This window comes from Pseudomonas solani (genome assembly GCF_026072635.1).
Taxonomy (GTDB): Bacteria; Pseudomonadota; Gammaproteobacteria; order Pseudomonadales; family Pseudomonadaceae; genus Metapseudomonas; species Metapseudomonas solani.
In genome coordinates this window covers 3,762,331-3,874,303 of the sequence record NZ_AP023081.1, presented here as the reverse complement: position 1 = coordinate 3,874,303, position 111,973 = coordinate 3,762,331, and the positions used below count along the sequence as shown (strand labels likewise).

Below are 111,973 nucleotides of genomic sequence, written 5' to 3'. Positions count from 1 at the left end.
GTCATGCACGAAGCGCAGCGAATAGGCCACGGAGAACACGCCCGCCAGGGTCGCGCCCAGCGGCAGCAGCCAGTGCAGGCCGCCGGCCATGTCCTGGCTGAGGGCCTCGCCGAAGAACATCTCCTTGCTGAGGAAGCCATTGAGCAGCGGCACCCCAGCCATCGCCAGGGACGCCACCATCGCCAGCACTGCGGTGTGCGGCAGGTAGCGCCACATGCCGTTGATCAGGCGCATGTCGCGGCTGCCGGTCTCGTGGTCGATGATCCCGGCGGCCATGAACAGTGAGGCCTTGAAGGTGGCGTGGTTGATGATGTGGAACACCGCCGCGACGTTGGACATCGGCGAGTCGAGGCCGAACAGCAGGGTGATCAGGCCCAGGTGGCTGATGGTCGAGTACGCCAGCAGGCCCTTGAGGTCATGCTGGAAGAGCGCCATCGTCGCGCCCAGCAGCAGGGTCGCCAGGCCGCTGATGCTCACCAGGTAGAACCACCAGTCGGTGCCGGCCAGCGCCGGGTAGAGCCGCGCAAGGAGGAAGACGCCGGCCTTGACCATGGTCGCCGAGTGCAGGTACGCGGACACCGGGGTCGGCGCCGCCATCGCGTGGGGAAGCCAGAAGTGGAAGGGGAACTGCGCGGACTTGGTCAGCGCGCCCAGCAGCACCAGGCACAGCAGCACCGGATAGAGCGCGTGGGCACGGATGCGGTCGCCCGCAGCCAGCACGTCGCTCAGCTCGAAGCTGCCGGCCACGTGGCCCAGCAGCAGGATGCCCGCCAGCAACGCGAGGCCTCCGGCGCCGGTCACCGTCAGCGCCATGCGCGCCCCCTTGCGGGCATCCGAGCGATGGCCCCAGAAGCCGATCAGCAGGAAGGACGACAGGCTGGTGGCTTCCCAGAACACCAGCATCAGCAGCAGGTTCTCCGAGAGCACCACACCGAGCATCGCGCCCATGAACAGCTGCAGGAAGGCGAAGAAGCGCCCGATGGGTTCGCGCTCGGACAGGTAGTAGCGGGCGTAGAGGATGACCAGCAGGCCGATGCCGAGGATCAGCAACGCGAAGAGAAAACCCAGGCCATCCAGGCGCAGACTGAAGTTCAGGCCCAGCCCCGGCAACCAGGGCAGCATCAGCTTCAGGGTTTCCCCACCCAGCACGGCGGGGGCCTGCATCAGCAGCAGGATCAGCCCGGCCAGCGGCGCGAAGGCAGCCGCCAGCGACGCCTGGTTACGTCCCAGGCGTTCGGCGAGCAAAGGCAACAGAGCGCCCAGAAAAGGCAGCGCGACAATCAGCGCCAGAAACATCGATGACCCTCCCAAACTAGGCCCCGTCCAGCGCTGAAGTCCGGCAAGGCGAAAACTCGACGATTATCCATAACTATCGATTGCCGGACATGCATTGAATTATTTCAAAAAACTAGCGAAACCCGTCTCCCTGAAACGACGACGGCTACCCCATGAGGGGCAGCCGCGTTGGGAAGGCAGCGATGCAGACGGGAGACGAAACGGGGGCCGACTCGCTCCTGCAGGCGAACCGGGATCAGTGGGAAACGCGGCTGGTACCGTTGACGGTCATGATGCGAACGCGCTCGCCTACACGGAAAATCTCGTTTTCCTGCACTTCCTGCACATAGGCGCGCATGGAGCCGTCGTCTTCGCGAACGGTGATCTCGACGCCCTGGGTACGGGTCAGGCCTTCTTCGGTCGCAGCGCCCAGCAGGCCACCGGCAACCGCACCGATCACAGCCGCTACCACACTGCCACGCCCGCCACCGATGGCGCTGCCGCCGACACCGCCGACGACCGCACCGGCGCCTGCGCCGATCGGGGTCTTGGTACCTTCGATCTTCACCGGACGCAGCGATTCGATGGTGCCCATGCGCACGGTCTGCACCTGGCGTGCTTCGTCGCGCGAATAGGTGTCTCCGGTCAGGCTCGACTGACAGCCGCCCAGAAGCATCGCTACCGCAGAGAACGAAGCGACTAGCAGAACGGATTTACGCATAGCATTTCCTCCAGATTGGATGCTCGTCCATTAGACTCCGCAGCGGCGGAAACTGTCACCCGGCGCCTGAACAAACTGCCGACCCGTTCAGTTTCCATACAGACTCACCACTCGGACAACGCCAAGGCGCCCGGGTGCCGCCAGAGCAAGGGTAGTTCATGGATTACTTCATCATCGTCACCACCACCGCAGCGGGGCTGTATTTCCACTGGTGGATTTACGTGCGCATCAAGCGCTGGATGGACCGTGACCTGGCGCTGTCCCTCGCCGGCGCGGACGCCGCTCGCCGCAACTACATGCTCGAACAGCTGCAGGCCGCCCGCCGCGAGAAGGTCAAGCGCAAGGACCTGCCCGCCTGGCTGGAGCGCGCCGCCCAGCGCTACCCCGGGGCCTGAGCCCGCCCCGCCAAGGCCCAGAGCCGGGCGATATCGGCGGCACGCGCCTCCAGTTCATCACCGGCCACGGCCATCGCCCGCTCTAGCGTCATCGGCCCGGGCACCAGGCTGAAGGCCGCCTCGATACCCGCCTCGCGCAGGCGCTGGTAACCCTCCCCCAGGCTGCCCGCCAGGGCGATGACCGGCACGCCGGCGGCCCGTGCGACACGCGCCACGCCCACCGGCGTCTTGCCATGCAGGCTCTGGGAGTCGAGACGCCCTTCTCCGGTGATCACCAGGTCGGCGCCCTGCACCGCCTCGGCCAACCCGGCCAGTTCAGCGACCAGCTCGATCCCCGGACGAAAACACGCCCCGAGGAAGGCCCGGGCAGCGAAGCCCAACCCACCGGCCGCACCGACGCCGGGTTGCTGGCTGTGGTCCTGCCCCAGTTCCTGGGCGACCACCTGTGCATAACGTTGCAGCGCCGCATCCAGCTGCTCGACCTGTGCCGGGCTCGCACCCTTCTGCGGGCCGAAGACGTAGGAGGCGCCCCGGGAACCACAGAGCGGGTTATCCACATCCGCCGCGACTTCGAACTGCACATGGGCGAGGCGTGAATCGAGGCCGCCGCGATCGATCCGCGCCAGATCGGCCAGGGCAGCGCCACCGGGTGGCAGCTCGCGCCCGTCGGCATCCAGCAGGCGCAGCCCCAGGGCCTGCATGAGGCCGGCCCCGCCATCGTTGGTGGCACTGCCGCCCAGGCCGAGGATGATGCGCGTGGCGCCGGCGTCCAGGGCTTGGCGGATCAGCTCACCGGTGCCGAAGCTGCTGGTACGGGTAGCGTCCCGCTCGCTGGCGGGCACCAGATGCAGCCCGCTGGCGGCAGCCATTTCGATGATGGCGCTGCCCTCCCCCAGCCAGCCCCAGTGCGCCTCGACCTCATCCCCCAGGGGCCCGCGCACGGTCGCCATACGCCGCTCGCCACCGCTGGCCGCGAGCACCGTGTCCACCGTGCCTTCGCCGCCATCGGCCATGGGCCGAAGCAGCACTTGGGCCGCCCGGAATACCGACGACCAGCCGCGCCCGATGGCGGCAGCCACTTCGGGCGCGCTCAGGCTTTCCTTGAAGGAATCGGGAGCAATCACAATCTTCATCGGGTTACCTCGGGATGTGCCCGGAGCACCTGGCTCCGGGCGGTACTGCGGTCAGAGCAGGATCAGGCTGAGCAGCCAGGTGACGAGCATGCCGACGATACCCTGTACCAGGGTCGCCAGGGTCTGCGCGCGGTAGGCCAGGGACACCGGCATACGGCTGAACTGGGTGACCACCCAGAAGAAGCTGTCGTTGGCATGGGACACGGTCATGGCGCCGGCGCCGATGGCCATCACGGTGAGCACACGGCCCATCTCGCTGTCCAGGCCAAGCTGCCCGAGCAGCGGCGCCACCAAGGCGGAAGTGGTGACCAGCGCCACGGTGGTCGAGCCTTGTGCAGTCTTCAATGCGGCGGCGACCACGAAAGGCATGAACAGGCCGATGCCCAGCGCCGAGAGGGTGCTGCCCAGGTAGTCGCCCAGGGGAGTGACCTTGAGCATGGCACCGAACGCGCCGCCGGCACCGGTGATCAGCAGGATGGGCGCAGCGGAGACGATGCCCTCCACCACACGATCATGGAATTCCTTGCGCTTGTCGTCGCTCTTGAGCAGCGTGCAGGCCAGGGCGACGCCCACCAGCAGGGCCACCACCGGCTGGCCGAGGAAGCTCAGCAGGCCGAAGAAGGTGCCGCTGCCGAAGGGCTTGGCGGGGAAGGCGGCGATGGAGCCCAGGCAGATCAACAGGATGGGCACGAAGATCGGCGCGAAGGCCTGGAAGGCACTGGGCAGCTTGCCGTAGCCGGCGCGCAGGGCGGCGAAGTCCTGGTCCGCCGATTGCGAAAGCGGGTCGTCCTCCAACTCCACCTCACGGCCGATGAAGCGGTTGGCCCACCACATGCCGGCCAGGGCGGTGGCCAGTGCCACTACCAGCCCGACGGCGATCACCAGCCCGAGGCTGGCATCCAGGCCCAGATTGCCGGCGGCGGCGATGGGGCCGGGGGTGGGCGGCACGAAGGTGTGGGTGGCATAGAGGCCGGTGGCCAAGGCCACGCTCATGGCCACGGTGGAGACGCGCATGCGCGCCGCCAGGGCGTTCTTCAGCGAGTTGAGGATGACGAAACCGGAGTCGCAGAACACCGGGATGGACACCAGGTAGCCGATGATCGACATGGTCAGGGTGGGGAAGCGTTCGCCCAGTAGGCGGATGACCGTCTCGGCCATGGTGATGGCCGCGCCGCTGCGCTCGAGGATCACGCCGATGACGGTCCCCAGGACGATGACGATGCCGATGTAGCCAAGGATGCTGCCGAAGCCGGTGGTGATGGTCTTGACGATCTCGCCGGTGGGCACCTGGTAGGCGAAGCCGGCGATGAAGGCCGCGGCGAGCAGCGCGAGGAAGGGGTGCAGTTTAAAGCGAGTGGTGGACAGCACGATGAAGGCGATCAACGCCGCCAGGATCAGGACCAGGCCCATGTGCGGACTCCTTAGTTGTTGTTATGGATGCCGGATAGCCGCCCGATTTTGCGCGATCCCGAGCGCAATAGCCTTATGCATACGACCTAACGGACAGCGTCTTCGATGCCACCCATCCGTGCATTCGCACAATCGACCTTGGGCCAGCCCAGCAGGTCCAGCCCCAGGCCGAGCAACAGCAACTGGTCGTGACGCGGGCGCTCCAGCCCCACCAGTTCGGCGATGCGCTCCAGCCGGTAGCGCAGGGTGTTGCGGTGAATGCCGAGGGCCTGGGCACAGGCATTGCCGTGCCCATCGTGCTCGCGCCAACACTGCAGGGTGCGACACAGCACGCCGTCGTCATCCGCATCGACCAGCGCCTGCAGCGGGCCGAGCCAGCGCCGTAGCAGCCAGTTGCTGCGCTGGCTGAACAGCAGCGTCGACAAGCGGTGCTCCTCCAGGTGGAAGATGCGCTGCTGCGCTCGGCAGGCACGGGCGAAGGCATGCAGCGACCGGGTCGCCAGGGCGGCTTCGCGCAGGTCACCGATGCCGGCCTGGGGGTCGCTGATGCACAGGCGGGCGATGCCCCAGCCACGTTCGTCGGCCTGGGCCAGCCAGGTATCGTCATCGCGCTCGGCACTGAAGAGGCGGCAGCAGATCAGCTCGCGGGCCGACAGCGCCGCACACAGCATCCCCTGTCGGGCCAGGCCATCCAGCACCCGTGCCCGACGCTCCTGCGGGTCCCCCTCCTCCACCAGTTCCAGCACGCAGACCTGCTGCCTCCAGGGCAGTTGCAGGCCAATGCGCTCGGCTTCGGCGGCCAGGTGCACCAGGTCGGTCTGCGGATCGGCGAGCTGGTTCAGCCAGGCGTCCAGCTGGTGGCGCTGCCAGTGCCGCTCGGCCTGCAGTTGACGCTGCTCCACCAGCATCTCGGCAGCCATGCGCACCAGTTCGGCATAGGGGCGCACCGCATCCGGCTCGCCGGTGATGCCGAGCACGCCGATCAGCCGTTCGGCATGGAACAGCGGCAGGTTCACCCCGGGGCGCACGCCGCGCAGGCAGGCGGCAGCCTGCTCGTCGATCTCCACCACGCGGCGGTTGGCCAGCACCAGTTGGGCACCCTCGTGGCGGGTATGCACGCGCAGCGGGTCGCCGCTGCCGATGATCATGCCCTGGGCATCCATGACGTTGATGTTGTACGGAAGGATGGCCATGGCACGGTCGACGATGTGCTGCGCCAGGGTGGAGTCGAGTTCGAGCATGGGCGGCCTCCAGGGGAAGCCGCCAGTCTACAGGGCGCGCATGCCGCTCAGGAAAGCCTCAGGGGGCGAGGCGTTCGAACATCCACTGGCCATCGACCAAGCGGTAGTTGAGGCGGTCGTGCAGGCGGCTCGGACGGCCCTGCCAGAACTCGACGCGCTCCGGCAGCAGGCGGTAGCCGCCCCAGTGCGGCGGGCAGGTGGGCGCCAGGTTGAGGAAGCGTCGCTCGGTCTCGGCGAGCAGCTGTTCCAGCTCGGCGCGGTCGGCGATCACCCGGCTCTGGGGTGAAGCCCAGGCACCGATGCGGCTGCCCAGCGGGCGCACCTGGAAATAGGCGTCCGACTCCTCGGCGGTGACCTGCTCCACCCGGCCTTCGATGCGCACCTGGCGCTCCAGGCTGGGCCAGAAGAAGGTCATGGCGGCGAACGGACGGGCCGCGAGCTGCTCGCCCTTGGCGCTGTCGTAGTTGCTGAAGAAGGTGAAGCCCCGCGCATCGAGCCCCTTGAGCAGGAGCACCCGGCAATGCGGGCGGCCGTCGGCGTCGACGGTCGCCAGGGTCATGGCGTTGGGTTCGACCGGCAGTTGCTCGGTCTTCACCGCGTCACCGAACCATTGCTGGAACAGGGCGAAAGGCTCCTGGGGAGCCTGGGCTTCGCTGAGGCCGTCGCGGGTGTAGTCGCGACGCATGTCGGCGAGGGTCTGGGTCATCTCGGCGTCCTGCAAAAGGAAAGGCCTAGCTTACCCAAGCAAGGCTCATTTGCCTTGATCTGCCGCAACCACTTGCTGGGCCACCTTCGGCGGCTGGTTGTAGCGGGCCAGCAGGGCGACCAGGGTGTCCTGCGGGGTGAGGAGGATTTCCACGCGGCGGTTCAGGGCACGGCCGTCCTTGCTGTCGTTGGCGGCACGGGGCATGTCGGAGCCGACACCCTTGAGCGACAGGCGGTCGCGCTGCAGGCCACTGAGGCGGAAGATCGCCGCCACCGCCTGGGCGCGCTCCTGGCTGAGCTTGCGGTTGAGGGCGTCTTCGCCGGAGGTGTCGGCATGGCCGAGAACCAGCACACCGGTCTTCGGATCGCCTTCCACCAGCTTGGCGACACGACTGAAGGGGCCGAGGGTGATGGGCAGCAGCATGCTGGGGCGATCAGGGTTGAAGGAACCTTCCACCGGCGCGGTGACCACCAGCAGGTTGTCGCGGCGCTCCACTTCCAGCTTGCTGTCCTTCACCGCCTCGCGCAGGCGCGGCTCGTACTGGTCCAGCCAGGCCTGGGTGAGCTTCTGGTCGACCTTGGGCACCTCGGCCTTGGCCACCTTGTCGTCGCTGCCACCGAACGGCCACCACCAATGGCTGGTGCCGCTGTTCTGCGCGTGGGCGTCCGCAGCCGGCTTGTCGTGGCTGAAGGTGCTGCAACCGGAAACGGTCATGCAGAGGATCAAGGTGGACGACTTGAGCAGCTTCATCGCGGGGCCCCCGTAACAGGTAAAAGGAGAAGGCGATACGCCATCGCATGATGGCGCATCAATCTCAGGTACAGGCTGAAATTCTGGACGCAACCCCTTCATCCGCAAAGGGATATTCCGTGCAACTGACGAGCGGTTCCGCTACAGGCAGCTCGCCAGGGTGCGGGCCAGATGCTGGGCGCGCGGGTCCATCAGCACATAGGGGCCGAGGGTGTTGGTGACGAAACCGAAAGCGACCTCACGCTCGGGATCGGCGAAACCGATGGAGCCACCGGCGCCGGGGTGACCGAAGGCCAGGCGGCCCATGCCGTAGGTGGCGTTGGCCACGTCCGGCTGGTCGAGCATGCAGCCCAGGCCGAAACGGGTGCGGGTCAGCAGGGTGCGGTCGTCGCCGATGGCGTGCTCACGGGTGAGCTCGGCGAGCAGCGCGGAGTCGAGCAACTGGCCGTCCAGCAGGCCGGCGTAGAAACCCGCCAGGCTGCGGGCATTGCCGTGGCCGTTGGCCGCCGGCTGCTGCATGCGCCGCCATTCCGGCTTGTTGGTGCTGGTCATGATCGACGGCGGGTTGGTGAAGGCGCGGGTACTGAGGGAGGTGGGCTCGGTCATCATGCACTTGAGCAGGCGCTGGGCCGAGGCGTCGCCCATGTTGCCCTTGGCGCGGGCGATGTGGGCCACCCGGTGGAACTCGGCGTCATCCAGGCCGACGTGGAAATCCAGCCCCAGGGGGCGGGCGATACGCGCGGCGATGGATTCACCCGGGCCACGGCCATCAGCCAGGCGGATCGCCTCACCGGCCAGCCAGCCGTAGGTGATGGGGGCGTAGCCGTGTTCCTCGCCGGGCGTCCACCAGGGTTCCTCGGCGGCCAGGGCGGCGGTCATCGCCTGCCAGTCGTAGAGCGCTTCGGCCGGCAGCGGCTGACGGATCGCCGGCAGGCCGGCGCGGTGACTGAGTAACTGGCGCAGGGTGATGCGCTCCTTGCCGGCGGCGGCGAACTCGGGCCAGTAGCGGGCCACGGGGACGTCCAGCTCGAGCTTGCCCTCGCCCACCAGCTGCAACGCAGTGACGGCGGTGAAGGTCTTGGTGCAGGAGAACAGGTTGAGGATGGTGTCGGTCTGCCAGGCCTCCTGGCCGTCCTTGTCGGCCACCCCGGCCCAGAGGTCGACCACGGTCTCGCCGCCCACCTGGACGCAGAGCGCGGCGCCGCGCTCCTGGGAGTCGTCGAACAGGGCGGCGAACGCGTCGCGCACCGCTTCGAAACGCAAGTCGAAGTAACCCTGGGTCTGCACCGGCACTCTCCTCGGAAAAAAATGACGGCGGCATTGTTACCAATGCCGCCGTCCTTTGGGAACCTCGCCGAAGTTCGGCGCAGGGTCCATCGGTCAGTCGAATGACTCAGGATGCATCAGGCGCATCCTGCTTCTGCGCCGGGTCGGTCTCGACCTTGGGCGCCGGGTCCGGCTTGGGCGTAGCTTCGTCTGTGGGCTTGCCGACGGGCTTCTCCGATTGCTCGGGCTGCTCGGCAGGCACTGGCGCAGCAGGCTCGGCTTGCGGTTTGGCCTCAGGCTTCGGCTCGGGTTTCGGCTCAGGCTTGGCTTCGGGCTTGGCGGCAGGTGCCGCAGCGGGCTTGGCCGCAGCCTTCTCCGCCGGCTTGTCAGCCGGTTTGGCTTCTGCGGGCTTGGCTTCGGCGGGTTTGGCCAGTTGGGCGGCGACATCCAGGTTGGCCTTGCGCACCGCCTTGATGAAGCCGTCGTAGGGACGGTCGGTGATGCCCACCAGGCCGAGGTGGCCGTTCTCGCCGTCGAGCAGGCGGCCGCTGGCCGGCTGGTCGAGGTACTGGAACCAGTGGGCGCCGACGATCAACTTCTCCTCCAGGGCCTTCTTGAGGAAGTTGGCGTAGGCCGGGCCACGCTCCTCTTCCTTGTAGACCTCGGCGACGCCGCCCCAGAACGGGCCGCGATCGCGGGAGCCGAAGTGGAACTCGGTGACCATCAGCGGCTTGTCCAGCTGGCGCAGGTACTCGAAGTCGTAACCGTGCTGCGGCTCGCGGGTATAGAAGTTGAAGCTCAGCACATCGCAGTACTGGGCGCAGGACTCCACCGCCTCCGGCACGCTCGCGGCGAAACGGCCGCCCAGCAGCAGGTGGTTCGGCGCGTGCCACTTCATCGACTCGGCGATGGTCTTGAAGTAGGTGTCGGCGAAGAAGCGCTGGAAGCGCTTGAGGTCTTCCTCGATGGCCGGGTGCTCGGGGTTCGGCAGCGGCGCCTCGAAGCCCGGGTCCTCCATCAGCTCCCAGGCCGGCAGCTCGATACCCCAGGCCTGGGACAGGCCCTGCTGGTTGCGGTACTTGTCACGCAGCTGCTTGAGGAAGGCACGCTTGGCCGGTACGTCGGTGGTCAGGCGCAGGGTGCCGTAGGCCAGGGCGTAGCGGGATTTCGGGTCGGCGCCGGGGCCGGCCCAGGCCAGCTCGTTGTCGGCGAAGTAGCCGATCAGCCAGGGGTCGTCACGGTGGTCACGGGCGGCGATGGCGATGGCACGCTCGGCGGCCATGGCGAAGCGCGGGTCGAAGGGGTCGGGCATGCCCCCCCACCAGTCGAGCCCGGTGCTGATGGTGGCGTAGTCGCCATGGATCGACAGCGGGATGGTGTAGGGCATGCGCTGGCTGGTGTTGAACTCGCCCGCGCTCCAGTTGCCGACGGTGTTGAACCCCCAGGCCTTCAGGCGCGCGATGCTGTGGTCGACCCAGCGGGCCTTGTCCTGCTTGCCGTAGGTGCGCTCCAGGTTGGCGCCGTAGAAGTCGTACCAGCGGCCATGGTCGAAATTACGACCCTTGGTGGAACCGGTGTCGCGGCGGCTGTCGCCATTGCCGTACCAGGCGGCCAGGGGCTCGCCGTCCTTGGGCAGCGCAGTGAACATCGACTCGCGGCCTTCGACGTAGGTCTGGCTGTGCTCGGGGGTGACGGCGTTGACGCCGAGGGAATAGAAGGGATGGCCGTCCGGGGTCACCAGGTACCAGCGCTCGTCGCGCTTCTCGGTGCGGAAGAAGCCCTTGGCCTCGAAGCTCGGGCCGGCCAACCAGCCGCCGTAGGGGTCCTGCTCGGGCAGCTTCTTCTGCCAGTCGTCGAGCTGCTTCTGCTCCTGCTGGGCAGCGTTCTTGAGCTGCTCGTCGTTCTTGATCTTCTCCGGCCAGTCGCCGCGGGTGTACTGGCCGTAGGTGTCGATCAGGCCCTTGTAGTAGTCGTCCTGCAGGCTTTGCTCGGCGGTGCCGAAACGGCCCAGGAGGACGCTCTGCACGGCGTTGGGGTGGTCGAGGGACAGGGTCACGGCGCTGACCTTGGTCAGGTCCAGTTCGCCTTCCACCTCGGTGGCCAGCAGGTAGCGCTTGCCGTCGCGGCTCCAGGGTTGCGGCGGCGCGGCACGCATGCCATGGGCGCGGGGCGAGGTGGCGGTGAGCGGCACCAGCAGCGTCTGCGCCGGGCCGGCCGGCAGGGCCAGGCGGGTGCGCACGGTCTTGCCGTCGGCGCTTTCGATGGTCACGTCCAGGGTCAGGGCCCAGTCCATGGCGCTCTGCAGGCGCAGGCTCATGGCGCCGGCCTTGCTCCAGTCCCAGGTGCCGTTCTGCGGCGCGAGGCGCAGGCTGGGCTTGTCGGCCTGATTGAAGTTGAGGCGGCGGAGGATTTCGCCCTCGGGCGTGTTCTCGGCGGTCACGCTGGGCAGCCCGGCGTCCTGGGTGGTGACGGTGACGGAGTCCAGCGGGCGTACGAAGTTGAACAGTGTCTCGGCCTGCGCCGCCGTGCTCAAGCCACCGATGGCGAGCAGGATGGGCAGCAGCAGCGCTGGTTTGGTTCTGGATGACATGAAACCGATTCCCCACATGAAGTCAGTGCATAGACAGCGGAATGGGCGAATGTTGCCCGCGATCTGCAAAACCGTGCCCGCGCAAGCCGGCAATGATCGCAGAGGCGGGCCCGGCGTCAAGCGCCGCGGTGGTCTGTTTCAGCCGATCTCGCGGCGGAAGGGCGGCAGCGCGTTGAGAATCGCCTTGCCATAGCGCTGGGTGACGACCCGCCGGTCGAGCAGGGTGATGGTGCCGCGATCGGACTCCGTGCGCAGCAGGCGACCACAGGCCTGCACCAGGCGCAACGAGGCGTCGGGCACGGCGATCTCCATGAAGGGGTTGCCGCCGCGCGCCTCGATCCATTCCGACAGCGCGGCTTCCACCGGGTCGTCGGGCACGGCGAAGGGGATCTTGGCGATCACCACGTGCTCGCAGTAGGCGCCGGGCAGGTCGACGCCCTCGGCGAAGCTGGCCAGGCCGAACAGCACGCTGGTCTCGCCGTCGTCCACCCGCTGCTTGTGCTTGTTCAGGGTCTCCTGCTTGGACAGGTTGCCCTGGATCAGCACGCGCTTGCGCCAGTCGCGGTCGAGGCCGTCGAAGACGTCCTGCATCTGCTTGCGCGAGGCGTAGAGCACCAGGGTGCCGCGCGAGCCTTCGACCAGCTGCGGCAGGTCGCGGATGATCGCCGCGGTGTGGGCGGCGGCATCGCGCGGGTCGGCCTTGAGGTCCGGCACCTTGAGCACGCCGGCATCGGCGTGGTGGAAGGGGCTGGGCACCACGGCGGTGACGGCCTTCTTCGGCAGGCCGGCGCGCATGCGGTAGCGGTCGAAGGTGCCGAGCGCGGTGAGGGTCGCGGAGGTCACCAGGGCGCCGTAGGCGACGTTCCACAGGTTCCGCCGCAGGGTCTCGGCGGCGAGGATCGGGCTGGCGTTGACTTCGATGTCGTAGGCCGAACCGAACTCGGCCAGGGTCAGCCAGCGCGCCATGGGCGGGCTTTCTTCCGGGTCTTCGGCGGTGAAGGCGGTCCACAGCTCCCAGTTGCCCTGGGCACGGGTTTGCAGGCTGCCGAACAGCGGGTACCACTCCTCGGCCTGGTGGCTGGCGATGCCGACGCCGGCCTCCCCGTCCATGGCTTCCTTGAGCAGTTCGGTGAGCCGGGTGAAGACGTCGTTGAGCTTGGCGAAGCCCTTCTTCAGCTCGATGCCCATTTCGATCAGGTGCTCGGGCACCACGCCGGCCTCGAAGCGGTGGCGCGGGCGCTCGCGGCCCTCCATGTCTTCGCCGGCACGGAAGTCGGCGACCTCCTCGCAGGCGGTGAACATGAACTGCTGCTGGGTGCGGATTTCCCGCGCCAGCTCCGGCACGTTCTCGATCAGGCGGCCCAGGTCGCCCGGCAGCGGGTGCTGGGCGAGGAGCTTGGTGAGGTTCTTGGCCACCGTCTCCAGCCAGTCGGCGGTGGAGCGCAGGCGGGTGAAATGGGCGAAGTGGCCGATGGCCTTGTCCGGCAGGTGGTGGCCTTCGTCGAACACATAGAGGGTTTCGCGCGGGTCCGGCAGCACGGCGCCGCCGCCCAGGGCCAGGTCGGCGAGGACCATGTCGTGGTTGGTGACGATCACGTCCACCTTGGTCATGCCCTCGCGCGCCTTATAGAAGGCGCACTGCTGGAAGTTGGGGCAATGACGCTTGGTGCACTGGCTGTGGTCGGTGGTGACGCGGGCCCAGTCCTGGTCCTCGATGGCCTCGGGCCAGGAGTCGCGGTCGCCGTCCCAGCGGTTGCCGGCGAGTTTCTCGATCATCTGGTTGAGCAGCTTCTGGCCACTCTCGTCGACGTCGATGCGGAAGCCTTCATCGGCGAACAGCTGGGCGGTGGCGTTCTGCGCCTGGCCGTCCTGCAGCAGCATGTCGAGCTTGGACAGGCACAGGTAGCGGCCACGCCCCTTGGCCAGGGCGAAGCTGAAGTTGAGGCCGCTGTTGCGGATCAGGTCGGGCAGGTCCTTGTGGACGATCTGCTCCTGCAGCGCCACCGTAGCGGTGGCGATCACCAGGCGCTTGCCGGCGGCCTTGGCCGAGGGGATGGCCGCCAGGCTGTAGGCGACCGTCTTGCCGGTGCCGGTGCCCGCCTCCACCGCGACAACGGCGGGCTCGCCATCGCGATGGCCTTCGTCGTCGGTCTTGATGGCGCCCAGCACCTTGGCCACTTCGGCGATCATCAGGCGCTGGCCATAGCGGGCCTTGAGCCCCTTGGCTTCGAGAAAACGGGAGTAGGCGCCCTGGATCTGGGACTTGAGTTCGGTGCTGAGCATGGATTCTTGCGGGCGCGAAAGGCTGGATAAATTTTCAGTACTTTAACAGGGCGGCTATCATAGCGCGCCTTGTTTCCGACTGGAGAAAACCCGATGACGCCCTTCGCCGCCCTCTACGCCGTCCACGTCCTCGCCGCCCTGGTGTGGGTCGGCGGCATGTTCTTCGCGTGGATGGTGCTGCGCCCCGCCGCCGTCCAGGCGCTCGACGCGCCGGCACGGCTGAAGCTGTGGGTGGAGGTGTTCCGCCGCTTCTTCCTCTGGGTCTGGGTGGCGGTGGTGCTGCTGCCGGTGAGCGGCGTGGGGATGATGCACATGCGCTTCGCCGGCTTCGACGGCGCGCCGCGCTACGTGCACATCATGATGGGCCTGTACATCGCCATGCTGGCGCTGTTCCTGCGGGTCAACGCACTGCAGCTGCCCGAGCTGCGCCGCGCCGTGGCCGCCGAGGATTGGCCGGCAGGCGGTGCGGTACTGGCCCGCATCCGCCGCCTGGTGGGCAGCAACCTGCTGCTGGGTTTGTTCCTGATAGCGATCGCTGCGGCGCGCCCGAATTTCTAAAAACTATCTGCGTTGCCATTGCTGCGTTAAAAACAGGCTCAACGTGCTCATTTACACTGCGTAAACTGCGCTTTTCGCCTGTTTTTGCCTTGCACTGACGGCCTCGCCTACGTTTTTAGAGGTGTCCGAGGACGCGGCACAGCGATTCTTCAAGCTTTTACTGGATACGCACCACATCGAGCTGGCCGGCAGCCCCCGCGCTGCCCGGCTGGCCAGGTTGCCCCGGGCGGCCCTTGGCGCCGACAGCGGTGCGGTAGAACAGGCAACCCTTGGCGGAACCGCCACTGCCCGCCGCGCCGGCTTCACCCGCCGGACCACCGGCGCCGCCTTCCAGACGCACCTTCACCTGCTCGACAGGGAAGTCCGTCGGCACTTCCAGGCGGATATGGCCACCCGCGCCGCCAGCCTGGCCGTCACCGCCGTTCTGGCCGTCATAGCCACGGCTGGCACTGCCCCAGAGGCAGCCGCCGGCATCGCCATCGGCACCGGCGAGCCCGCTGTAGCCTGGCGTTCCGATGCCACCGCGGACATCCAGGGTGATCTCGTCCACCCGCACCTGCTCCAGGCGCAGGCTCAGGTCGCGCCCGGCGCTGGCGCCTTTCTTCATGCTGCCGGCCGCGCCGGATGCGGTGATGTGACCACCGGTGCCAATCTCGCCCTGGCGCACCACCAGGCTGAAGGGCTGGTCGGACGGGGCGATGCCGATGCGCGCGTCGCGACCCATCACCAGCTCGCCAATGCGCAGCTCGGTGACGCTGGCCGGGATCACCAGGGTGCCGTAATCGTTGACCACCACGCGGTCGAGGCTGAGGGAGCCGACCCGGGCCGGCAGTTTGAGCAGGCTGTTGGCATCGACGCTGACGCCGCTTTCGGCCAGGACGACAGGGCTGGCCAGCAGGGCCAGCAGGCAGTACTTACGCATGTTCGCGGCCTCCCTGGGAACGGGGCAGGCCGAGCAGGTGGAAGACGCCGAACAGCAGCAGTTGCAGGCGGTCGTTCCAGGGGCGCGGGCGAGCGCGCAGCTGGCTGTTGCACACCACCAGTTCCAGCAGGTGCAGGCCAAGCACCAGGGCGGCGACGGCGTTGAGCAGTGACGCGAATGGTCGGGCAAACGGTTCGATCAGATTGGCCAGCACCGCCAGCCAGAACACCAGGGCAACCAGCTTGCCCACCCCCAGGAAAAGTTTCATGCCACCCCCCTCTGTTTTTTTAGTCCGCCGACCTTACTCCTCGTCATCGTCGCTGCCAAATGGCGGGCAGAAAGAAGGGGCCACGAGGGCCCCTTCGGTGTTGCACCGGGTGTTCAGCGAGCGACGTGGATCTCCACGCGGCGGTTCTGCGCGCGCCCGGAATCCGTGCCGTTGTCCGCCACCGGCTGGCTTTCGCCCTGCCCTTCGGTGGTGACCTTGTCCGCCGGGACGCCCTGGCTGATGAGGTAATCCGCCGCACTCCTGGCACGCCGTTCCGAAAGCCCCTGGTTATAGGTATCGGAACCGACGCTGTCGGTGTGCCCCACGACCTTGACGCTGACCATGGCGGCCCCCGTCAGGCGTGTAGCGACATCATTCAGCTGTGTCTTCGCGTCACTGGTGAGCTCGGCGGAGTCGAAGGCGAACAGCACCTTGCCCTGGTCGCTGAGCACGATGACTTCGCTCTGCGGTGCGGGAGCCGGAGGAATGGGCTCCTCGGCCTTGACCACGGCCGGGTAGGTCTTCTGCGGACAGCCATTGTGGTTGACCTGGGTCCCGGCTGGAGTATTGGGGCACGTATCACGGCGGTCGAAGACCCCGTCACCGTCCTCGTCGCCATCCTGGGCGTAACAGATCAGACCGCCGACGATGGCACCTGCAACGGCGCCTCCACCAGCCCAAGCGGAACTCTCGATAGCGCCCAGCCCACCGCCGGCCAGACCGCCAATCGCACTGCAAAGAGGCCAGTTCCCCTGGTTGAGCGGCGCGTCGCCCGTACTGGACGTCGAGGCGCAACCCGAGAGAACACTGCCGACCAGAAGAAGTAGAGCAGCCCGTGAGAAGGTTCTCATGGTGAGGGATCTCCTGTGTCACCGGTCCCATACCGGTAACACAGGAGTAAAGACCCGCCCGTCACGGCGCACAAGCCGCGCGCCGCAACGGCTGCGGGATTCAGCGGTCGATGAGGATTTCCACCCTGCGGTTCAGCGCGCGGCCGTCGGCCGTGCCGTTGTCAGCGACCGGCTGGCTTTCGCCCGCACCACTGACGCCGGCGATGCTGCCCTTGGGTATGCCGGTCGAGACCAGGTAGTCCGTCACGGAATGGGCGCGCTTCTCGGAGAGTTTCTGGTTGTAGCTGTCGCTGCCGACGCTGTCGGTGTGACCGGTGATGGTCAGCTTGGCGGTCGGGGCCTCGTTGCGCAGGCGGCTGGCGATGGTGTCCAGCTTGGCCTTGTCGGCCGGGTCCAGCGCGGCGGAGTCGAAGGCGAACAGCAGGTCACGGACGACGATGGTCTCGTCCTCGACCACCACCACTTCCTCGACCTCTTCCACTACGGCAGGCTCGGGCGGGCAGCCGTTCGCATCCACCTGCACGCCCGGCGGAGTGCCCGGGCACTTGTCGCGACTGTCAGGCACGCCATCGCCATCCTCGTCGCCATCGCCATGGACCCAGCAGTAGCCGGCGGCCATGCCGCCGCCGAGCAGCGCCCCCCAACCCGCCCAGGAACTGCTTTCAATCGCACCCAACGCTGCACCGCCTACACCGCCTACTGCTGCACACTTGGGCCAGTCGGTCTTCTGCAGGCCGGCGCAACCGGTCAGCAGGGTCGACACAAGTAGCAAGGGTATTGCTGTCCTTGTGATGCTCATATGCATGTCTCCTCGTGATATCGGCCTTTGGAAACCGATAACCTGGGAGTAAAGACGGGTGATTAAAAAACCGCCAGCACTAGGCCAGCAGCGGGCGGCAGGCTAGTCTTCGCAAACTTGTCCGAGGATTTTCGATGACTGCCAGCTTCTCCTCCCGCACCCCACAACAGGCCCTCGCCGCCCTGCTCGACCGCTATGCACCGGCCCGCCTGCTGCTGGTGGGCAACTCACCGCTCCCGGCCCTGGAGGCCTTCGCCCGCGCCCACCCCGACAGCCAGGTGGTGCAGGTGCCCGCCGGCCCGCTGCCGGCCGAACAGGCGGCGCAACGCTTCGACCTGGCGCTGGTCGCCGACTGCCTGGAACACCTGCCCAAGCGCACCGCCCTGGAGCTGCTGGGCGGCATCCGCAACCTCAACGCCAGCCGCATCGCCGTGCTGGTGGACCTCGGCGCCTGCGACTGGACCGACACCGACTTCTTCGCCCTGGCGTTGCAGGCCACCGAACGCTTCCAGCGTGATGACCAGGTGCTCAGCCTGTTCACCTACGACCTGCGCGAATACAAGCAGGTGCCCGATTGGCTGAACGCGAAGTTCTGGGCCAACCCCGAGAACTTCGGCAAGTACTGGTGGTGATGCCATGAGCGCAAGCACATGCCCCTGCGGCAGCGGCAACCTCCTCGACCTGTGCTGCGGCCGTCACCACGGCGGCCACCCCGCCCCCAGCGCCGAGGCGCTGATGCGTTCGCGCTACAGCGCCTATGTGCTGGGCCTGGTGGACTACCTGGTGGAGACTACCCTCCCCGCCCAGCGCGAGGGCCTGGACCGCGAGGCGATGAAGGCCTGGAGCCTGCAGAGCACCTGGCTGGGCCTGGAGGTGGAAGCCTTCGAGCTGCTCGGCGGCAAGCCCGAGCACGCACTGGTCACCTTCGTCGCCCGCTGGCACGACCAGGCCGGCGAGCACAGCCACCGCGAGCGCTCGTCCTTCGTGCAGAACGACGGGCGCTGGTACTTCATCGACCCGACCGTGGAAACCAAGGCGGGGCGCAACGACCCCTGCATCTGCGGCAGCGGGCAGAAATTCAAGAAATGCTGTGCGGGGTACCTCTGACCGAGCGCCCCACCCCGGAAGGATTCGCCAACCGACAACAAGGAGATGTCCATGCGCATGCGCACCCTGCTCGTCCCGCTTCTCGCGGGCCTCGCCGGCCTCGCCCAGGCTGCTGAAGTCCAGGTCAGCCTGGGCAGCCAGGAACGGGTCACCCGCCTGTTCGCCTACCCCAACAACTGCAACGTCATCTGTTACCGCGACTGGACCCTGGAGCAAACCGTCGAGCATTACCTCGGGCAGAGCCTGAAGCGCGATGGCATCGCCGGCGGCCAGGTCAAGGTAGGCCGCGACGACAAGGGCCTCTATGCCCGCTTCAGCGGCGTGCCCGCCGACTACGGCGTGCCCCTGGTGCAACTGCTGGACAACGGCGACCTCGCCTACAAGGGCGCCAGCCAGCTCAACAGCGACGGCAAGTGGCAGTACAGCTGGTACCTCTTCCTGCCCCTGGGCATGGCCCTGGAGAACCGCCGCAGCATCGAGCTGCTGCACTTCCCGCCGGACTATTCCCTGACCAAGGCCCAGGACTACCTGGAGTCGGCCACCACCGATCGCTGGGCCGACCTGCTGGTGCAGAACGGTGTCGCCACCGACGACACACCCGGCTACCAGACCATCATCGACATCGCCCCCATCGCCGCCCCCGCCAGCGCCGGCAGCGACCTGGAAGGCGTCTACAGCTACTTCACCCCCTACCAGACGCGCATGGTCGAGCAGCTCACCAAAGGCAAGCCGGCGCTGCCGATGGTGGCCTTCGGCGGCCCGGTGCGCAGCTGGATCAAGCAGCAGTACGGCACCACCATCGGCGTGCTCGGCCTCGGCACCATCAGCCCCACGCCCGAACAGAAGGTGCCGGTGCTGGGCAGCAACCACCCCAGCTATATCTGGTACGCCGCCGACCCGGAAAACTACGACGGCGACCAGGCCAAGGCCGACGCCACCGGGCTCAAGGTGATGGGGCAGGACCTCTCCGCCGCCTGCTGGCAAGCCGGCATGGGCAAGGACCATTCCGCCAACCCGAGCAGCACCCTGGATAGCTGCAAGCAGAAGTGGCAGGTGACCGACAAGGTGCAGACCTGCGAGCTGTTCTACACCTCCATCCGCAAGCTGGACGCGGACAAGGCCAAGGAGAAGTGCACGGCCTCCTGAAGCGCCGCCGCTCCTTCGCACCAATGAAAAGCCCGCCGATCGGCGGGCTTTTCACATCAGGCACTCACTCCTGCAGGCGCAGGTGCGAGATGTCCGGCGGCGGGCCGGCCGGGGCGGCCTTGGCCTGGCCCATGTCGCTGCCCACCGGGGCCAGGCTGAACTGGCTCAGGTCGACCTTGGGCGGCGTCGCGTCGGCCTTGGCGTCCTGCAGGTCGGCACCCACCGGGGCGATGCCGAAGTCCGGCGCCTCCACATCGATGAAGGCCGCCATGTACTCGTCGCGCGGGGCCACCTTGAGGCGCCCCACCGCTGCCGGCTCGCCGGCCGGCTGGGTGACGGCGGCACGCACCGGGGCGGCCACCGGCGACTCCGGCGGCGGTGGAGCCAGCTCCACCTCCTCGATCTCGACGTCCATCGACACCACGTCCACCACCGCACCGGCACGCTCAAGCGTTGCACGATATTTCTCGGCGGCAGCCTCATCGAGGTTGTTCTTGATCACGATGCGCCTGCCGGAGAACAGCATGGCGATACGTTGCGCGTCAGCCTGAAAGAGCTTGGCCATGTTGGCCTGCACCAGCTCCAGCCGGGCTCCCGGAACCAGTTGGCCGGAGAAAGCGATCTCGTAGCGGCTCATGGTCACACTCCTGTCCGAAACAGACAGCAGTATGGCGCAGGTTTTTTTCTGCAAACAACAAGTTGCAGCCAAGCAGTTGCTTGTTACACTTGAGCGTCGATGGAGTAATGCAATGTTTTCTCAGGCGCAAACGATAAGAATTCTCAGCCTACTGATGTTACTGGCCCTACCTTTTTCGGGCATGACCGGATGTTCCACCTGGATGACCGGCGGCTTCCGCGATCCGGACGTACAGCTGGTGAAAGTCGATGTAATCAAGGCCAAGCTTCTCGAGCAGCAGTTCCTGCTGCGCTTCCGTGTGGACAACCCCAATGACGTCAGCCTGCCCGTGCGCGGCCTGGTCTATACCGTCCACCTCAACGACGTGAAGCTCGCCTCCGGCGAATCCAGCACCTGGTTCACCGTCCCGGCCAACGGCCACGAAACCTTCGATGTCCCGGTGCGTACCAACCTCTGGCGCCACATGAAGTACATCGTCAAGCTCCTGGAGAAACCCGACGAAGCCATTCGCTACCGCCTCGAAGGCGAAGTGAAGACCGGCCTGATGTTCGGCAAGAGCGTGCACCTCTCGCGCAATGGCGAGATAATCCCGGGCAACTACATCCCGGAGTGACGTTCCATGAGTCAAGAACCCCATGTCCATGGCCCCGACTGCAACCACGACCATGATCATGACCACCACGATCACGGCCATGTGCACGGCCCGCACTGCAACCACGGCCCCCAGGAGCCGGTGCGCAACCCGCTGAAGGAAGTGGGCCGCAACGACCCCTGCCCCTGCGGCAGCGCGAAGAAGTTCAAGAAGTGCCACGGCGCCTGATCCGCGCCAGCACGACCAAGGCCCGTCTAGCACGGGCCTTTTCGTGGGTGCCGGGAATCCTTTAGGCTGGCCGCCTGCTTCCTGAGGAGTCCCACCATGATCGACTTGTATTACTGGACCACCCCCAACGGCCACAAGATCACGCTGTTCCTCGAGGAGACCGGCCTCCCCTACCGGATCCACCCCATCAACATCGGCAAGGACGAACAGTTCCAGCCGCACTTCCTCAAGATCGCCCCGAACAACCGCATTCCCGCCATCGTCGACCACGCCCCGGCGGACGGCGGCGAGCCGCTGTCGCTGTTCGAGTCCGGCGCCATCCTGCTCTACCTCGCCGAAAAGACCGGCCGCTTCATCCCGCAGGACCTGCGCGGCCGCGAAGAAACCCTGCAGTGGCTGTTCTGGCAGATGGGCGGCCTGGGCCCGATGGCCGGGCAGAACCACCACTTCAACCGCTTCGCCCCGGAGAAGGTGCCCTACGCCATCCAGCGCTACGTGAAGGAAACCGCTCGTCTCTACGGCGTGCTCGACAAGCGCCTGGCCGACCGCCCCTTCGTCGCCGGCGCCGAGTACGGCATCGCCGACATGGCCATCTACCCCTGGATCGTGCCGCACACCTTCCAGGAACAGGACCTCGACGACTTCCCCAACCTCAAGCGCTGGTTACAGAGCATCCAGGCCCGCCCGGCCACCGTTCGCGCCTATGACCTGGTGGAAAAGATCAACCCCGCTGCCGCTAAAAAGTAGGGCCTCCGCCGCTTGCGCAGTGCGAGGCCGCTCTCTAACGTAGCGCGTTTGAAAACCGCCGCCTCTTCGGGAGATACCGCTCCATGGCCTCGCCTGCGCCCCAGCGCTTCCTGCCCCGCTTCTGCCTGGCCGCCGCCCTCGGCGCCATGGTCGCGCTCACTGGCTGCCAGTCCTGGCTCGACAGCCGCTATTCCGACAGCCTGCCGCCCACCTCCGGCTTCAAGCCGGTCAAGGGCCTGGCCCAGAGCGTCTCGATCCGCCGCAACCCGCTGGGCATGCCGCTGATCGAAACCACCACCTTCCACGACGCCCTGTTCACCATGGGCTACGTGCACGCCACCGACCGCCTCAGCCAGATGATCGGCCTGCGCCTCATGGCCGAAGGCCGCCTGGCGGAAATGGCCGGCCCCGGCGTGCTGGACGTCGACCGCTTCATGCGCGCGGTGAACCTGCGCAAGAGCGCCGACATCCTCTACAAGAACGCCTCCCCGCGCCTGAAGTCCTTCTTCGAGGTCTACGCGCGTGGCGTCAACGCCTACCTCTTCCAGTACCGCGACAAGCTGCCGATGGACCTCGCCGAGTCCGGCTACAAGCCCGCCTACTGGAAGCCCGAGGACTCGGTGCTGGTCTTCACCCTGCTGAACTTCGGCCTGGCGGTGAACCTGCAGGAAGAGATCGCCTCGCTGGTCATGGCGCAGAAGGTCGGGGCGGACAAGGTCGCCTGGCTGCTGCCCACCTACCCGGACGAGAACCTGCCGTTCGACGAGGCCGACAAGCTCAAGGGCCTCAACCTCGGTGGGCAGATTCAGGGCCTCGCCGCCATCGACCAGGCCGCAGGCGCACTGGCGGGCCTGAACATGCTCGGCGTCGCCGCCTCGAACAACTGGGCCATCGCCCCGGAACGCACGCGCAACGGCAAGAGCATCCTCGCCAACGACACCCACCTGCCGCTGTCGATGCCCTCGTACTGGAACTTCATGCAGATCCGCTCGCCGAAGTTCCAGGCCGCGGGTGTCACCATCGCCGGCGTGCCCGCCGTGGTCGCCGGCTACAACGGCAAGCTGGCCTGGGGCATGACCATGGTCATGGCCGACAACCAGGACCTCTACCTGGAGAAGGTCAAGCGCGAAGGCAGCCGCCTCTACTACCTGGCCGACGGCAAATGGCAGCCGGCCATCGAGCGCAACGAGACCTTCTTCATCAAGGGCGAGCGGCCGATCCGCGAAACCCTCTACGAGACCCGCCACGGCCCGCTGCTCAACTCCGTGCTCGGCCAGCGCAAGCACCCGCTGCAACCGATCGAGATCAAGAGCGGCCTGGGCATCGCCCTGAAGACCGCCCAGTTCGAAAGCGACCAGACCCTGGACGCCTTCTTCGACCTGTCCCGCGCGCAATCCGTCGAGCAGGCCAGCGAGGCGACCCGCTCGATCCGCGCCATCGGCCTCAACCTGCTCACCGCCGATGCCCAGCACATCGCCTGGCAGGTCACCGGCCGCTACCCTAACCGCCGCGAAGGCCGTGGCCTGATGCCCTCCCCCGGCTGGGACGGCCGCTACGAATGGGACGGTTTCGCCGACCCCATGCTGCACCCCTACGACCAGGACCCGAGCCAGGGCTGGCTGGGCACCGCCAACCACCGCACCGTGCAGGGCGGCTATGGCGTGCAGCTGTCCAACTCCTGGTTCTACCCGGAGCGGGCCGAGCGCATCGCCCAGCTCGCCGGCAGCGGCAAGCACGACACCCGCAGCACCATCGCCATGCAGTACGACCAGACCACGCCCTTCGCCGCCAAGCTCAAGGCCATGTTCGAAGACCCGGCCATGGCCCAGCCGCTGAAGAAGGCCATCGACGCCCTGCCCACCGCCGAGCGCGACAAGGCCCGCGAAGCCCTGAGCCGCCTGCTGGCCTTCAACGGCGACCTGCGCCCGACCTCCACCGACGCGGTGTTCTACGAAGCCTTCCTGCAGGAAAGTGCCAAGCAGATCTTCCAGGACGAGCTCGGCCCCGAAGGCAGCCCGGCCTGGCAGGCGCTGGTGGAAACCGCCAACCTCTCCTACTCCGCCCAGGCCGACCACCTGCTGGGCCGCGCCGACAGCCCCTTCTGGGACGATGTGCGCACCCCGCAGAAGGAAGACAAGCCCGCCATCCTCGCCCGCAGCCTGGCCGCCGCCGTCAGCTTCGCCGAAGGCAAGCTCGGTGCCGACCGCAAGGCCTGGCAATGGGGCAAGCTGCACAGCTACACCTGGGCCACCGAAACCACCAAGCTCGCGCCCTTCATGAGCGCCAGCCAGCGCACCGGGATCAACGCCATCCAGGGCTACCTGGACCGTGGCCCGTACCAGGCCGGCGGCGACATGAACACGCTGAACGTCTCGGCCTACGAGTGGGGCAACAACTTCGACACCTGGCTGATCCCGGCCATGCGCATCATCGTCGACTTCGGCCAGCCGGAACCCATGATCGGGCTCAACAGCTCCGGCCAATCCGGCAACCCGGCCAGCCCCAACTACGCCGACGGGATCGACGCCTGGCTCAAGGCCCGCTACATGAGCTTCCCCTTCCAGTCGCAGAACCTCGACAAGGTCTACGGCACCAAGCGGCTGACGCTCACCCCGCAAAAATGATCGGCCGGGGCGGGAACTAACCGCCCCACGGCTGTCTATGTAAGCGGACTTACTCCATAGATCACATCATTTTCAGGGCGCCCTCACCGGCGCCCTTTCTTTTGCCCGCGAAAAGGCGGCACCAACCTACGAACGTAGCCCGGGCTTCAGCCCGGGAATTGGCGGGAGGGAAAACACCAAAGGCAGGAATTGCAGAGACGTAGGTTGGGCTGAGGCACGAAGCCCAACACACCGAAGCCGATCCCAGCCTCGATGTTGGGCCTCGCACGCTCGGCACCAACCTACGAACGCAACCCGAACGTAGCCCGGGCTTCAGCCCGGGAATTGGCAAAAAGTGAGAGGGGAAAATCAGAAGCAGCGGCCCCTGCATTGCACATGGGCCGCCGTCGAAGGTCAGGACGCCTTCGGCTTCACCGGCGCCTTGGGCTCCGGCTTCTGGAAGGGGTACAGGTGCTGGCGCAGGATGCCGTCCGGCAGCGGCTTGCCGAAGACGCCGTAGCGGGTCGGCCACTCCTTGGGCGGCAGCTTGAAGGTGCCGAACACCATGTCGACGATCGGCAGGTGGATCGCGTAGTTCTTGTAGATGTAGTCCGGGTGCCGGGCGTGGTGCCAATGGTGGTAGCGCGGCAGCACCAGCAGGTAGTTGAACCAGCCACCGTCGATGCGCACGTTGGCGTGGGCCAGCACCGCCTGCACACCCACCAGGATCACGTAAGCGTTCATCGCCTGGGGCGAGAAGCCCATCAGCATCAGCGGCACCAGCACCCCGGTGCGGGTCAGCAGGATTTCCACGAAGTGGATGCGCGAACCGGCCAGCCAGTCCATGGAGGTGCTCGAGTGGTGCACCGCGTGGAAGCGCCACAGCCAGGGCACCACGTGATACAGGCGGTGCAGCCAGTACTGGCCGAGGTCCGCCACCAGCACCGCGAGGATGAACTGCAGCCAGATCGGCAGCGACTGCACCCCCGCCTGGAAGGCCGGCGACACCGCCCAGCCACCCAGCAGCGTGGACGAGGCGGTGACGAAGATCAGGATGAACTGCACCAGCATGTGGCTGACGAAGAAGTACGCCAGGTCGGTGCGCCAGTGCGGGCGCAGGATGTTCTGCTGCGGGTCCTTGGCGTAGAGCTTCTCCAGAGGGATGAAGACGATGGCCGAGACCAGCAGCGCCAGCACGAACCAGTCCAGCCCCAGGGAATAAGGCGTCTCGCCGATGGTCTCGAACTGGATGTTGCTGCCACCGAGGAACACCGCCAGCCCGGACGCGATGATGCCGGTGAAGCCCAGGCGCTTGCGGCGGTTGAGCAGGATGTTCAGGGTGCCCAGGGAGAACGAAGCCACCAGCCCCACCAGCAGCACAGTGCGGGCGAAGTGCTCGCTGTAGACCTTGCGGAACTCGGCGAAGGTCAGCCACTCGGGGAACAGGAAGCACAGCACCGCGCACAGGCTGAGCAGCCCCAGCGCTGCCGAAATGTAACCGCTGATACGCCCCTCACCGATCCGGAACGAATCGTGGCCGTGGCGCTGGAAATAGGCCTTGATCGCCTGCATTCGCACATCCTCCATGAAGTCGGCAGAAGAGCCGCTCCGAATCTTGACGTCCCCACCTGGCCCCAGGCCACCTGTTCCGACGAACGCCCGGGACTTCCGTGACCTGTGTCGCGATCCCGAGGCGAACTTGCCAGCCGAACCAACCGAACCCGACCATGCTCATAACCATGAGCCCACAGCGAGGCGTGCCCATGGACCTGGTCGTCGCGAGGCCCGAAGGCCTCTACTGTCCGCCCGGTGACTTCTACATCGACCCCTGGAAACCGGTGGAACGTGCCGTGATCACCCACGGCCACGGCGACCACGCGCGCACCGGCAACGGCCACTACCTGGCGGCCGCCGCCGGCGAAGGCATCCTCCGGGCGCGCCTGGGCGACATCCGCCTGCAGACCCTCGACTACGGCGAGCGCCTGGAGCACGGCGGCGTCACCCTCAGCCTGCATCCGGCCGGCCACGTGCTCGGCTCCGCCCAGGTGCGCCTGGAATACCAGGGCGAAGTCTGGGTCGCCTCGGGCGACTACAAGACCGAGGCCGACGGCACCTGCGCCCCCTTCGAGCTAGTGCGCTGCCACTGCTTCATCACCGAATCCACCTTCGGCCTGCCCATCTACCGCTGGCAGCCGCAAGCCTCGCTGTTCGCCGAAATCGACGCCTGGTGGCGCGCCAACCAGGCCGCCGGGCGCGCCAGCGTGCTGTTCTGCTACGCCTTCGGCAAGGCCCAGCGCATCCTCCACGGCATCGACGCCAGCATCGGCCCGATCCTCGCCCACGGCGCCATGGAGCCGCTCAACCGGGTCTACCGCGAAGCCGGCATCGCCCTGCCGGAAACCCGCTACGCCGGAGACATCCCCCGCAACGACCCGCTGCTGCGCCAGGCCCTGGTGCTGGCCCCGCCCTCGGCCGGCGGCAGCAGCTGGATGCGCCGCTTCGGCGACTACAGCGACGCCTTCGCCAGCGGCTGGATGATGCTGCGCGGCACCCGCCGGCGACGCGGCGTGGACCGCGGCTTCGTGCTCTCCGACCACGCCGACTGGCCCGGCCTGCTCTGGGCCATCGAGCAGAGCGGTGCCGAGCGGGTGTTCGTCACCCATGGCTCGGTCAACGTGCTGGTGCGCTACCTCTGCGAACAGGGCCTGGACGCCCAGGGCTTCAGCACCGAATACGGCGACGAGGACGAACCCGCCACGAGCGCGGAGGCGACCCCGTGAAGGACTTCGCCGAGCTCTATGGCCGCCTCGACGCCAGCACCTCGAACAACGCCAAGCTGGCCGCCCTGCAGGACTATTTCGCCAGCGCCGCCCCCGAGGATGCCGCCTGGGCGGTGTACTTCCTCAGTGGCGGCAAGCCGCGCCAGCTGGTGCCGGTGCGCCAGCTGCGGGACATCACCCTGGCCATCACCGGCCTGCCCGAGTGGCTGTTCGAGGAGAGCTACCAGGCGGTGGGCGACCTGGCCGAAACCATTTCCCTGCTGCTGCCGCCCAGCGTCCATCGCTCCGAAAAGGGCCTCGCCACCTGGGTCGAGGACCACCTGCTGCCCCTGCGCGGGTTGCCGCCGGCGGAACTGGCCGCCCGCCTGCCGCCGCTCTGGGCGCGCCTCGACCGCCTGAGCCTGCTGGTGTGCCTGAAGCTGGTCACCGGCGCCTTCCGCGTCGGTGTCTCGCGCCTGCTGGTGACCCGCGCCCTGGCCAACCTCGCCGGGGTCGACCCCAAGCGCGTCGCCCAGCGCATGGTCGGCTACACCGACGCCTCGCGCCCGCCCAGTGCCCAGGGCTATGCCCGGCTCATCGCCGCACAGAGCGAGGCCGAGCACCTGGAACGCGGCGGCCTGCCCTACCCCTTCTTCCTCGCCCACCCGCTGCAGGCGGAGGTGGCGTCCTTCGCCGACCTGCTCGGCTCCCCGGCGAACTGGCTGATCGAGTGGAAGTGGGACGGCATCCGCGCCCAGCTGGTGCGCCGCGACGGCCACCTGTGGATCTGGTCGCGGGGCGAGGAGCTGGTCAGCGAGCGCTTCCCCGAACTCCACGGCCTGGCCCACGCGCTGCCGGACGGCACCGTGATCGACGGCGAGATCCTGGTCTGGAAGGACGGCCGCGTGCAGCCCTTCGCCCTGTTGCAGCAACGCATCGCCCGCAAGCGCCTGACCCGCAAGGTGCTCGACGACGCGCCGGTGCGCCTGGTGGCCTACGACCTGCTGGAATGGCGCGGCGAGGATTGGCGCCAACGCCCCCTGGCCGAACGCCGTGAACGCCTGGAGCAATTGCTGGAGGAGCTGAGCGACCCGGTGCTGGAGCTGTCCCCCGAGGTGCGCGGCGAAGATTGGCCCGACCTCGCCCGCCAGCGCGAAGGCGCCCGCGCCCTCGGCGTCGAAGGGATGATGCTCAAGGCCCGCGACGCGCTCTACGGCGTCGGCCGCACCAAGGACCAGGGCACCTGGTGGAAATGGAAGCTCGACCCCTACAGCGTCGACGCCGTGCTGATCTACGCCCAGCGCGGCCACGGGCGCCGCGCCAACCTCTACACCGACTTCACCTTCGCCGTCTGGGATGGCGACGACGCCAGCGCCGAGCGCGCCCTGGTGCCTTTCGCCAAGGCCTACTCGGGCCTCACGGACGAGGAGATGCGCAAGGTCGACGCCATCGTCCGCCGCACCACGGTGGAGAAGTTCGGCCCGGTGCGCAGCGTCACGCCCACCCTGGTGTTCGAGCTGGGCTTCGAGGGCATCGCCCTGTCCAAGCGCCACAAGAGCGGCGTCGCCGTGCGCTTCCCGCGCATGCTGCGCTGGCGCCAGGACAAACCGGTGGCCGAAGCCGACACCCTCGCCAGCCTCCAGGCCCTGCTGGCCGATGTCGCGCCGGAGCCCGAGGCTTGAGCCGCGCCCCCCGCCCCTCCTCGCGCTGGTTCGGCGACCGTGGCTGGCGCCCCTTCGTCTTCCAGAAAAGCCTCTGGCGCGCCGTCGCCCAGGGCCGCTCCGGCCTGCTCCACGCCACCACCGGCGCCGGCAAGACCTACGCCGCCTGGTTCGCCGCCCTCGATTTGCTGACCGGCGCCACGCCCACCCGCAAGGAGCGTGGCAAGGGCCAGGTGCTGCCGCTCTCGGTACTGTGGATAACCCCCATGCGCGCCCTGGCCGCCGACACCGCCCGCGCCCTGCAGGCGCCCATCGACGAACTCGGCCTGCCCTGGAGCCTGGGCCTGCGCACGGGCGATACCGGCAGCGCCGAGCGCGCCCGGCAATCGCGCAACCTGCCCAGCGTGCTGGTCACCACGCCGGAAAGCCTGACCCTGCTGCTGACCCGCGCCGACGCCGCCCAAGCCTTCGCCGGGCTGCGCATGGTAGTGGTCGACGAATGGCACGAGCTGCTCGGCAACAAGCGCGGCGTGCAACTGCAACTGGCCCTGGCACGGCTGCGCCTGTGGAACCCCGCGCTCGCCACCTGGGGCCTGTCCGCCACCCTGGGCAACCTGGAGCACGCGCTGCAGGTACTGGTGCCCGGCGGCGACGGCCTGCTGCTGCAGGGCGAGCAGCGCAAGCGCCTGGAGGTGGACACCCTGCTGCCGGCCAGCGTCGAGCGTTTCCCCTGGGCCGGGCACATGGGATTGCGCATGCTGCCGCAGGTGGTGGCAGAGCTGGAGGGCAGCGCCAGCAGCCTGGTGTTCACCAACACCCGCGCGCAGTCGGAAACCTGGTACCAGGCCCTGCTCGCCGCACGACCGGACTGGGCCGGGCTGATCGCCCTGCACCACGGCTCGCTGTCCCGCGAGGTGCGCGAATGGGTGGAGAACGGCCTCAAGCAGGGCCGCCTCAAGGCCGTGGTGTGCACCTCCAGCCTCGACCTGGGGGTGGACTTCCTCCCCGTGGAGCGGGTGCTGCAGGTGGGCACCGCCAAGGGCGTGGCGCGGCTGATGCAACGGGCTGGCCGCTCCGGCCACGCGCCGGGCCGCGCCTCGCGGGTGACCCTGGTGCCCACCCACAGCCTGGAACTGGTGGAGGCGGTGGCCGCGCGCCAGGCCATCGCCGAGCGCCGCATCGAAGCACGCCTGAGCCCGGAAAAGCCGCTGGACGTGCTGGTCCAGCACCTGGTCAGCATGGCCCTCGGCGGTGGCTTCCAGGCCGAGGCGATGCTCGCCGAGGTGCGCAGTTGCTGGGCCTATCGCGCCCTGGGGGATGACGAATGGGCCTGGGCCCTGGCCTTCATCCGCCACGGCGGCCATTCCCTCACCGCCTACCCCGAGTACCGCCGCGCCGAACCCGATGCCAGCGGCTTATGGCAGGTGCCCAGTGCGCAGCTGGCGCGGCGGCACCGGCAGAGCATCGGCACCATCGTCAGCGACGCCAGCCTGCAGGTGCGCTTCTGGGGCAAGGGCGGTGCCGCCGGCTCCCTGGGCAGCATCGAGGAAGGCTTCATCTCGCGCCTGCGCCCGGGCGATGCCTTCCTCTTCGCCGGCCGCCCACTGGAGCTGGTGCGGGTCGAGGACATGACCGCCTACGTGCGCCGCAGCGCCGCGCGCAAGGCCGCCATCCCGCGCTGGAACGGTGGGCGCATGCCCCTTTCCAGCGAACTGGCCGATGCCCTGGTGCACCAGCTGGGCGAGGCCGCGCGGGGCCGCTACGACAGCCCCGAGCTGAAACTGACCCGGCCGCTGCTGGAACTGCAGCAGGCCTGGTCGGCGCTGCCCGACGAGCACAACCTGCTGGCCGAGTGCCTGAAGAGCCGCGAGGGCTGGCACCTGTTCCTCTACCCCTTCGCCGGCCGCCAGGTGCACCTGGGCCTCGCCAGCCTGCTGGCCTGGCGCCTGGCCCGGCAAAGCCCCGTGAGCTTCTCCATCGCCGTCAACGACTACGGCCTGGAGCTGCTGGCAGCCACCGAGGTGGATTGGGCCGCATGCCTGGGTCCCGAGCTGTTCAGCGAGCACGAACTGCTCGAGGACCTGCTGCACAGCCTCAATGCCAGCGAGCTGTCACGCCGGCGCTTCCGCGAGATCGCCCGCATCGCCGGGCTGGTGTTCGCCGGCCGCCCCGGTGCCAGCAAGAGCACCCGCCAGCTGCAGGCCTCCAGCGGGCTGTTCTTCGACGTGTTCCGCCAGTACGACCCGGACAACCTGCTGCTGCACCAGGCCCGCGAGGAGGTGCTGCGCCAGGAGCTGGACCTGCCGCGCCTGGAGGCCTGCCTGCAACGCATCCGCGAGCGCGAGCTGCGCCTGGTGGAGGTGCCGCGCCCCACGCCCCTGGCCTTCCCGCTGCTGGTGGAACGCTTCCGCGAAGGGCTGAGCAGCGAGAAGCTGGCCGACCGCATCGCCCGCATGGTGAAGCAGCTGGAGCGCGCCGCCGACCAGCCGCCACGCCGGAGCCGGGCGCGATGAACGCCGCGCTGGAGGTGGAACTGGCCGGCACCCGCGTCCTGCTGCTGGCCGACCGCGCGCTGTACTGGCCCGAGGAAGGCTGCCTGCTGGCGGCCGATATCCATTTCGGCAAGGCCGCCAGCTTCCGTCGCCTCGGCCAGCCGGTGCCCAGCGGCACCACGGCAGAGAACCTGCGCCGCCTGGACCGGCTGCTGCACGAGCACGGCTGCCGCCGCCTGGTCTTCCTCGGCGACTTCCTGCATGCCCGCCAGGGCGCCGAGGCGCCGCTCTGGCCGGTGCTCACCGCCTGGCGCGCCGGGCATCCGCACCTGGCCATCGACCTGGTGCGCGGCAACCACGACCGCCACGCCGGCGACCCACCCGCCGCGCTCGGCTTCAGCCTGCACCACGAACCGCTGGCCCTGGGGCCCTTCGCCCTGCAGCACGAGCCCGAGCCGCACCCGACGCTGCACGTGCTGGCCGGCCACCTGCACCCGACCTTCCGCCTGCGCGGCCCCGGCCGCCAGAGCCTGCGCCTGCCCTGCTTCCGCCTCGGCGAGCGGCTCAGCCTGCTGCCGGCCTTCGGCGAGTTCACCGGTGGCATGGACCAGGCCAGCGCAGCGGATTCACGGATTTTCATCTGCGGCGACGGCGGCGTCTGGCCCGCCTTCCCCGGCTGACGCCGCCTGGCTTGATGGCCTATGGATGGCCGCAGGATGTCGTCTTTTTTGCTGTTTTTCTGAACTTACGCGCCAGGGAGCACTCAGAACCTATGCATTGTTCATTGCTCCCTGGCGCCCACGTTGGCGCCTATTTTTTTGCCCGGAATTCGCCGTCGCCATGCCGTCAGGACAACACGCTGCGGTCGAAGGTGAACACGCCGCCTTCCGCCGGGCAGTGCTCCAGCACCTTCTGCGGGCGGCCCATCTTCGGGTGGTTGTGCTCGCCGGTATCCAGCACCCAGCCCTGCCCCTTCATCTTCTCCAGGCGCCCGCGCAGGGTGGTGTGCTGCACCGCCTGGCCGAGGCAGGCCTGGAAGGCGCCCAGGGCCTCGGTCACGGTGAAGCGCCGGGGCAGCAGGTGCAGCGGCAGGGAGGTGTAGACCGACTTGCCGGCCAGCCGCTCGCGGGCCTGGCGCACCAGTTGGTCATGGTCGAAGGGCAACCCGCAGGCCTCGTCCAGCGGCAGGAAGCGCAGGTCGGCTTCACTCAGTTGCGTGTCGGGCTCCAGCAGGGCGAGGTAGAAGGTCGACAGCGACCAGCCGCGCGGGTCGCGCCGGGCATTGCCCACGGTGGCCACCTGTTCCAGGTGCTGCGGGCGCACCCGTGCCTTCTCCGCCAGGGCCCGGGTGGCGGCAGCGTCCAGGTCGGCGTCGTCGCAGCGGCCGTTGACCAGCACGCCCGGCAGCGCCCACTCGCCCTCGAAGGGCGCCTGGGCCCGGCGGATCAGCAGCAGCTCCAGCCCCTGGGCCTCGTTCAGGCGCAGCGCGACGATGTCGACGCTGGCCAGTACCTGTGCAGAACTCATTGCAGCTCCCTATAGATATCCAGTTCACCCTGCACTTCCGGCAGGCACCAGGCCGGCGGCAGCGCCAGGCCCTCGCGCAGGTGCAGGCGGATGGCCGAACTGTGCAGCAGCAGCGTCTCGTCCGCCACCAGCAGGCCGAAGCGCTCGCGCAGCTCCGCCCCGCGATGGAAGCCCGCCACCTGGGGCAGGTTGTCCTCGCCTATGACCAGGGCGATGTCCCCCGGCACCACACCGTACTCACCCGCCACGGCCTGCAACAGGTCGTAGCTGTACACCGCCGTCGCGCCCGGGGCCAGCCGCGCCTCGATGGCGTCGCAGCGCACCCGCGCGGGGTCGATGCGTGTCGCCAGGCGCTCCAGCCAGGCGCAGCGCAGGGCGAAATCCACCATGCGCTTGCCGTGGGCGTGGCGGTGGCTCGGCACCAGCAGCACCTGCTCGGCGCACTCCAATACCCGGCGCACCACGCTTTCATGGCCCGGGTGGGGCGGATCGAAGGCACCGCCGTACACCGCCAGGCGGAAGCGCACCGGGGCCGGAGACGCGCTGCCCGCCGGGTAGGCCCGCAGGCTGGGATCGGGAAAATCCTGCCGACTGTTTCTCATCGCTGTCCTCCTGCGATCAAAGAGTGCTTGACGACATATTACACGAGATGGAATATGTAGCCAGCCGCAACCGAACGAGGAACGCAGCCATGAAAATCGCCAGCTTCGATGTCGACGCCCAGAAAGGCTTCACCCCCCTCTGCCCCGCCGAACTCCCGGTTCCGGGCGGCGACGAGATCGCAGCGCACCTCAACCTGCTGGCCCGCCGCGCCGAACTGCGCATCGGCAGCAAGGACGCCCACAGCCCGCAGGCCGCCTGGGTCGTGCCCAGCCACGCGGAGATGCTCGCACCGCTGCCCCTGGCCAACGCCGACATCACCTGGGTCAGCCACTGCGTACCGGGCACCCCCGGTTTCGAGCTGCTGGACGAGCTGCCCCAGCCGCTGGACTACGACTACTTCGTGTGGAAAGGCGTGGAGCCCGACCTGCACCCCTACGGCGCCTGCTACCACGACCTGGCGGAACGCCGCAGCACCGGGGTGATCGAATTCCTCCGGCAGAACGCCGTCAGCCATGTACTGGTGGGCGGCCTGGCCCTGGACTACTGCGTGAAGACCACCGCGCTGCAACTGCGCCGCGCCGGCTTTGCGGTTATCGTCTACCTCCCGGCGTGCCGGGCAATCGCCGAAGCCACGGCCGAAGCCGCGCGGCTGCAGATGAACGAACTGGGAATCGCGCTGTGCGCCAGCGAGGCCGAACTGGACGCCTTGCTGAACAGCATCGAGAAGGAGAGCTGATCATGGCCGAGAGCGTGTTTTCCGACCGCATCGTGCAGAACCTGCTGGACACCGATTTCTACAAGCTGACCATGATGCAGGCGGTGCTGCACAACTACCCCAACGCCGAGGTGGAGTGGGAATTCCGCTGCCGCAACGCCGAGGACCTGCGCCCCTACCTGGCGGAGATCCGCTACCAGATCGAGCGCCTGTCGGAGATTTCCATCACCGCCGACCAGTTGGCCTTCCTGGAGCGCATCCCCTTCATCAAGCCGGACTTCACCCGCTTCCTCAGCCTGTTCCGCTTCAACATGCGCTACGTCCAGGCCGGCATCGAGGACGACCAGCTGTGCATCCGCCTGCGCGGCCCCTGGCTGCACGTGATCCTCTTCGAGATCCCGCTGCTGGCCATCGTCAGCGAGGTGCGCAACCGCTACCGCTACCGCGAGGTGATCCTCGAACAGGCCAGCGAGCGCCTCTACCAGAAGCTCGACTGGCTCAAGGGCGAAGCCAGCGCCAGCGAGCTGGAAGGCTTCCAGATCGCCGACTTCGGCACCCGCCGGCGCTTCTCCTACCGGGTGCAGGAAGAGATGGTGCACATCCTCAAGCGCGACTTCCCCGGGCGCTTCGTCGGCACCAGCAACGTGCACCTGGCCCGCGAGTTCGACATCAAGCCCATCGGCACCATGGCCCACGAGTGGCTGATGTCCCACCAGCAACTGGGCCCGCGCCTGATCGACAGCCAGATCGCCGCGCTGGACTGCTGGGTCCGCGAGTACCGCGGCCTGCTGGGGATCGCCCTGACCGACTGCATCACCACCGATGCCTTCCTCAAGGACTTCGACCTGTACTTCGCCAAGCTCTTCGACGGCCTGCGCCACGACTCCGGCGACCCGCTGGAATGGGCCGAGAAGTGCATCCGCCACTATGAAAAGCTCGGTATAGACCCGCAGACCAAGACCCTCGTATTCTCCGACGGCCTCGACCTGGCCAAGGCGCTGAAGCTGTATCGCGCCCTGCACGGTCGTATCCACGTCAGCTTCGGTATCGGTACCAACCTGACCTGCGACATCCCGGGCGTCGAGCCCATGAACATCGTCATCAAGATGACCGCCTGCAACGGCCAGCCGGTGGCGAAGATCTCCGACACCCCGGGCAAGACCCAGTGCCGCGACGAGAACTTCGTCACCTACCTGAAACATGTATTCCGCGTATCAGACGCGCGCTAGCGCCAAGGAACCGCCATGAGCAATCGCCAGAAAGAGATAGCCGCCGCCCTGGATGTGGTACCCCCCTTCGCCGATGAAGCCGCCCTGCAGGCGGAGATCGAGCGGCGCAAGGCCTTCATCAAGACCTGCCTGCGCAACGCGCGGCTCAAGGTACTGGTGCTGGGCATCAGCGGTGGCGTGGATTCGCTGACCGCCGGCCGCCTGGCCCAGGTGACGGTGGAAGAGCTGCGCGCCGAGACCGGCGACCCGGACTACCGCTTCATCGCCGTGCGCCTGCCGCACAACACCCAGCACGATGAGCATGACGCCCAGGAATCACTGAAATTCATCCGCGCAGATGTCGAGGACACGGTGAACATCGCCGCCAGCGTGACCGGTCTCGGTGAGCAGGTGACCCACCTGCAGGCGCTGAGCGATGCCCGCCGCGACTTCGTGGTCGGCAACGTCAAGGCACGTATCCGCATGGTCGCGCAGTTCGCCATCGCCAACGCCAACAACGGCCTGGTGATCGGCACCGACCACGCCGCCGAGGCGGTGATGGGTTTCTTCACCAAGTTCGGTGACGGCGCCTGCGACCTGGCCCCGCTGAGCGGCCTGGTGAAGAACCAGGTGCGCGCCATCGCCCGCTACCTGGGCGCGCCGGACAACCTGGTGCAGAAGGTGCCCACCGCCGACCTCGAGGAACTGCGCCCCGGCAAGCCCGACGAAGAGGCCCATGGCGTCAGCTACGCCGAGATCGACGCCTTCCTGCACGGTGAAAGCGTACGCCAGGAGGCCTACGACATCATCGTGCGCACCTACGACGCCACCCAGCACAAGCGCGACCTGCCGCTGGTGCCCTGAGGCGCTACACCACCGGAGCGGGCGGCGGCTGGTCGGGAAGGGTCGGCTCGCCCGGTTCGTGGGGCTGGGTGGGTTCACCCGGCTCCTCCGGGTCGCCCGGCCCTGGCACCTGTTGCAGCACCCGCGACGGGTCGCTATGGGCGAGGATGGCGTCCACCCGTGCACTGGCACTGGGCGTCAGGGCTTCGAGGATGATCTGGGAGCGCATGGCGTTCCTCCGGCGTTCACAGTGGCTTCAAGCAGTAGAGCCCCGCGATTGCCGAAGAATTCCGCCTATTTCCGTCCCTGCCCCGTAGCCCGGGCTTCAGCCGTCAAAGGCTTCGCGAGCAGAGCTCGCTCCTACGGGCGCCCTATCAGCGCGGATCGTTGAAGTGCACGGTGATGGAGACCAGAACCGGCTGCTCTTCGTCGTCCTGGCGGTACTCCGGCTCGAAGCCATAGCCCAGCCAGACCTCGCTGCCGTTCTTGACCACCAGGTCCGAGCGCTCGTCGCCGGTGCCTTCCAGCCCCTGCAGCCACGGGGCGGTCTGCTCGCGACGCTGGCCCAGGCGCACCTGGCCATCCAGGCTGAAACGCCAATTCGCACCACGCTCGCCCACGCCCTGCATCCAGCCGAGGAACAGGCTGTCGTTGTAGCCGCCCAGCTCCCAGCAGCGCACTTCGCGCAGGCGGTCACCGAGGAACACCAGCATCATCGAATTGCCATACAGCAGCCCGCGCCGCTTGCCGTACATGGGCAGCTCGGCCGTGGGCTTGCCTAGGCGCTCGACGAACTGGGCGCGGGTGGCGCTGGCCGGCAGGCCGAATGCCCCGGTACCGCTGAGCACGGAGAGTTCCGCAGCCTGCAACAACGAGCAAACGCCCAGGCCGAGGGTGAACAGGAGGGATTTGAGCAGGTTCATTCGTCAGGTTCCTTTGACTGGACAGAGCCATGAAAAAGCCGGGCATGGGCCCGGCTTTGGTCGCAACGCAGGTGGATCAGGCCTTGGGCAGGGTCACGCCGGTCTGGCCCTGGTACTTGCCGCCGCGGTCGCGGTAGGAGACTTCGCAGGCTTCGTCCGATTGCAGGAAGAGCATCTGCGCCACGCCTTCGTGGGCGTAGATCTTCGCCGGCAGGTTGGTGGTGTTGGAGAACTCCAGGGTCACGTGGCCTTCCCACTCGGGTTCCAGCGGGGTGACGTTGACGATGATGCCGCAGCGCGCATAGGTGCTCTTGCCCAGGCAGATGGTCAGCACGTCACGCGGAATACGGAAGTACTCGACCGTGCGGGCCAGGGCGAAGGAGTTCGGCGGAATGATGCAAACGTCGCTGTTGATGTCGACGAAGCTCTTCTCGTCGAAGTTCTTCGGGTCGACCACGGCGGAGTGGATATTGGTGAAGACCTTGAATTCGGCGGCGCAACGCACGTCGTAGCCGTAGCTGGACACCCCGTAGGAAATCACCCGGTTGTCGTCCGCGCCGCGCACCTGGCGCTCGACGAAGGGCTCGATCATCCCGTGTTCCTGGGCCATGCGGCGAATCCACTTGTCCGATTTTATGCTCATGGCGGGGGGTCCTGTGAAGGTGAAAAATGATCGCGAATCTTACCGGGCGCGGGCGTTTCGGGCAAAGGGCAGCGACCGGTAGCGTGGCCTGGCGCCCAGCGCCGCCGAGCGGGGCTTGTGGCGGCGACGCCGACTGCGCCACTGTTGGCCCGCCCTTGTGGAGAAAGGACCCACCATGACCCCCTGGCTGATCATTCCCGGCCTGTTCTTCGCCGTCTTTTCCTTCTCGTTCTTCAAACGCCGCCGCACAATCGGCCGGGAACGCTTCATCCGCGAGTTCCGCCCGGCCCCCTGGCTGTTCGATGAACTGCGCAAGCGCCACCCGCAACTGAGCCTGGAAGACTGCATGCTGGTGAGCGCCGGCCTGCGCCAGTACTTCCTCTGCTACCTGAAGAGCGGCTACGGCTACGTCTCCATGCCCTCCCAGGTAGTGGACGACCTGTGGCACGCCTTCATCCTCGACACTCGCGAATACAAGCACTTCTGCCAGAAAGCTTTTGGCCGCTTCCTGCACCACCGCCCGGCACGCACCCTCTCGGGCAACGCCCGCCAGGCCGACGCCGGCCTGCGCCGCTGCTGGTGGTACGCCTGCGAGCAGGAGCGCATCGACCCGCGCAAGCCCGGCCGCGTACCGCTGCTGTTCGACCTGGACAGCCGCCTGGGCATCCTCGGCGGCTTCCTCTATGTGGCCGACTGCCAGGGCGTACGCCGCAACGACAGCGGCGACGCGGGCAGTGGCGTCATCTACTGCGGCGGGGACTTCGTCGGCGCCGACTCGGGCTACGGCTCCAGCGACTTCGGCGATGGCAGCGGCACGAGCGGCAGCCATCAGAGCGGCGATTCATCGAGCGATGGTGGCGGTTCGGACGGCGGCGGGGACAGCGGAGGCGGATGTGGCGGAGGGTGTGGCGGCGGCGGGGGCGACTGAGCCCCCACCGCCGTGCGACATCAGTCGTCGCTGATGGTGATGGTCGGCATGGCACCGGCGCCCATGCCGGACTGCGCGATGCGCGCGCCGACGCAGCGGGCCATTTCCTGGTAGATCATGGCGATCTGGCTTTCCGGGTCGGCGACGGTGGTCGGCTTGCCGCCATCGGACTGCATGCGGATGGCCATGGACAGCGGCAGGGAAGCCAGCAGCTCGACGCCGTACTGGGTCGCCAGCTTCTCGCCGCCGCCTTCGCCGAACAGGTGCTCGGCATGGCCGCAGTTGGAGCAGATGTGCACCGCCATGTTCTCCACCACGCCCAGCACCGGGATGTTGACCTTGCGGAACATCTCCACGCCCTTCTTGGCGTCCAGCAGGGCCAGGTCCTGCGGGGTGGTGACGATCACGCTGCCGGCCACCGGCACCTTCTGCGCCAGGGTCAGCTGGATGTCGCCGGTGCCCGGGGGCATGTCCACCACCAGGTAGTCGAGGTCGTCCCAGGCGGTCTGGGTGATCAGCTGGATCAACGCGCCGGACACCATCGGGCCGCGCCACACCACCGGGGTGTTGTCGTCGGTGAGGAAGGCCATGGACATGACTTCCACACCGTGGGACTTGATCGGCACGAAGAACTTCTGGTCACGCACCTCGGGCGGGTGCCCTCGGCGATGCCGAACATGATGCCCTGGCTGGGGCCATAGATATCGGCGTCGAGGATGCCCACGCGGGCGCCTTCGCGGGCCAGCGCCAGGGCCAGGTTGGCGGCGGTGGTGGACTTGCCCACACCGCCCTTGCCGGAGGCTACGGCGATCACGTTCTTGACGTTGGCCAGGGCCGGCACCTGGGCCTGGGCCTTGTGCGGCTCGATCACGCAATCGACCTCGACCTTGGCCGAATCGATGCCGTCCTGGTTCTCCAGGGCCATCTGCAGCATCTGCGCCCAGCCGCTCTTGAACAGCCCGGCGGCATAGCCCAGCTCCAGGCGTACGTGGACCTTGCCGCCCTGGATGTCGACCTCGCGTAGGCAGCCGGCGCTGACCGGGTCCTGGCCAAGGTGGGGATCGGTGAACTGACGAAGCGTGGCTTCCACCACGGCGCGGGTGACAGGCATGGAAGACTCCGGGAAAAAGACCGAGCGAAACAGGCGGGCATCTTAACCCAAAGCCCATGCAACAGATGAAAATGCCCCGCCACGCCTATATAGTTACCGACTTTCCCCGTGTTCCCAGTGCAGCCGATCACCATGACCGAAGCCCGCAAGATCCTCGTTACCAGCGCCCTCCCCTATGCCAACGGTTCCATCCACCTCGGGCATATGGTCGAGTACATCCAGACCGATATCTGGGTGCGCTTCCAGAAGATGCGCGGCAACCAGGCCATCTACGTTTGCGCCGACGACGCCCACGGCTCGGCCATCATGCTGCGCGCCGAGAAGGAGGGCATCACCTCCGAGCAGTTGATCGACAACGTGCGCGCCGAGCACACCACCGATTTCGCCGACTTCCTGGTGGAGTTCGACAACTACCACTCGACCCACTCGGACGAGAACCGCGCGCTGTCCAGCAGCATCTACACCCGGCTGCGCGACGCCGGCCATATCGCCACCCGCCCGGTGACCCAGTATTTCGACCCGGACAAGCAAATGTTCCTGGCCGACCGCTTCATCAAGGGCACCTGCCCGAAATGCGCGGCCGACGACCAGTACGGCGACAACTGCGAAGTCTGCGGCGCCACCTACGCGCCCACCGAGCTGAAGAACCCCAAGTCGGCCATCTCCGGCGCAACTCCGGTGCTCAAGGAATCGCTGCACTACTTCTTCAAGCTGCCGAACTTCGACGCCATGCTGAAGCAGTGGACCCGCAGCGGTGCCCTGCAGGAGTCCGTGGCCAACAAGATCGCCGAATGGCTGGATGCCGGCCTGCAGGAGTGGGACATCAGCCGTGATGCGCCCTACTTCGGCTTCGAGATCCCCGATGCCCCGGGCAAGTACTTCTACGTCTGGCTGGACGCGCCCATCGGCTACATGGCCAGCTTCCAGAACCTCTGCGCGCGCCGCCCGGAGCTGGACTTCGACGCCTTCTGGGCCAAGGACTCCAGCGCCGAGCTGTACCACTTCATCGGCAAGGACATCGTCAACTTCCACGCCCTGTTCTGGCCCGCCATGCTCGAAGGCGCCGGCTACCGCAAGCCGACCGCGCTCAACGTGCACGGCTACCTGACGGTGAACGGGCAGAAGATGTCCAAGTCCCGCGGCACCTTCATCAAGGCGCGCACCTACCTCGACCACCTGAGCCCGGAATACCTGCGCTACTACTACGCGGCCAAGCTGGGCCGCGGCGTGGACGACCTCGACCTGAACCTCGAGGACTTCGTGCAGAAGGTGAACTCCGACCTGGTGGGCAAGGTGGTCAACATCGCCAGCCGTTGCGCCGGTTTCATCCACAAGGGCAACGCCGGCCGCCTGGTGGCCGCCAATGCCGCGCCGGAGCTGTTCGCCGAGTTCAAGGCCGCCGCACCGAGCATCGCCGAGGCCTTCGAGAACCGTGACTTCGCCCGCGCCATGCGCGAAATCATGGCCCTGGCCGACCGCGCCAACGCCTGGATCGCCGACAAGGCGCCCTGGGCCCTGGCCAAGCAGGAAGGCAAGCAGGACGAGGTTCAGGCCGTGTGCGCTGCGGGCGTCAACCTGTTCCGCCAGCTGGTGATCTTCCTCAAGCCGGTGCTGCCGAACCTCTCCGCCGCTGCCGAGCAGTTCCTCAACGTCGCCCCGCTGACCTGGGCCGACCACGAGACGCTGCTGGCCGACCACCAGCTGAACGCCTTCACCCCGCTGATGACCCGCATCGAGCCGGCGAAGATCGAAGCCATGGTCGCTGCCTCCAAGGAAGACCTGGCCGCCGCTGCACCGGCCCCTGCCGGCAACGGCGAGCTGACCAAGGACCCGCTGGCCGCCGAAATCGGCTTCGACGCCTTCGCCGCCGTCGACCTGCGCATCGCGCTGATCGAGAAGGCCGAGTTCGTCGAAGGGGCCGACAAGCTGCTGCGCCTGTCCCTGGATATCGGCGACGAGAAACGCAACGTGTTCTCCGGCATCAAGAGCGCCTACCCGGACCCGAGCAAGCTGGAAGGCCGCCTCACCCTGTACGTGGCCAACCTGGCCGCGCGCAAGATGAAGTTCGGCGTCTCCGAAGGCATGGTCCTGGCCGCCGGCCCCGGTGGCGAGGAGATCTACCTGCTCAGCCCCGACAGCGGCGCCAAGCCCGGCCAGCGCGTGAAGTAATACACGCCGGCCATCACGAAGCGCCTGCCCGCTCACCGGCCAGGCGCTTCGTCGTTTCAGGAACCGATAAACCACGCGACACCACGCAAGGAACGCACATGATCAAGCACTGGACCCTGCCCCTGCTCCTGGCCCTCACCGCCCTGGCCGGCTGCTCCCAATCAGAAGGTGAAGGGAGCGGCGGTGCAGCCGCCTTCCGGGGCGAAGCCTCCAAGCCCGGTGCCTTCCTCGCCTACGAGCACCAGGTCACCATCCACCTCGCCGCCGAGAACGTCGCCCCGCGCCTGGCCGCTGCCCGCGAAGCCTGTGGTGACGGCCGCTTCGGCACCTGCGACCTGCTGGCCATCGAGCAGAGCCAGGGCGACTACCGTGCCGGCCAGTTGGTGCTGCGCATCGTGCCAGAGGGCGTGGAGAAGATGGTTGCCCTGGCCGCCGAAGGGGCGAACTGGCAAGCCGCAACACCCGCGCCGAGGACCTGGCCCAGGCCGTGGGCGACAACGCCCGCACCCGCGAGCGCCTGGAGCGCCAGTACAAGACCCTGGAAGCGTTCCAGGGGCGCAAGGACCTGGCCGTCGCCGACCTGCTGGCCCTGGCCCGCGAAATGGCCGAGCTGGAAGTGCAGCTGGCCGCCACCAGCCAGGAAGCCGCCCAGCAGCAGCGCCGCATCGCCACCAACCTGCTGACCCTGGACTTCACCACCGACCAGCAACGCCCGAGCCGCCTGTCGCGCATCGGCGACGCCGCCTCCGGCCTGCTGGACAACGCCACCGAAGGCACCGCCCAGGCCCTGGAGATGCTCGGCTACGGCATCCCCTTCGTGATCATCCTGTTCCCCCTGGCGCTGCTGGTGCGCTGGTTGTGGCGCAAGGCCACACGCCGCAACAAGGCCGTCGCCCAGGGCTGAGCTAGCCTTGCTGACAAGGGCCGCGACCATGCGGCCCTGTACCGCTCCGGCAGCATCCCGGATAATGCGCGGCCTTTTCGATAGACCCGACGCCCCTGACCATGACCGACTTCATCCTCGCCCTGCTCGGCGCAGCGCTGGTCAACAACCTGATTCTCGTCCTGCCCCTGGGCACCGACGCCCTGCGCCAGTCCCGCAGCCGCAGCCTGGCGCTGGCCGGCGGCCTGCTGCTGGTGCTCGCCACGCCGCTGGCCTGGGCCCTGGACCGACTGCTGGCGCCCCTCGGCCTGGGCTACCTCGGCATCGCCCTGCTGCTCCCCGCCCTGCTGCCGCTGGCCTGGGCGAGCCTGGCCCTGCTCGCCCGCCTCGCGCCGCACCTGCCCCGTGACGGCCTGCTGCCCCTGCTGCTGGGCAACGGCGCGGCACTCGGCGCCATGCTGCTGGCCGCTGCCGGTGATTTCGCCAGCGCCCTCGGCCTGGGCATCGGCGGTGGCATCGGCTTCTGGATCGCCCTGCGCCTGTTCGACGACCTGCTGCAACGGGTGGAGGCGGCCGACGTGCCCGCGCCCTTCCGCGGCCTGCCGGTAATGCTGATCTGCGCCGGGCTGATGGGCGTCGCCTTGCTCGGCTTCAACGGCATGGTGGCCTCATGAGCCAGGTGGCGCTGATCCAGCGCATCGACGCCCTGCTGCCCCAGACCCAATGCGGCAAGTGCGGCCACCCCGGCTGCCGGCCCTACGCCGAGGGCATGGCCCGGGGCGAGGCGATCAACAAGTGCCCGCCCGGCGGCAACGCCACCATCATCGCCCTGGCCGACCTGCTGCAGGTGCCGACACTGCCCCTGGAGGCCCCCGGCGGCCAGGTGCCGCCGCAGCTGGCGTTCATCCGCGAAGCCGAGTGCATCGGCTGCACCAAGTGCATCCAGGCCTGCCCGGTGGACGCCATCGTCGGCGCCGCCAAGCAGATGCACACGGTGATCGCCGATGAATGCACCGGCTGCGAGCTGTGCGTGGCGCCCTGCCCGGTGGACTGCATCGACATCCTGCCCCTGGCGGAACCGGCGGCCGGCGAGCAACGCCAGCGCGCCGACCAGTTCCGCCATCGCTACGAACAACGCAACCGCCGCCTCGCCCGCGACGAAGCCCGGCGCCTGGCCGAGCGCGAAGCCCGCGCCGCCAGGGCCGCCCAGGCACAGGCGCGGCAACCGGTGGCGACGCCCACGCCCAGTGACCCGGTGCAGGCCGCCATCGAACGGGTAAAGGCACAGAAGGCCGCGGCCGGCATCCAGACCGAGCGGCAGAAGCGCCTGAAGATCGAGGCCGCGCTGGCCAGGGTCGCCCTGGCCAAGGCCGAGAAGCAGCTGGAGGTCTACGGCACCTCCGATATCGCGGCCGAAGTGGAAGCGCTGCGCATCGCCAACGCCAAGGCCCAGGCCGCGCTGGAAGCGGCCAACGAGAGCACGCCGACCGCCCTGGACCAAGACGCCTACAAGAAGGCCAAGATCGCCGCCGCCATGGGCCGCACCCAGCTGGCCAAGGCGGAGAAGGCCTTTGGCGATGAGCCGGACGCCGAGCAGCGCAGCCAGCTGGACGCACTGCGCGCCAGCGTGGCCCAGGCCGAAGCCGAGCTGGATCGCCTGCAAGGCGCCCAGCCGGCCGCCGCCCCCACACCGGGCATGGCCGCACTGAAGCAGGCGAAGATCGCCCTGCTCAGCCGCCGTACCGAACTGCGCAGCGCCGAGGCCCGTGGCGCCGCCGAAGCGGAACTGGCACCTCTGCGCCAGGCCCTCGCCGACGCCGAGCAGGCGCTGCACGCCGCCGAAGACGCCAGCGGCAAGGCCCCGCCGGACCTGCAACGCATCGACAAGAACCCCATCGACCCGGCCCTGCGCGCGCTGAAGACCGAGCTGGCCATGGCCCGCGCCGAGGTGAGCAAGCTGGAGCGGCGCCAACCCGTCGACGACCAGGCCCTGGCCCGCGCCCGGGAACGCCTGGCGCGGACCCAGGCGCAGCTCGACGGGCACCCGGGAGCATGACCGCGCAGCCCGGCTTCGACCCGCGCCCAGGCATGCGCCTGGTGCTGCTGGCCTGCCTGCCGGGCCTGCTTGCACTGCTCTGGCAGTACGGCTGCGGCACCCTGGTGCAACTGGCCATCGCCATTCCCACCGCACTGGCCGGCGAGGCCCTGGTGCGGCGCCTGCGCAGCCAGCGCATCGCCCCTACCGAGGCCCTGTTCGGCCTGGCGCCCCTGGCCGAGGGCGGCGCCTTGGTAACCGCCGTGTTGCTGGCCCTGGCGCTGCCGCCCTATGCGCCCTGGTGGCTGGCCCTGTGTGCGAGTGCCTGCGCCATCCTCCTGGGCAAATCGCTGTTCGGTGGCTTCGGCCACAATCCCTTCAACCCGGCGATGCTCGGCTTCGCCCTGGCCCTGCTGGCCTTCCCCGCCCACTTCACCCACTGGCCCGCCGCCGACCAGGTCCACGGCCCCTGGGGCGCACTGCAACAGGTGTTCGGCTTCGGCAGCGGCCTGGTGGATGGCTGGAGCCAGGCCACGGTGCTGGATACCCTGCGCCACAACGACCGCCTGACCATCGACGAGCTGTTCGCCGGCCACGGCGCCTTCGGTGGCGTCGGCGGGCACGGTGCCGAGTGGGTCAACCTGGCCTTCCTCGCCGGCGGCCTGATCCTGCTGCAACAGAAGGTGATCCGCTGGCACGCACCGGTGGGCATGCTCGCCGCGCTCTTCGTCGCCGCGCTGCTGTGCTGGAACGGCAGCGGCTCGGACTCCAACGGCTCGCCCCTGCTGCACCTGTTCTCCGGCGCCACCATGTTGGGCGCCTTCTTCATCGTCACCGAGCCGGTTTCCGGCCCTGCCAGCGACCGCGCGCGCCTGCTGTTCGGCGTGGGCGTCGGCCTGCTGGTCTATGGGATCCGCACCTGGGGCGGCTACCCGGACGGCCTGGCCTTCGCGGTGCTGGCGATGAACCTGCTGGTGCCCACGCTGGAGCGGGTCGCCGCACGCGGGGTACGCCCATGAACGGCCGCTCGCTGGTGGTGTTGCTGGCGCTGGGCCTTGGCGGCCTGGCGCTGCTGGTCGCCTCGTACCAGGGGCTCGGCCCGCAGATCACCGCGGCCGCCGTGGATGCCGACGAACGCGCGCTGCTCGACCTGTTGCCGCCCGGCAGCTACGACAACCACCCCCTGCGCGAACCGATCGCCCTGCCGGACGCCGAGACCCTGGGCCGCCCCGCGCCCACCGCCGCCTGGCTGGCGCGCCGCGAAGGCAAGGTGGTGGCGCTGCTGCTGCCGGTCACGGCCGCCGGCTACGAAGGCCCGATCCGCCTGCTGCTGGCCATCGCCCCGGATGGCCGCCTGTTGCGCAGCAAGGTGCTGGAACACCGCGAGACCGCCGGCATCGGTGACCGTATCGAGCCCGCCCGCAGCCCCTGGCTGGCGAGCCTGGAAGGCGTCTCACCGGGCAACCGCCCGGGTGAGTGGCGGGTCAAGGCCGATGGCGGTGCGTTCGACCAGATCGCCGGCGCCACCATCACTTCCCGCGCCGTGGTCGCCGCGACCCAGCAGGGTTTGCGCTACTTCGACGCCCATCGCGAGCAGCTGCTGGGGGATGCGCCATGAAGCCCGCCATCGCCCTGCCCCTGCTTGGCCTGGCGCCCCTGCTGGGCGCCAGCGACCTGCTGGTCAAGGCGCTGGGCATCGCCCTGGTTGCCCTGCCGCTGCTGAGCCTGTTCGGCCTGCTGCTGCCTGTGCTGCGCCGTGCGCTGTCCGGCCATGCCCTGTGGTTCGGCGCCCTGCTGCTGGCCGGCGTGCTGGTGGGCCTCGCCCAGTTGCTGATGCAGGCCTTCGCCTTCGAGCTGCATCGGGCCCTGGGCCCCTTCCTCGCCCTGCTGGCGCTGCCCTGCCTTCTGCTGGTGGCGATCGAGCCCGCCGGCCCCGGCGCCGGCCTGCGCCAGGGGTTGCTGTTCGCCGCGTGCGCCCTGCTGCTGGGCGCGCTGCGGGAGCTGCTCGGCCACGCCAGCCTGCTGGCCCACGGCGAATGGCTGGGCCTTGGCGCCCTGCACTGGCAGGCGGCTGCCGACGGCCTGCCGCTCTTCGCCTCGGCGCCGGGAGGCCTTATCCTCCTGGGCCTGCTCCTGGCGCTCGTGCGCCTCAAACCCTAATCAGAAGCCGTCGACCATGAATGCCGCCAAACGCCTGGAAATCTTCCGCCGCCTGCATGAGGACAACCCCGAGCCCAAGACCGAACTGGCCTATTCCTCGCCCTTCGAGTTGCTGATCGCGGTAATCCTCTCCGCCCAGGCCACCGACGTCGGGGTGAACAAGGCCACGGCCAAGCTGTTCCCGGTGGCCAACACGCCGGAGGCCATTCATGCCCTGGGCGTGGAGGGGCTGTCGGAGTACATCAAGACCATCGGCCTGTACAACAGCAAGGCGAAGAACGTCATCGAGACCTGCCGCATTCTCGTGGAGAAGCACGGCAGCCAGGTGCCGGACGAGCGCGAGGCGCTGGAGGCCCTGCCCGGCGTCGGTCGCAAGACCGCCAACGTGGTGCTCAACACCGCCTTCCGCCAGCTGGCCATGGCGGTGGACACGCACATCTTCCGCGTCAGTAACCGCACCGGCATCGCCCCCGGCAAGAACGTGCTGGAGGTGGAGAAGAAGCTGCTCAAATTCGTACCAAGGGATTACCTGCTCGACGCCCACCATTGGCTGATCCTGCATGGACGTTATGTCTGCGTGGCCCGCAAGCCGCGCTGTGGCGCCTGCCGGATCGAGGACCTGTGCGAATACAAGGCGAAAACCTCGGACGATTGAGGCTTCATTGAACCGCTCGATGCTTCGATTGAAAAAATCTTTTTTACCGGCCTCTGCTTTGTCGCTATAAGGTGCGCCAATAGCGCCCCGCATCGTGGAGTGACCGTATGAGCACAGCCAAAGAAGAGATCGAGACCGAGGAAGACTTCGTCGTCGAGGACGCTGATGATGGCGAGGCTCCGGTCGAGGTTGCCAAGACCAACCTGACCAAGCGCCGCATCATCGACAACTACCTGGAAGAGCGCCGCCTGCAGAAGCAGTTGTCCGATTACGATTTCGACCTCTGATGTGAAGCCGCCCGAAAGCCCCGCCGATGCGGGGCTTTTTGTTTGTGGGGTTGCAGCCATCTGCGGACGAAAAAAGGGCTCTGTCTGCGTTAGCTGTTGTGGTTTTAATGCAAGCGCTCAAGCACGATGCTTTCCGGGCGCCAAAGGGTTCGTGCCACCTCCGCCGCATGGGTTTCGCTTCGCTCTACGCCATCCTACGAACGTGCGTCGGGTTACTGCGCACATCAATGTGAGGGGTCGAGCGAAGAAAGTTGGAGCAGCCGCCAACGCCCCTCCAGGAGGCCGAACGCAGTCGTTGCGCCGGGGGACGAGCGGCATGGATGCCGCGAGAGGCGCGCCAGGCCATGGATGGCCCATCGCGCCGGCCCCCGATAGCGACGATGGCGTGAGGGAACCCCGGCAAAGCCGGGGCCGGATGATGGGGCAAGCCCTTTTGGTTTCTTTTGGGTGGTTCGGCACCCCGACGACTGTCAAAAGAGACTCGCCCGGGGGGGCGAAACCAGAAACATCAGCAAAACTCGGCAATAAGCTGGACTCAAATCCTCTAGCAACACTTAACGCAGAGCCAAAAAAAGCCCCGCATTGGCGGGGCTTCTTCAGGCGCCTGGCGCTCAGTCGTTGCGCGAGGGCGAGAGCAGTTCGATCTTGTAGCCGTCCGGGTCTTCGACGAAGGCCAGGATGCTGGTGCCGTGCTTCATCGGGCCCGGCTCGCGGGTGATCTTGCCACCACGGGCGCGGATGTCTTCGCAGGCCTTGTAGACATCGGCCACTTCCAGGGCGATGTGGCCGTAGCCGGTGCCCAACTCGTACTTGTCCACACCCCAGTTGTAGGTCAGCTCGATGACGCTGTTCTCGGCTTCATTGCCGTAGCCGACGAACGCCAGGGTGAACTGGCCGTCCGGGTAGTCCTTGCGACGCAGCAGGGTCATGCCCAGGACTTCGGTGTAGAAGGCGATGGATGTGTCCATGTCGCCGACGCGCAGCATGGTATGCAGCAGTCTCATCAGGGTTTCCTCATCGTTGCCCGGTTGTGGGCTTATAAAAGCAGAACCCCGACTCGTGGCCGGGGTTCGCATGGCACGGGGCGCTCAGCTTATCAGAACAGCTTGCGGCCCTTGCCGGCGGCGATGCGCATGCGCAGGGCGTTGAGCTTGATGAAGCCCGCCGCGTCCGCCTGATTGTAGGCGCCGCCGTCTTCCTCGAAGGTCGCGATGTTGGCGTCGAACAGCGAGTCGTCGGACTTGCGGCCGACCACGACGACGTTGCCCTTGTACAGCTTCAGGCGTACCACGCCGTTCACGTTGGTCTGCGAGGCGTCGATCATCTGTTGCAGCATCAGGCGCTCGGGGCTCCACCAGTAGCCGGTGTAGATCAGGCTGGCGTACTTGGGCATCAGCTCGTCTTTCAGGTGGGCCACTTCGCGGTCCAGGGTGATCGACTCGATGGCGCGGTGGGCGCGCAGCATGATGGTGCCGCCGGGGGTCTCGTAGCAGCCACGGGACTTCATGCCGACATAGCGGTTCTCGACGATGTCGAGGCGGCCGATGCCATTCTCGCCACCGATGCGGTTCAGCTCGGTCAGCACCTGGGCCGGGGACATGTCCTTGCCGTCGATGGCGACGATGTCACCGGCGCGGTAGGTCAGTTCGATGTAGGTGGGGGTGTCCGGCGCCGCTTCCGGCGACTTGGTCCACTTCCACATGTCTTCTTCGTGCTCGGTCCAGGTGTCTTCCAGCACGCCGCCTTCATAGGAGATGTGCAGCAGGTTGGCGTCCATGGAGTACGGCGATTTCTTCTTGCCGTGGCGCTCGATCGGGATGGCGTGCTTCTCGGCATAGTCCATCAGCTTCTCGCGGGACAGCAGGTCCCACTCGCGCCAGGGGGCGATCACCTTCACGCCCGGCTTCAGCGCATAGGCGCCCAGCTCGAAGCGGACCTGGTCGTTGCCCTTGCCGGTGGCGCCGTGGGAGATGGCGTCGGCGCCGGTCTCGTTGGCGATCTCGATCAGGCGCTTGGCGATCAGCGGGCGGGCGATGGAAGTACCCAGCAGGTACTCGCCTTCGTAGATGGTGTTGGCGCGGAACATCGGGAACACGAAGTCGCGGACGAATTCTTCGCGCAGGTCGTCGATGTAGATTTCCTTGACGCCCATGGCCTGGGCCTTGGCACGGGCCGGCTCGACCTCTTCGCCCTGACCGAGGTCGGCGGTGAAGGTCACCACTTCGCAGTTATAGGTATCTTGCAGCCACTTGAGGATTACCGAGGTGTCCAGGCCACCGGAATACGCCAGGACAACCTTCTTTACGTCCGCCATGCCATCAACTCCACGGGGTTGTGCGAAAAACCCGTGATTCTACTGACCCTGGCGGCCAAATTACAGTGGCGCGACAGGCAATGACGACCAAGCGACAGATTCTTTCGTCGAATCGACCCGGGCGGGCTCAGGACGCCGCGCCCTGGGTGGCCTTGTCGGCCTCGGGGATGATCGGTGCAGGGGCCGCTGCCGGCGCTTCGGCGGGAGGCGGTGCTTCGGCTTCGCGGGACAGGGCGAGGGTGACGCGACGGTTCTTCGCCCGGTTGGCTTCGTTGCTGTTGGGCACCAGCGGGTAGCGCTCGCCATGGAAGCGCATGACCATGTGCGATTCGGGAATGCCGTTGGCCTTGAAGTAGTCGAACACCGCCAGGGCGCGACGGCGCGAGAGGTCGCGGTTGGTCAGGCGATTGCCGGCGTTGTCGGAGTGACCGTCGATCTCGATGTGGTTCACGCTGGGATCGGCCTTGAGGTAGTCGAGGATGATCTCCAGCCGCGCACGGCCCATTTCGTCCAGTGCCGTGCCGCCGCCCGGGAAGGCGAGCTGGGCATTCTTGATCTGGTCGAAGTTCACCGGCAGCAACTTGGTGGTGCAGGCGAGGTAGTCGTTGTAGGCCTTGTTGAAGTTCACCGGCAGCAGGCGCACTTCCATGGCTTCGCCGCCCTGCAGGGTGCGGTGGCGTACCAGCGGGCTACGCCCTTCCAGCAGGCCGGTGAGCAGGCGCCCACCCTGGAGCTGGCTGCTGTTGAACGGGACTTCGCCATTGCCGACGCTGACGGCACCGAGGTTGATGTCGCCACGTCCGGGCTGCCAGGGGCGGCAGCGGCCAGCAGGGTGGCCGAACCGGCGCCCATCCAGCGTTCGCGGGCCTTGAGACGGAAGGTCACCTGCTCGCCTGCGCGGCGCACGAACTCACCACTGCCGAAATCGGTGATCGGTTGCGACAGGCGGCACTCGAACTTGTCGCCCTCGACCGCCCATTCGGCCTTCTCCAGGCGGGTCTGGAAGGTAATGGCCATGGCCGGAAGGCTGGCGAACAGGCTGAGCAGGGCGACATAGCACTGGCGCACGACGGCGGGCTCCACGGGAAATTTCTGCACTCCCCAGGGCTATCGGTGGCGGCCTGCAAAACTTGAGTGGATTCGCCGTATCCGTTCGTTGCCCGCAGCGCCGCCGCAAGGCCTTCGCTGTCACACCGTGAAAAAACCGCCGACGCCTTGAAACACAAGCCCCGCGTGCCCCGAAAAAGCTTTTCCGGTAGCATGCACGACGAGTTTTGCCCGCCTGGAAGCCCCCCATGTCCGACCGTTTGACCTTGCTGCGCCCCGACGACTGGCACATCCATCTGCGCGATGGTGCCGTGCTGTCCCACACAGTCGCCGATGCCGCGCGCACCTTTGGCCGCGCCATCATCATGCCCAACCTGGTGCCCCCGGTGCGCAACGCCGAAGAGGCCGACGCCTATCGCCAGCGCATCCTCGCCGCACGCCCGGCCGGCAGCCGCTTCGAGCCGCTGATGGTGCTTTACCTCACCGACCGCACCCGCCCCGAGGACATCCGCGCGGCCAAGGCTTCCGGCTTCGTCCATGCCGCCAAGCTGTACCCGGCCGGCGCAACCACCAACTCGGACTCGGGCGTCACCCGCATCGACACCATCTTCCCGGCCCTGGAAGCCATGGCCGAAGTCGGCATGCTGCTGCTGGTCCACGGTGAAGTGACCCGTGGCGATGTCGACGTATTCGACCGCGAGAAGATCTTCATCGACGAGCACCTGCGCCGCGTGGTCGAGCGTTTCCCGACCCTGAAGGTGGTCTTCGAGCACATCACCACCCGCGACGCCGTGCAGTTCGTGGAGGCCGCCTCGGCCAACGTCGGCGCGACCATCACCGCCCACCACCTGCTGTACAACCGCAACCACATGCTGGTCGGCGGCATCCGCCCGCACTTCTATTGCCTGCCGATCCTCAAGCGCAACACCCACCAGGAAGCCCTGCTGGATGCGGCCACCAGCGACAGCACGCGCTTCTTCCTCGGCACCGACTCGGCGCCCCACGCCAAGCACGCCAAGGAAGCCGCCTGCGGCTGCGCCGGCTGCTACACCGCCTATGCAGCCATCGAGCTGTATGCCGAGGCCTTCGAGCAGCGCAACGCCCTGCACAAGCTGGAAGCCTTCGCCAGCAAGAACGGCCCGGACTTCTACGGCCTGCCGCGCAACACCGACAGCATCACCCTGGTCCGTGAAGAATGGACCGCCCCCGCAAGCCTGCCCCTGGGCGAGCAGACCGTAATCCCGCTGCGCGCTGGCGAGAAGCTGCGCTGGCGCCTGCTGGAGAAAAACGCGTGAGCGAAGACCTGTACGACGACGAGCTCGACGGCAGCCTGCCCCAAGGCCCTCGCCACCCCATGGCCGCCCGCTTCCGCGGCTACCTGCCCGTGGTGGTGGACGTGGAGACCGGCGGTTTCAATGCCGCCACCGACGCCCTGCTGGAGATCGCGGCGACCACCATCGCCATGGACGAACAGGGCTTCCTCTACCCGGACCACACCCACTTCTTCCGCATCGAGCCGTTCGAAGGCGCCAACATCGAACAGGCGGCGCTGGAATTCACCGGCATCAAGCTCGACCACCCGCTGCGCATGGCGGTGAGCGAAGAGCACGCGCTGAATGAAATCTTCCGGGGCCTGCGCAAGTCGATCAAGGCCAGCGGCTGCAAGCGCGCCATCCTCGTGGGGCACAACAGCAGCTTCGACCTGGGCTTCCTCAATGCGGCAGTGAACCGCACCGGGCTCAAGCGCAACCCCTTCCACCCCTTCTCCAGCTTCGACACCGCCACCCTCGCCGGCCTCGCCTACGGGCAGACCGTCCTGGCCAAGGCCTGCCAGGTGGCCGGCATCGAGTTCGACGGCCGCGAAGCCCACTCCGCGCGCTACGACACCGAGAAGACCGCCGAGCTGTTCTGCGGCATCGTCAACCGCTGGAAGGAAATGGGCGGCTGGATGGAAGACGACGACTGAGGTCGCCGTTGTCCACAGACCCTCTATAAGAAAGCCCGGCCGATGCCGGGCTTTCTTTTGCCTGGGTTGTAGGGTGCCCCGTAGGTTGGCGACGAGTGCAGCGAGGCCCAACGTCGCGGAGCCCGGAATCGCACCACCGGACCTGGCACCTCGCCCTGGTTTAAGGCCCGGACCGCTCTGGAATGCAGCCTGACGGACGGACTTTGACAATCATTCTCATTCTGATTAGTATCGCTTTCCATCAAGCCCACTACCGAGCGTTGAGCCCACCCATGTACGTCTGTCTCTGCCAAGGTGTCACTGACGGCCACATTCGTGATGCGATCTATGAAGGCTGCTGCAGCTACCGCGAGGTCCGCGAGACCCTCGGCGTCGGCACCCAATGCGGCAAGTGCGCCTGCCTCGCCAAGCAGGTGGTGCGTGAAACCCTCACCGAAGTACAGAGCAGCCAGGCCGCCCTCGCCTATCCCGCGACCTTCGTGCCTGCCTGATACAAATCAGTTTTGAAGAACCGGACCTGGCGTCCGGTTTTTTTATGCCAACAATTCAAGCAGTTAGCGCCAAGACGCGGAATCTAAACATTCTTATTCACATTCAAATTATCTTACTAATCAATAACTTACGTTGACTTTGCCGGGCGACTGGATAAAATTCGATCACTTCCACCCCTTTGCACGGCAGGACTCCACATGAAAGGCGACAAGAAAGTCATCCAGCATCTCAACAAGATCCTTGGCAACGAACTTGTGGCCATCAACCAGTACTTCCTGCATGCCCGCATGTACGAGGACTGGGGCCTGGAGAAGCTCGGCAAGCACGAGTACCACGAGTCCATCGACGAGATGAAACACGCCGACAAGCTCATCAAGCGCATCCTCTTCCTGGAAGGCATCCCCAACCTCCAGGACCTGGGCAAGCTGATGATCGGCGAGAACACCAAGGAAATGCTCGCCAGCGACCTGAAGCTGGAACTGACCGCCGTACCGGACCTGAAAGCCGCCATCGCCTACTGCGAAAGCGTCGGTGACTACGGCACCCGCGAACTGCTCGAAGACATCCTCGAGTCCGAGGAAGAGCACATCGACTGGCTGGAAACCCAGCTGGGCCTGATCGACAAGGTCGGCCTGGAGAACTACCTGCAGTCGCAGATGGACGAATAAAACGTCCGGACATGAAAAAGCCCCGCATCTGCGGGGCTTTTCTTTTGGAGCGGGAGCGGTATCAGGCGCTGGCGCCGGACTTGCTCACTGCATCCTTGATCAGTTGCTGCAGCTCGCCCTTGTCGAACATCTCGGCAAGGATGTCGCTACCACCGACCAGCTCACCGCCCACCCAGAGTTGGGGGAAGGTCGGCCAGTTGGCGTAGGTGGGCAGGTTGGCGCGGATTTCCGGGTTCTGCAGGATGTCGACATAGGCGAACTTCTCGCCACAGCCCATGACCACCTGCGCGGCACGTGCGGAGAAGCCGCACTGCGGGGCATTCGGCGAGCCCTTCATGTACAGCAGTACGGTGTTGTTGGCGATCTGCTCTTTGATGGTTTCGATGATATCCATGGCTACCTCGGCTGAACGTTCCGACTCGTCGGTCGGCAGGATGGCGGCATTGTAACGGAAGTCCGAGCACAACGCTCGGGCTTGCCCCTACGACTTTCAGGCGGCAACCACCTCCACCGGAACCCCATTCAGCGCGGCATTGCCGGAGACTGCATCCAGCTGCCGTTCGTCGGTCAGGTCGTTGGCGCTGGCTCCGGGCTGCTCGCTGGCGATGCCCATCATCACCCCGGGCCGCGCATGGCCCCAGCCATGGGGCAGGCTGACGACGCCGGGCATCATCTCCTCGCTGGCCGCCACCTCCACCTCGATCATCCCCACCCGCGAACGCACCCGCACCCGCTGCCCGTCCACCAACCCGCGACGCTCCAGGTCGCCCGGATTCATCAGCAGCTGATGACGTGGCTTGCCCTTCACCAGGCGGTGGTAGTTGTGCATCCAGGAGTTGTTGCTGCGCACGTGGCGCCGGCCGATGAGCACCAGCTCGCCTTCCGCCGGCAGCTGCTGGGCGGCGAAACGGCCCAGGTCGCCGAGGAAGATCGACGGTGCGCCGACCACGCGCTTGTCAGCCGTTTTCAAGCGCCCCGCCAGGTTGGGCTTGAGCGGGCCCAGGTCCAGCCCATGGGGGAAATCACCCAGGCGCTGCACCGAGAGCTTGTGCTCGGAACTATCGCCATAGGGGCCGAAACGCAGGCCCATGTCGATCATCTGCTTCGGCTCCAGGGTCGGCTTCAGCTCGACGCTGGTGCGTGCGGCGAAGGCCTGGGCCAGGCCGACGAAGATCTCCCAGTCGTGCAGGGCGCCCTGGGGCTTGGCCAGCACCGGCTCGTTGAAGCGGGTGACGTTGCGCACCGCGAAGACGTTGAAGGTGGTGTCGTAGTGATCGTGCTCCAGCGGCGCGGTGGGCGGCAGGATCAGGTCGGCGTAGCGCGTCGTCTCGTTGATGTAGAGGTCGATGCTGAGCATGAAGTCCAGGCCGTCCAGGGCCTGCTCCAGGCGCCGCCCGTTGGGGGTGGACAGCACCGGGTTGCCGGCCACCGTCACCAGCGCACGGATCTGCCCATCGCCCGGGGTCAGCATCTCTTCGGCCAGGGCCGAGACGGGCAGCTCGCCGCCGTATTCCGGCAACCCGGAAACGCGGCTCTGCCAGCGGTTGAAATGCCCGCCGCCAGTGGTCGCCACCAGGTCCACCGCCGGCTCGGTGCAGAGCACGCCGCCGACGCTGTCGACGTTGCCGGTGACCAGGTTGATCAACTGGATCAGCCACTGGCAGAGGCTGCCGAAGGCCTGGGTGGAAACCCCCATGCGCCCGTAGCAGACGGCGCTTTCTGCGGCGGCGAAGTCCCGCGCCAGCTGGCGGATGGCCGCGGCGTCGATGCCGCAACGGGGGCCCATGGTCTCGGCGGTGAAGCCGCTGATGGCACGGCGCACGTCATCCAGCCCGTCGACGGCCAGGTGGGTGCCGCGGCCCAGGTTCTCCTCGAACAGGGTGTTGAGCAGCGCCAGCAGCAACGCGGCATCCTGGCCGGGGCGCACGAACAGGTGCTGGTCGGCGATGGCCGCCGTCTCGCTGCGGCGCGGGTCCACCACTACCAGGCGGCCACCCCGGGCCTTGAGGGCCTTCAGGCGCTTCTCCACATCGGGCACGGTCATGATGCTGCCGTTGGACGCCAGCGGGTTGCCACCGAGGATCAGCATGAAGCCGGTGTGGTCGATATCGGGGATGGGGATCAGCAGGCCATGGCCGTACATCTGCTGGCTCACCAGGTGATGGGGCAACTGGTCCACCGAGGTAGCGGAGAAGCGGCTGCGGGTCTTCAGCAGGCCGAGGAAGTAGTTGCTGTGGGTCATCAGCCCGTAGTTGTGCACGCTGGGGTTGCCCTGGTACACCGCCACCGCGTTGTTGCCGTGACGGGCCTGGATCTCGGCCAGGCGCTCGGCCACCATGGCGAAGGCTTCATCCCAGCCGATGGGCTGCCACTCGCTGCCGGCGCGGCGCATGGGCTGGCGCAGGCGGTCGGGGTCGTTCTGGATGTCCTGCAGGGCCACCGCCTTGGGGCAAATATGGCCACGGCTGAAGCTGTCCTGGGCATCGCCCTTGATGGAGAGGATGTGGCGGGAGCCGTCGTCCCGGTCCTCGGTTTCGATGGTCAGCCCGCAGATGGCTTCGCAGAGATGGCATGCACGGTGGTGAACGGACTTGGTCATGGCCTTGCCTCATGTTCTTGTGTCGAGACGACCGGTCGGGTCGCAAGAGCAGAACTATGGAAGCAGATCGATCGGTCGGCCAGTAGATTCAACGATATGAATCGGCAGGCATCAGGCCTGCCGATTCGCTTCGCGGGTCAGCGGATGGACTGGATGGTGCCCTTATTGCCGGTCACCTTGGCGCTCACTTTCTTGAAGACGAAATAGTCCTGGATGGTGAGCTCGTAGCGCGGCACCACGATCAGGTCGGCACCCGAGGACTTGACGGCCTTGAACGCGGCAGCGGATTTCACCGCCGAGATGGGATCGGGCCCGAAAGGCAGGCTGCCACCGGCATCACCGCCATAGACCACGCCATCGGCGAACTGGGAATCGCCGCCGAACTGCAGGAAGTGGAACAGGATGTTCACTTCGGACTGCCCGCTGATCGGCTCGCCTACCGCCACGTCGGCCTTCAGGCCGGTCTTGACGTTGCCGTTGAGCGGTGAGCTCGGCTGGCTGACGTTGTAGCTGCTGCAACCGGTCATACCGGCGATAGCGACGACCAGGGCGGCAGGTACGAGGAACTTCTTCATTGGTATCTCCATGATCAGAACATGCTGGCCGGGCCCAACATCCGTAGGCGGGCCCCGCCCCCGAAACCGAGTGATTTCGAGGTGGCACACGCTAGCAACGCGCCCTGCGTCGCATAAGTTCATGCAGGCTGATTTGTCCCTTGGAAATTTCCCAAACCCTACCTCTTCGCCGAATTTCCTTGCATTCGGTCAAGCGTTCGCGCCATCCGGCCCGGCCACGATTCCAGGCAGCTCGCCCTGGGTACCGGTCGGGACGGTTTTCGCCACGACCTCGAGCCGACGGCCAAGAAGACGCGGGCACGCCTCTGGCACGGGGCCTTCGAGGCACTGGTTGGCAGAGTGCGACAATTCCTTATAAGATCGCGCCTCCCCCTATTCCGTCGCCCCGTGCGGCTTAGCCCGCCGGTCCCGCCTGCTTTTCCCTGAAAAAACCGACCAGGACCCGCGGCCAGAGGCAAAAAAGGTAGTCAGCAATGAGCGCAAGGCATTTTCTCTCCCTGATGGATTGCACCCCCCAGGAGCTGAGCAGCCTGATCCGTCGAGCCATCGAGCTGAAGGACCTGCGCCACCGAGGCGTCCCCTACGAGCCCCTGAAGAGCCGCGTGCTGGGCATGATCTTCGAGAAGGCCTCCACCCGTACCCGCCTCTCCTTCGAGGCCGGGATGATCCAGCTCGGTGGCCAGGCGATCTTCCTCTCGCCCCGCGACACCCAGCTGGGCCGTGGCGAGCCGATCAGCGATTGCGCCATCGTCATGTCGCGCATGCTCGATGCGGTGATGATCCGTACCTTCGCCCACAGCAAGCTGGTGGAGTTCGCCGAGAATTCCCGCGTGCCGGTGATCAACGGCCTCTCCGACGACTTGCACCCGTGCCAGTTGCTGGCCGACATGCAGACCTTCCAGGAACACCGCGGCGCCATCCAGGGCAAGACCGTGGCCTGGATCGGTGACGGCAACAACATGTGCAACACCTATATAGAAGCGGCGATCCAGTTCGACTTCCGCCTCAACGTCGCCTGCCCGGAAGGCTTCGAGCCCAACCCGGCGTTCCTCGCCCAGGCCGGCGACCGCGTGCAGGTACTGCGTGACCCGCGCGAGGCGGTACGCGGCGCCCACCTGGTGAGCACCGACGTGTGGACCTCCATGGGCCAGGAAGAAGAGACCGCGCAGCGCCTGGCGCTGTTCAAGCCCTACCAGGTGAACCAGGCGCTGCTTGCGCTGGCCGATGAAGCGGTTATCTTCATGCACTGCCTGCCGGCGCACCGGGGCGAGGAAATCAGCATGGACCTGCTCGACGACCCGCGTTCTGTGGCCTGGGACCAGGCAGAAAACCGCCTGCATGCGCAAAAGGCGCTGCTGGAATTCCTCGTCGAACACGCGTCCCGAGCATGAGCCACGAACTGCTTCTAAACCTGCGCAACCTGAGCTGCGGCTACCAGGACCAGCGCGTCGTACAGAACCTCAACCTGCACCTCAACGCCGGCGACATCGGTTGCCTGCTGGGGCCCTCGGGCTGCGGCAAGACCACCACCCTGCGCGCCATCGCCGGTTTCGAGCCGGTGTTCGAAGGCGAGATCGAGCTGGCGGGCGAAGTGATCTCCAAGGCCGGCTTCACCCTGGCCCCGGAAAAACGCCGCATCGGCATGGTGTTCCAGGACTACGCGCTGTTCCCCCACCTCACCGTGGAAGAGAACGTCGCCTTCGGCATCCGCAAACACCCCGAGCGAGCGCGCATCACCGGTGAGCTGCTGGAGCTGGTCAAGCTCGGCCAGCTGGCCAGGCGCTACCCCAACGAACTCTCCGGCGGCCAGCAGCAACGCGTCTCCCTGGCCCGCGCCCTGGCCCCCGAGCCGGCGCTGCTGCTGCTCGACGAACCCTTCTCCAACCTCGATGGCGAGCTGCGCCGTCGCCTCAGCCTAGAGGTGCGCGACATCCTCAAGGCCCGTGGCACCAGCGCCGTGTTGGTTACCCATGACCAGGAAGAAGCCTTTGCAGTGAGCGACCAGGTCGGCGTGTTCAACAACGGCAACCTGGAGCAGTGGGACACCCCCTACAACCTCTACCACGAGCCGGCGACCCCCTTCGTCGCCAGCTTCGTCGGCCAGGGCTACTTCATCCGTGGCCAGCAGGTGTGCCCGGACACGGTGCAGACCGAACTCGGCCTGATCCGTGGCAACCGCGCCTACGCCTGGCCGGAAGGCAGCGCGGTGGACGTGCTGCTGCGCCCCGACGACATCGTCCCCGCGCCCGAGGGTGAGCTCAAGGCCCTGGTGACCGGCAAGACCTTCCTCGGTGCAGCCACCCTGTACCGCCTGCAACTGCCCACCGGCACCCAGCTGGAAGCCATTTTCCCCAGCCACGCCGACCACCAGCCCGGCCAGCACGTGGGCATCCGCGTGGCCGCCGATCACTTGGTGGTGTTCCCCGCCCATGGCAGCGTCGCCGCCCAGGCCGCGATGCAGGACGAGGGCGTGCGCCGCTACAGCACCGCGAGCTGATCGCGGCCGCTGTGCTTGGCCTCGTAAAGCGCCATATCGACCCGTAGCAGGCTTTCCTCCCAGGATTCGCCGGGTCGATAGGCGCTGACCCCCAGGGACAGCGTCAGCTTCAACCCCGGGCATTCGTCCCAGTGCGCCGCACGCACCTTGGCCTGCAAGCGTTCCAGCATCACCTCGGCCCCCGCCTCGTTGGTGCGCGAGAGCACCAGCAGGAATTCCTCGCCCCCCAGCCGCGCCACGAAGTCCACATCCCGCACCGACTCCTGCAGCATCTTCGACAGCTGGCGCAGCACCGCGTCGCCACAGCCGTGGCCATAGCGATCGTTGACGTTCTTGAAGTAGTCCAGGTCCACCAGGCAGAGCACGAAGCCGTAGTCGCCCCGATCGGCCAGGGCTTTCTGCTGGGCGAGGATTTCCTTGGTGAAGCGGCGGTTGTAGAGGCCCGTGAGTTCGTCGGTGATGGCCAGCTTCTGGATGCTCTCCAAGGCCAGGCGCAAGTCGTTGTTGCGCTGCACCAGGCTGCGCCGCAGGCCGTTCATCTCCAGGGAGAGCAGGCCGACGCCGGTCAGCAGCACGAAGAACTCCACCGCCTGGATCGCCTCGCTGTGCAGGTCCAGCTCCCGGCCCGAAGCGACCAGCGAGCTGATCAGCAACGCGTAGCACACGGCCGTCAGCAGGATCACCAGCAAAAAGCCGCGCAACAGCAGGCGGAAGGTGCCGAACATCAGCACCAGCAGCACCGTCATCAAAAACAGCAGGCGCAGCTCGCCGGCATGGTAGGCGGTGGCGAAGATCACGCAGATCGCCCAGCTCATCAGCGGCAGCGTCAAGCTGGGATCATGGAAGCGCAGGTTGAGGTTGCTGCGCACCAGGGCCAGGAACGCCAGGCAACTGAGCCCGACCAGGCCCGTGAGCAAGAGCATGCCGCCCAGGCTCAGGCCCAGGTAGCCGGCGGCATGCGCCGACCAGCACAACAGCAGGAACAACAACGATGCACCACTGGCCAGCGATACCCTTCGCAGGCGCAGCAGCTGATGTCGGGAGGGCTGCATGGGCTCCCCTTCTATAACGATGAATGGCCGGGAGTATAGACAGGCGTCGTAATCCCGCCGCCAATCAGGGCGTCGTCACGCCATAGCTGCGCATCAGGGCATCCAGCCGGCCCGAGGCGCGGTAACGCTGCAGGCCCGCCTCGAACAGGGCGTTGTAGCGGGCGCTGGCCTCGATGGCGGGCGAGAAGGCCAGGTAGATGGGCACGTCCGGGGCGCGGCAGCCCGCCGACTGCAGGCGGTCCTGCTGGCGGGTACGGGCCAGCAGGTTCTCCATCACCCAGCTGTTCTCCACCGTGGCGTCGAGGCGGCCGAAGCGCACCTTCTCCACATTCATCTCCAGTGCCTGCTCGCCGGAAACCACCTGCACCCGGTCGCCCTTGGCGCGATGCATGCGGACGTAGGCGTCGATTTCCTGGCCATAGCTGTAGCTGTTTATGGTGCCCAGGCGCACCTGCGCCAGCGAACCCAACCCCTGGTAGCGCCAGGGCGCGCCCTGGGCGACGTAGAAGCACATGCGCGAAATGCCAGGCGCGGTGGGGGTGTAGAGGAAGTCCGGGGCATCCTGGATGCCGGCGCCTATCACCGCGTTGAGCTTGCCGGTGCGCGCGTCGCTGATGGCCCGCGCCCAGTTGATCACCCGGTACTCAACCTGGATGCCGGCCTCGGCGAAGATATCCCGCGCCAGCTCGACGAAGATGCCGGGCTTGGCCGACTCGGGCGCGCAATTGATGGGGCACCAGATATCCCCGGCAATGACCAGGGTCTCGGCCCGCGCGGGGCCGATGGCGAGAAGGGCGAACAGGCCGAGAACCAGCCTGCGCCATGGTCGATGAACACGTGCATCCCTGACAGCCACGTCAAACTCCCTGCGTTGCTTACCGCTCCAGTGTGCAGCTTACGCCTCGGAGGCCTCGCTGCGTACCCGCTGGACGGCATCCAGCCATCCGTCGTAAAGCTTGGTCCGATGCGCGGTCGCCATGTGCGGGGTGAAGCGCTGCTGGCGGTGCCAGTGCCGGGCGATCTCGTCGAGGTCGCGGTACAGCCCCGCCTTCAGGCCCGCCAGGTAGGCCGCGCCCAGAGCCGTGGTCTCGGTCACCTCGGGGCGTTCCACCGCCACGCCGAGGATATCGGCGAGGAACTGCATCACCCAGTTGTTCTCCACCATGCCGCCATCCACCCGCAGCGCGCTGGGTGCGGCAGCGCCGTCCTGGCTCATGGCCTCCAGCAGGTCGCGGGTCTGGTAGCAGACCGATTGCAGGCCGGCGGTGACGATCTCCTTGATCCCGGTGTCGCGAGTCAGGCCAAAGATCGCGCCACGGGCGCGCGGGTCCCAATAGGGGGCACCCAGGCCGGTGAAGGCCGGCACCAGGTACACGCCGCAGGCATCGCCGGTCTGCTCGGCCAGGGCCTCGGTGTCGCGGGCATGGCTGATCAGCTTGATGCCGTCGCGTAACCACTGCACCGCCGCGCCGGCGACGAAGATGCTGCCTTCCACCGCGTAGGTGACCTTGCCCTCCAGGCGATAGCCAACGGTGGTGAGCAGGCGGTTGCGCGAGGTCACGGGTGTCTCGCCGGTGTTCTGGATCAGGAAGCAGCCGGTGCCGTAGGTGCTCTTGACCATGCCCGGCTGGAAGCAGGCCTGGCCGATCAGCGCGGCCTGCTGGTCACCGGCCATGCCCAGCACCGGGATGGCCGCGCCCAGCAGCGGCGCCTCGGTGGTGCCGAACTCGGCGGCGCTGTCGAGCACCTCCGGCAGCAGGCTGGCGGGGATCTCGAACAGCTTGAGCAGTTCCTCGTCCCACTGCTGGGTGTGGATGTTGAAGAGCATGGTCCGCGAAGCGTTGGTGGCATCGGTGCGGTGCGCCTTGCCGCCGGTCAGGCGCCAGAGCAGGAAGCAATCCACGGTGCCGAAACGCAGCTCGCCCTGCTCCGCGCGGGCCCGGGCGCCCGGCACGTTCTCGAGGATCCAGCGCAGCTTGGTGGCGGAGAAATAGGGGTCGATCAGCAGGCCGGTGCGACGGGCGACTTCGTCTTCGTGACCGGCCTCCTTCATGGTCGAGCAGTAATCGGCGGTACGGCGGTCCTGCCAGACGATGGCCGGGTGGATCGGCGTGCCGGTGGCGGCGTCCCACACCAGGGTGGTCTCGCGCTGGTTGGTGATGCCGATGGCGGCGATGTCCGCAACCGGCATGCCGCTCTTCTGGATGGCCTCGCGGCAGACCTTGAGGGTGGTCAGCCAGATTTCCTCACCGTCGTGCTCGACCCAGCCGTCCTTGGGGAAGTACTGCTTGAACTCCTGCTGGGCGCGGGCCACGGGCAGGCCCTGGGCGCTGAAGACGATGGCGCGACTGCTGGTCGTGCCCTGATCGATGGCAAGTAGGTACTGGGCCATATGCAGGCTTCCTTGTTGTTATGGGGGCGTCACTCGCGGCCGATCGCCGCGAACTGCGCCTGGGTGTGCTGGGCCAGGGTGTCCGCACTCAGTTCCACTTCCAGGCCGCGCCGCCCGGCGCTGACGTGGATGCTCGGGTGCGCCCGGGCCGATTCGTCGATGAAGGTGCGCAGGCGCTTCTTCTGCCCCAGCGGGCTGATGCCGCCCACCAGGTAGCCAGTGGCGCGCTGGGCCGCATCCGCCGCTGCCATGTCCACCTTCTTGGCCCCGGCCGCATGGGCCAGCGCCTTGAGGTCGAGGGTGCCGGCCACCGGCACCACGGCCACCAGCAGCTCCCCCTTCTCGGTGGCCGCCAGCAGCGTCTTGAACACCCGTGCCGGGTCCAGGCCAAGCTTCTCCGCCGCTTCCAGGCCATAGGAGGGCGCCTTGGGATCGTGGGTGTAGCTGAGCACCTTGTGCTCGGCCTTGGCTTTCTTCAGCAGATCGATGGCAGGGGTCATGTTCGATTGTGAAAACAGGAGGGCGAATTGGGCGTACCTTAGCTGAAAAGTCGCCGTTCGGCAGCACGTCGCTATAATGCGCGACAAAAATCCGGAAGCCGTTCCCATGACCTTGGCTCCTCGCCAGCAGGAAATCCTCGACCTCGCCCGCGACCGTGGCTACGTCAGCATCGACGAGCTGGCCCAGGCCTTCGCCGTGACCCCGCAGACCATCCGCCGCGACATCAACCAGTTGGCCGAACAGGGCCTGCTGCGGCGCACCCACGGAGGTGCTGCCAGCGAGTCGTCGAGCATCCAGAACACCGCCTACGCCATGCGCGCCGGGCTGATGCGCGACGAGAAGCAGCGCATCGCCGAAACCGTGGCGGCGCTGATTCCCGACCATGCCTCGCTGTTCATCAACATCGGCACCACCACCGAAGCCATCGCCCGCGAACTCATGGGCCACAAGGGCCTCAAGGTCATCACCAACAACCTGCACGTGGCCGCGCAACTGGCCGACCGCGCGGATTTCGAGGTGCTGGTGGCCGGCGGCACGGTGCGCAGTGACGGCGGCATCGTCGGCCCCTCGGCGGTGGACTTCATCCAGCAGTTCAAGGTGGACTACGCCATCGTCGGCATCAGCGGCATCGACGATGACGGCAGCCTGCTGGACTTCGACTACCAGGAAGTCCGCGTCTCCCAGGCCATCATCGACAACGCCCGCCAGGTGCTGCTCGCCGCCGACTCCAGCAAGTTCGGCCGCAACGCCGTGGTACGCCTGGGCTCCATCGCCCTGGTGGACCGCGTGATCACCGACCACGCGCCCTCCCCCGCCCTGGCCCGCCTGATGGCCGAGCACAAGGTCCACCTCGACCTGGTCTGAGCCGCGCCAGCGCGCCCCTCCTTTCGTCGCCCACCCGCTCGCAGCCGCGCATGCGGGCTGGCGGTTTCATGCGTATTCGACTAGCATTTTTCGGAAACGAACATTCAAAGTTCACTTTCGACTTACGGTGCCGCCTGCATGAACCCTCCGATGAGCCGCCAATCGCCCATTTCCGAAGTCTATGACCTGGCCGTCGTCGGTGGCGGCATCAATGGCGTGGGCATCGCCGCCGATGCGGCCGGGCGCGGGCTGTCGGTTTTCCTTTGCGAAAAGGACGACCTCGCCCAGCACACCTCCTCCGCCAGCAGCAAGCTGATCCACGGCGGCCTGCGCTACCTCGAGCACTACGAGTTCCGCCTGGTGCGCGAAGCCCTGGCCGAGCGCGAAGTGCTGCTGGCCAAGGCCCCGCACATCGTCCGCCCCATGCGCTTCGTGCTGCCCCACCGCCCGCACCTGCGCCCGGCCTGGATGATCCGCGCCGGCCTGTTCCTCTATGACCACCTCGGCAAGCGCGAGAAGCTGCCGGGCTCCCGAGGCCTGAAGTTCGGCGCCGGCAGCCCGCTGAAGGCGGATATCGCCCGCGGCTTCGAATACTCCGACTGCTGGGTCGACGACGCCCGCCTGGTGGTGCTCAACGCCATGGCCGCCCGCGAGAACGGCGCGCACATCCACACCCGCACCCGCTGCGTCAGCGCCCGCCGCAGCAAGGGCCTGTGGCACATCCACCTGGAACGCGCCGATGGCACCCTGCTGTCGATCCGCGCCCGCGCCCTGGTCAACGCCGCCGGCCCCTGGGTGGCGAAGTTCATCAAGGACGACCTCAAGCAGAAGTCGCCCTACGGCATCCGCCTGATCCAGGGCAGCCACATCATCGTGCCCAGGCTGCATGACGGCGAGCACGCCTACATCCTGCAGAACGAGGACCGCCGCATCGTCTTCGCCATCCCCTACCTGGAACGCTTCACCCTGATCGGCACCACCGACCGCGAATACCAGGGCGACCCGGCCAAGGTGGCGATCAGTGCCGAGGAAACCGCCTACCTGCTGGACGTGGTCAACCGCCACTTCAAGCAGCAGATCAGCGAGAAGGACATCCTGCGCACCTATTCCGGCGTGCGCCCGCTGTGCGATGACGAGTCCGACGACCCTTCCGCCGTCACCCGCGACTACACCCTGTCGCTGGAAGCCCACCCGGGCGAAGCGCCGCTGCTCTCGGTGTTCGGCGGCAAGCTCACCACCTACCGCAAGCTCGCCGAATCGGCCCTGGCCCAGCTGGCGCCGTTCTTCCCCAACGCCAAGCCGAGCTGGACCGCCAGCCAGCCGCTGCCCGGTGGCGAACAGATGAGCAGCCAGGCTGAACTGGCCGAAGCCCTCTGCGCCCGCTTCGGCTGGCTGCCCGACAGCCTGGCGCGGCGCTGGGCCGGCACCTATGGCAGCCGTACCTGGAAGATGCTGGATGGCGTGCAGAACCTCACCGACCTGGGCGATCACCTCGGCGGTGGCCTGTACAGCCGTGAAGTGGATTACCTGTGCCGCGTGGAATGGGCCACCGGCCTGGACGACATCCTCTGGCGCCGCACCAAGCTCGGCCTGTTCATGACCCCCGGCCAGCAGGAACGCCTCGCCCAGTACCTGCTCAACCGCCCCAAGGCCGATGCTGCCTGACCCTGAAGGCAGCCACACCATCACGCCGTAGGGTGGGCCGGGCGCCGTTCCGCTTCAGCCCACCAACAACGACGCGATAAACGGACCCGGGAAGAAATGATCATTCCGCAGGTAGCCCGGGCTTCAGCCCGGGGAGCCTGGCACGAAGTGGGGGGATGACCGTGGGGCGTCTATTGGTGGGCTGAAGCCCACCCCCTCTCACAGCCCTCGAGCGAAGAACTCACAGCTGCGCCACGTGCCCATCCACCTGCCGATGGGCAAGCAGGTGCGGCAGCACTGCCGCCAGCAGGGGCTCCTTGAAGGCCTCCTGGAATCGGTGGGCCAGCCCCGGGATCAGCTTCAGTTCCGCCCCCTTGATATGCGCCGCCACGTGCACGCCATGCATCACCGGCAGCAGCGGGTCGGCGGTGCCGTGCACCACCAGGGTCGGCACGCTCAGGCGGTTGAGCATCTCCACGCGGCTCGGCTCGGCGAGTATCGCCAGCATCTGCCGCTGCACGCCCTCGGGGTTGAAGGCACGGTCATAGGCCCGTGCGGCCTGCTCCAGCAGCTGGGTGCGATCGTCCGCCACATCCGGGCTGCCCAGGGCGGCCAGCAGGTCGGCCTGCTGCTCCAGTGCCACCTCGCGGCTCGGCGCCTCACGGCGGGCCAGCAGGGCGATCAGCGCATGGCTCGGCGCCGGCAGCCCCTGGGCGCCGGAGCTGGTCATCACCAGGGTCAGGCTCAGCACCCGCTCCGGGGCGATATCGGCCACATGCTGGGCGATCATCCCGCCCATGCTCGCGCCCAGTACATGGGCCTGGCGGATATGCAGGGCGTCCATCAGGCTCAGCGTGTCACCGGCCATGTCACGCAGGCTGTAGGGCGCCTGCACGGGGAAGCCCAGGCGGTAGCGCACCGCTTCGTAGGTCAGGTTGGCGGCGGGTTCCGGATGGGTCCAGGCGGAAAGACCGACGTCGCGGTTGTCATAGCGGATCACCCGGAAACCCTGCTCGCAAAGGGCCGCCACCACCTCGTCGGGCCAATGGATGAGCTGGCCGCCAAGCCCCATGATCAGCAGCAGCGCCGGGTCCTTTTCATCGCCGATGCTCTGGTAGGCCAACCGCACTTCGCCCAGGTGCACGGTCTCCGTCGGCACCTGCGTATCGCAGCGCGCGGAGGCAAAAGCGGGCAGGCCGCACAGCAAGGCGGCGAGGAAAATGAAAAGACGCATGATGAAAATCCAGAACGCAAAACCCCAGTGAAACGCGATTCTGATGAATCTCTTTCGTGCGCACTGCCACAGAACCGTGACAATTTCATGAAGGGCGCCCAACGGTCGTTGCGGGCCTCTGCAATGGCATTTCCACGAGCCTTGTAGCGCTTCCGTTACAGCGTAACGACAACGCTACAGCCGCTGCAGGCCCGGGCTGACGGGAGTCAGACTGCAGCGGGCGCGGCCGGGTTCGCCCTGTTGTAGCGAAATCCCTACAGCCGCTTCGTCGTGCTCCACCCCGAATATCCCCAACCCCTTGATAACCCTGTGTTTTTTACCCCTGGCACCGCCCTTGCTATCCCTCACCCCAGGACCATGACCGAGGATTTCCCATGTTCAGCAAGCACGACCAGATCCAGGGCTACGACGACGAACTCTTCAGTGCGATGCAGGAAGAAGAGCAACGCCAGGAAGACCACATCGAGCTGATCGCCTCCGAGAACTACACCAGCCAGCGGGTGATGGAAGCCCAGGGCAGCGGCCTGACCAACAAGTACGCCGAGGGCTACCCGGGCAAGCGCTACTACGGTGGCTGCGAATACGTCGACAAGGTCGAGCAGCTGGCCATCGACCGCGCCAAGGAGCTGTTCGGCGCCGACTACGCCAACGTCCAGCCGCACTCCGGCTCTTCCGCCAACTCCGCCGTCTACCTGGCCCTGCTCAACGCCGGCGACACCATCCTCGGCATGAGCCTGGCCCATGGCGGCCACCTGACCCACGGCGCCAAGGTGTCGTCCTCCGGCAAGCTCTACAACGCCGTGCAGTACGGCCTCGACACCCGCACCGGGCTGATCGACTACGACGAAGTCGAGCGCCTGGCCGTGGAACACAAGCCGAAGATGATCGTCGCCGGCTTCTCCGCCTATTCGAAGACTCTCGACTTCCCGCGCTTCCGCGCCATCGCCGACAAGGTCGGGGCGCTGCTGTTCGTCGACATGGCCCACGTCGCCGGCCTGGTCGCTGCCGGCCTGTACCCCAGCCCGCTGCCCTACGCCGACGTGGTCACCACCACCACCCACAAGACCCTGCGCGGCCCGCGCGGCGGCCTGATCCTCGCCCGCCGGAACGAGGAGATCGAGAAGAAGCTCAACTCCGCCGTGTTCCCCGGCGCCCAGGGCGGCCCGCTGATGCACGTCATCGCCGGCAAGGCGGTGTGCTTCAAGGAAGCGCTGGAGCCCGGCTTCAAGACCTACCAGGCCCAGGTGATCAAGAACGCCCAGGCCATGGCCCAGGTGTTCATCGAGCGCGGTTTCGACGTGGTTTCCGGCGGCACCGACAACCACCTGTTCCTGCTGTCGCTGATCAAGCAGGGCCTCACCGGCAAGGACGCCGACGCCGCCCTCGGCCGCGCCGGCATCACCGTGAACAAGAACGCCGTGCCCAACGACCCGCAATCGCCCTTCGTCACCTCCGGCGTGCGCATCGGCACTCCGGCCATCACCACCCGTGGCTTCAAGGAGCCGCAGAGCATCGAGCTGGCCGGCTGGATCTGCGACATCCTCGACCACCTCGGCGATGCCGATGTCGAGGCCCAGGTGGCCAAACAGGTCGCGGCCCTCTGCGCCGATTTCCCCGTGTACCGCGGCTGATCCACGCCCATGAAAAAGGCGGCCCGAGGGCCGCCTTTTTCGTTACCACGCCCTGGTCAGGCGAACTGTGCGCGCAGCTGCCGCGCCGCCGCCACCATGTTCACCAGTGCCGCTTCGGTCTCCGGCCAGGCGCGGGTCTTCAGGCCGCAATCCGGGTTGACCCACAGGCGCTCGGCGGGGATGCGCTCGGCCGCCTTGCGCAGCAGGCCGGCCATCTCGGCGCTGTCCGGCACACGGGGCGAGTGGATGTCGTAGACGCCCGGGCCGATCTCGTTGGGGTAGGCGAAGGCCTTGAAGGCCTCCAGCAACTCCATGTCCGAGCGCGAGGTCTCGATGGTGATCACGTCGGCATCCATGGCGGCGATGGACTCGATCACATCGTTGAACTCGCTGTAGCACATGTGGGTGTGGATCTGGGTCTGGTCCGCCACGCCCGAGGCGCACAGGCGGAAGGCCTCGGTGGCCCAGTCCAGGTAGCCCTGCCACTGGCTGCGGCGCAGCGGCAGGCCCTCGCGGAAGGCCGCCTCGTCGATCTGCACGATGCGGATGCCCGCCGCCTCCAGGTCCACCACCTCGTCGCGGATGGCCAGCGCCAGCTGCCGGGCCTGCTCCTCACGGGTCAGGTCCTCGCGGGGGAAGGACCACATCAGCATGGTCACCGGGCCGGTGAGCATGCCCTTCATCACCTTGTTGGTCAGGCCCTGGGCGTAGCGGATCCAGTCCAGGGTCATGGCCTTCGGGCGGCTCAGGTCACCGAAGATCACCGCCGGCTTCACGCACCGCGAACCGTAGCTCTGCACCCAGCCGAAACGGGTGAACAGGTAGCCGTCCAGCTGCTCGGCGAAGTACTCGACCATGTCGTTGCGCTCCGCCTCGCCGTGCACCAGCACGTCCAGGCCGAGCTGCTCCTGCACCTCCACCGCATGGCGGATCTCGCTGTGCATGGCCTCGGTGTATTCGGCCGCCGACAGCTTGCCCTGCTTGAAGGCCTGGCGCGCCAGGCGGATCGACGCCGTCTGCGGGAAGGAGCCGATGGTGGTGGTGGGGAACAGCGGCAGATCGAGGTGCGCGCGCTGCTGGCGGATGCGTTCGGCGAAAGGCGAGCGTCGCTGGCTGTGGGCCGGCTCGATGGCCGCCAGGCGCGCCTGCACCGCCGGCTTGTGGATGCGCGGCGAGCGCGCACGGTCGGCCTGCACGGTGCGGCTGTGGGCCAGGGCGGCCAGCACCTCGGGGGCTTCCGGCTCGTTCAGAGCGCGGCCGAGGATGGCGACCTCGGCGCACTTCTGCACGGCGAAGGCGAGCCAGTCCTTGAGTTCGCCATCGAGTTTGTCCTCACGGCCCAGGTCCACCGGGCTGTGCAGCAGCGAGCAGGACGGCGCCACCCACAGGCGCTCGCCCAGGCGTTCATGGGCATGCCGGAGCACATCCAGGGCCTTGTCCAGGTCGCAGCGCCAGACGTTGCGGCCGTTGACCAGGCCCAGGGACAGCACCTTATAGGCCGGCAGGCGGTCGAGGATGGTCGGGTACTGCTCCGGGGCGCGCACCAGGTCGATGTGCAGGCCGTCCAGCGGCAGGCTCGCGGCCAGGCCGAGGTTGTCTTCCAGGCCGCCGAAATAGGTGGCGATCAGCTTCTTCAGCGGCTCGCGCTGCAGCAGGTTGTAGGCCCGCTCGAAGGCACTCTTCCACTCCTGGGGCAGGTCCAGCACCAGGATCGGCTCATCGATCTGCACCCACTCCACGCCCTGGGCGGCCAGGCGCTGGAGGATCTCCCCGTACACCGGCAGCAGGCGCTCCAACAGGTCGAGGCGGTCGAACTCACCGCCCTTGGCCTTGCCCAGCCACAGGTAGGTCAGCGGGCCGATCAGCACCGGCTTCACTGGGTGGCCCAGGGCATGGGCCTCGTCCACTTCCTCGAACAGCTGTTCCCAGCTCAGCTGGAACTGCTGGTCAGCGGTGAACTCCGGCACCAGGTAGTGGTAGTTGGTATCGAACCACTTGGTCATCTCCTGGGCATGAGCGCCGCCGCAGCAACCACCGGAAACGCCACGAGCCATGGCGAACAGGGTGTCCAGGCCGGGCTTGCCGCTGTGGGGGCGGAAGCGCTCGGGCACCACGCCGAAGGTCAGCGAGTGGGTCAGCACCTGGTCGTACCAGGCGAAGTCGCCCACCGGCAGCAGCTCGATGCCGGCGTCCTTCTGCAGTTGCCAATGGGTGGCACGCAGGTCACGGCCAACAGCGCGCAGCCCGGCTTCGTCGAGTTCACCTTTCCAGAAGGCTTCGAGGGCTTTCTTCAGTTCGCGGTCGCGACCGATGCGGGGGAATCCAAGACTGTGGGCCAGGGCCATGGCATGACGCTCCATTCAGGTTGATGGCGCTATTGTCGACAGCCAGGCCTCCATGAGACAAACTCAACATTTTCTCGTTCGTCACAAATTCTGCTCATAGAGAATCGCCATGCTCGAGTTCCGCCACCTCAAGACCCTGCACGCCCTGCGCGAGGCCGATAGCCTGGTGGAGGCGGCGGAACGCCTGCACCTCACCCAATCGGCCCTCTCCCACCAGTTCAAGGAACTGGAGGAACGCCTCGGCATGCAGCTGTTCGTGCGCAAGACCAAGCCGGTGCGCTTCACCAGTGCCGGCCTGCGCCTGCTGCAACTGGCCGACTCGCTGCTGCCGCAACTGCGCAACGCCGAGCGCGACATCGCGCGGCTGGCCGGCGGCACCGCCGGGCGCCTGCACATGGCCATCGAATGCCACAGCTGCTTCCAATGGCTGATGCCGACCATCGACCAGTTCCGCGATGCCTGGCCGGAAGTGGAGCTGGACCTGGCCTCGGGCTTCTCCTTCGCCCCGCTGCCGGCCCTGGCCCGTGGCGACCTCGACCTGGTGGTGACCGCCGACCCCATCGACCTGCCCGGCATCACCTACGTGCCGCTGTTCACCTACGAAGCGCTGCTGGCGGTGGCCAACCAGCACCCGCTGGCGGGCAAGCCCTATATGGTCCCCGAGGACCTGGAAACGGAAACCCTGATCACCTACCCGGTGGAACGCGACCGCCTGGACATCTTCACCCGCTTCCTCGAACCCGCCGACGTCGAACCGGCCCAGGTGCGCACCTCGGAACTCACGGTGATGATGATGCAGCTGGTGGCCAGCGGCCGCGGCGTCTGCTGCCTGCCCAACTGGGCGCTGCACGAGTACAGCTCGCGGGGCTACGTCACGGCCAAGAAGCTGGGCGAGAAATCCCTCTACGCCACGCTCCACGCCGCCATCCGCTCGGACATGCTCGACGCCCCCTTCATGCGCGACTTCCTGCTCACCGCCAAGGACACCTCCTTCGCCACCCTCGAGGGCGTCAGCGCCGCGCGTTGAACCGCAGACACAGACCAACTGTAGGAGCGACTTCAGTCGCCAAGCGGTGCGCAGCACCGCCAAGGGCTTCGCGAGCAGAGCTCGCTCCTACGAGAAGGCCCGTGCCAGCCCTGTAACCCGGGGGCCATACGCCCCCGAACGCCAAAGCCCGGGCCCCGCTCAGAACAGCGCCAGGCTATAGCTCAGGATCACCCGGTTCTCATCCACGCCCCGGCCCACGCTGGTGCGGTAGACGGCGTTGCGCCAGGTCAGCCCCAGGTCCTTGAGCGGGCCGCTCTGCACCGCGTACTTGATGTCCGTGTCGCGCTCCCAGCCCTCCACCGAGCGGCCATCGCCCAGCTCGCCGTCCCGGGCCTTGAAGTAGCGGGTCATCAGCGACAGCCCCGGCACCCCGAGGGCGGCGAAGTCGTAGTCATAGCGCAACTGCCAGGAGCGCTCGCCGCGCTCGACGAAGTCGTAGTACTGGCCGAAGTTCACCAGGTAGGCATCGGCCCCCTGCACGTAGGGGAAGGCGGTGCGACCACTCATGCGCTGCAACCCCAGGCCCAGGGCATGGCCGTCGTGGCGGCGGTAGGTGAACAGGCCACCGACCGAGCGGTTGTCGATCTCGCGGCTCCAGCCGGTGCCGGCATCGCGGCTGTCGAACAGGCGCAGGTCCAGCTCCAGGCGGTCCTCGCCCAGGGGCAGGCGGCCCTTGAGGCCGAAGAAGTCCTGGCGGTAGAGGTCCTCCAGTTCGGCATGGTGATAGCTCAGCACCCAGCCGGGGCGCGCCTCCCAATCGACGCCGGCGAGGTCCAGGTGCCCGGCGCGCGGCCCGGCGGTGAAGCGCTTGTTGCGGTTGTACAGCGCCAGGTCGCTGCGCCCGCCCTCGTTGCGCTGGCTCACCTCGTCCAGGCGCGCCAGGGTGAAGCCCAGGCCCTCCCACTCGCGGGATTCCACCAGGCCGCCATGGAAGGTCTGCGGGAACAGGCGGCCGTTGTTCGGCTGCAGGGTGGGCAGCTTCGGCACCAGCGCGCCGAGCTTCAGTTCGCTGCGCGACACCCGCGCCTTGAAGGTGCCGTCGAGACGGCCGTAGTCATCGGCGGCGCGGCCATCGTCCTGCACCGCCAACAGCCCGGTGCCGGCGCGGCCCTTGCCGGAATCCAGCTTCAGGCCCAGGCGGCCCATGGCGTCCACGCCGAAGCCAACGGTGCCCGGCGTGTAGCCGGAGCGGTAGTCGAGGAGGAAGCCCTGGGCCCACTCCTCGTGCAGCGAATCGCCGGTGTCGTTACGGAAGTCGCGGTTCATGTAGAAGTTGCGCATCTGCAGGGTGGCGCTGGAACCCTCGATGAATCCCTCGGCGGCCAGGGCCCAGGGGGCCGCGCCGCCCAGCAGCAGGGCAATGAAGACAGGGGGGTGTTTCTTGTTGTTATGCATGGTGCTCTCCAAGGCTCGGGGCGCCGGGTGGCGCCCCTTCGTCAGGGAGCGCTCAGGTGCGCTCCAGGACCACGGCCACGCCCTGGCCCAACCCCACACAGAGGCTGACCACGGCGTAGCGCAGGTTCTTGCGTTGCAGGGTGCGGCAGGCGGTCAGCGCCAGGCGCGCACCGGAGGCGCCCAGTGGATGGCCGATGGCGATGGCGCCGCCGTGGGGGTTGACCCGGGGGTCGTCCGCCTCCAGGCCCAGCCCCTTGAGACAGGCCAGCACCTGCGGGGCGAAGGCCTCGTTGATTTCGATCAGGTCGACCTCGCCCAGCGTCAGGCCGGCGCGTTGCAGCGCCAGCTGGATCGCCGGCTGCGGGCCGATGCCCATGATCCGCGGCTCGACACCGACGCTGGCGCTGGCCAGCACCCGCGCCAGCGGCCGCACGCCGTGGCGCTCGCCGATGGCGCGGTCGCCCAGCAGCAAAACGGCGGCACCATCGTTGATGCCCGAGGCGTTGCCGGCGGTGACCACGCCCCCCGGGAACAGCGCCGGCAACCCGGCCAGCCTGGCCAGGTCGATGTCGGCGCGGGGATGCTCGTCCCGCTCCACCCGCGTGACCTCGCCCGCGCGGCGCCCGGGAATCTCCACCGGCAGGATTTCGCCCGCGAAGAAGCCCGCCTCCAGCGCCGCCTGGTAGCGCAGCTGCGAGGCCAGGGCGAAGCGGTCCGCGGCCTCGCGAGAAATACCGAACGCGCGGGCGATCTCGTCCCCCGTCTCCGGCATCGAATGGGCGCCGTGCCGCGCCACCAGGCGCGTGTTGGCGAAGCGCGCGCCGATGGTGCTGTCGGCCACCTCCAGGTCACGGCTGAAGGCACGCTGCGCCTTGGCCATGACGAAGGGCGCCCGCGACATGCTCTCGGCGCCGCCGGCCAGGACCAGCCGGCCTTCGCCGCAAGTGATCGCCCGCGCCGCGTCGACCACCGCCGACAGGCCGCTGGCACACAGGCGGTTGACCGTCTGGCCGGCCACGCGCACAGGCAGGCCGGCCGCCAACAGGGCGTTGCGGGCCAGGTTGCGGCTGTCTTCCCCGGCCTGGTTGGTGCAGCCGAGGATCACCTCGTCCAGCGCCTCCAGCGGCAACCCGGCGGCCGTCAGCACCGGCATCAGCAGGCCAGCGACGAGATCGTCCGGGCGCACCGGAGCCAGGGCGCCGCCGTGACGGCCAAAGGGCGTGCGCAGGCCGCCATAGATATAGGCATCGAGCATCAGCGTTCTCCTTGGAAGGGGGCATCGACATGCAGCAGGGACAGGCCCAGCCGCGCGCGGCGGCGCAGCCAGGGGCTGGGGCGGTAGCGCGGGTCACCGCTGAGGGCGTGCAGGCGCTGGAGGATCGACAGCACCCGCGCGGCGCCCAGGTGGTCACCCCAGGCCAGCGGGCCCAGTGGGTAACCCAGGCCCAGGTGCAGGGCCAGGTCGATATCGGCCGGCGTGGCGATGCCCTGCTGGGCGATGTCGCAGGCCAGGTTGACGATGCCGGCCAGGGTGCGCTGGACCACGAAGCCAGCGCTGTCGCGGATCACCGTGACCTTGCCGCCATCGGCCGCGAACAGGGCTCGCGCGGCCTCCAGGCAGTCCGGCCGAGTGACGGGCGTGGACATCAGGCAACGGTGCGAGGTCCGCTCGGCCAGGGCATCGAAAGCCACCACCCGGGTGGGGTCGAGTTCGAGGTGCAACGCCGCCTCGGTGGCATCCAGGCCCAGGGGCGCCAGCAGGCAGAGCGCCCCAGCGGAAGGCCGCTTGCCCTCCTCCAATACCGCGCCCAGGCCTTCCAGCCAGGGGCGCAGAAGCGCAGCGTCGAAGCCTTCGTCCAGGCCCAGCCACACCGGCATCCGTGGCCCATCCAAAGCCACGATCGGTGGTTGCTCCACAGCGTCGGGCGGTGGATAGCGATGGAAGCCACGCCCGCTCTTGCGCCCCAAGTGGCCGGCGGCCAGGCGCTGGCGCAGCAAGGGGTGCGGGCGGTAGCGCGGCTCCTCGTAGTACTGCCGGTAGATGGACTCCATGACCGGCACGCTGACGTCCAGGCCCACCAGGTCCATCAGCTCGAAGGGGCCCATGGGGAAGCCCGCGCCATCGCGCAACAAGGCATCCACCTCGGCCGGCGCCGCCACGCCCTCGGCGAGGATGCGCAGCGCCTCGGTGCCATAGGCGCGCCCGGCATGGTTGACCAGGAAGCCCGGCGAGTCCTGCGCCCGCACCGGCTGGTGCCCCAGCCGCCGCACCAGCGCCAGCAGCCGCTCGACCACGTGCTCGTCGGTGGCGAGCCCCGGGATCACCTCCACCAGGCGCATGCGCGGCACCGGGTTGAAGAAGTGCAGCCCGGCTACTCGCCCCGGCGCCTCGCAGGCCGCCGCGATGGCGGTGATCGACAGCGACGAGGTGTTGCTGGCGAGAATCGCCTCATCCCCCAGCAGCGCCTCCAACTGGCGGAACAACGCCTGCTTGGCGGGCAGCTCCTCGACTATCGCCTCCACCACCAGCTGGCAGCCGGCCAGGCCCTGCACCCCTTCCACCGGCAGCAGGCCGACACGGGCCTGCTCCAGTTGGGCGTCGCTGACCCGGCCCTTGTCCCGCTGCTTCTCCAGCTCGGCAAGGATGCGTTCGCGGGCCTGTGCTGCCGCCTCGGGCCGCATGTCATGCAGCCGCACCTGCAGGCCGGCGCAGGCCGCCAGCTGGGCGATGCCCTGGCCCATGGCGCCGCAGCCGACCACGCCGAGGTGGGTGATCTCGTTCCCGTTCATCGGCCCTGGTACTCCGGCTCGCGCTTGGCGAGGAAGGCGCGCATGCCCTCCTTCTGGTCCTGGCTGTCGAACAGCAGTTGGAAGGCCTGGCGCTCCAGCAGCAGCGCGCTCTCCAGGGGCAGGTCGGCACCGTCGCGCACCACCGCCTTGATCTGCGCCACGGCCAGCGCCGGCAGGCGGGCGATCTCTTCGGCCAGGGCCAGCGCGCGGGGCAGCGCGTCGTCGTCGGCCCGCTCGCTGACCAGGCCCATGGCCAGGGCCTCCTCGGCGCCCACCAGGGCGCCGGTCAGCAGCAGGCGCAGCGCCCGGTACTTGCCCAGCGCCCGCACCAGCCGCTGGGTGCCACCGGCACCGGGCATGATGCCGAGGCGCACCTCGGGCTGGCCGAAGCGCGCCGTGGCGCCGGCGACGATCAGGTCGGCGTGCAGCGCCAGCTCGCAGCCCCCACCGAGGGCCAGGCCGTTGACCGCGGCGATCAGCGGCTTGCGGCACTGCGCCAGGGCCTGCCAATAACGCTCCACGCGCCGTTGTTGCACCTGCAGCGGGCCGGCCTCCACCAGCTCCCCCAGGTCGGCGCCGGCGGCGAAGACCGTGGGGCCGCCGCTGATGACGATGGCCCGCACCTCGGGGTCGTCGTCCAGGCCCTGCACGGCGTCGGCCAGGGCACGGCGCAGGGCCATGTCCAGGGCGTTGCGCCGCTCCGGGCGATCCAGGGTCAGCAGGGCGACGCCGGGGCCGGGGTGTTCGAGCCGCAGCGGTGGCGGCGGGCAAAAGCGTTCTTCATGGACCGTCATGACGATCTCCGATCAGTTCTCTGTGCAGGGGAAACGGGGGTGCGTCAGCCGCGCACCACGCCGCGCCGGACGAGGTCGTCGATGCACACGGCATCCAGGCCAAGGCCATCGAGCAGCTCGCGGCTGTGTTCGCCCAGGGCCGGCGGCGGGCTGCGGTACTGCGCCGGGGTGCGCGAGAGCTTCACTGGCGAGGCGATGCCGCGGTAATCGCCCAGCTCCACCAGCATTCCGCGGTGCAGGGTGTGCGGGTGGGCGATCACCTGGTCCACCGTGGCCACTGCGCCGCAAGGCACGCCCAGGCGGATCAACGCCTCGGCCAGGGGCGGGCCGTCGTGCCCGGCCAGGTAGCCTTCCAGCGCGGCCTTCAGGGCCTCGCGGTGCACCGAGCGGCTGCCGTTGTCGGCGAAGCGCGGGTCGCCAAGCAGTGCTTCGGCACCCAGGTGCTCGCAGAGCCGGGCGAACTGGCGGTCATTGCCCACGGCGAGGAAGATCGGCTCGCCGCCGGTGCGGTAGCTGTCGTAGGGGGCGATATTGGGGTGGGCGTTGCCGCTGCGCGGAGTCACCCGGCCGGAGCCGAAATAGTTCGGCAGGTGCGGGTGCAACAGGGAGATGCCGCAGTCGTAGAGGGTGATGTCCACGGACTGGCCACGCCCGCTGCGCTCGCGCTCGTGCAGCGCCAGGAGGATGCCCGCCAGGGCGTTGAGCCCGGTGACCATGTCCACCACCGGCAGGCCCACCCGCAGCGGCCCACCCTGGGCTTCACCGTTCACGCTCATCAGCCCGGCCATGGCCTGGATCGCCGCGTCATAACCGGGCAACCCGCCCAGGGGGCCGTCGGCGCCGAAGCCGGATACCGAGCAATGGATCAGCCTGGGGAAGCGCTCGGCCAGCACCTCGGCATAGCCGATGCCCCAGCGCTCCAGGGTGCCGGGCTTGAAGTTCTCCAGCAGCACGTCGGCGTCTTCCAGCAGGCGCATTAGCAGGTCGAGGCCTTCGGCCTGGCCAAGGTCCACCACCAGGCCCTTCTTGTTGCGGTTGATGCCACGGAAGTAGGAGGCCGTGTCGCCCTCGAAGGGCGGGCCCCAGCCACGGGTCTCGTCACCGGCCGGCGGTTCCAGCTTGATCACCTCGGCACCGTGGTCGGCCAGGGCCTGGGAGCAGTAAGGGCCGCCCAGCACGCGGCTGAGGTCGATGACCTTGACACCCTGCAGGGCGCCTCGGGGAATGCTCGTCGTCATTGTGTTAGGTCTCATCGAGCGGGTCAGTGAGGCAGCAGGGTCAGGGCGTCGTCCAGACTCAGCGGCCCTTCTTCCAGCAGGCGCGGCAGCAGCGCATCGCTCGCCTCCTCGCCCTCCAGTTCCAGCGGGTCGCGGGGCAGCACGCGGTGGCGCAGCACCAGCAGGGCCAGGGCCAGGCGGCGGTGGTCCGGGGCCAGGCGCGAAGCTTCCCAGGCCATGAACACGGCACTGACGACGTGGTAGAGGGCACTGCCGGCCTGGCGTACCTGCTGGTGGCGGCGCTCTTCGGCGACACGGCGAATGGTGCCCAAGGCACGGGCCAGGCAGTCGCGCAGCAACTGGTCGGCGGGCGACGGCAGGGCGGCTTCGTCCAGCAGCCCTTGCAGGTGGTGCTGCAAGGGCTCCAGTGCGCCTTCGCGGGTCACCGCGCGGGCGATGTCCAAGGCGACTATGTTGCTGGTGCCCTCCCAGATGGAGCCCAGGTGGGCGTCGCGCACCAGCCGCGCATCGCTCCATTCCTCGATGTAGCCGACGCCGCCGCGCACCTCCATGGCATCACCGGTGACCCGGCGGGCATCGCGGCAGGCGCGGAACTTGATCAGCGGGGTGAGGATGCGCACGCACTTTTGCGCCGCCTCGTCGCCACCGTCGGCGCGGGGCAGCAGCGTGGCGATCTGCATGTACAGGGAGCGGGCCTGCTCGGCCGGCAGCATCTGCTTGAGCAACTGGCGCTGCATCAGCGGCATGTCCACCAGGCGCTTGCCGAAGGCCTGGCGGTGGCGGGCGACGAACAGCGCCTCGTTGAGCGCCCGGCGCATCAGCCCGGCAGCGCGCACGCCGTTGGACAGGCGCGACATGTTGACCATGTCGGCCATCTGCTGGAAGCCGCGCCCCACCTCGCCGATCAGGTAGGCGGTGGCGCCCTCCAGGACGATCTCGCCGCTGGCCATGGAGCGGGTGCCGAGCTTGTCCTTCAAGCGCACGATGCGATAGGCGTTGCGGCTGCCGTCCGGCCGGAGCCTGGGCAGCAGGAACAGGCTTACCCCGGCCATGCCCTCGGGGGCGTCCTCGGGGCGCGCCAGCACCATGGCCAGGTCCGCGTCCGGGTTGGAGCAGAACCACTTGTCACCGTGCAGCGTCCACTGGCCGTCTTCGAAGCGGGCGCGGGTGCGGGTGCGTGCCACGTCGGAACCGGCAGCCTGCTCGGTCATGAACATGGCGCCCTGGAACAGGGTGTCGAAATCCCGCGAGGCCAGGCTGGGCAGGTAGCGCTCCACCAGCTCGGGGGCGCCGTACTTGCGCAGGGTGCGGGTCAGGGAGTCAGTCATGCTCACCGGGCAGCAGAGGCCGAACTCCGCCTGCACGAAGAGGTAGGTCAACGCGTACTTGATCAAGGGCGGCGGGCCGTCCGCTACATGGCTCATGGAGGCCAGGCCGAGCTCTGCGTAGGCGACGCGCTCCAGGGCCACGTAGTCGGGGTGCTTGAGCACTCGCTGCAGGTCCTCGCCACGGCGGGTGCGGCTGGCCAGCACCGGGAGGTTCTTGTCGGCCGAGAGCGCCAGGCGGTCCAGCTCGCCACCGGCACGGGCACCCAGCGCCTGCAGGCGCGGCAGCCAGGGCGCCAGCACTGCTTCGGGGAGGTACAGGGACAGCAGGCGGGCGAGATCGGGGTCGGCGTCGAAGAGGTTCATCCCGCTGCTGTCGGGGATGTTCAGGTCGTCGATGACGGGGGGTTCGAGCAGGGCGTTCATGGCGTCACTCCTTCTTGTCGTGCGCCGAGACTAGGAAGCCCTTCGATAAGTATCCAATAGAATAAAAAGCCCATACGATAAGAAAAACATATCGTTGAAAGGGGCATCGGATGGACCTCAAGCAGCTTCGCTACTTCATCGCCGTCGCCGAGGAACTGCACTTCGGCCGCGCCGCCGCGCGCCTGTTCATCTCCCAGCCGGCGCTGTCCTTCGACATCAAGAAGCTGGAGGAACAGCTGGGCGTGCAGCTGCTGGTGCGCACCAACAAATCGGTGAAGCTCACCGCCGCCGGCCAGGTGCTGCTGGACGAGGCCCGTAGCCTGTTGCAGCAGGCCGAGCAGGCACGGCGCCTGACCCTGCGTTCGGCCCAGGGCGCGCTGGGGCGGCTGCGGGTGGGCTTCGTCAGCTCCATGCTCTACCGCGGCCTGCCGGCGGCGGTGCGCCGTTTCGAGCAGGCGCACCCGGGCATGGAGGTGGTGCTGCAGGAGATGAACAGCGCCGAGCAGGCCCTGGCCCTGCAACGCGGGCAGATCGACATCGGCTTCGTCCATCGCGGCCCGCTGCCGGCCGGGCTGCGGGCCGAGCCGCTGCTGGCCGAGCCCTTCCTCTGCTGCCTGCCGCCGGGCCATCGCCTGGCCGGTGCGGCGAGGCTCGACCTGGGCGAACTGCGCGAGGAGCCCTTCATCCTCTTCCCGCGCCCGGCGGCACCGCACTACCACGACCTGATCATCGCCTGCTGCGTGGCGGCCGGTTTCAGCCCGCAGATCCGCCACGAGGCGCGACTGTGGCAGACCATTGCCGCCATGGTCGGCCAGGGCATGGGCGTCGCGCTGCTGCCGGAATCCCTCTGCCGTGCCTGGCCCGGCGTGGTCGGCGTACCGCTGAAGCAAGCCGGCGCACAGTCGGAGATCCATGCCCTGTTCAGCGAGGAAAACGCCCCCGAAGCGGCCCATGCCTTCCTTGCCCGGCTGCTGCAGCAACTGCCCGGCGACGATACGGATTCGGTTATCGCGCCATAAGAACAAACGACTATTGATTTACTGCCTGCGCTCCTAGACTCCGGCTCGACTCGAGTCCCAAACCACGCACCAGCCACCCCGCCACGACCTTGCCTGCACCGGCGGGCATACGGCTGGTTCGCCAGATAAAAACAACAAAGAGGTGGAGTCCATGAACCACGCCCTGCACCCGGACGACCGGGAACAGCATCGCAAGGCCCGCAAGGCGGGCATCGCTTCCTTCATCGGCACCACCATCGAGTGGTACGACTTCTACATCTACGGCCTGGCCGCCGCGCTGGTCTTCGGCAAGGTGTTCTTCCCCGCCGACATGGACCCGGGCGTCGCCACCCTGCTGTCCTTCGCCACGCTCTGGTCCGGCTTCATCGCCCGGCCCCTGGGCGGCATCATCTTCGGCCACCTGGGCGACCGCATCGGCCGCAAGACCACTCTGGTGATCACCCTGATCATGATGGGCCTGGCCACCACCGGCATCGGCCTGCTGCCCACCTATGCGCAGATCGGCGTCTGGGCGCCGGTGGCGCTGGTGTTCCTGCGGGTGATCCAGGGCATTGCCGTCGGCGGCGAGTGGGGTGGCGCCATCCTCATCGCCAGCGAGAGCGCGCCCAAGGGCAAGGGCATCCTCTACGCCGCCTTCGCCCAGCAGGGCTCGCCCACCGGCAACCTGCTGGCGACCCTGGCCTTCTTCGCCCTGAGCAGCCTGCCCATGCCGGACTTCCTGCAATGGGGCTGGCGCGTACCCTTCCTGCTCTCGGCCATGCTGGTGATCATCGGCATGGTGATCCGCCTGACCCTGGAAGAGTCGGCGGACATGCAGCGCCTGATGCGCGAGAAGAAGACCGCCAAACTGCCGATCCTCGAAGTGCTGCGCAAGCACTGGCTGGTGGTGCTGCTCGGCGCGGGCACCCTGCCGGTGATCCACGTCACCTACTTCAAGAGCACCTTCGCCCTGTCCTGGGCCACCAAGACCCTGGGCTACAGCCAGAGCACCTTCCTCAGCATCATCGTCATCGCCCTGATCGTGCAGTTCATCAGCCAGCCGATCGGCGCACTGCTGACCATCCGCATCGACATGCGCAAGGCAGTGGCGATCATGGTGCTACCGGAGTTCATCCTGATGCCGGCGATGTTCTTCGCCGTGGAAACCAACGTGTATTGGATCGCCGCCGTCGGCATGTGCCTGGCGACCATCCCCCACGCCATGTTCTACGGCGCCATCGGCGGCATCCTGGCCCGCGCCTTCCCCACCCGGGTGCGCTACTCCGGCCTGTCGCTGGCCTATCAGCTGTGCTCGCTGCTGGTGGGCGGCGGCACCCCGCTGCTGGCCCAGTGGATCCTCAACTCCACGGGCAGCATCGTCGGCGTCGCCATCGCCTCGGCGCTCTACGCAGTGGTGTCGCTGGTCTGCACCCTGGCCCTGCTGCGCATCACCGGCCACCGCGCCAGCGAACTCTCCACCGCCGAGCGGGACAACGGCGACCCGGATGCCGAAGCCGAGCCCCGCCGCGACGCCCGCATCGGCCAGACCAACCCGGCCTGACCGCCGCCCCCACGACCCGCGTGCACGCCACGCGGGTTGCACCTGGCACATTCCCTGTAGGGGCGAATTCAGTCGCCAAGCGGTGCGCAGCATCGCCAGCAGCTTCGCGAGCAGAGCTCGCTCCTACGAGGAGGCACGCGCCAGCCAAGTAGCCCGGCTTCAGCCCGGGACCGCACGCCCCATCCGCCGCTCATGCTCGATCAGCCAGCGTTTGCGCCACAGCCCGCCGCCGTAGCCGGTGAGGGAGCCGTCGGAGCCGATGATGCGGTGGCAGGGGATGACGATGGCGATCTGGTTGGTGCCATTGGCGCGGGCCACGGCGCGTACCGACGAGGGCGAGCCGATGGCGCGGGCCAGGTCGGCGTAGCTGCAGGTGATGCCGAAGGGGATCTCGCGCAGGGCCTGCCACACGCTGCGGGTGAAGGCCGAGGCGCCCATGGCCAGCGGCGTGGCGAAGACCACCGGCTCACCGGCGAAATAGCGCGAAAGCTCCGCCTCGATCTGGTCGATGGGGGCGAAGCGGCCGAAGCCGATGCTGGTGCCGGTGAGTTTCTGCAGGTTCTTCAATTCGTTGGCCAGGGCCGGCCGGTCGAAGAACTCCAGCAGGTGCAGGGATTGCGCATCCGCCACCGCCAGCATCACGCCCAAGGGCGTTTCCAGCCAGTCGGCCTTGAGCAGCTCGCGCCCGCGCAGTTGCGACGGCGGCTCGCCCAGCAGGCGGGTGAAGGCGCTGCGGAAACCACTGTCGGAATCGAAGCTGGCGGTCACCTGGGCGTCCACCACCCGCGCCCCGGCGGAGAGCTGGGCCAGGCCGTGGCCGATGCGGCGCAGGCGGGCCATCTCCAGGAAGGTCACGCCGAAGTGGCGTTTGAAGGCACGGCGCACCGTGGACGGGTCGTGGCCGAGGGCGACCAGGTCGCCCTCCAGCCAACGCCTCTCCTGATCCTGCTCCAGCAGCGCGATCAACTCCTTGACCAGCGGCTCCTGGGCGCCCACCTGGTCCAGCGGGCGGCAGCGCAGGCAGGGGCGGAAGCCCGCCTCGACGCAGGCCTTGATGCTGCCGAAGAACACCGAGTTCTCCCGCTTGGGTTTGCGCGCGGCGCAGGTCAGGCGGCAGAACACCCCGGTGCTTTTGACCCCGACGAAGGCGAAGCCCTCATAGGCCGGGTCGCGCTCCAGCAGCGCCTGGTACAGGGTCTCGTCATCGGGTAGCGAATCGAACAGCGGGGCATCCATGGCCGGCTCCGGAACCGAGGGAAAAGAGCGCCCACTTTATGCCAGGAAACCAACCTTTGCCGCCTCGGATCGGGCGTCTATTCCACCGGGAAGGCGAGCACGGTGCCCGCCCTCCCCGGCGCGGCCGTCAGGCCTCTTCGAAGTGCAGCTCCGGCGGCTGGCGACGGAAGCCACCGGTGAGCCAGGCGAGGTAGATCACGCCCAGGGCCAGCCACGACAGGCCGAGGATGATGGCCAGGTGGTCGAGGCTGATCATCAGCCACAGGGTGGAAACCATGCCGATCAGCGGGCAGACCACGAACAGCAGCGCCTCGCGCGGGCCGCGTTTATCGCTGCGCAGCCAGTAGTGGAAGATCACCGACAGATTCACCAGGCTGAAGGCCAGGAAGGCGCCGAAGTTGATGAAGGAGGTGGAGGTGGTCACGTCCATCTCCAGTGCCAGCAGGGCCACCACGCCGCACAGCACGATGCTGCCCACCGGGGTGCCGAAGCGCTCGCTGAGGCGGCCGAACAGGGATTGCGGCAGCACGCCGTCGCGGCCCATGGCGAACAGCAGGCGCGAGGCGCTGGCCTGGGCGGAGAGGCCCGAGGTGAACTGGCCGACGATCAGGCCGATGAGGAAGACCGACACGAACACATCACCGCCGATATTGCGGGCGATCTCGTAGGCCGCCGAATCCGCGCTCTGGAACTCGATGGACGGGTGAGCCAGCTGCACGAAGTAGGAGGTGAAGATGAAGATCAAGCCGCCGATCAGGGTGATCAACAGGATCGCCTTGGGGATGGTGCGGCTCGGGTCGCGGGTCTCTTCGGTGAGGGTGCTCACTGCGTCGAAGCCGAGGAAGGAGTAGCAGGCGATGGCCGCGCCGCTCATCACCAACGGCAGGTTGAGCCCCTCGCCGACGAAGGGCGCCAGGGACCACAGCGGTTTGCTGGCATCGCCCAGCACGTAGTGCACGCAGAGCGCGACGAAAGCCAGCAGCACCAGGAACTGCACCAGCATCAGCGCGCCGTTGATGTTCTTCGCCAGCTTCAGGCCGACCACGTTGATGGCCGTGGTGACGCCGATGAAGGCCAGCACCCAGACCGCCTGGGGCACACCGGGGAAGGCCGAATGCAGGTAGGCCGCGCCGATCAGCCAGATGGCCATGGGCAGGAACAGGTAGTCCAGCAGCACCGCCCAGCCGGCGAGGAAGCCCAGCTTGGGGCTGATGGATTTGCGCACGTAGGTGTAGGCCGAGCCGGCCACCGGGAAGGCCGCGGCCATCCGTGCATAGCTAAGCGCGGTGAACAGCATGGCCAGTGAAGCGGCCACGTAGGCGGCGGGAACCAGGCCCTGGGTGACGTCGGCGAGGATGCCGAAGGTGCCGAGGACGATGATCGGGGTCATGTACGCGATGCCGAACAGCACCACGGACCCCAGCGACAGGGTGCGCTGAAGACGAGCCATTACTGCTACTCCGAATTGTTGGTTGTTATGGCAGAGCCGAAGTCGGCGAAGGTGGAGCGACCGCCCAATGCAGGCGGTAATGCGGGCGCCTCGGGGGCGCCCGTCAAATCAGAGTTAGGGAATCAGCAGCTCGCGGCGGCCGTCGGCGTGCTCGCGCATCTCGCCCGGCAGCACCATGCGCCGGTCGTCGAGGTAGCGGTAATCGCTGCGCGCGGCGGCGATCTGGCCGAGGTCCAGCTCGATGATCTGCCGGCACTCCTCGCGCCCGGCTTCCAGCAGCAGGCGGCCAAAGGGATCGACCACGGCGCTGCCACCGGCGAACACCAGGTCGCCATCGCCCTCGCCCACGCGGTTCACCATCACGGCGAAGGCCTGGTTCTCCATGGCACGGCCCATGATCGCGGTGCGATGGGTGGGGCCGTAGGGGTCCATGTTGCCGTTGGTGACGATGATCAGCTCGGCGCCGAGCTGGCCGAGGGCGCGGGCGCTCTCGGGGAATTCGATGTCGAAGCAGATCAGCAGGCCCACGCGCACACCCTTGAACGGGCAGGTGGCGTAGCGGTCGCCGGGGGTGAAGATGCCGCGGTCCGAGGCCCAGAGGTGGGTCTTGCGGTATTTGAGGGCGATGCCTTCGGGAGTGATCAGCAGCGTGGTGTTGTAGTAGGTGCCGGCGTCGTTCTCGGCCACGCCTATGGCCACGGCGACGTCGCGCTCGCGGGCGGCGCGCTGCACGGCCTGGACGGTGCGGCCATCCAGCGGCTCGGCGACGGCGGCGATGTTCTCGCGGGTGGGGAAGCCCATCAGGTGGGTTTCCGGGAACACCACCAGATCGGTGTCGGCGGCGCAGGCGGCGATGGCTTCCAGGGCGCGGGCGAGGTTGTAGGCGGTATCGCCGTCACGACCGGCCAGCTGGACGAGTTCGACCTTCATGGGGACTCCTGATTCTTGTCTTGGCACGAGACCTGATTGCGCAAACCGGTCAGAATGCGCGCTGCGTCGGTCCCGGGTGTTCCCGAAGTATGGAACCGCAGACGCTTCCGGTGAAATTACGCCCGCGTGGTAACCCATCAGGGGTAGAAACATGACGTTGAGCCTGCAGGACATCGCCTGGCACCGCTCGGTGGGGCAACTGATCGAAGCCCTGGACGCCCCGGGCTTCTGGGTGGCACTGGTGCGCACCCTCGGCCAGTACGTGCCCCACGACAGCTGGGTGGCGTTGCTGTTCAGCGAGGGCCGGCCCCAGGTGTTCGCCGAATGCCCGGGCGAGGATGGCGAGCCGGACCTGCTGTTCCAGGACTACCTGGACGGCCTCTACCTGCTCGACCCCTTCTACATCCACAGCCGCGAAAGCAACCGTGGCGGCCTGCTGCGCCTGGCCGACGTGGCGCCGGAATGCTTCGAGCAGACCGACTACTACCAGCGCTACCACCGCCTCAACGTGGTGGCCGACGAGCTGCAGTTCAACGTGATGCTGGAAGGCGGGCGCACCCTGTGCCTGTCCCTCGGCTCACGCCAGGCCTTCACCCCCGAGCAGATCGCCCTGCTGAGCCTGGTGGAACCCTGGGTGACGGCGCTGATGCGCCAGCGCCTGGCCTTCGAGCGCGAACTGCTGACCCGCGCGCCGCAACCGGCGCCGAACTGGGAAGTGCAGCTGGAACAGGTGGGCCAGCAGGTGGAAAGCGCCCTCACCGCCCGCGAACTGGAAGTCGCCCGGCTGATGCTCAGCGGCTGCTCCAGCAAGGAAGTGGCGCGCAAGCTGGCCATCTCGGCGGAGACGGTGAAGGTCCACCGCAAGCACATCTACGCCAAGCTCGGGATCAAGTCGCAGTCGGAGCTGTTCTCGCTGTTCCTCAAGGCGCAGCGGGGGTAGAGCACAGCGAAATCCATGCTGCGCAATGGGGACCGCTACGCGCTCCCAGGCGAATGAATTCGCCCCTACAGGTGCGCCATGAAGCACCGTAGGTTGGCGCCGAGCGCAGCGAGGCCCAACGCATCGGGGCCCCGGTTCAACGCCAGCGTGGGAGCGAATTCATTCGCGATGGGGCCCAGTGTGCGGCCAATCGCGGTTGAAACCGCTCCCACAGAAGGCGCACCGCACTCTGCTCCCCTCAGCGGCGGCGTTGACGAATGCCGTTACCCAGGTTGAAGCACCTGGGCGCAGTGCTGCAACGGCTCAAGGGCCCTGCAAGCGCTTGGTCGCAGCGCCATAGACTTTGCTTCGCTCTCGCTTGCCCACGGCGATCACGGTGACAACCACGCGACTGTCGATCACCTCATATACCAGCCGATAGCCGATGGCACGCAGCTTGATCTTGTAGCAGTTGGGCATATCCCGGAGCTTGTCGGCCTCGACTCGGGGGTTGTCGAGCCGTTCCTTGAGCTTTCTGGCGAACTGCAACTGGATGGTCTTCCCCAGCTTTCCCCACTCCTTGAGCGCTTGAGCGTTGAACTCCAGGTCGTACTTAGTCGGCTCCGCCGGCTTGCGCGATGAGGTCATCGATATCTACCCGTACAGTAGGTTCACCAGCCCGAGCGCGCACGGCTTCAGCCAGTTGCAGATCGTCAATCAGTTCCAGCATGGCTTCGTAGCGTGCAGGGGGCACGGCATAGAACGCCGGTTCATTTCGATTGAGGATCACGACCGTTTCGCCGCCACCTTCACGGATGGTGCCCATGGGGTCTTTTTTCAGTTCCGTCACTGACGCCGCAATGTCAGCCAAAACCACGTAGGTCATCGCCATATCTGCCTGTTCTCCGCTATCTGCGTTTCTAAGGTGCCTGAGCTCATTTCCAAGGGCCGAACCATCAAGCTTCGCTGAGCTAATGCCTGGTTCTCTGCTGTGGCCGAGCTGTCTTGGTCAAGGTTATGTGTGCGAACAGAGAGGACTCGCAGAATAGCACCGACAAAAGCACTCTTAAAAGTGCTTTTCGAGCATCTGAATACGTGACTTCGAGAAGGAAAGGCGATACCCCGAAAGATAGGGAACAAGCACGAGTTCGGTGAAGCCATACGGCAGGCACCGCCCTGCACACCCCGCGCTACGACGGCCTTTAGCGCAGCTTCTCCAGCATCTGGTAGTACCACATGCCCACCGCCAGCATCGGGTTGCCGAAGACGTCGCCCATGGGAACCTTGATGTGCGAGCAATCGGCGAAGGTGTCGTAGTGGCCGAGGCTGCCGGTCATGGCCTGGGCCATGATCTCGCCCATGATGTGGGTGGTGGCGATGCCGTGGCCGGAGTAGCCCTGGCAGTACCAGACGTTGGGCGAGAGCTTGCCCAGCTGCGGGATGCGGTTGATGACGATGCCCATGGCGCAGCTCCACTGGTAGTCGATCTCGATACCCTTGAGCGCCGGGAAGGTGCGTTCGATGGCCGGGCGCAGCTCGCCGGCGATGTCCCGCGAGTCACGCCCCGAGTAGTTGGCGCCGCCACCCAGCAGCAGGCGCTTGTCGGCGGTGAGGCGGTAGTAGTCGAGCACGAAGCGGCAGTCGTAGACGGCCAGGTCCTGGGGGTTGATGCGCTCCGCCAGCTCGCCCAGCGGGCGGGTGGTGACGATGCCGCCCATGGCTGGGAAGATCATGCCCTTGAGCTTCTTCGGCTCCAGCTTGTGGTACACGTCGCCGGCCAGCAGCACCTGGCGGGCGTTGATGCGACCCTGGGCGGTGACCACCGCCGGGCGCTCGCCGTGGACGATCTCCAGCACCTCGGAATGCTCGAAGATCATCGCCCCCAGGCTCTCTGCCGCACGGGCTTCGCCGATGCACAGGTTGAGCGGGTGCAGGTGCATGTTGCGGGTGTTCTTCAGCGCGCCCAGGTACAGGTCGCTTTCCAGGTGCTGGCGCACGCCGGCGGCGTCGAGCAGGGTCACGTCGTCGCCCATGCCGCGGCGCTGGGCCTCCTCGAAGGATTCGCGCAGCTCGTCGATATGGGCCGGCTTCATCGCCGCGTGCAGGTGGCCGTGCTTGAGGTCGCAGGCGATGCCGTACTTCTCCACCCGGTTCTTGATGATCGCGTGGCCGCGCCAGCGCAGGTGCCAGATGAAGTCATCCACCTCCTCGCCCAGGCGCTTGCGCATCTGCTTGCGCATGGCGGCGTCGCCCGAGAGGCTGCCGGTGACCTGGCCGCCGTTGCGCCCGGTGGCGCCCCAGCCAATCTTCTTCGCCTCCACCAGGGCGACCTTGAGGCCGCGCTCGGCCAACTCGACGGCGGTGGCGACGCCGGTGAAGCCGCCGCCGATGATCACCACGTCAGCCTCCACCGTGCCCTGCAGGGTGGGGTAGTCGGTCTCGGAATTGAGGGTGGCGGTGTAGTAGGAGGCGCAGCGCTCGGCGCTGGGCGTGGTCTTCAATGCGACATTCATTTCGGTTCCTGCGAGGCCCTCGGGGGCCCTCTCTGTACGAATTCGGTTTACCTGCTGGATGCAGCAGAACAGCCGTCGCCCCGCACACGCGGGGGCGGCTTGGCCGGGCATCAGGCCTGGTTGAGGTACCAGCGCCAGTCCTGCTCACCCACTTCGGCCATGAACTGGCGGTACTCGGCGCGCTTCACCGCGAGGTAGACGCCGAGGAACTCCGGCCCCAGGGCCTCGCGCGCCCAGCTGGAGTTCTCCAGGGCCTGCAACGCGGTGAGCCAGTCGGTGGGCAGCAATTCCTTGGCCTGTGCATAACCGTTGCCTTCCACCGGCTCGCCCGGGTCGATCTCGTCGCGGATGCCGCGGTGGATGGCGGCGAGGATGGCGGCCGCCGCCAGGTAGGGGTTGGCGTCGGCGCCGCAGATGCGGTGCTCGATGTGGCGGGTGTAGGCCGGTCCGCCGGGCACGCGCAGGCTGACGGTGCGGTTATCCACACCCCAGGTGGGCGCCAGGGGCGCGTAGCTGTTGGCCTGGAAGCGGCGGTAGGAGTTGGCGTTGGGGCAGAACAGCAGCAGCGAATCCAGCAGGGAGGCGAGCATGCCGCCCACGGCCAGGCGCAGTTGCGGGGTACCGGCCGGGTCTTCGCTGGCGAACAGGTTGCGGCCTTGCGCATCGGCCAGGCTGACGTGCATGTGCATGCCGGTGCCGGCCAGGTGATCGAAGGGCTTGGCCATGAAGCAGGCCTGCATGCCGTGGGCATTGGCCACGCCCTTGACCAGGCGCTTGTAGCGCACGGCCTGGTCCATGGCCTCCAGCGCGTCGCCGTGTTCCAGGGTGATTTCCACCTGGCCCGGCGCGTATTCGGAAATGGCAGTACGGGCGGGAATGCCCTGGGCCTTGCAGGCCGCATAGAGGTCGGCAAGGAAGGGCTCGATCTGCTCTAGCTCGCGCAGGCCGTAGACCTGGGTGGTGCGCGGGCGGCGGCCGTCGCCATCCAGTGCCGGTTGCGGGCGGCCCTGGGCATCGGGCTTCTGGTCCAGCAGGTAGAACTCCAGCTCGCAGGCCATCACCGGGTGGAAGCCATCGGCCTTGAGGCGCTCGATCACCTCGATCAGCACATGGCGCGGGTCGGCGATGGCGGCGGGCATGCCCTCGCTCGGGTGCATGCTGACCTGCACGGCGGCGGTGGGCATGCGGCGCCAGGGCATGCGCACCAGGCTGCCGGCCAGCGGGTAGGCGCGGCAGTCGATGTCGCCCACGTCCCAGACCAGGCCGGAGTTCTCCACATCGTCGCCATTGAGGGTGAGGCCGAGGATGGTGCTCGGCAGCGGCCGGCCGCTCTGGTACACGGCGAGCAGCTCATCGCGGTGCAGCAGCTTGCCCCGTGGCACGCCGTTGGCGTCGAGGATGAACAGCTCGAAGGCGTCGATATCGGGGTTCTGGTCGAGAAAGTCTCGGGCTTCCTGCTCTGTGGCGAATTTCATCTGGCTCTCTTCAGCGCCGCGACGGGCGCAGGTGATGATCCCGGGCAAGGCCATGCAAACACTGTGCAGCCGTGCGTTCGGGAACGGATCGTCATCAAGGTAGGCCAGTTTCCGCAGCGGGAACCGGCCGGCGATCAGAAGGGAGCAGCGTCCGGCGGGCGCGCGTGGCGGCAGTGCCAGAGGGCCCAGAAGGCCAGTTCGAGGGGAAGGGAGACGCTGGGTTGCCCCGGCCACCGGCGCTCGCACCGCAGCCTGTGCCCCGCCGGTGCGGCGAGGGGCTCGGGTGGTGCAATCAGTGACGGGGGAAAACCCATTGTGGAACGCCTGGATATGGAATGGCACGAGCCTCGCACGCCGCCAAGGGTGCTTAAAATCCAGTTTTTCCTATCTATTGTTCAGCCGGCGCTAAACAAAGAGCGAAGAGGGTGCGCACGACCTGCAGGGGCGAATTCATTCGCCCGGAGCCGCAGAGCGACCCTCTCCACAGCCTGGACTCGCCCTGCTCTTGTGGGAGCGGTTTCAACCGCGATGGCACTAGGCACAGGCCCGATCGCGAATGAATTCGCTCCTACAGACAAGCATCCGGACTCAATCGTCGTCCTGCGCGCCCTTCATGGATTCATAGACTTCCACGGCGTCGATCTGCAGCTCATCGGCCAGTTCCAGCACGCGGGCCACGTCCTGCTTGTAGACCAGCACGGCCTGAAGGATGTCGTCTTCCATCGGGTCGCTGAAGCCCACCAGCACATAGCCACCCTTCTCCGGGTAGAGGGCGCTGAGCTGCACCTGGATGCGGTGCATGGCGCGCAGCGGGTCGACCTTCTTCAGCTGTTTGGGCTGGATGTTGAAGGTCACCTCCGGGCCGAAGGAATCGATGATCTGCTGCAGCAGGTCCGGGTAGTCGTCGGCGTGGAAGAGCACGGTTTCCGGCAGGCTGCCGACCACCACCCACTCGCCCAGGGGAATGGTGAAGCTGTCGTCGTAGTTGATGTCCGGGTTGGCGGCGAGGAAGGCTTCGGGATCGGCGAAGGCTTGGCTGGCTTCGTCGGCGATCGTGTCGATTTCTTCTGCCGACATGCAGCCCGAGCTGATTTTGGTGATGAGTTCGATCAGCTGCGTTTTCATCTGGAAAGGGTCCTGCGGGTGGGAAAGGCGTGAAGGATATAGGCAAGTCGCCCGGCCGGCCATGCGCCCCCGGCTCGTCGCGCCCACAAAAAAGCCCGTCGCGGGGACGGGCTCTTGTGCAACAGGCACGGATCAGGCGCGCAGCTTGCCGCTCCAGTCCATCAGGCTGCGCCACAGGCACACGCCGACGAAGTAGGCCGAGGACAGGCCCCAGAGCGCGACCATCATGGATTTCAGGTCGGGGTACTGGATGATCAGGAACATGCTGCTGAGCATCCACACGAAGGTCACGGTGATGTTCAGCGGCATCAGCTTGCGCACGCGGAAGGGGTGCAGGAACTTCAGCTTGGTCAGGGTCAGCGCAGCCAGCACGCAGATGATCGCGAAGCTCGCCACCGGCGGCAGGTCGATGAGGTAGAGGTACAGCGCGACCACGTTCCAGGCGGCGGGGAAGCCGACGAAGTAGTTGTCGCTGCTCTTCATGTTCAGGTTGCAGAAGCAGAACAGCGACGACACCAGGATCAGGCTCACGGTGGGCAGCACGGTGTAGTCCGGCAGCGGCACGTAGCGGTAGATGAAGAGCGCGGGGATGAATACGTAGGTCAGGTAGTCGATGACCAGGTCGAGGGTCGAGCCATCGAAGTTCGGCAGCATGGTGCTGGTCTGGACCTTGCGCGCGAAGCTGCCGTCCAGGCCGTCTACCAGCAGGGCCGCGCCGAGCCAAAGCAGGCAGTCGCGGGGCTGGTTGTCGAAGAGGGCGAGGATGGCCATCAGCGCCAGCACCACTCCGGTGGCGGTGACGCCATGTGCAGACCAGGCCTTGGCTTTGTTGACCGTATTGATTTGTGTGGACACGTGGGTCTCTGTTCCGCTGAGTAGGTGGCGATAGTCCGTAGACAACTGGAATTTCTTACGCGTTCATCGGGCGATGCCGACGAAGATGCGCACAATGCCGAAAATCTTACTCTCTGCGCTACTAATTCGCTGCTAGGTCATTCACAGGGACCCACAAATTCTTCCGACCGGCGCCCTGCTCCGCCCACTCGGGAGGCTCTGCGACGGGCGCTGCACCGGGCGCCGCCGCTTATCGGTCAACGGCCATCCTGCGCGGCTTGCATCGGCTGCCAGCACGCTGCACCCTAGCGACCTTTTCCACGGCTCCCGCTACCGGCATGAACCAGGCCCCCGATCCTTCGCGCTGCACGCTCTGCGGCCTGGCCAACGACTGTGCCGAGGAAGCCGCCAACGGCCAGCCCTGCTGGTGCTTCAGCACGCCGATCGCCCCCGAAGCCCTGCGTCGCATCCCGCTGGACGCCCAGGGCAAGGCCTGCCTCTGCCCCCGCTGCGCCCGCCTGCTGCCCCCCGAAGACCCCACCTGATGCGCCTCGACCGCCTGCTCGGCAACCTCCCCGACCTCAACCGCCAGGCCGCGCGCCTGCAACTGGCCACGGGGCGCGTGCGGGTCAACGGCGCCGTGGTCACCAACGGCAGCCTCGAAGTGCGGGTGTTCGACCGCGTCACCCTCGGCGAGCGCGAAGTACAGCCCGGCAAGCCGGCGCGCTACTTCATGCTGCACAAGCCGGCCGGCTGGGTCAGCGCCACCGAGCACCCCGAACACCCCACGGTGCTCGACCTGCTGGACGAGCCCGACAAGCATGAGCTGCACCTGGCAGGGCGCCTCGACCTGACGACCACCGGCCTGCTGCTGATCACCAACGACGGCCTCTGGTCGCGCCGCCTCACCCTGCCGCAGACCAAGCAGCCCAAGGTCTACACCGTGGAAACCGAGCAGGTGATCGACCCGGCCTGCATCGAGACCTTCGCCCGTGGCCTCTACTTCGCCTACGAGGGCCTCACCACCCTCCCCGCGCAGTTGGAGATCCTCGCCCCTCGCACCGCCCGGCTGACCCTGCACGAAGGCCGCTACCACCAGGTCAAGCGCATGTTCGGCCACTTCCAGAACAAGGTGCTGCGCCTGCACCGCGAAAGCATGGGCGAGCTGCACCTCGACCCGGCCCTGCAGCCCGGCCAGTACCGCGCCCTGAGCGCGGACGAGATCGAGCTCTTCTAAGGGACCGACGGCCGGCGCCTAATCGACTGCAACTTCTCCCCTCCCCTCTCCTCTGAGGAACATCGGAGATGACCATCCGGTGGCAAGGCGCGAAACAGAGCGGCAGCCTTTTCTTCATCACCCGACGGGCTGCACGGAAAAAGTGCTGATTCGCGCTTGCAGGGGTAACTGACCTCTGCTTGAATCCAAACCGAAGGTCAGAGTGTGACCCATGAGTCACCACAGCCTTCCAAGCGATCCGCAACACCCCGGCGCTCACCCGCCGACATAGGTTTCCTGCCTGGTCAAAGCGCAGCTCCGGCCCCTCCAAGGGCGCTGGATGTCCTGCTCTTTTTCGACCTAAGTTACTGAAAAATAAATAAATTCCAATAAAAACCGCCTGACATTCTCTTGTCATCTCCAGGCGTTTATCTGACTGCCCGAATGCTCCGCGAACGAGGCCTGCCTCGTCCGCACGACCCACTTGCGCCAGGAGGAAACGACATGAGGCCACAGACCCAGGTCGTCACGATCGACAGGAAGTACAAGGTACACACGGAGTTCTACGGCAACCCTCAAGCCAGCCGCACCATCATTCTGGTCAACGGCTCGCTGGCCACTACAGCCTCGTTCGCGCAGACGGTGAAATACCTGCAACCGCAGTTCAACGTGGTGCTCTACGACCAGCCCTACGCCGGCCGGTCCAAGCCCCACAACGACCACAGCCGGCCGATCACCAAGGAAACCGAGGCGGAAATCCTCCTCGAGCTCATCGAGCACTACCAGGCGGACTACCTCTCGTCCTTCTCCTGGGGGGCGTCGCCGCCCTGCTCGCCCTCGGCCAGAGCCCGGCGCGCATCAGGAAGGCGGTGATCAACTCCTTCTCGCCGATCCTCAACGAGCCGATGCTCGATTACATGAAAAACGGCATGAACTACCTGCAGGCAGTGGACCGCGAGAACGTCGGCACGCTGGTCAACGACACCATCGGCCGCTACCTGCCGGCGCTGTTCAAGCGCTTCAACCACAAGCACGTCGCCAACCTCGACGAGCACGAATACCGGCAGATGCACTTCCACATCCGCCAGGTGCTGTCCCTAGACGCCAACTGCTACGTGGACTGCCTCAAGGCCGTGGACATCCCGCTGCTGTTCGTCAACGGCGAGCACGACGTCTACACATCTCCCAAGGATGCCCAATTGTTCGCCGAGCACGTGCGCGACTGCCAGTTCGCCACCATCCGCAACGCAGGCCACTTCATCGACATCGAACACAAGGCCGGCTGGCTGCAGACCCAGCAAGTGATGCTCGGCTTCCTCGACACGCCCGCCAGCACCAAGCAACCGCGCCACCTGCAGCCACTGCCGACCCAGGCGATGGCCGTCTGACCACCCGACGCAGGCCCCCGCAACGGGGGCGTCCATACCACGCCGCCAGGTAGCAGGCGTGCATTAAGTGCATGATCGGGCTTCATTTTGGCCAAGGCTTCTGGTAAAAAGGCGGCCTTGAAAGCGGGCGTCGTATAATGGCATTACCTGAGCTTCCCAAGCTCATGACGAGGGTTCGATTCCCTTCGCCCGCTCCAGACATAGAAAGGCCCGCAGTCTCATCGAGATGCGGGCCTTTTGCTTTCCAGCTCCCGTAGGTTGGCGCCGAGCGCAGCGAGGCCCAACGGCTCATTGGCATAATCTGCCAATCCCCCATACAGTGGCCCACTCCCCCTCTTGGAGTCGATGCCATGCCTACCCGAAACGTGGTGCTCAGCGACCACCAACACGAATTTGTCGAACGCCTGGTGCAATCCGGTCGCTATCAGAACGCGAGCGAGGTGCTGCGCGAAGGGCTGCGCCTTATCGAGGAGCGTGAGCGCCTGGAAGCAGCCAAGCTCGATGTCCTCCAGCAGGCGGCCCGTAAAGGTCGGGAAGATATCGCGGCGGGTCGTTACCTGGATGTGGAAGATGCCCAGCTCGAAGACTTCATCGGTCAGCTTGGCCAGCAGGCCGCTCGACGCAAGCAAGACTGATGGCCCGGTACCGTTTATCCAAAGCCGCGCAAGCCGACATCCTCGACATTCTGGCCTGGACGGACGAGCAGTTCGGCGAGATTGCACGCCAGCGCTATCAGGCCCTGATCGTTGCCGGCCTGCGTGATGTCGCATCAGCCCCGAACCAGGCCGGCAGCGCGGAACGACCGGAGCTCGGCGACGGCGTTCGCTCCTGGCATCTACGACTGAGTCGCGAACGGGGCCGCACAGCGTCGGGCATCGTGCGCAATCCCCGGCACTTCCTTATCTACCGGCAAGAGGCGGACAGGATCGTGATCGACCGGGTTCTACACGATGCGATGGAGCTCTCGCGTCACCTGCCTGTCGAGTAGGCTGGCTGATATCCCCATGTTGGGCTTCGCACGCTCAGCACCAACCTACGGTGATCACCGTGCGCAGCCCGCCCTTCACTCCGGCGCCGCCCCCGCCCGGACCTTCCGCCCCTCCAGCTTGGTCCGGTACATCGCGTTGTCCGCGTGCAGCATCAGTGCCTCGGCGGTGGTGCCGTCCTGGGGGTAGATGCTCAGGCCGATGCTGGCGCCGATGTCGAGGGGGTGGCCCTTCACTGTGATGGGGTCGGCCAGGGCCGTGAGGATCTTGTTCACGACGGCCTTGGCAGCGGCGGCAATGTCCTCGCCCTGGATCAGCACCACGAATTCGTCGCCGCCGAGCCGGGCCACCAGGTCGCCGCTGCGCACTGCACCGCGCAGGCGCCGGGCGACGACGATGAGCACCTCGTCGCCCACCGAGTGGCCCATGTCGTCGTTGATCTTCTTGAAATCGTCGAGGTCGAGGAACAGCACCGCCAGTTGCTCGCCGCTGTCGGCCACGCCGCTGATGGAGCGCTGCATCTGGCGGAAGAACTGTCGCCGGTTGGGCAGGTCGGTCAGCGAGTCGTGGTCGGCCAGGTGGCGCAATTCCTGCTGGTTGCGGCTCATCATTTCCATGTGCGACTTGAGTTCGCGGCGCATCAGGTCGAAGCCACGGGCCAGCACGCCGATCTCGTCCTTGCGGGCGATGGGCAGCGCGACGTCGTGCATGTGCTCGGTCTGGAAGCTGCGCGCGGCGTGGCTGAGCATCTGCAGCGGCCGGGTCAGGGCGCGGGAGAAGAGCACCGCCAGCACCACCGCCAGCACGCTGAACACCAGCACCATCTGGATGATGCTGCGCCCCAGGGAGCGGCCACTGCCGAGCACGTCTTCCAACGGTCGCGAGAGGCCGAGCACCACGAACTGGTCATCCCCCTTGAGGCCGAAGGGCTTGCGCACGAAGGCCATGATCTTGCCCTCGGCCCGGGTCGGTGCGTCCAGGCCGTTGATCAGGATGCTGGGTTCCTGGCGGCTGAGCAGGCGCTGGGTGTCGGCGAAGCTGTCCTGGATGAGGATGCGCCGCCCCTTGTCGAAGCCGAAGGCCATCGCCGGCTCCGGGTGCACCAGGAAGTCGCCCCACTGGTTGGCCAGGTACAACTGGTGCCCCTGCGGCAGGTCCGCCTCCAGTTGTTCGAGGAAGCGCTTGAGGTCGACGTTGATGACCACCACCCCCTGCACCACCCCGTCCTTTCCCGCCACGGGCGTAGCCACGCGCAGGGTCGGGGTGCCGTCGGCCGAGTGGGCGCCGCGCTCGTGGTTGACCGTGATGGGCGCGAGGTACACCTGCCCCGGCTTGAGCTGCAGCGTTTCGAACACGTAGGGGAAATGGCCTTTCTCCTGCAGCAGCAGGCCGTCCACCTCGACCATGCGCTGGCCGTCGCGATCGAAGCGGATCACCTCGATGCCGTGGTGCTGGCGGCTGATCAGGCGCACCTGGGAGTACTGCGGGTGCAGGCGCATCACCGTGGCGAAGACACCGGCCAGGTGCGGTTTGGCGCCCGGCAGCGAACCGAGGCTGGCGACCTGCGCGCTGGAAGGCATCTCGGCCAGGGTCAGGGCGTCGGCGTCGATGTCGCTCAGCAACGACGACAGGCGCTGGCTCAGCAGCTCGGTGGAGGTGAGCAGGTTGCCTTCGGCCTCCTTCACCAGCAGCGCCTGGTTGGCCGAATAGGAGAAGTAGCCGGTGATCCCCGACGAGAGGATGCCGATGCAGGCGAGCAGGATCGACAGCTTGACGGTCAGGCCCATGCGCATGGCTAGAACCTCTCCTCCCGGTCACCGGAGACGATGCGGCTCCACAGCGTCTCGCGCCGGCCGACGTCCTCCACCGGTTGCAGCCAGATGAGCCGCGCATCCCCCGCCGGCTCCAGCGGGGCCTCCAGGGTATTGGCCAGGCCCTGGCGCTCGCTCAGCAGCTTGCCGATGCGGGGTTCGAGCATGTAGTCGATCCACGCCAGCGCCAGCTCGGGGTTGGACGCGGTGCGCGTCATGGCCCAGCAGTCCAGCCAGGCGATGGCCCCTTCATCGGGAATGACATAACCCACATCGGCGCCGGCCTGGCGTAGTTGCGTCACCTGCTGCATGCCGTAGTTGGCGAACAGCAGCGCCGCCTTGTGCCGCAGGAACAGATCGGTCGCCTCCTCCGGCAGGCTGTAGTAGGCCAGCAGGTTGCGCCGCAGGGCCACCAGTTGCCGGGTCACCTGGCGCATCTCGGCGTCGCGCAGGTGGAAGGGATCGGGCAGTCCCAGGGTCAGCGCGGTGAAGGAGAAGTTGTGTTGCGCGCTGTTGAAGGCCAGCACCTTGCCTTGATAGGCCGGGTTCCACATCTCGGCCATGGAGCGCGGCGGCACCGGCACCTGCTGGCGGTCGTAGATGAGCCCCATGGCCGCGTAGGTGAAGGGAATGGCATACACCTGGCCGTCCCGCGTCAGCCCCTCGATCGACTCGCGATCCTGGAAGCGCGGCAACTGGAAGCGGGTGTTGGGCAGGCGCGAGACATCCAGCGGCTGCAGCATGCCGTTGTGGTAGTAGCGCTGGATCTCGGCGGTGTTGGCGGCGAGCACGTCGAACAGCTCGCCGTCCTGGGCGTGCAACTTGTCCCAGAGGGACTCGTCGGAATCCACCAGGGTCACCACCACCTTGACCTGGTGCTGCTGCTCGAACGCCTTCACCACATCGGCGTCGGCGTAGCCGGGCCAGGCCAGTACATGCAGCACATCGCCGTCAGCCGCCAGGGCCGGCACGGAGATGCACCAGGCAACCAAAGCCCAGATCGAACACAGTCTGCGCATATCCCCGCCCTGGACGGAATTAGGCTGATTGAACGATTCCGAAGCATGAACCAACCGCCCCCGCCCAGGCCTCCAAGCACTGACCGGGAATGCACCTCGAACCTGAAATAACCGGGCGACCAGCCTGCTTGCCCTGGCCGGAATGGAGCGGTCGCGACGGATTCCCCACAGCATAGCGATGACGCAACCCGTTTTGCTCGTCGATATGGCCAAAAGCCGCCATCCGCGTGGAGGATCGGACAAACGGAGCGCCACGGCAGCCCATCGCCCCCTCGCCGGCGGCCCTTCACCCGGGCGCACAGCGGAATGGGCACGAGAATCGGGCAAGAGTGGGACGCCCGTACCGCCGCGGACGAGCGGGCGCACGGGCGATTCCTCTGCCCGGCACTTGGTGGCTAAATAGGCCCCCTGGGAACGCCAGCGGCCTGGCCGCGCGTCCGCCCCACCGCACACGCACAAGAAACGAGGACCGTCATGAACACCGGTTTTGCCAGCATCACCTCCCCCCACGTCCGGGTGCCGCACCATGTCGCCGGCCAGCCCCAGCAACGCCAGGCGGTGAACCCATGATCGAAGTCACCGAAGCCTCCATCGCCGAACTGCGCGCCGCGCTCGAATCCGGCCGCACCACCGCCGTCGAACTGGTCGAGGCCTACCTAGCCCGCATCGACGCCTATGACGGCGAGGACACCGCCACCGCCCTCAACGCCGTGGTCGTGCGCAACCCCGAGGCCCTCGAAGAAGCCCGCGCCGCCGATGCCCGCCGCGCCCGGGGCGAAACCCTCGGCCCGCTCGACGGCATCCCCTACACCGCCAAGGACAGCTACCTGGTCAAGGGCCTCACCGCCGCCTCCGGCAGCCCGGCCTTCGCCGAACTGGTGGCCCAGCGCGACGCGTTCACCATCGAGCGGCTGCGCGCCGCCGGCGCCATTTGCCTGGGCAAGACCAACATGCCGCCCATGGCCAACGGCGGCATGCAGCGTGGCGTCTACGGCCGTGCGGAAAGCCCCTACAACGCCGCCTACCTCACTGCGCCCTTCGCTTCCGGCTCCTCCAACGGTGCCGGCACCGCCACCGCGGCCAGCTTCTCGGCCTTCGGCCTGGCCGAGGAAACCTGGTCCAGCGGCCGCGGCCCCGCCTCCAACAACGGCCTGTGCGCCTACACGCCCTCGCGTGGGGTGATCTCGGTGCGCGGCAACTGGCCGCTGACGCCGACCATGGACGTCGTCGTGCCCTATGCCCGCACCATGGCGGACCTGCTCGAAGTGCTCGACGTGGTGGTCGCCGATGACCCGGACACCCGTGGCGACCTGTGGCGCCTGCAGCCCTGGGTACCGATTCCGGCCGCCTCCAGCGTGCGCCCCGCCTCCTACCTGGAGCTGGCGGTGAAGGCCGAGGCCCTGGCCGGCAAGCGCCTCGGCGTGCCGCGCATGTTCATCAACGCCGACCCGCAAGCCGGCACCAGCGAAGCCCCCGGCATCGGCGGCCCCACCGGCCAGCGCATCAACACCCGCGCCTCGGTGATCGACCTGTGGCAGGAGGCCCGCCAGGCCCTCGAAGCCGCCGGCGCCGAAGTGGTCGAGGTCGATTTCCCGCTGGTGTCCAACTGCGAGGGCGACCGCCCCGGCGCCCCCACCGTGTTCAACCGCGGGCTGGTGTCCAAGGAATTCCTCCACCACGAGCTCTGGGATCTCTCCGCCTGGGCCTTCGACGACTTCCTCCGCGCCAATGGCGACCCCAGGCTCAACCGCCTGGTGGACGTCGACGGGCCGAAGATCTTCCCCCACGACCCGGGCACCCTGCCCAACCGCGAGGGCGACCTGGCGGCGGGCATGGACGAGTACGTGCGGATGGCCGAGCGCGGCATCACGCCCTGGGACCAGATCCCCACCCTGCCCGACGGCCTGCGCGGCCTGGAACAGACCCGCCGCATCGACCTCGAAGAATGGATGGACCGCCTGGGCCTCGACGCCGTGCTCTTCCCCACCGTCGCCGACGTGGGCCCGGCCGACGCCGACGTCAACCCCGAATCCGCCGACATCGCCTGGAGCAATGGCATCTGGGTCGCCAACGGCAACCTCGCCATCCGCCACCTGGGCGTGCCCACGGTCACCGTGCCCATGGGCGTGATGGCCGATATCGGCATGCCCGTCGGCCTCACCTTCGCCGGCCGCGCCTACGACGACTCCACGCTGCTGCGCCTCGCCTCGGCCTACGAGGCCACCGGCAGCAAGCGCCGGGTGCCGCCGCGCACCCCGCCGTTGGCGCGCAGCTGATAGCCCGGCGGGATCGGGCGCCGATCCCGCCGGAACTCACCCACTCCTCCCCCTCATCGAGAAGGTGCTTGCCCCCGGCCCGAGCCTGGAGTACCAATCAGGTCCGCCCTGGGGATACGCACATGGAACTACTGGATCGCTACAAGGGATGCCTGCTCGGCCTGGCCAGCGGTGACGCCGTCGGCACCACCCTCGAATTCTTCCCGCCCGGCACCTTCAAGCCCATCGACGACATGAACGGCGGCGGCCCCTTCGCCCTCGCGCCGGGCCAATGGACCGACGACACCTCCATGGCCCTGTGCCTCGCCGAAAGCCTGCTGGAGAAGAGCGGCTTCGACGCCGCCGACCAGATGACGCGCTACCTCAACTGGTGGCAATGGGGCTACTGGAGCTCCACCGGGCAATGCTTCGACATCGGCACCACCATCCGCGAGGCGCTGACCCGCTACCAGCAGACCGGCGAGCCCTTCGCCGGCTCCAGCGAACCGGATACCGCCGGCAACGGCTCGCTGATGCGCCTCGCCCCGGTGGTCATGTACTACTTCCCCCACCAGGAAGACGTCACCCGCTTCGCCCAGCAGAGCTCGCGCACCACCCACGGCGCCGCCGAAGCGGTCGAGGCCTGCAAGCTGCTGGCCGAGGTCATCGCCAACGCCCTGGCCGGCAAATCCCGCGACCAACTGCTCGACGCCTCCCCCGCCCTCTACCTGCAACCCGCCATCCGCGAACTGGCCGGCGGCAGCTTCATCGGCAAGCCCCGCGCGCAGATACGCGGCACGGGCTACTGCGTCGCCTCCCTCGAAGCCGCGCTCTGGTGCTTCTGGGCCACCGACTCCTTCGAAGCCGCCGTGCTCGAAGCCGCCAACCTGGGCGACGACGCCGACACCACCGCCGCCATCGTCGGCCAGGTCGCCGGCGCCTATTACGGCAAGCCCGGCATCCCGGCCAGATGGCTCGGCAAGCTGCACCAGGGGGATGAGATCGAGAAGATCGCGGAAGGGTTGTATCAGGCGGCGATCAGCCGCGCTTAGGAGCGCTCAGCATCCAGCCGGCCATGGCTGTGGTAGTTGATGAAGTCATGCATGGCCGGGCTGAGCTCTTCCTGCGCAACGACGCGCCAGAAGCGCTTCTCCCCCAGCACCGGCTCGAGCCGCTTGATGAGTTCCTGGGCACCGTTGTGGTTACCGTGGCGTAACCAGTGCACGAGCAAGCTTTCGCTTTCCTGCCTGGACAGCCTCGCCCCCTGAACGAGCAGGAGCGTAAAGCGGAAATTCAGCGGCCAAAGCTGTTTGAGGAACTCGAGTTTTTCCGTACTGGGCAGCTCCGCCAACCAGCGCCGGACATGCTTATCCGTCGCGGCATTTCTTTTCGCCACCTGTTCCGGTGTGTAAAGCGGCTCGTTCACATGCATCTCCTTGGGCACAACGGCGTGAAGCGGTCCTATTTCCTGGGCTCAGGGCAAGCCGTGGAATCCCCCGGCTTGAGCACGAACGTCGGATAGGCCTCGAAATCATCGCCATTGCCGAAGGCGGTGGTCTGGGTCTCGTAGCCCCGGCTCTTCACGCACCAGTTCCAGAAGAACTCCTGCGCCCCGTGGATCACGAAGAACTCGAGGCGGAAATCCTTCACCTTGTAGAAGGTCGCGACACCTGCCGGGTCGGTCATCGCCGCCGCCCTGAACTGCTCCCAGCCATAGGGATAGGCGCTGCTGATCAACACCACCTCCGCCGACTCCAGCGGCTGGCCCTGCTCGTTGCGCACCTGTGCCTCGGCATAGGGCTGGAGGGTCTTGTAGACGGGGACGCAGGCGCCGAGGGCGGTGCAGACGGCGAGTGTCAGCAGGCCCTTTATCAACTTAAGATCCATTCGAAACCCTTCCTTTGCAGCTGACACGGCATTCTCGAGTAGCCCCACTCATCCGACGATAAAAATGAGCGAGCAATGTACTTAGTCGAAATCAACCAGAACCGCCCTGACTTCAGAGCTTTCATCGACCTGCTCTACGGCGCAGGCCGTAATGTCGATACCGACGGCGACGCCAACCCCGTCTACAGCCGAACCTGGACCTACCTCTACATCGCCGATCGCGAGAGCGACGACCCTGCAGTGGATATCTACGAGCTGGAAGAGCAGCCGGGCGTCTATGCGGTGGAGTCGGAGTCCGAGCGCCTTATGCAGCTATCGGCGCTCTACCTGTTCATGACATGCGGGAGCTCGCTGGTACACCGCTCATGCGCGCTAACGGCTGACGCCATCTCGGTGCTCAAGGCCCGGTACAGCCTGGAGTTGTCCCGGGCGGAGGCCGCAGTGTGGCATGGCTCATCTGCTGATCTTCCATACCCGAACAGTAAATGACCGTGCGCGGGTTCAAGTCTCCAGCTTCGCTACTGGTTATCCACAAAGATGAGTCCTTCCACCGGGCGGCGGCGGGCTGAAGCCCACCCTACTCAGTTCCGCTCCGGGCAATGCCATATCACGCTATGCCACATGCTGCCTGCCACGGTGAACTGCACCATCAGCATCTGGGATTCATTGTGGTCCGGTGCCTTTGTGTAGTTGAAAAAGAGCGTCGAACCAATGCTTTCGCCGAAGCTGAACACCCTGCCAACAGGAGCCCCGAACCGTTCCAGCGCTGCAGCCACCAAATGCCATTCGCCGGAGGAGAAAGACTTCAGGCTCTTTCGCCACTCGACGTATTCGGTATTAAGAAACAGATCGTGAGTGAAGGCGGTGAGCGCCTCTTCACCTTGAGTCGACAACATGGCTATCCCAGATAAGTCATCACGCGATTGAGTTCAGGCGAACACTCTACGGCTAACCACGAGCTACGCAACAACCGACAATACCCCCGTAGCCCGTAGCCTGGGCTTCAGCCCAGGGAACCGTTGCCCATCGTCCGCACACTCCGCTCAGTACCACGCCGCCACTCGATCAGCAGCGCCGCCCCCGCCAGGAAGAGCGCCAGCAGGTAGGCGAAGAGCCCCAGGTTGATGCCGAGGATCATCTTCTCCGAGCCGTCGCTGAGCACCATCGAGCCGCCGTAGATATGGCGCAGCCAGTAGCTGAGCAGGAAGCCGCCGGTGACGAACAGCGTCAGCAGGCTGGAGAGGCGCAGGTCGTTCCTGAACCACACCAACCACAGGCTGAAGAGCCCCAGCACCGTGTTGGTGAAGAGTTGCCACACCTCGTGCAACCGCGCGTGGGCCTCCCAGGCCTGGTTGAAGACGTGGGTGTCGTTGACCTCCAGCACCGGCACCACGGCGGCGTAGAAGACGATCCCGACGGTTACGAGCAGTTTCGACAGCATGAGCGACTCCTTGTTGATTGCGGTGGCCGGCGGCAACTTCGCCTCAGAACCCCGTCAGCAGCACGACGACCAGCGCCACCTGGGCCAGCAACGTGAGGGCATGGCCGCCCTGCCGCAGCTTCAAGACCCCGGCCAGCATGCCGATGGCATGGCCCCCACGCGCCAGCAGGAAAGCACCTGCCACAGCGGCCAGCGGCGCAAACGAATGAGCCTGGGCCTCCGCGATCAGCAACAAGAGAAGGAACAGGAGCGATTGCTCCAGGGCGTTGCCGTGGGCACGCACGGCCAGCTGCAGGGCTTTGTGGCCGCCACTGCCGAGGCTGACGCGGTGGCGCATGCGCAGCCTGGAAACATTCAGGGAAAGCCCCGTCAGCAAGACAGCGGCCAGCGCCGCCGAGCAGGAGGTTATCGGGAGTTCGAGCATGTTTTTCTCCAATACTTACACTGTAAGAAAACTTACAGCGTAAGCTGGCAGAAGCTGATTTACACTGCAAGCCTTTTCATTGGAGGGGCGCACCGTGCCACGCAAGAAATCACTGCCCGACGCCACCACCACGCAGCCATCGGTACGCGAGCCACTGACGCGGGAACGGATCGAAACCGAGGCCCTGCGGCTGATCGAGCAGGATGGGCTGGAGGCGTTCAGCACACGCCGCCTGGGCACCGCCCTGGGGTGCGAGGCGATGAGCATCTACAACTACTTCCCCAGCAAGGCCCACATCCTCGACGCCCTGGTGGACCGGGTGCTTTCGACCGTGGAATTCCCCTCGCGGGGGGAAGCACCGGCCCACCGCCTGCAAGCACTCGCGGTGCAATGGCGCCAATTGGCCAGGCGGCATGCGCGCCTCTACGCCTGGCTGGCCCTGCATCGCTGGAACTCGCGGACGGGTGTCGCCTTCCTGGGGGAGATACTGGATTGCTTCAAAGCCGCGGGGCTGGATGACGAGGCCGCTGCCAGGGGCTTCCGCGCACTGGGCTACTACCTGCTCGGCGCAACCCTGGACGAGATCAGCGGCTACGCCGAAGGCACCTCGTCGTTACGCCCCATCAGTGACGAAGAGTTGGCACAGGACTTCCCCCTCGTTGCCCGGGCGGGCGAATACTTCAAACCGGAACACTTCGACCGCACCTTCGAACTGGGCCTGAACGTGCTGCTGGCGGGGTTGGGGATCGAGTGAGCAGAGGGCTTGAAGGCATCGCCTTCCCTACTGCCTGGCAGTTCTTCAGAGGCCAGAATCGTCCTCATCCCAGAACGCCCCTGGCTCCGCATACTTCCCATCCCTGATCACGGCGCACCAGCCAAAGCGGGTGTAGAACATCTCCAGGTCGACGATCCGGTATGTTCTCTCCCCGATCATCTCCAGCGTGATCAGCCCCTGGCTGTAGTGGGTGTACTCCCCTCCCGCCCCTGCAACCGCCCTCAACTCCAGTTCACGGCGATCCCACCCGGAAACCAGCCCTTCCGAGGGAGGGACGGTTACCGCAAACGCAATGGCAAAGTCCGCTGCCACCTTGCACAGGCACGGAATCCGCACGTGCTGGAGCATCGCTTCGGTTCGCAGGTCCTGAGGAAAGTCGATAGTCAGAATCATGATCAACGCCCTTCAGTGCCCGCGTCGGTCATCCATCACGACGCCACGTCCTTGGTGCCCTTCGCATTGCGCTCCCGCCATTGATCCATCACGCGCTTGGCATTTTCCGCGCAGTCCATGCCCTCGGGCTTGCCTTCGATGCTGGCGATGGTCTGCAGCAAGCGCTCGCGGCTTTGCGCCAGGCGCTGCTGGACGATCTCGATCTCGGCGACCTTGGCGTGCAGGCCAGCCAGCAGGCGATCGTGGTCGCCGATGCGCAGATCGGCACCGGGCATCAGGCTGCGCATTTCCTCCAGGCTGAAACCGGCCTGTTGCCCGCAGCCGATGATTTCCAGCACATGCAGAGTTTCCTCGGGGTAGTCGCGGTAGCCATTGCCCAGGCGCTGGGCGCGGATCAGCCCGCTGGCTTCGTAGAAGCGGATGCGCGAAGCGGCCAGGCCGCTGCGCTTGGCGAGTTCGCCGATCTTCATTTATTTGCTGCTCCCCTATTGACCTTGAAGTTGACTTTAACCTTAGCCTTTGCGACGTCACAGCCCCCGCCGCGTTGTGCTCCCCTCGAGCCGACGACCGGCAACTACCCCGGAGAGCTCCATGTCGCCTTTCCAGCCCCTGTTACTGCCCAACGGCGCCGTCATCCCCAACCGCATCGCCAAGGCGGCGATGGAGGAGAACCTCGCCAACCCGGACCAGACCCCCTCCGACGAGCTGCTGCGCCTCTACCGCGCCTGGGCAGAGGGCGGCGCCGGCCTGCTGCTGACCGGCAACGTGATGGTGGACGCCCGCGCCATGACCGGCCCCGGCGGCGTGGTGCTGGAGGAAGGCCAGAAGCTGGAGCGCTTTCGCGAATGGGCGCGCATCGGCCGTGCCCAGGGCGCGCAGTTCTGGATGCAGATCAACCACCCCGGCCGGCAGATGCAGGCCAACCTCGGCCAGCCCACCGTGGCGCCGTCCGCCGTCGCGCTGGACCTGGGTGGCCTGTCGAAGATGTTCCCGGTGCCCAAGCCCCTGGACGAGGCCGAGATCACCGCGCTGATCCAGCGTTTCGCCCGCACCGCAGCCCTGGCCGAGCAGGCCGGCTTCACCGGGGTGCAGGTGCACGCTGCCCACGGCTACCTGCTGAGCCAGTTCCTCTCGCCCCTGAGCAACCGTCGCGACGACCGCTGGGGCGGCTCGCTGGAGAATCGTGCACGCTTCCTGCTGGAAGCGGTAAAGGCGGTGCGCGCCCAGGTCTCGCCCGGCTTCTGCGTGGCGGTGAAACTCAACTCGGCCGACTTCCAGCGCGGCGGCTTCGAAACCAGCGACGCGCGCCAGGTGGTGCTCTGGCTCAACGAGCTGGACGTGGACCTGGTGGAGCTTTCCGGTGGCAGCTACGAGGCGCCGGCCATGCAGGGCGACGCCCGTGACGGCCGCACCCTAGCCCGCGAAGCCTACTTCCTGGAGTTCGCCCAGGAGATCGCCGCCATCGCGCGCATGCCGGTAATGGTCACCGGTGGCATCCGCCGCCTGCCAGTGGTGGAGCAGGTGCTCGCCGGTGGCGTGGCCATGGCCGGTATCGCCACCGCCCTGGCCGTGGACCCCGCCCTGCCCCGCCGCTGGCGCAACGGCGAAGCGAAGGCCAGCGCCGAGCTGCCGCCGATCCGCTGGAAGCGCAAGGCCCTGGCCGCGCTGGCCTACATGGCCCTGGTGAAATTCCAGATGCGCCGCCTGGCCACCGGCAACCAGCCGGACCCCAGCGCCTCGCCGCTGAAAGCGCTGCTGAACGAGCAGTGGAAGACCCTGGGCCGCACACGGCAGTACAAGAAGCAGATGAGCAGCCGGGGCTGATTGCGACCAGCCTGCTTCCCGGGCTGAAGCCCAGGCTACGGGGTTGGCTCGTGTGTAGGGTGGAGGTCGCTTTTTACCTCCACCAGCGTTGCCACAGCGGGCCGCGAATGTTGGACCGATAGAGCGGGGTCCACCCTTGTATCTCGACTAACTACCCCTTCAGGGGTAATAGTTCCCGACTGATCATCGGGGGAGGGGCTGGAAGTCGTGTCCACCCTTAGGCCCTGAGCCTGCGACGTAGATAGTGCTCCGCCCCTCCACACTCACTCGAACAGCCCGAACGGTATCTTGAGCCCAGAGCTCGCATTCACAAGGTTGGGCCGGGTGCAGTGATGATCGCATTTGGAACGATCAGGAGGAGCTCACATGCCCAGTGTCATTGGTATCGACATTGCCAAGCATACGTTCGATATCGCCACCCTGCAGGCGAACGGCAAGTACCGCACCAAGGCCAAGTTGGCCAACAGCGAGGCGGGCTTTCGCACGCTGCAGGAGTGGCTGAACAAGCACAGCGAGGCGGGTGCCTGGGTCGTGATGGAAGCCACCGGCATCCACCATGAAGCCCTGGCCGAATGGCTGCTGGAACAGCGCTATCGGGTCTGCGTCCTCAACCCTGCGCAGATCGCCCACTACGCCCGCAGTCAGCTGCAGCGCGTGAAAACTGACAAGGTCGACGCCAAGCTGATCGCCGAATACGGCGAGCGCCACCAAGATGAGCTACGGCCCTGGCAGCCTGAACCTCGCGCCATACGGCGCCTGAAAGCACTGATGCGGCGCCTGGCAGATCTGCAGGAAATCCAGCAGATGGAGAGCAATCGCCTGGAGGTGGCCGATACCAGCGTGCAGGAGTCGATCCGCTCAGTGTTGCGGCACATCGAGCAACAGATCGAGGAAACCCTCAAAGCCATCAACGACCACATCGACAATGACCCGGATCTGCGTGGCAAACGTGATCTGTTGACCAGCATCGATGGCATCGCGGACAAGACAGCCGCCCTGATCCTGGCGGAGCTGGGCGACCCTCATCGCTTCACCAGCAGCCGCGCGATTACCGCCTTTGCCGGACTCAACCCGCGTTTGCAGGAGTCTGGTAAGTACCGGGGGCAGACCCGCATTTCCAAGATGGGCTCATCGCGGCTGCGTGCTGGGCTGTACATGCCTGCCGTTTGCGCCCTGCAGCACAACGGGGCGATCAAAGCGATGAGAGAACGCCTCAGAGCCAAGGGCAAGACCGGCATGCAGATCATCTGCGCAGCGATGCGTAAGCTGCTGAACATCGCTTATGGCGTCTTGAAATCGGGCCAGCCGTACGACGTAAAACTGGCCCTTGCTCACTAGGGATCAAGACGGTATCTACATAAGCCTGCTACTGCGGTGTGGAGGCTCCCGGGCTGAAGCCCAGGCTACGGATTGATCCGTGTGTAGGGTGGAGGTCGCTGTTTACCTCCACCGGCGGTGTCGCAATGGGCGGCTACGCGTGAGCCACTGTGGCGGCGTGCTCGGTGGCGGCAAGAAAGGTACGGAAGCCGACTTCGACGCCTGCACGCAGGGCGGCGGGGTCGAGCCGCCCGTCTTGCTCTTCCAGGCGCTTCAGGAATCCGGGCCAGAGCGGCTGGCCTTCGCCGTGGCCGAGGTAGCCGAGGGCGCTGTCGGCGCCGGGCCAGTTGGCCTGGCGCACGCGGCCGGCGAGCAGGCGGGAGCCGAGGCGCGAGCCTTCCAGCACATAGGCGAGGCCCCAGAGGGAGCCGGTGTCGATGGGGAGTGCCGTGGCGAGCGCATCGGGGATGGGCAGTTGCAGGGTTTGCAGGTCGCGGCACAGGGCTTCGCGGCGGCGGCGTTGCGGCCAGTCGTCCAGCAGCCGTTCGATGCCGGCGGTTTCCAGGGCCGGCTCCAGCGCCAGCAGCGCGCGGGCGTGGGCCTGGAGGAAGGCACCGTAGCCGGCGCGGCTTTCCAGCGAATAGGTCGAGTAGGCCTGGTCGACCCGCGCGTGCCAGTGCTCCCCCGATTCGCGCAGGAACTGGCGCAGGCTCATGCCGCCGCCCCTTTCAGTGCGGCGCTGAGCTTGGTGGCCAGTTCTTCATCGCGGAAGGGCTTCTGCACGATCACGCTGTCGCCCACATCCAGCTCATCGAGCTCGGCATAGCCAGTGATGAACAGCACCGGCAACTGCGGGTAGCGTTGCCGCGCCGCGCGTGCGAACTCCGCGCCGTTCATGGCGGGCATGGCGAAATCGGTGAGCAACAGATCGACGCCGTCATCGAGCTCTTCCAGGCCCCGTGCCGCACTCTCGGCCTCGCGCACCCGGTAGCCCAGGGCGTGCAGCAGCGCCGCAGTCACCTCACGCACGTTGTCGTCGTCGTCCACCAGCAGGATGGTGCGCTTCGGGCCACCCAGAGGGGGGTCGGCGGGCAGGTGCAATTCCGGTTGTTCTTCGCCGGCATCGGCCTGGATGCAGGGCAGGAAAACCTTCACCGTGGTGCCCCGCCCTTCCTGTGTCTCGATGCTGACGCCACCGCCGGACTGCTTGGCGAAACCGAACACCTGGGCCAGCCCCAGGCCGGAGCCCTTGCCCACCTCCTTGGTGGTGAAGAAGGGTTCGAAGGCCTTGGCCAGCACCTCGTCGCTCATGCCGCTGCCCGAGTCGGTGATCGCCAGCACCACGTAGGGGCCGGGCTCCGGGTCTTCGGGGCGCTGCGCGGGCTCGCTGATGACCTGGTTGGAGGTGCTCAGGCGCAGGGAGCCGCCGGTGGGCATGGCATCGCGGGCGTTGATGGCCAGGTTGAGGATGATCATCTCCGTCTGGGTCGGGTCCACCAGTGCGCCCCACAGGCCGGGAGCGGTGTCGG

General features: G+C 67.1%; 105 protein-coding genes, 1 tRNA gene and 5 pseudogenes (2 of these 111 running past the window's edge). 51 read left to right on the top strand and 60 right to left on the bottom strand.

Annotated features, from left to right (window positions below; all coding sequences use genetic code 11):
* Both PSm6_RS17670 and PSm6_RS17665 read right to left on the bottom strand, forming a co-directional pair.
* Positions 1–1,296, bottom strand: partial view of a monovalent cation/H+ antiporter subunit A gene (locus PSm6_RS17670; RefSeq protein ID WP_265167875.1) — the beginning only. The gene continues 1,500 nt to the left of window position 1, outside the view; only the first 1,296 of its 2,796 coding nucleotides appear in the window; its start codon is at positions 1,294–1,296; its stop codon lies beyond the left edge, outside the window.
* Positions 1,297–1,531: 235 nt separating this feature from the next.
* Positions 1,532–1,996 (bottom strand): outer membrane lipoprotein, encoded by a 465-nt coding sequence (locus tag PSm6_RS17665; protein WP_031287607.1) that lies wholly within the window; start codon positions 1,994–1,996, stop codon positions 1,532–1,534.
* Between the two features lie 158 nt (positions 1,997–2,154).
* On the opposite strand from PSm6_RS17665, the gene PSm6_RS17660 reads away from it, so the two are divergent.
* The gene (locus tag PSm6_RS17660) at positions 2,155–2,391 is read left to right on the top strand and encodes a hypothetical protein (protein ID WP_021219221.1); all 237 of its coding nucleotides are present in this window, start codon (positions 2,155–2,157) and stop codon (positions 2,389–2,391) included.
* On the opposite strand, the gene PSm6_RS17655 is transcribed toward PSm6_RS17660, so the two are convergent.
* The 8 genes and pseudogenes from PSm6_RS17655 to dinG all read right to left on the bottom strand — a co-directional run bounded on the left by PSm6_RS17655 (position 2,376) and on the right by dinG (position 13,770).
* On the bottom strand, positions 2,376–3,524 hold the full coding sequence (locus tag PSm6_RS17655) for a glycerate kinase (RefSeq protein ID WP_265167874.1): 1,149 nt from the start codon (positions 3,522–3,524) through the stop codon (positions 2,376–2,378). The two genes, PSm6_RS17660 and PSm6_RS17655, sit on opposite strands and share 16 nt — an antisense overlap.
* A 51-nt stretch (positions 3,525–3,575) precedes the next feature.
* On the bottom strand, positions 3,576–4,934 hold the full coding sequence (locus PSm6_RS17650; protein ID WP_021219219.1) for a GntP family permease: 1,359 nt from the start codon (positions 4,932–4,934) through the stop codon (positions 3,576–3,578).
* 86 nt (positions 4,935–5,020) lie between these two features.
* Positions 5,021–6,175 carry a sugar diacid recognition domain-containing protein gene (locus PSm6_RS17645; protein WP_043242793.1) on the bottom strand — a complete coding sequence of 385 codons (1,155 nt, stop codon included), beginning with the start codon at positions 6,173–6,175 and terminating at the stop codon, positions 5,021–5,023.
* Between the two features lie 58 nt (positions 6,176–6,233).
* Positions 6,234–6,881: a pyridoxamine 5'-phosphate oxidase gene (pdxH, locus tag PSm6_RS17640; RefSeq protein WP_265167873.1), complete on the bottom strand. Its 648-nt coding sequence runs from the start codon at positions 6,879–6,881 to the stop codon at positions 6,234–6,236.
* 48 nt (positions 6,882–6,929) lie between these two features.
* A pseudogene (locus PSm6_RS17635) lies at positions 6,930–7,631 on the bottom strand (OmpA family protein); the annotation flags it as partial.
* 141 nt (positions 7,632–7,772) lie between these two features.
* Positions 7,773–8,918 (bottom strand): serine hydrolase domain-containing protein, encoded by a 1,146-nt coding sequence (locus tag PSm6_RS17630; RefSeq protein ID WP_265167872.1) that lies wholly within the window; start codon positions 8,916–8,918, stop codon positions 7,773–7,775.
* Between the two features lie 106 nt (positions 8,919–9,024).
* Positions 9,025–11,487, bottom strand: a complete 2,463-nt coding sequence (locus PSm6_RS17625; protein WP_021219214.1) for a hypothetical protein — start codon at positions 11,485–11,487, stop codon at positions 9,025–9,027.
* A 138-nt stretch (positions 11,488–11,625) separates the two neighbouring features.
* The gene (gene dinG / locus PSm6_RS17620) at positions 11,626–13,770 is read right to left on the bottom strand and encodes an ATP-dependent DNA helicase DinG (RefSeq protein WP_021219213.1); all 2,145 of its coding nucleotides are present in this window, start codon (positions 13,768–13,770) and stop codon (positions 11,626–11,628) included.
* Positions 13,771–13,863: 93 nt separating this feature from the next.
* Here dinG and PSm6_RS17615 point away from each other — a divergent pair, with 93 nt between their 5' ends.
* On the top strand, positions 13,864–14,328 hold the full coding sequence (locus PSm6_RS17615) for a CopD family protein (protein WP_021219212.1): 465 nt from the start codon (positions 13,864–13,866) through the stop codon (positions 14,326–14,328).
* A gap of 157 nt (positions 14,329–14,485) precedes the next feature.
* Here PSm6_RS17615 and PSm6_RS17610 read toward each other — a convergent pair whose 3' ends face one another.
* The 4 genes from PSm6_RS17610 to PSm6_RS17595 all read right to left on the bottom strand — a co-directional run bounded on the left by PSm6_RS17610 (position 14,486) and on the right by PSm6_RS17595 (position 17,168).
* Positions 14,486–15,250 carry a collagen-like protein gene (locus PSm6_RS17610; protein ID WP_265167871.1) on the bottom strand — a complete coding sequence of 255 codons (765 nt, stop codon included), beginning with the start codon at positions 15,248–15,250 and terminating at the stop codon, positions 14,486–14,488.
* The gene (locus tag PSm6_RS17605; RefSeq protein WP_043242798.1) at positions 15,243–15,518 is read right to left on the bottom strand and encodes a DUF1145 domain-containing protein; all 276 of its coding nucleotides are present in this window, start codon (positions 15,516–15,518) and stop codon (positions 15,243–15,245) included. The genes PSm6_RS17610 and PSm6_RS17605 overlap by 8 nt, the downstream gene beginning before the upstream one ends.
* A gap of 113 nt (positions 15,519–15,631) precedes the next feature.
* Positions 15,632–16,369, bottom strand: a complete 738-nt coding sequence (locus PSm6_RS17600) for a PA1041 family peptidoglycan-binding anchor lipoprotein (protein WP_021219209.1) — start codon at positions 16,367–16,369, stop codon at positions 15,632–15,634.
* 100 nt (positions 16,370–16,469) lie between these two features.
* On the bottom strand, positions 16,470–17,168 hold the full coding sequence (locus tag PSm6_RS17595; protein ID WP_031287601.1) for a PA1041 family peptidoglycan-binding anchor lipoprotein: 699 nt from the start codon (positions 17,166–17,168) through the stop codon (positions 16,470–16,472).
* 134 nt (positions 17,169–17,302) lie between these two features.
* Here PSm6_RS17595 and PSm6_RS17590 point away from each other — a divergent pair, with 134 nt between their 5' ends.
* From PSm6_RS17590 to PSm6_RS17580, 3 genes are read left to right on the top strand one after another with little or no spacing between them, the layout of a single operon-like run.
* Entirely contained in the window at positions 17,303–17,800 is a 498-nt protein-coding gene (locus PSm6_RS17590; protein WP_265167870.1) for a DUF6231 family protein, read from the top strand.
* Positions 17,801–17,804: 4 nt separating this feature from the next.
* Positions 17,805–18,275: a YchJ family protein gene (locus PSm6_RS17585; protein ID WP_043242799.1), complete on the top strand. Its 471-nt coding sequence runs from the start codon at positions 17,805–17,807 to the stop codon at positions 18,273–18,275.
* A gap of 51 nt (positions 18,276–18,326) precedes the next feature.
* On the top strand, positions 18,327–19,421 hold the full coding sequence (locus tag PSm6_RS17580; RefSeq protein ID WP_021219205.1) for a hypothetical protein: 1,095 nt from the start codon (positions 18,327–18,329) through the stop codon (positions 19,419–19,421).
* A 64-nt stretch (positions 19,422–19,485) separates the two neighbouring features.
* Here PSm6_RS17580 and PSm6_RS17575 read toward each other — a convergent pair whose 3' ends face one another.
* Complete coding sequence (locus tag PSm6_RS17575; protein ID WP_184491469.1) at positions 19,486–20,058, bottom strand: hypothetical protein; 573 nt, start codon at positions 20,056–20,058, stop codon at positions 19,486–19,488.
* Positions 20,059–20,170: 112 nt separating this feature from the next.
* On the opposite strand from PSm6_RS17575, the gene PSm6_RS17570 reads away from it, so the two are divergent.
* From PSm6_RS17570 to PSm6_RS17555, 4 genes are all read left to right on the top strand, one after another.
* Positions 20,171–20,671, top strand: coding sequence for an LEA/WHy family protein (locus PSm6_RS17570; protein WP_031287599.1), 501 nt, complete (start codon positions 20,171–20,173; stop codon positions 20,669–20,671).
* A 6-nt stretch (positions 20,672–20,677) separates the two neighbouring features.
* Positions 20,678–20,878: an SEC-C metal-binding domain-containing protein gene (locus PSm6_RS17565; protein WP_021219202.1), complete on the top strand. Its 201-nt coding sequence runs from the start codon at positions 20,678–20,680 to the stop codon at positions 20,876–20,878.
* A gap of 96 nt (positions 20,879–20,974) precedes the next feature.
* Complete coding sequence (locus PSm6_RS17560; RefSeq protein ID WP_021219201.1) at positions 20,975–21,625, top strand: glutathione binding-like protein; 651 nt, start codon at positions 20,975–20,977, stop codon at positions 21,623–21,625.
* Positions 21,626–21,708: 83 nt separating this feature from the next.
* A complete protein-coding gene (locus PSm6_RS17555; RefSeq protein ID WP_265167868.1) occupies positions 21,709–24,249 on the top strand; it encodes a penicillin acylase family protein in 2,541 nt (846 codons plus the stop codon).
* A gap of 393 nt (positions 24,250–24,642) precedes the next feature.
* On the opposite strand, the gene PSm6_RS17550 is transcribed toward PSm6_RS17555, so the two are convergent.
* Positions 24,643–25,800 (bottom strand): sterol desaturase family protein, encoded by a 1,158-nt coding sequence (locus PSm6_RS17550; RefSeq protein ID WP_265167867.1) that lies wholly within the window; start codon positions 25,798–25,800, stop codon positions 24,643–24,645.
* A 191-nt stretch (positions 25,801–25,991) separates the two neighbouring features.
* Here PSm6_RS17550 and PSm6_RS17545 point away from each other — a divergent pair, with 191 nt between their 5' ends.
* Genes PSm6_RS17545 through pdeM form a run of 4 tightly spaced genes read left to right on the top strand, consistent with a single transcriptional unit; the run spans position 25,992 to position 31,820 of the window.
* A complete protein-coding gene (locus PSm6_RS17545) occupies positions 25,992–27,008 on the top strand; it encodes a ligase-associated DNA damage response exonuclease (RefSeq protein ID WP_265167866.1) in 1,017 nt (338 codons plus the stop codon).
* Positions 27,005–28,669 carry an ATP-dependent DNA ligase gene (locus PSm6_RS17540; RefSeq protein ID WP_265167865.1) on the top strand — a complete coding sequence of 555 codons (1,665 nt, stop codon included), beginning with the start codon at positions 27,005–27,007 and terminating at the stop codon, positions 28,667–28,669. Before PSm6_RS17545 ends, PSm6_RS17540 begins: the two co-directional genes overlap by 4 nt.
* The gene (locus tag PSm6_RS17535; protein ID WP_265167864.1) at positions 28,666–31,161 is read left to right on the top strand and encodes a ligase-associated DNA damage response DEXH box helicase; all 2,496 of its coding nucleotides are present in this window, start codon (positions 28,666–28,668) and stop codon (positions 31,159–31,161) included. The genes PSm6_RS17540 and PSm6_RS17535 overlap by 4 nt, the downstream gene beginning before the upstream one ends.
* A complete protein-coding gene (gene pdeM, locus PSm6_RS17530) occupies positions 31,158–31,820 on the top strand; it encodes a ligase-associated DNA damage response endonuclease PdeM (protein ID WP_265167863.1) in 663 nt (220 codons plus the stop codon). Before PSm6_RS17535 ends, pdeM begins: the two co-directional genes overlap by 4 nt.
* A gap of 166 nt (positions 31,821–31,986) precedes the next feature.
* Here the strand turns inward: pdeM and PSm6_RS17525 are convergent, their stop codons facing one another.
* Together PSm6_RS17525 and PSm6_RS17520 are read right to left on the bottom strand one after the other, a co-directional pair.
* On the bottom strand, positions 31,987–32,667 hold the full coding sequence (locus PSm6_RS17525; RefSeq protein ID WP_265167862.1) for an NUDIX domain-containing protein: 681 nt from the start codon (positions 32,665–32,667) through the stop codon (positions 31,987–31,989).
* A complete protein-coding gene (locus tag PSm6_RS17520; RefSeq protein WP_265167861.1) occupies positions 32,664–33,269 on the bottom strand; it encodes an adenylyltransferase/cytidyltransferase family protein in 606 nt (201 codons plus the stop codon). Before PSm6_RS17520 ends, PSm6_RS17525 begins: the two co-directional genes overlap by 4 nt.
* 47 nt (positions 33,270–33,316) lie before the next feature.
* Between PSm6_RS17520 and PSm6_RS17515 the strand changes: the two genes are divergently transcribed.
* Genes PSm6_RS17515 through nadE form a run of 3 tightly spaced genes read left to right on the top strand, consistent with a single transcriptional unit; the run spans position 33,317 to position 36,057 of the window.
* Positions 33,317–34,006, top strand: coding sequence for a nicotinamidase (locus tag PSm6_RS17515; protein ID WP_371876952.1), 690 nt, complete (start codon positions 33,317–33,319; stop codon positions 34,004–34,006).
* A 2-nt stretch (positions 34,007–34,008) separates the two neighbouring features.
* On the top strand, positions 34,009–35,214 hold the full coding sequence (gene pncB, locus PSm6_RS17510) for a nicotinate phosphoribosyltransferase (RefSeq protein ID WP_043242809.1): 1,206 nt from the start codon (positions 34,009–34,011) through the stop codon (positions 35,212–35,214).
* A gap of 15 nt (positions 35,215–35,229) precedes the next feature.
* Entirely contained in the window at positions 35,230–36,057 is an 828-nt protein-coding gene (nadE, locus tag PSm6_RS17505) for an NAD(+) synthase (protein ID WP_043242810.1), read from the top strand.
* Between the two features lie 4 nt (positions 36,058–36,061).
* Here nadE and PSm6_RS17500 read toward each other — a convergent pair whose 3' ends face one another.
* From PSm6_RS17500 to dcd, 3 genes are all read right to left on the bottom strand, one after another.
* Positions 36,062–36,265, bottom strand: a complete 204-nt coding sequence (locus PSm6_RS17500) for a hypothetical protein (RefSeq protein WP_043242811.1) — start codon at positions 36,263–36,265, stop codon at positions 36,062–36,064.
* A gap of 145 nt (positions 36,266–36,410) precedes the next feature.
* On the bottom strand, positions 36,411–36,959 hold the full coding sequence (locus PSm6_RS17495; protein ID WP_265167860.1) for a hypothetical protein: 549 nt from the start codon (positions 36,957–36,959) through the stop codon (positions 36,411–36,413).
* Between the two features lie 76 nt (positions 36,960–37,035).
* A complete protein-coding gene (gene dcd, locus PSm6_RS17490) occupies positions 37,036–37,602 on the bottom strand; it encodes a dCTP deaminase (RefSeq protein WP_043242812.1) in 567 nt (188 codons plus the stop codon).
* 175 nt (positions 37,603–37,777) lie between these two features.
* Here dcd and PSm6_RS17485 point away from each other — a divergent pair, with 175 nt between their 5' ends.
* Entirely contained in the window at positions 37,778–38,530 is a 753-nt protein-coding gene (locus tag PSm6_RS17485) for a glycine-rich domain-containing protein (RefSeq protein WP_265167859.1), read from the top strand.
* A 20-nt stretch (positions 38,531–38,550) separates the two neighbouring features.
* Here the strand turns inward: PSm6_RS17485 and apbC are convergent.
* A pseudogene (gene apbC / locus PSm6_RS17480) lies at positions 38,551–39,641 on the bottom strand (iron-sulfur cluster carrier protein ApbC).
* Between the two features lie 132 nt (positions 39,642–39,773).
* Between apbC and metG the strand changes: the two are divergent.
* The 9 genes and pseudogenes from metG (at position 39,774) to PSm6_RS17435 (ending at position 47,830) form a co-directional block, all read left to right on the top strand.
* The gene (metG, locus tag PSm6_RS17475; RefSeq protein ID WP_265167858.1) at positions 39,774–41,810 is read left to right on the top strand and encodes a methionine--tRNA ligase; all 2,037 of its coding nucleotides are present in this window, start codon (positions 39,774–39,776) and stop codon (positions 41,808–41,810) included.
* Between the two features lie 101 nt (positions 41,811–41,911).
* A pseudogene (locus tag PSm6_RS30540) lies at positions 41,912–42,714 on the top strand (DUF4349 domain-containing protein).
* Positions 42,715–42,815: 101 nt separating this feature from the next.
* Positions 42,816–43,367, top strand: a complete 552-nt coding sequence (locus tag PSm6_RS17465; RefSeq protein WP_043242816.1) for an Rnf-Nqr domain containing protein — start codon at positions 42,816–42,818, stop codon at positions 43,365–43,367.
* Between the two features lie 5 nt (positions 43,368–43,372).
* Entirely contained in the window at positions 43,373–44,749 is a 1,377-nt protein-coding gene (rsxB, locus tag PSm6_RS17460; protein WP_043242838.1) for an electron transport complex subunit RsxB, read from the top strand.
* Positions 44,746–45,747 carry an RnfABCDGE type electron transport complex subunit D gene (locus tag PSm6_RS17455; protein ID WP_265167857.1) on the top strand — a complete coding sequence of 334 codons (1,002 nt, stop codon included), beginning with the start codon at positions 44,746–44,748 and terminating at the stop codon, positions 45,745–45,747. The genes rsxB and PSm6_RS17455 overlap by 4 nt, the downstream gene beginning before the upstream one ends.
* Positions 45,744–46,346 carry an RnfABCDGE type electron transport complex subunit G gene (locus tag PSm6_RS17450; protein WP_043242818.1) on the top strand — a complete coding sequence of 201 codons (603 nt, stop codon included), beginning with the start codon at positions 45,744–45,746 and terminating at the stop codon, positions 46,344–46,346. The genes PSm6_RS17455 and PSm6_RS17450 overlap by 4 nt, the downstream gene beginning before the upstream one ends.
* On the top strand, positions 46,343–46,888 hold the full coding sequence (locus PSm6_RS17445; protein WP_043242819.1) for an Rnf-Nqr domain containing protein: 546 nt from the start codon (positions 46,343–46,345) through the stop codon (positions 46,886–46,888). Before PSm6_RS17450 ends, PSm6_RS17445 begins: the two co-directional genes overlap by 4 nt.
* A gap of 16 nt (positions 46,889–46,904) precedes the next feature.
* Complete coding sequence (gene nth / locus PSm6_RS17440; RefSeq protein ID WP_021219178.1) at positions 46,905–47,543, top strand: endonuclease III; 639 nt, start codon at positions 46,905–46,907, stop codon at positions 47,541–47,543.
* 107 nt (positions 47,544–47,650) lie between these two features.
* Positions 47,651–47,830, top strand: a complete 180-nt coding sequence (locus tag PSm6_RS17435; RefSeq protein WP_021219177.1) for a PA3496 family putative envelope integrity protein — start codon at positions 47,651–47,653, stop codon at positions 47,828–47,830.
* 611 nt (positions 47,831–48,441) lie between these two features.
* On the opposite strand, the gene gloA is transcribed toward PSm6_RS17435, so the two are convergent.
* The 3 genes and pseudogenes from gloA to PSm6_RS17420 form a co-directional block, all read right to left on the bottom strand.
* Positions 48,442–48,834, bottom strand: coding sequence for a lactoylglutathione lyase (gloA, locus tag PSm6_RS17430; protein WP_021222776.1), 393 nt, complete (start codon positions 48,832–48,834; stop codon positions 48,442–48,444).
* Positions 48,835–48,926: 92 nt separating this feature from the next.
* Positions 48,927–50,144 carry an argininosuccinate synthase gene (locus PSm6_RS17425; RefSeq protein WP_263401131.1) on the bottom strand — a complete coding sequence of 406 codons (1,218 nt, stop codon included), beginning with the start codon at positions 50,142–50,144 and terminating at the stop codon, positions 48,927–48,929.
* 127 nt (positions 50,145–50,271) lie between these two features.
* Positions 50,272–51,212 (bottom strand): annotated as a pseudogene (locus PSm6_RS17420) (flagellar protein MotY).
* A gap of 227 nt (positions 51,213–51,439) precedes the next feature.
* Between PSm6_RS17420 and pyrC the strand changes: the two are divergent.
* From pyrC to bfr, 4 genes are all read left to right on the top strand, one after another.
* Complete coding sequence (pyrC, locus tag PSm6_RS17415) at positions 51,440–52,486, top strand: dihydroorotase (RefSeq protein WP_043242822.1); 1,047 nt, start codon at positions 51,440–51,442, stop codon at positions 52,484–52,486.
* A complete protein-coding gene (gene rnt / locus PSm6_RS17410) occupies positions 52,483–53,157 on the top strand; it encodes a ribonuclease T (RefSeq protein WP_021222780.1) in 675 nt (224 codons plus the stop codon). Before pyrC ends, rnt begins: the two co-directional genes overlap by 4 nt.
* A 272-nt stretch (positions 53,158–53,429) precedes the next feature.
* The gene (locus tag PSm6_RS17405) at positions 53,430–53,648 is read left to right on the top strand and encodes a bacterioferritin-associated ferredoxin (RefSeq protein WP_021222781.1); all 219 of its coding nucleotides are present in this window, start codon (positions 53,430–53,432) and stop codon (positions 53,646–53,648) included.
* Between the two features lie 198 nt (positions 53,649–53,846).
* Positions 53,847–54,317 carry a bacterioferritin gene (gene bfr / locus PSm6_RS17400; RefSeq protein ID WP_021222782.1) on the top strand — a complete coding sequence of 157 codons (471 nt, stop codon included), beginning with the start codon at positions 53,847–53,849 and terminating at the stop codon, positions 54,315–54,317.
* Between the two features lie 61 nt (positions 54,318–54,378).
* Here bfr and grxD read toward each other — a convergent pair whose 3' ends face one another.
* From grxD to PSm6_RS17385, 3 genes are all read right to left on the bottom strand, one after another.
* Complete coding sequence (grxD, locus tag PSm6_RS17395) at positions 54,379–54,711, bottom strand: Grx4 family monothiol glutaredoxin (RefSeq protein ID WP_031289067.1); 333 nt, start codon at positions 54,709–54,711, stop codon at positions 54,379–54,381.
* A 96-nt stretch (positions 54,712–54,807) separates the two neighbouring features.
* A complete protein-coding gene (locus tag PSm6_RS17390; RefSeq protein ID WP_265167856.1) occupies positions 54,808–56,916 on the bottom strand; it encodes a molybdopterin oxidoreductase family protein in 2,109 nt (702 codons plus the stop codon).
* A 137-nt stretch (positions 56,917–57,053) separates the two neighbouring features.
* Positions 57,054–57,491 (bottom strand): hypothetical protein, encoded by a 438-nt coding sequence (locus tag PSm6_RS17385; protein ID WP_021222785.1) that lies wholly within the window; start codon positions 57,489–57,491, stop codon positions 57,054–57,056.
* Between the two features lie 473 nt (positions 57,492–57,964).
* Between PSm6_RS17385 and argF the strand changes: the two genes are divergently transcribed.
* A complete protein-coding gene (argF, locus tag PSm6_RS17380) occupies positions 57,965–58,882 on the top strand; it encodes an ornithine carbamoyltransferase (RefSeq protein WP_031289069.1) in 918 nt (305 codons plus the stop codon).
* Positions 58,879–59,988: an ABC transporter ATP-binding protein gene (locus PSm6_RS17375; RefSeq protein WP_265167855.1), complete on the top strand. Its 1,110-nt coding sequence runs from the start codon at positions 58,879–58,881 to the stop codon at positions 59,986–59,988. Before argF ends, PSm6_RS17375 begins: the two co-directional genes overlap by 4 nt.
* Here the strand turns inward: PSm6_RS17375 and PSm6_RS17370 are convergent.
* From PSm6_RS17370 to ybaK, 4 genes are all read right to left on the bottom strand, one after another.
* Positions 59,970–61,040, bottom strand: a complete 1,071-nt coding sequence (locus PSm6_RS17370) for a GGDEF domain-containing protein (protein WP_265167854.1) — start codon at positions 61,038–61,040, stop codon at positions 59,970–59,972. The genes PSm6_RS17375 and PSm6_RS17370 overlap by 19 nt on opposite strands.
* 64 nt (positions 61,041–61,104) lie before the next feature.
* A complete protein-coding gene (locus PSm6_RS17365; RefSeq protein WP_184491585.1) occupies positions 61,105–61,896 on the bottom strand; it encodes a substrate-binding periplasmic protein in 792 nt (263 codons plus the stop codon).
* A gap of 39 nt (positions 61,897–61,935) precedes the next feature.
* Positions 61,936–63,432, bottom strand: a complete 1,497-nt coding sequence (gene glpK, locus PSm6_RS17360; protein WP_265167853.1) for a glycerol kinase GlpK — start codon at positions 63,430–63,432, stop codon at positions 61,936–61,938.
* 29 nt (positions 63,433–63,461) lie between these two features.
* Complete coding sequence (ybaK, locus tag PSm6_RS17355; protein WP_021222791.1) at positions 63,462–63,932, bottom strand: Cys-tRNA(Pro) deacylase; 471 nt, start codon at positions 63,930–63,932, stop codon at positions 63,462–63,464.
* Positions 63,933–64,038: 106 nt separating this feature from the next.
* On the opposite strand from ybaK, the gene PSm6_RS17350 reads away from it, so the two are divergent.
* Together PSm6_RS17350 and glpD are read left to right on the top strand one after the other, a co-directional pair.
* Positions 64,039–64,797: a DeoR/GlpR family DNA-binding transcription regulator gene (locus tag PSm6_RS17350; protein WP_021222792.1), complete on the top strand. Its 759-nt coding sequence runs from the start codon at positions 64,039–64,041 to the stop codon at positions 64,795–64,797.
* Positions 64,798–64,935: 138 nt separating this feature from the next.
* Positions 64,936–66,462 carry a glycerol-3-phosphate dehydrogenase gene (glpD, locus tag PSm6_RS17345; protein WP_265167852.1) on the top strand — a complete coding sequence of 509 codons (1,527 nt, stop codon included), beginning with the start codon at positions 64,936–64,938 and terminating at the stop codon, positions 66,460–66,462.
* Between the two features lie 220 nt (positions 66,463–66,682).
* Here glpD and PSm6_RS17340 read toward each other — a convergent pair whose 3' ends face one another.
* Positions 66,683–67,675 (bottom strand): alpha/beta fold hydrolase, encoded by a 993-nt coding sequence (locus PSm6_RS17340; RefSeq protein WP_265167851.1) that lies wholly within the window; start codon positions 67,673–67,675, stop codon positions 66,683–66,685.
* A 374-nt stretch (positions 67,676–68,049) separates the two neighbouring features.
* On the opposite strand from PSm6_RS17340, the gene glyA reads away from it, so the two are divergent.
* On the top strand, positions 68,050–69,306 hold the full coding sequence (glyA, locus tag PSm6_RS17335; RefSeq protein WP_184491592.1) for a serine hydroxymethyltransferase: 1,257 nt from the start codon (positions 68,050–68,052) through the stop codon (positions 69,304–69,306).
* Positions 69,307–69,362: 56 nt separating this feature from the next.
* On the opposite strand, the gene metE is transcribed toward glyA, so the two are convergent.
* Positions 69,363–71,651, bottom strand: a complete 2,289-nt coding sequence (gene metE / locus PSm6_RS17330; protein WP_021217004.1) for a 5-methyltetrahydropteroyltriglutamate--homocysteine S-methyltransferase — start codon at positions 71,649–71,651, stop codon at positions 69,363–69,365.
* Between the two features lie 109 nt (positions 71,652–71,760).
* Between metE and metR the strand changes: the two genes are divergently transcribed.
* The gene (metR, locus tag PSm6_RS17325; RefSeq protein WP_021217003.1) at positions 71,761–72,678 is read left to right on the top strand and encodes a transcriptional regulator MetR; all 918 of its coding nucleotides are present in this window, start codon (positions 71,761–71,763) and stop codon (positions 72,676–72,678) included.
* Between the two features lie 159 nt (positions 72,679–72,837).
* Here metR and PSm6_RS17320 read toward each other — a convergent pair whose 3' ends face one another.
* From PSm6_RS17320 to PSm6_RS17295, 6 genes are read right to left on the bottom strand one after another with little or no spacing between them, the layout of a single operon-like run.
* A complete protein-coding gene (locus PSm6_RS17320; RefSeq protein WP_021217002.1) occupies positions 72,838–74,094 on the bottom strand; it encodes an OprD family porin in 1,257 nt (418 codons plus the stop codon).
* 52 nt (positions 74,095–74,146) lie between these two features.
* Positions 74,147–75,349, bottom strand: a complete 1,203-nt coding sequence (locus PSm6_RS17315) for a 3-oxoadipyl-CoA thiolase (protein WP_021217001.1) — start codon at positions 75,347–75,349, stop codon at positions 74,147–74,149.
* Complete coding sequence (locus PSm6_RS17310; RefSeq protein ID WP_265167850.1) at positions 75,349–76,884, bottom strand: 3-hydroxyacyl-CoA dehydrogenase; 1,536 nt, start codon at positions 76,882–76,884, stop codon at positions 75,349–75,351. The genes PSm6_RS17315 and PSm6_RS17310 overlap by 1 nt, the downstream gene beginning before the upstream one ends.
* Positions 76,881–77,678 (bottom strand): enoyl-CoA hydratase-related protein, encoded by a 798-nt coding sequence (locus tag PSm6_RS17305; protein WP_265167849.1) that lies wholly within the window; start codon positions 77,676–77,678, stop codon positions 76,881–76,883. Before PSm6_RS17305 ends, PSm6_RS17310 begins: the two co-directional genes overlap by 4 nt.
* A gap of 44 nt (positions 77,679–77,722) precedes the next feature.
* Positions 77,723–78,916, bottom strand: a complete 1,194-nt coding sequence (locus PSm6_RS17300; protein WP_021216999.1) for a CaiB/BaiF CoA transferase family protein — start codon at positions 78,914–78,916, stop codon at positions 77,723–77,725.
* A 23-nt stretch (positions 78,917–78,939) separates the two neighbouring features.
* Positions 78,940–80,667, bottom strand: a complete 1,728-nt coding sequence (locus tag PSm6_RS17295) for an acyl-CoA dehydrogenase family protein (protein WP_021216998.1) — start codon at positions 80,665–80,667, stop codon at positions 78,940–78,942.
* Between the two features lie 110 nt (positions 80,668–80,777).
* On the opposite strand from PSm6_RS17295, the gene PSm6_RS17290 reads away from it, so the two are divergent.
* Positions 80,778–81,686 (top strand): LysR substrate-binding domain-containing protein, encoded by a 909-nt coding sequence (locus PSm6_RS17290; protein WP_021216997.1) that lies wholly within the window; start codon positions 80,778–80,780, stop codon positions 81,684–81,686.
* Between the two features lie 151 nt (positions 81,687–81,837).
* A complete protein-coding gene (locus PSm6_RS17285) occupies positions 81,838–83,226 on the top strand; it encodes an MFS transporter (protein WP_021216996.1) in 1,389 nt (462 codons plus the stop codon).
* 159 nt (positions 83,227–83,385) lie between these two features.
* Here PSm6_RS17285 and PSm6_RS17280 read toward each other — a convergent pair whose 3' ends face one another.
* From PSm6_RS17280 to PSm6_RS17270, 3 genes are all read right to left on the bottom strand, one after another.
* Positions 83,386–84,462: a bifunctional transcriptional activator/DNA repair enzyme AdaA gene (locus PSm6_RS17280; protein ID WP_021216995.1), complete on the bottom strand. Its 1,077-nt coding sequence runs from the start codon at positions 84,460–84,462 to the stop codon at positions 83,386–83,388.
* A gap of 127 nt (positions 84,463–84,589) precedes the next feature.
* Entirely contained in the window at positions 84,590–85,912 is a 1,323-nt protein-coding gene (locus tag PSm6_RS17275; RefSeq protein WP_021216994.1) for an APC family permease, read from the bottom strand.
* 114 nt (positions 85,913–86,026) lie between these two features.
* A complete protein-coding gene (locus tag PSm6_RS17270) occupies positions 86,027–86,842 on the bottom strand; it encodes a carbon-nitrogen hydrolase family protein (protein WP_021216993.1) in 816 nt (271 codons plus the stop codon).
* Between the two features lie 151 nt (positions 86,843–86,993).
* On the opposite strand from PSm6_RS17270, the gene PSm6_RS17265 reads away from it, so the two are divergent.
* Positions 86,994–87,782: a helix-turn-helix transcriptional regulator gene (locus PSm6_RS17265; RefSeq protein WP_031286909.1), complete on the top strand. Its 789-nt coding sequence runs from the start codon at positions 86,994–86,996 to the stop codon at positions 87,780–87,782.
* 303 nt (positions 87,783–88,085) lie between these two features.
* On the opposite strand, the gene PSm6_RS17260 is transcribed toward PSm6_RS17265, so the two are convergent.
* The 6 genes from PSm6_RS17260 to pcsA all read right to left on the bottom strand — a co-directional run bounded on the left by PSm6_RS17260 (position 88,086) and on the right by pcsA (position 93,729).
* Positions 88,086–88,409 (bottom strand): type II toxin-antitoxin system RelE family toxin, encoded by a 324-nt coding sequence (locus PSm6_RS17260; protein WP_031286908.1) that lies wholly within the window; start codon positions 88,407–88,409, stop codon positions 88,086–88,088.
* A complete protein-coding gene (locus tag PSm6_RS17255; RefSeq protein WP_169708322.1) occupies positions 88,375–88,647 on the bottom strand; it encodes a type II toxin-antitoxin system Phd/YefM family antitoxin in 273 nt (90 codons plus the stop codon). Before PSm6_RS17255 ends, PSm6_RS17260 begins: the two co-directional genes overlap by 35 nt.
* 316 nt (positions 88,648–88,963) lie before the next feature.
* Positions 88,964–90,274: an NAD(P)/FAD-dependent oxidoreductase gene (locus PSm6_RS17250; protein WP_265167848.1), complete on the bottom strand. Its 1,311-nt coding sequence runs from the start codon at positions 90,272–90,274 to the stop codon at positions 88,964–88,966.
* A gap of 110 nt (positions 90,275–90,384) precedes the next feature.
* Positions 90,385–91,749 (bottom strand): glutamine synthetase family protein, encoded by a 1,365-nt coding sequence (locus PSm6_RS17245; protein ID WP_021216988.1) that lies wholly within the window; start codon positions 91,747–91,749, stop codon positions 90,385–90,387.
* A 588-nt stretch (positions 91,750–92,337) separates the two neighbouring features.
* Positions 92,338–92,874, bottom strand: a complete 537-nt coding sequence (locus PSm6_RS17240; RefSeq protein ID WP_043246146.1) for a hypothetical protein — start codon at positions 92,872–92,874, stop codon at positions 92,338–92,340.
* A gap of 132 nt (positions 92,875–93,006) precedes the next feature.
* Entirely contained in the window at positions 93,007–93,729 is a 723-nt protein-coding gene (gene pcsA / locus PSm6_RS17235; RefSeq protein WP_021216986.1) for a phosphatidylcholine synthase, read from the bottom strand.
* A gap of 317 nt (positions 93,730–94,046) precedes the next feature.
* Between pcsA and PSm6_RS17230 the strand changes: the two genes are divergently transcribed.
* The 6 genes and pseudogenes from PSm6_RS17230 (at position 94,047) to PSm6_RS17205 (ending at position 97,300) form a co-directional block, all read left to right on the top strand.
* Positions 94,047–94,253, top strand: coding sequence for a cysteine-rich CWC family protein (locus PSm6_RS17230; protein ID WP_265167847.1), 207 nt, complete (start codon positions 94,047–94,049; stop codon positions 94,251–94,253).
* On the top strand, positions 94,253–94,945 hold the full coding sequence (locus tag PSm6_RS17225) for an RNA pseudouridine synthase (protein WP_043246141.1): 693 nt from the start codon (positions 94,253–94,255) through the stop codon (positions 94,943–94,945). The genes PSm6_RS17230 and PSm6_RS17225 overlap by 1 nt, the downstream gene beginning before the upstream one ends.
* A 483-nt stretch (positions 94,946–95,428) precedes the next feature.
* Positions 95,429–96,312, top strand: a pseudogene (locus tag PSm6_RS17220) (alpha/beta fold hydrolase).
* Between the two features lie 123 nt (positions 96,313–96,435).
* A tRNA-Gly gene (locus PSm6_RS17215) sits at positions 96,436–96,509 on the top strand.
* Positions 96,510–96,662: 153 nt separating this feature from the next.
* On the top strand, positions 96,663–96,947 hold the full coding sequence (locus PSm6_RS17210) for a type II toxin-antitoxin system ParD family antitoxin (protein WP_021218734.1): 285 nt from the start codon (positions 96,663–96,665) through the stop codon (positions 96,945–96,947).
* Positions 96,947–97,300, top strand: a complete 354-nt coding sequence (locus PSm6_RS17205; RefSeq protein ID WP_021218735.1) for a type II toxin-antitoxin system RelE/ParE family toxin — start codon at positions 96,947–96,949, stop codon at positions 97,298–97,300. The genes PSm6_RS17210 and PSm6_RS17205 overlap by 1 nt, the downstream gene beginning before the upstream one ends.
* Positions 97,301–97,375: 75 nt before the next feature.
* Here the strand turns inward: PSm6_RS17205 and PSm6_RS17200 are convergent, their stop codons facing one another.
* Both PSm6_RS17200 and PSm6_RS17195 read right to left on the bottom strand, forming a co-directional pair.
* Entirely contained in the window at positions 97,376–99,091 is a 1,716-nt protein-coding gene (locus PSm6_RS17200; RefSeq protein ID WP_021218736.1) for a GGDEF domain-containing protein, read from the bottom strand.
* Between the two features lie 2 nt (positions 99,092–99,093).
* Complete coding sequence (locus PSm6_RS17195; RefSeq protein WP_031287473.1) at positions 99,094–100,128, bottom strand: ABC transporter substrate-binding protein; 1,035 nt, start codon at positions 100,126–100,128, stop codon at positions 99,094–99,096.
* Between the two features lie 566 nt (positions 100,129–100,694).
* On the opposite strand from PSm6_RS17195, the gene PSm6_RS17190 reads away from it, so the two are divergent.
* Entirely contained in the window at positions 100,695–102,404 is a 1,710-nt protein-coding gene (locus tag PSm6_RS17190) for an amidase (protein ID WP_265167846.1), read from the top strand.
* Positions 102,405–102,526: 122 nt separating this feature from the next.
* Positions 102,527–103,435: an ADP-ribosylglycohydrolase family protein gene (locus PSm6_RS17185; RefSeq protein ID WP_265167845.1), complete on the top strand. Its 909-nt coding sequence runs from the start codon at positions 102,527–102,529 to the stop codon at positions 103,433–103,435.
* Here PSm6_RS17185 and PSm6_RS17180 read toward each other — a convergent pair.
* Both PSm6_RS17180 and PSm6_RS17175 read right to left on the bottom strand, forming a co-directional pair.
* On the bottom strand, positions 103,432–103,809 hold the full coding sequence (locus PSm6_RS17180) for a hypothetical protein (RefSeq protein WP_169708378.1): 378 nt from the start codon (positions 103,807–103,809) through the stop codon (positions 103,432–103,434). The genes PSm6_RS17185 and PSm6_RS17180 overlap by 4 nt on opposite strands.
* Before the next feature lie 35 nt (positions 103,810–103,844).
* Positions 103,845–104,270, bottom strand: coding sequence for a hypothetical protein (locus tag PSm6_RS17175; protein ID WP_021218742.1), 426 nt, complete (start codon positions 104,268–104,270; stop codon positions 103,845–103,847).
* A 75-nt stretch (positions 104,271–104,345) separates the two neighbouring features.
* Here PSm6_RS17175 and PSm6_RS17170 point away from each other — a divergent pair, with 75 nt between their 5' ends.
* A complete protein-coding gene (locus PSm6_RS17170) occupies positions 104,346–104,759 on the top strand; it encodes a hypothetical protein (RefSeq protein ID WP_021218743.1) in 414 nt (137 codons plus the stop codon).
* Positions 104,760–104,851: 92 nt separating this feature from the next.
* Here the strand turns inward: PSm6_RS17170 and PSm6_RS17165 are convergent, their stop codons facing one another.
* The 3 genes from PSm6_RS17165 to PSm6_RS17155 all read right to left on the bottom strand — a co-directional run bounded on the left by PSm6_RS17165 (position 104,852) and on the right by PSm6_RS17155 (position 106,135).
* On the bottom strand, positions 104,852–105,166 hold the full coding sequence (locus PSm6_RS17165) for a hypothetical protein (protein ID WP_043242665.1): 315 nt from the start codon (positions 105,164–105,166) through the stop codon (positions 104,852–104,854).
* A gap of 107 nt (positions 105,167–105,273) precedes the next feature.
* Positions 105,274–105,711, bottom strand: a complete 438-nt coding sequence (locus tag PSm6_RS17160) for a hypothetical protein (protein WP_021218745.1) — start codon at positions 105,709–105,711, stop codon at positions 105,274–105,276.
* Between the two features lie 43 nt (positions 105,712–105,754).
* The gene (locus PSm6_RS17155) at positions 105,755–106,135 is read right to left on the bottom strand and encodes an MAPEG family protein (protein ID WP_021218746.1); all 381 of its coding nucleotides are present in this window, start codon (positions 106,133–106,135) and stop codon (positions 105,755–105,757) included.
* Between the two features lie 94 nt (positions 106,136–106,229).
* Here PSm6_RS17155 and PSm6_RS17150 point away from each other — a divergent pair, with 94 nt between their 5' ends.
* Entirely contained in the window at positions 106,230–106,889 is a 660-nt protein-coding gene (locus PSm6_RS17150; protein WP_148304235.1) for a TetR/AcrR family transcriptional regulator, read from the top strand.
* 45 nt (positions 106,890–106,934) lie between these two features.
* Here the strand turns inward: PSm6_RS17150 and PSm6_RS17145 are convergent, their stop codons facing one another.
* Both PSm6_RS17145 and PSm6_RS17140 read right to left on the bottom strand, forming a co-directional pair.
* Positions 106,935–107,303: a hypothetical protein gene (locus PSm6_RS17145; RefSeq protein ID WP_265167842.1), complete on the bottom strand. Its 369-nt coding sequence runs from the start codon at positions 107,301–107,303 to the stop codon at positions 106,935–106,937.
* 35 nt (positions 107,304–107,338) lie between these two features.
* On the bottom strand, positions 107,339–107,773 hold the full coding sequence (locus PSm6_RS17140) for a MerR family transcriptional regulator (protein WP_021218749.1): 435 nt from the start codon (positions 107,771–107,773) through the stop codon (positions 107,339–107,341).
* Between the two features lie 121 nt (positions 107,774–107,894).
* On the opposite strand from PSm6_RS17140, the gene PSm6_RS17135 reads away from it, so the two are divergent.
* Positions 107,895–109,127, top strand: a complete 1,233-nt coding sequence (locus tag PSm6_RS17135) for an NADH:flavin oxidoreductase/NADH oxidase family protein (RefSeq protein ID WP_021218750.1) — start codon at positions 107,895–107,897, stop codon at positions 109,125–109,127.
* A gap of 366 nt (positions 109,128–109,493) precedes the next feature.
* Complete coding sequence (locus PSm6_RS17130; protein ID WP_265167841.1) at positions 109,494–110,465, top strand: IS110 family RNA-guided transposase; 972 nt, start codon at positions 109,494–109,496, stop codon at positions 110,463–110,465.
* 133 nt (positions 110,466–110,598) lie between these two features.
* Here PSm6_RS17130 and PSm6_RS17125 read toward each other — a convergent pair whose 3' ends face one another.
* Both PSm6_RS17125 and PSm6_RS17120 read right to left on the bottom strand, forming a co-directional pair.
* Positions 110,599–111,159 (bottom strand): biliverdin-producing heme oxygenase, encoded by a 561-nt coding sequence (locus PSm6_RS17125; protein ID WP_265167840.1) that lies wholly within the window; start codon positions 111,157–111,159, stop codon positions 110,599–110,601.
* A protein-coding gene (locus PSm6_RS17120) for a response regulator (protein ID WP_265167839.1) crosses the window boundary here: on the bottom strand, positions 111,156–111,973 show its 3' end. Its footprint extends 1,570 nt past the window's final position; the window shows 818 of its 2,388 coding nt (coding positions 1,571–2,388); its start codon lies beyond the right edge, outside the window; its stop codon occupies positions 111,156–111,158. Before PSm6_RS17120 ends, PSm6_RS17125 begins: the two co-directional genes overlap by 4 nt.

Coding starts and splice junctions, on each gene's coding strand:
- PSm6_RS17450 (WP_043242818.1), top strand. CDS start 45,744: ATGAACGGCCGCTCGCTGGTGGTGTTGCTGGCGCTGGGCCTTGGCGGC.
- PSm6_RS17495 (WP_265167860.1), bottom strand. CDS start 36,959: ATGAACCTGCTCAAATCCCTCCTGTTCACCCTCGGCCTGGGCGTTTGC.
- PSm6_RS17555 (WP_265167868.1), top strand. CDS start 21,709: ATGGCCTCGCCTGCGCCCCAGCGCTTCCTGCCCCGCTTCTGCCTGGCC.
- PSm6_RS17190 (WP_265167846.1), top strand. CDS start 100,695: ATGATCGAAGTCACCGAAGCCTCCATCGCCGAACTGCGCGCCGCGCTC.
- PSm6_RS17125 (WP_265167840.1), bottom strand. CDS start 111,159: ATGAGCCTGCGCCAGTTCCTGCGCGAATCGGGGGAGCACTGGCACGCG.
- PSm6_RS17255 (WP_169708322.1), bottom strand. CDS start 88,647: ATGACCTACGTGGTTTTGGCTGACATTGCGGCGTCAGTGACGGAACTG.
- metE (WP_021217004.1), bottom strand. CDS start 71,651: ATGGCCCTGGCCCACAGTCTTGGATTCCCCCGCATCGGTCGCGACCGC.
- PSm6_RS17445 (WP_043242819.1), top strand. CDS start 46,343: ATGAAGCCCGCCATCGCCCTGCCCCTGCTTGGCCTGGCGCCCCTGCTG.
- PSm6_RS17405 (WP_021222781.1), top strand. CDS start 53,430: ATGTACGTCTGTCTCTGCCAAGGTGTCACTGACGGCCACATTCGTGAT.
- PSm6_RS17615 (WP_021219212.1), top strand. CDS start 13,864: ATGACGCCCTTCGCCGCCCTCTACGCCGTCCACGTCCTCGCCGCCCTG.
- PSm6_RS17570 (WP_031287599.1), top strand. CDS start 20,171: ATGTTTTCTCAGGCGCAAACGATAAGAATTCTCAGCCTACTGATGTTA.
- PSm6_RS17240 (WP_043246146.1), bottom strand. CDS start 92,874: ATGAAAACGCAGCTGATCGAACTCATCACCAAAATCAGCTCGGGCTGC.
- PSm6_RS17645 (WP_043242793.1), bottom strand. CDS start 6,175: ATGCTCGAACTCGACTCCACCCTGGCGCAGCACATCGTCGACCGTGCC.
- PSm6_RS17205 (WP_021218735.1), top strand. CDS start 96,947: ATGGCCCGGTACCGTTTATCCAAAGCCGCGCAAGCCGACATCCTCGAC.
- PSm6_RS17425 (WP_263401131.1), bottom strand. CDS start 50,144: ATGGCGGACGTAAAGAAGGTTGTCCTGGCGTATTCCGGTGGCCTGGAC.
- PSm6_RS17140 (WP_021218749.1), bottom strand. CDS start 107,773: ATGAAGATCGGCGAACTCGCCAAGCGCAGCGGCCTGGCCGCTTCGCGC.
- PSm6_RS17315 (WP_021217001.1), bottom strand. CDS start 75,349: ATGCTCGATGCCTATATCTATGGCGGCCTGCGCACGCCCTTTGGCCGT.
- pdxH (WP_265167873.1), bottom strand. CDS start 6,881: ATGACCCAGACCCTCGCCGACATGCGTCGCGACTACACCCGCGACGGC.
- PSm6_RS17665 (WP_031287607.1), bottom strand. CDS start 1,996: ATGCGTAAATCCGTTCTGCTAGTCGCTTCGTTCTCTGCGGTAGCGATG.
- PSm6_RS17565 (WP_021219202.1), top strand. CDS start 20,678: ATGAGTCAAGAACCCCATGTCCATGGCCCCGACTGCAACCACGACCAT.
- PSm6_RS17625 (WP_021219214.1), bottom strand. CDS start 11,487: ATGTCATCCAGAACCAAACCAGCGCTGCTGCTGCCCATCCTGCTCGCC.
- PSm6_RS17155 (WP_021218746.1), bottom strand. CDS start 106,135: ATGCTCGAACTCCCGATAACCTCCTGCTCGGCGGCGCTGGCCGCTGTC.
- PSm6_RS17605 (WP_043242798.1), bottom strand. CDS start 15,518: ATGAAACTTTTCCTGGGGGTGGGCAAGCTGGTTGCCCTGGTGTTCTGG.
- pdeM (WP_265167863.1), top strand. CDS start 31,158: ATGAACGCCGCGCTGGAGGTGGAACTGGCCGGCACCCGCGTCCTGCTG.
- argF (WP_031289069.1), top strand. CDS start 57,965: ATGAGCGCAAGGCATTTTCTCTCCCTGATGGATTGCACCCCCCAGGAG.
- PSm6_RS17340 (WP_265167851.1), bottom strand. CDS start 67,675: ATGCGTCTTTTCATTTTCCTCGCCGCCTTGCTGTGCGGCCTGCCCGCT.
- PSm6_RS17135 (WP_021218750.1), top strand. CDS start 107,895: ATGTCGCCTTTCCAGCCCCTGTTACTGCCCAACGGCGCCGTCATCCCC.
- PSm6_RS17560 (WP_021219201.1), top strand. CDS start 20,975: ATGATCGACTTGTATTACTGGACCACCCCCAACGGCCACAAGATCACG.
- PSm6_RS17485 (WP_265167859.1), top strand. CDS start 37,778: ATGACCCCCTGGCTGATCATTCCCGGCCTGTTCTTCGCCGTCTTTTCC.
- PSm6_RS17295 (WP_021216998.1), bottom strand. CDS start 80,667: ATGAACGCCCTGCTCGAACCCCCCGTCATCGACGACCTGAACATCCCC.
- PSm6_RS17580 (WP_021219205.1), top strand. CDS start 18,327: ATGCGCATGCGCACCCTGCTCGTCCCGCTTCTCGCGGGCCTCGCCGGC.
- PSm6_RS17260 (WP_031286908.1), bottom strand. CDS start 88,409: ATGACCTCATCGCGCAAGCCGGCGGAGCCGACTAAGTACGACCTGGAG.
- PSm6_RS17550 (WP_265167867.1), bottom strand. CDS start 25,800: ATGCAGGCGATCAAGGCCTATTTCCAGCGCCACGGCCACGATTCGTTC.
- PSm6_RS17310 (WP_265167850.1), bottom strand. CDS start 76,884: ATGAACGGGAACGAGATCACCCACCTCGGCGTGGTCGGCTGCGGCGCC.
- PSm6_RS17275 (WP_021216994.1), bottom strand. CDS start 85,912: ATGGCTCGTCTTCAGCGCACCCTGTCGCTGGGGTCCGTGGTGCTGTTC.
- PSm6_RS17650 (WP_021219219.1), bottom strand. CDS start 4,934: ATGGGCCTGGTCCTGATCCTGGCGGCGTTGATCGCCTTCATCGTGCTG.
- PSm6_RS17170 (WP_021218743.1), top strand. CDS start 104,346: ATGTACTTAGTCGAAATCAACCAGAACCGCCCTGACTTCAGAGCTTTC.
- PSm6_RS17270 (WP_021216993.1), bottom strand. CDS start 86,842: ATGAAGGTCGAACTCGTCCAGCTGGCCGGTCGTGACGGCGATACCGCC.
- PSm6_RS17245 (WP_021216988.1), bottom strand. CDS start 91,749: ATGAAATTCGCCACAGAGCAGGAAGCCCGAGACTTTCTCGACCAGAAC.
- PSm6_RS17320 (WP_021217002.1), bottom strand. CDS start 74,094: ATGCATAACAACAAGAAACACCCCCCTGTCTTCATTGCCCTGCTGCTG.
- PSm6_RS17520 (WP_265167861.1), bottom strand. CDS start 33,269: ATGAGAAACAGTCGGCAGGATTTTCCCGATCCCAGCCTGCGGGCCTAC.
- PSm6_RS17280 (WP_021216995.1), bottom strand. CDS start 84,462: ATGGATGCCCCGCTGTTCGATTCGCTACCCGATGACGAGACCCTGTAC.
- nth (WP_021219178.1), top strand. CDS start 46,905: ATGAATGCCGCCAAACGCCTGGAAATCTTCCGCCGCCTGCATGAGGAC.
- PSm6_RS17350 (WP_021222792.1), top strand. CDS start 64,039: ATGACCTTGGCTCCTCGCCAGCAGGAAATCCTCGACCTCGCCCGCGAC.
- grxD (WP_031289067.1), bottom strand. CDS start 54,711: ATGGATATCATCGAAACCATCAAAGAGCAGATCGCCAACAACACCGTA.
- PSm6_RS17595 (WP_031287601.1), bottom strand. CDS start 17,168: ATGAGCATCACAAGGACAGCAATACCCTTGCTACTTGTGTCGACCCTG.
- PSm6_RS17300 (WP_021216999.1), bottom strand. CDS start 78,916: ATGACGACGAGCATTCCCCGAGGCGCCCTGCAGGGTGTCAAGGTCATC.
- PSm6_RS17185 (WP_265167845.1), top strand. CDS start 102,527: ATGGAACTACTGGATCGCTACAAGGGATGCCTGCTCGGCCTGGCCAGC.
- PSm6_RS17545 (WP_265167866.1), top strand. CDS start 25,992: ATGGACCTGGTCGTCGCGAGGCCCGAAGGCCTCTACTGTCCGCCCGGT.
- PSm6_RS17210 (WP_021218734.1), top strand. CDS start 96,663: ATGCCTACCCGAAACGTGGTGCTCAGCGACCACCAACACGAATTTGTC.
- PSm6_RS17465 (WP_043242816.1), top strand. CDS start 42,816: ATGACCGACTTCATCCTCGCCCTGCTCGGCGCAGCGCTGGTCAACAAC.
- gloA (WP_021222776.1), bottom strand. CDS start 48,834: ATGAGACTGCTGCATACCATGCTGCGCGTCGGCGACATGGACACATCC.
- PSm6_RS17575 (WP_184491469.1), bottom strand. CDS start 20,058: ATGAGCCGCTACGAGATCGCTTTCTCCGGCCAACTGGTTCCGGGAGCC.
- ybaK (WP_021222791.1), bottom strand. CDS start 63,932: ATGACCCCTGCCATCGATCTGCTGAAGAAAGCCAAGGCCGAGCACAAG.
- PSm6_RS17585 (WP_043242799.1), top strand. CDS start 17,805: ATGAGCGCAAGCACATGCCCCTGCGGCAGCGGCAACCTCCTCGACCTG.
- PSm6_RS17165 (WP_043242665.1), bottom strand. CDS start 105,166: ATGTTGTCGACTCAAGGTGAAGAGGCGCTCACCGCCTTCACTCACGAT.
- glpK (WP_265167853.1), bottom strand. CDS start 63,432: ATGGCCCAGTACCTACTTGCCATCGATCAGGGCACGACCAGCAGTCGC.
- PSm6_RS17145 (WP_265167842.1), bottom strand. CDS start 107,303: ATGATTCTGACTATCGACTTTCCTCAGGACCTGCGAACCGAAGCGATG.
- PSm6_RS17590 (WP_265167870.1), top strand. CDS start 17,303: ATGACTGCCAGCTTCTCCTCCCGCACCCCACAACAGGCCCTCGCCGCC.
- bfr (WP_021222782.1), top strand. CDS start 53,847: ATGAAAGGCGACAAGAAAGTCATCCAGCATCTCAACAAGATCCTTGGC.
- pncB (WP_043242809.1), top strand. CDS start 34,009: ATGGCCGAGAGCGTGTTTTCCGACCGCATCGTGCAGAACCTGCTGGAC.
- metG (WP_265167858.1), top strand. CDS start 39,774: ATGACCGAAGCCCGCAAGATCCTCGTTACCAGCGCCCTCCCCTATGCC.
- PSm6_RS17655 (WP_265167874.1), bottom strand. CDS start 3,524: ATGAAGATTGTGATTGCTCCCGATTCCTTCAAGGAAAGCCTGAGCGCG.
- PSm6_RS17375 (WP_265167855.1), top strand. CDS start 58,879: ATGAGCCACGAACTGCTTCTAAACCTGCGCAACCTGAGCTGCGGCTAC.
- PSm6_RS17230 (WP_265167847.1), top strand. CDS start 94,047: ATGAACCAGGCCCCCGATCCTTCGCGCTGCACGCTCTGCGGCCTGGCC.
- PSm6_RS17385 (WP_021222785.1), bottom strand. CDS start 57,491: ATGAAGAAGTTCCTCGTACCTGCCGCCCTGGTCGTCGCTATCGCCGGT.
- glpD (WP_265167852.1), top strand. CDS start 64,936: ATGAACCCTCCGATGAGCCGCCAATCGCCCATTTCCGAAGTCTATGAC.
- PSm6_RS17305 (WP_265167849.1), bottom strand. CDS start 77,678: ATGACGGTCCATGAAGAACGCTTTTGCCCGCCGCCACCGCTGCGGCTC.
- PSm6_RS17250 (WP_265167848.1), bottom strand. CDS start 90,274: ATGAATGTCGCATTGAAGACCACGCCCAGCGCCGAGCGCTGCGCCTCC.
- dcd (WP_043242812.1), bottom strand. CDS start 37,602: ATGAGCATAAAATCGGACAAGTGGATTCGCCGCATGGCCCAGGAACAC.
- PSm6_RS17370 (WP_265167854.1), bottom strand. CDS start 61,040: ATGCAGCCCTCCCGACATCAGCTGCTGCGCCTGCGAAGGGTATCGCTG.
- PSm6_RS17515 (WP_371876952.1), top strand. CDS start 33,317: ATGGAATATGTAGCCAGCCGCAACCGAACGAGGAACGCAGCCATGAAA.
- PSm6_RS17435 (WP_021219177.1), top strand. CDS start 47,651: ATGAGCACAGCCAAAGAAGAGATCGAGACCGAGGAAGACTTCGTCGTC.
- dinG (WP_021219213.1), bottom strand. CDS start 13,770: ATGCTCAGCACCGAACTCAAGTCCCAGATCCAGGGCGCCTACTCCCGT.
- PSm6_RS17160 (WP_021218745.1), bottom strand. CDS start 105,711: ATGCTGTCGAAACTGCTCGTAACCGTCGGGATCGTCTTCTACGCCGCC.
- glyA (WP_184491592.1), top strand. CDS start 68,050: ATGTTCAGCAAGCACGACCAGATCCAGGGCTACGACGACGAACTCTTC.
- PSm6_RS17600 (WP_021219209.1), bottom strand. CDS start 16,369: ATGAGAACCTTCTCACGGGCTGCTCTACTTCTTCTGGTCGGCAGTGTT.
- PSm6_RS17390 (WP_265167856.1), bottom strand. CDS start 56,916: ATGACCAAGTCCGTTCACCACCGTGCATGCCATCTCTGCGAAGCCATC.
- PSm6_RS17660 (WP_021219221.1), top strand. CDS start 2,155: ATGGATTACTTCATCATCGTCACCACCACCGCAGCGGGGCTGTATTTC.
- PSm6_RS17500 (WP_043242811.1), bottom strand. CDS start 36,265: ATGCGCTCCCAGATCATCCTCGAAGCCCTGACGCCCAGTGCCAGTGCA.
- metR (WP_021217003.1), top strand. CDS start 71,761: ATGCTCGAGTTCCGCCACCTCAAGACCCTGCACGCCCTGCGCGAGGCC.
- PSm6_RS17225 (WP_043246141.1), top strand. CDS start 94,253: ATGCGCCTCGACCGCCTGCTCGGCAACCTCCCCGACCTCAACCGCCAG.
- PSm6_RS17285 (WP_021216996.1), top strand. CDS start 81,838: ATGAACCACGCCCTGCACCCGGACGACCGGGAACAGCATCGCAAGGCC.
- nadE (WP_043242810.1), top strand. CDS start 35,230: ATGAGCAATCGCCAGAAAGAGATAGCCGCCGCCCTGGATGTGGTACCC.
- PSm6_RS17175 (WP_021218742.1), bottom strand. CDS start 104,270: ATGGATCTTAAGTTGATAAAGGGCCTGCTGACACTCGCCGTCTGCACC.
- PSm6_RS17525 (WP_265167862.1), bottom strand. CDS start 32,667: ATGAGTTCTGCACAGGTACTGGCCAGCGTCGACATCGTCGCGCTGCGC.
- pyrC (WP_043242822.1), top strand. CDS start 51,440: ATGTCCGACCGTTTGACCTTGCTGCGCCCCGACGACTGGCACATCCAT.
- PSm6_RS17130 (WP_265167841.1), top strand. CDS start 109,494: ATGCCCAGTGTCATTGGTATCGACATTGCCAAGCATACGTTCGATATC.
- PSm6_RS17290 (WP_021216997.1), top strand. CDS start 80,778: ATGGACCTCAAGCAGCTTCGCTACTTCATCGCCGTCGCCGAGGAACTG.
- PSm6_RS17195 (WP_031287473.1), bottom strand. CDS start 100,128: ATGCGCAGACTGTGTTCGATCTGGGCTTTGGTTGCCTGGTGCATCTCC.
- PSm6_RS17455 (WP_265167857.1), top strand. CDS start 44,746: ATGACCGCGCAGCCCGGCTTCGACCCGCGCCCAGGCATGCGCCTGGTG.
- PSm6_RS17610 (WP_265167871.1), bottom strand. CDS start 15,250: ATGCGTAAGTACTGCCTGCTGGCCCTGCTGGCCAGCCCTGTCGTCCTG.
- PSm6_RS17200 (WP_021218736.1), bottom strand. CDS start 99,091: ATGCGCATGGGCCTGACCGTCAAGCTGTCGATCCTGCTCGCCTGCATC.
- PSm6_RS17265 (WP_031286909.1), top strand. CDS start 86,994: ATGACGTTGAGCCTGCAGGACATCGCCTGGCACCGCTCGGTGGGGCAA.